General features: G+C 61.3%; 108 protein-coding genes, 3 tRNA genes, 3 pseudogenes and 1 riboswitch (1 of these 115 running past the window's edge). Of the genes and pseudogenes, 49 read left to right on the top strand and 65 right to left on the bottom strand.

Annotated elements, in window-relative coordinates; genetic code table 11:
• The 4 genes and pseudogenes from TMS3_RS20775 to TMS3_RS26110 form a co-directional block, all read left to right on the top strand.
• Positions 1-1,412: the 3' portion of a tripartite tricarboxylate transporter permease gene (locus TMS3_RS20775; RefSeq protein ID WP_025167218.1), read on the top strand. It extends 100 nt beyond the left edge of the window; the window shows 1,412 of its 1,512 coding nt (coding positions 101-1,512); its start codon lies beyond the left edge, outside the window; the stop codon is at positions 1,410-1,412.
• Positions 1,413-1,470: 58 nt separating this feature from the next.
• The gene (locus TMS3_RS20770; RefSeq protein WP_025167217.1) at positions 1,471-2,463 is read left to right on the top strand and encodes a D-2-hydroxyacid dehydrogenase family protein; all 993 of its coding nucleotides are present in this window, start codon (positions 1,471-1,473) and stop codon (positions 2,461-2,463) included.
• A gap of 236 nt (positions 2,464-2,699) precedes the next feature.
• A pseudogene (locus TMS3_RS26115) lies at positions 2,700-3,419 on the top strand (cache domain-containing protein); the annotation flags it as partial.
• A gap of 102 nt (positions 3,420-3,521) precedes the next feature.
• On the top strand, positions 3,522-4,277 hold the full coding sequence (locus TMS3_RS26110) for a methyl-accepting chemotaxis protein (RefSeq protein ID WP_407691633.1): 756 nt from the start codon (positions 3,522-3,524) through the stop codon (positions 4,275-4,277).
• 551 nt (positions 4,278-4,828) lie between these two features.
• Here TMS3_RS26110 and argE read toward each other — a convergent pair.
• The 24 genes from argE to ttcA form a co-directional block, all read right to left on the bottom strand.
• Positions 4,829-5,986, bottom strand: a complete 1,158-nt coding sequence (gene argE, locus TMS3_RS20760; RefSeq protein ID WP_025167215.1) for an acetylornithine deacetylase — start codon at positions 5,984-5,986, stop codon at positions 4,829-4,831.
• Between the two features lie 74 nt (positions 5,987-6,060).
• On the bottom strand, positions 6,061-6,735 hold the full coding sequence (locus tag TMS3_RS20755; RefSeq protein ID WP_025167214.1) for a DUF1028 domain-containing protein: 675 nt from the start codon (positions 6,733-6,735) through the stop codon (positions 6,061-6,063).
• A 13-nt stretch (positions 6,736-6,748) separates the two neighbouring features.
• The gene (locus TMS3_RS20750; RefSeq protein ID WP_025167213.1) at positions 6,749-7,177 is read right to left on the bottom strand and encodes a RidA family protein; all 429 of its coding nucleotides are present in this window, start codon (positions 7,175-7,177) and stop codon (positions 6,749-6,751) included.
• On the bottom strand, positions 7,177-8,568 hold the full coding sequence (locus tag TMS3_RS20745) for a flavin-containing monooxygenase (protein ID WP_025167212.1): 1,392 nt from the start codon (positions 8,566-8,568) through the stop codon (positions 7,177-7,179). The genes TMS3_RS20750 and TMS3_RS20745 overlap by 1 nt, the downstream gene beginning before the upstream one ends.
• A 744-nt stretch (positions 8,569-9,312) precedes the next feature.
• Positions 9,313-10,038 carry an adenosylcobinamide-GDP ribazoletransferase gene (locus TMS3_RS20740; RefSeq protein WP_025167211.1) on the bottom strand — a complete coding sequence of 242 codons (726 nt, stop codon included), beginning with the start codon at positions 10,036-10,038 and terminating at the stop codon, positions 9,313-9,315.
• On the bottom strand, positions 10,035-10,610 hold the full coding sequence (cobC, locus tag TMS3_RS20735; RefSeq protein ID WP_025167210.1) for an alpha-ribazole phosphatase family protein: 576 nt from the start codon (positions 10,608-10,610) through the stop codon (positions 10,035-10,037). Before cobC ends, TMS3_RS20740 begins: the two co-directional genes overlap by 4 nt.
• On the bottom strand, positions 10,607-11,662 hold the full coding sequence (cobT, locus tag TMS3_RS20730; RefSeq protein WP_025167209.1) for a nicotinate-nucleotide--dimethylbenzimidazole phosphoribosyltransferase: 1,056 nt from the start codon (positions 11,660-11,662) through the stop codon (positions 10,607-10,609). Before cobT ends, cobC begins: the two co-directional genes overlap by 4 nt.
• Before the next feature lie 182 nt (positions 11,663-11,844).
• Positions 11,845-12,366 carry a bifunctional adenosylcobinamide kinase/adenosylcobinamide-phosphate guanylyltransferase gene (gene cobU / locus TMS3_RS20725; RefSeq protein ID WP_025167208.1) on the bottom strand — a complete coding sequence of 174 codons (522 nt, stop codon included), beginning with the start codon at positions 12,364-12,366 and terminating at the stop codon, positions 11,845-11,847.
• Positions 12,367-12,559: 193 nt separating this feature from the next.
• The gene (locus TMS3_RS20720; RefSeq protein WP_025167207.1) at positions 12,560-14,008 is read right to left on the bottom strand and encodes a cobyric acid synthase; all 1,449 of its coding nucleotides are present in this window, start codon (positions 14,006-14,008) and stop codon (positions 12,560-12,562) included.
• Positions 14,005-14,997, bottom strand: coding sequence for a threonine-phosphate decarboxylase CobD (gene cobD, locus TMS3_RS20715; RefSeq protein ID WP_025167206.1), 993 nt, complete (start codon positions 14,995-14,997; stop codon positions 14,005-14,007). Before cobD ends, TMS3_RS20720 begins: the two co-directional genes overlap by 4 nt.
• The gene (locus TMS3_RS20710) at positions 14,990-15,898 is read right to left on the bottom strand and encodes a CobD/CbiB family cobalamin biosynthesis protein (RefSeq protein WP_025167205.1); all 909 of its coding nucleotides are present in this window, start codon (positions 15,896-15,898) and stop codon (positions 14,990-14,992) included. The genes cobD and TMS3_RS20710 overlap by 8 nt, the downstream gene beginning before the upstream one ends.
• Before the next feature lie 25 nt (positions 15,899-15,923).
• Positions 15,924-16,583: a 5,6-dimethylbenzimidazole synthase gene (bluB, locus tag TMS3_RS20705; RefSeq protein WP_025167204.1), complete on the bottom strand. Its 660-nt coding sequence runs from the start codon at positions 16,581-16,583 to the stop codon at positions 15,924-15,926.
• Positions 16,580-17,875, bottom strand: coding sequence for a cobyrinate a,c-diamide synthase (locus TMS3_RS20700; RefSeq protein WP_025167203.1), 1,296 nt, complete (start codon positions 17,873-17,875; stop codon positions 16,580-16,582). Before TMS3_RS20700 ends, bluB begins: the two co-directional genes overlap by 4 nt.
• Before the next feature lie 163 nt (positions 17,876-18,038).
• The gene (gene cobO, locus TMS3_RS20695; RefSeq protein ID WP_025167202.1) at positions 18,039-18,650 is read right to left on the bottom strand and encodes a cob(I)yrinic acid a,c-diamide adenosyltransferase; all 612 of its coding nucleotides are present in this window, start codon (positions 18,648-18,650) and stop codon (positions 18,039-18,041) included.
• Entirely contained in the window at positions 18,650-19,222 is a 573-nt protein-coding gene (locus tag TMS3_RS20690; protein ID WP_025167201.1) for a hypothetical protein, read from the bottom strand. The genes cobO and TMS3_RS20690 overlap by 1 nt, the downstream gene beginning before the upstream one ends.
• Before the next feature lie 54 nt (positions 19,223-19,276).
• A complete protein-coding gene (gene btuB / locus TMS3_RS20685) occupies positions 19,277-21,124 on the bottom strand; it encodes a TonB-dependent vitamin B12 receptor (protein WP_025167200.1) in 1,848 nt (615 codons plus the stop codon).
• Positions 21,125-21,246: 122 nt separating this feature from the next.
• Positions 21,247-21,474, bottom strand: a riboswitch (cobalamin riboswitch).
• Positions 21,475-21,639: 165 nt separating this feature from the next.
• On the bottom strand, positions 21,640-22,116 hold the full coding sequence (locus tag TMS3_RS20680) for a hypothetical protein (RefSeq protein ID WP_200929734.1): 477 nt from the start codon (positions 22,114-22,116) through the stop codon (positions 21,640-21,642).
• Positions 22,117-22,345: 229 nt separating this feature from the next.
• Complete coding sequence (locus TMS3_RS20675) at positions 22,346-22,666, bottom strand: hypothetical protein (RefSeq protein ID WP_025167198.1); 321 nt, start codon at positions 22,664-22,666, stop codon at positions 22,346-22,348.
• A 106-nt stretch (positions 22,667-22,772) separates the two neighbouring features.
• Complete coding sequence (locus TMS3_RS20670; protein WP_025167197.1) at positions 22,773-23,435, bottom strand: O-methyltransferase; 663 nt, start codon at positions 23,433-23,435, stop codon at positions 22,773-22,775.
• 94 nt (positions 23,436-23,529) lie between these two features.
• On the bottom strand, positions 23,530-24,048 hold the full coding sequence (locus TMS3_RS20665; RefSeq protein ID WP_025167196.1) for a C40 family peptidase: 519 nt from the start codon (positions 24,046-24,048) through the stop codon (positions 23,530-23,532).
• An 82-nt stretch (positions 24,049-24,130) separates the two neighbouring features.
• Positions 24,131-24,739: a C40 family peptidase gene (locus tag TMS3_RS20660; protein ID WP_025167195.1), complete on the bottom strand. Its 609-nt coding sequence runs from the start codon at positions 24,737-24,739 to the stop codon at positions 24,131-24,133.
• A 75-nt stretch (positions 24,740-24,814) separates the two neighbouring features.
• A complete protein-coding gene (locus tag TMS3_RS20655) occupies positions 24,815-25,573 on the bottom strand; it encodes an NAD-dependent deacylase (protein ID WP_025167194.1) in 759 nt (252 codons plus the stop codon).
• A gap of 143 nt (positions 25,574-25,716) precedes the next feature.
• Positions 25,717-26,388, bottom strand: coding sequence for a DNA-3-methyladenine glycosylase I (locus TMS3_RS20650; protein WP_025167193.1), 672 nt, complete (start codon positions 26,386-26,388; stop codon positions 25,717-25,719).
• Positions 26,389-26,453: 65 nt separating this feature from the next.
• Positions 26,454-27,278 (bottom strand): tRNA 2-thiocytidine(32) synthetase TtcA, encoded by an 825-nt coding sequence (gene ttcA / locus TMS3_RS20645; protein WP_025167192.1) that lies wholly within the window; start codon positions 27,276-27,278, stop codon positions 26,454-26,456.
• A gap of 98 nt (positions 27,279-27,376) precedes the next feature.
• On the opposite strand from ttcA, the gene TMS3_RS20640 reads away from it, so the two are divergent.
• From TMS3_RS20640 to TMS3_RS20605, 8 genes are all read left to right on the top strand, one after another.
• Complete coding sequence (locus TMS3_RS20640) at positions 27,377-27,973, top strand: DNA-J related domain-containing protein (protein ID WP_025167191.1); 597 nt, start codon at positions 27,377-27,379, stop codon at positions 27,971-27,973.
• Positions 27,974-28,140: 167 nt separating this feature from the next.
• Positions 28,141-28,740, top strand: a complete 600-nt coding sequence (locus TMS3_RS20635) for a Yip1 family protein (RefSeq protein ID WP_025167190.1) — start codon at positions 28,141-28,143, stop codon at positions 28,738-28,740.
• A 124-nt stretch (positions 28,741-28,864) separates the two neighbouring features.
• Positions 28,865-29,359: a SprT family zinc-dependent metalloprotease gene (locus TMS3_RS20630; protein ID WP_025167189.1), complete on the top strand. Its 495-nt coding sequence runs from the start codon at positions 28,865-28,867 to the stop codon at positions 29,357-29,359.
• A gap of 404 nt (positions 29,360-29,763) precedes the next feature.
• On the top strand, positions 29,764-30,021 hold the full coding sequence (gene grxC, locus TMS3_RS20625; RefSeq protein ID WP_025167188.1) for a glutaredoxin 3: 258 nt from the start codon (positions 29,764-29,766) through the stop codon (positions 30,019-30,021).
• 78 nt (positions 30,022-30,099) lie between these two features.
• Positions 30,100-30,408 (top strand): BufA1 family periplasmic bufferin-type metallophore, encoded by a 309-nt coding sequence (locus TMS3_RS20620; protein ID WP_025167187.1) that lies wholly within the window; start codon positions 30,100-30,102, stop codon positions 30,406-30,408.
• Positions 30,409-30,432: 24 nt separating this feature from the next.
• The gene (bufB, locus tag TMS3_RS20615; RefSeq protein WP_025167186.1) at positions 30,433-31,338 is read left to right on the top strand and encodes an MNIO family bufferin maturase; all 906 of its coding nucleotides are present in this window, start codon (positions 30,433-30,435) and stop codon (positions 31,336-31,338) included.
• Positions 31,335-32,099, top strand: coding sequence for an HvfC/BufC N-terminal domain-containing protein (locus TMS3_RS20610; RefSeq protein ID WP_025167185.1), 765 nt, complete (start codon positions 31,335-31,337; stop codon positions 32,097-32,099). Before bufB ends, TMS3_RS20610 begins: the two co-directional genes overlap by 4 nt.
• Before the next feature lie 15 nt (positions 32,100-32,114).
• Positions 32,115-32,633 carry a DoxX family protein gene (locus tag TMS3_RS20605; RefSeq protein WP_025167184.1) on the top strand — a complete coding sequence of 173 codons (519 nt, stop codon included), beginning with the start codon at positions 32,115-32,117 and terminating at the stop codon, positions 32,631-32,633.
• A gap of 186 nt (positions 32,634-32,819) precedes the next feature.
• Here TMS3_RS20605 and TMS3_RS20600 read toward each other — a convergent pair whose 3' ends face one another.
• The 4 genes from TMS3_RS20600 to TMS3_RS20585 form a co-directional block, all read right to left on the bottom strand.
• The gene (locus TMS3_RS20600) at positions 32,820-34,001 is read right to left on the bottom strand and encodes a CaiB/BaiF CoA transferase family protein (RefSeq protein WP_025167183.1); all 1,182 of its coding nucleotides are present in this window, start codon (positions 33,999-34,001) and stop codon (positions 32,820-32,822) included.
• A gap of 119 nt (positions 34,002-34,120) precedes the next feature.
• Positions 34,121-35,758: an AMP-binding protein gene (locus tag TMS3_RS20595; protein ID WP_025167182.1), complete on the bottom strand. Its 1,638-nt coding sequence runs from the start codon at positions 35,756-35,758 to the stop codon at positions 34,121-34,123.
• Positions 35,759-35,794: 36 nt separating this feature from the next.
• Complete coding sequence (locus TMS3_RS20590) at positions 35,795-36,625, bottom strand: amidohydrolase family protein (protein WP_029866533.1); 831 nt, start codon at positions 36,623-36,625, stop codon at positions 35,795-35,797.
• An 80-nt stretch (positions 36,626-36,705) separates the two neighbouring features.
• On the bottom strand, positions 36,706-37,845 hold the full coding sequence (locus TMS3_RS20585) for an acyl-CoA dehydrogenase family protein (protein ID WP_025167180.1): 1,140 nt from the start codon (positions 37,843-37,845) through the stop codon (positions 36,706-36,708).
• Between the two features lie 168 nt (positions 37,846-38,013).
• On the opposite strand from TMS3_RS20585, the gene TMS3_RS20580 reads away from it, so the two are divergent.
• The 6 genes from TMS3_RS20580 to TMS3_RS20555 all read left to right on the top strand — a co-directional run bounded on the left by TMS3_RS20580 (position 38,014) and on the right by TMS3_RS20555 (position 43,266).
• Positions 38,014-39,012: an AraC family transcriptional regulator gene (locus tag TMS3_RS20580; RefSeq protein WP_025167179.1), complete on the top strand. Its 999-nt coding sequence runs from the start codon at positions 38,014-38,016 to the stop codon at positions 39,010-39,012.
• Between the two features lie 187 nt (positions 39,013-39,199).
• The gene (locus tag TMS3_RS20575) at positions 39,200-39,367 is read left to right on the top strand and encodes a periplasmic nitrate reductase, NapE protein (protein ID WP_025167178.1); all 168 of its coding nucleotides are present in this window, start codon (positions 39,200-39,202) and stop codon (positions 39,365-39,367) included.
• Between the two features lie 34 nt (positions 39,368-39,401).
• The gene (locus tag TMS3_RS20570; RefSeq protein ID WP_025167177.1) at positions 39,402-39,662 is read left to right on the top strand and encodes a chaperone NapD; all 261 of its coding nucleotides are present in this window, start codon (positions 39,402-39,404) and stop codon (positions 39,660-39,662) included.
• Positions 39,659-42,163 carry a nitrate reductase catalytic subunit NapA gene (gene napA / locus TMS3_RS20565; protein WP_025167176.1) on the top strand — a complete coding sequence of 835 codons (2,505 nt, stop codon included), beginning with the start codon at positions 39,659-39,661 and terminating at the stop codon, positions 42,161-42,163. Before TMS3_RS20570 ends, napA begins: the two co-directional genes overlap by 4 nt.
• A gap of 11 nt (positions 42,164-42,174) precedes the next feature.
• Positions 42,175-42,660, top strand: coding sequence for a nitrate reductase cytochrome c-type subunit (locus TMS3_RS20560; RefSeq protein WP_025167175.1), 486 nt, complete (start codon positions 42,175-42,177; stop codon positions 42,658-42,660).
• Positions 42,661-42,669: 9 nt separating this feature from the next.
• Positions 42,670-43,266 (top strand): cytochrome c3 family protein, encoded by a 597-nt coding sequence (locus TMS3_RS20555; RefSeq protein WP_025167174.1) that lies wholly within the window; start codon positions 42,670-42,672, stop codon positions 43,264-43,266.
• A gap of 97 nt (positions 43,267-43,363) precedes the next feature.
• On the opposite strand, the pseudogene TMS3_RS24800 reads toward TMS3_RS20555, so the two are convergent.
• Together TMS3_RS24800 and TMS3_RS20545 are read right to left on the bottom strand one after the other, a co-directional pair.
• A pseudogene (locus TMS3_RS24800) lies at positions 43,364-44,171 on the bottom strand (IS1595 family transposase); the annotation flags it as partial.
• 203 nt (positions 44,172-44,374) lie between these two features.
• Complete coding sequence (locus tag TMS3_RS20545) at positions 44,375-45,559, bottom strand: MFS transporter (RefSeq protein WP_025167172.1); 1,185 nt, start codon at positions 45,557-45,559, stop codon at positions 44,375-44,377.
• 246 nt (positions 45,560-45,805) lie between these two features.
• Between TMS3_RS20545 and TMS3_RS20540 the strand changes: the two genes are divergently transcribed.
• Complete coding sequence (locus TMS3_RS20540) at positions 45,806-46,651, top strand: DMT family transporter (protein WP_025167171.1); 846 nt, start codon at positions 45,806-45,808, stop codon at positions 46,649-46,651.
• 141 nt (positions 46,652-46,792) lie between these two features.
• Here TMS3_RS20540 and TMS3_RS20535 read toward each other — a convergent pair whose 3' ends face one another.
• Entirely contained in the window at positions 46,793-47,443 is a 651-nt protein-coding gene (locus TMS3_RS20535) for a hypothetical protein (protein WP_025167170.1), read from the bottom strand.
• Positions 47,444-47,680: 237 nt separating this feature from the next.
• A complete protein-coding gene (locus TMS3_RS20530; protein ID WP_025167169.1) occupies positions 47,681-48,472 on the bottom strand; it encodes a response regulator transcription factor in 792 nt (263 codons plus the stop codon).
• Between the two features lie 375 nt (positions 48,473-48,847).
• Here TMS3_RS20530 and TMS3_RS20525 point away from each other — a divergent pair, with 375 nt between their 5' ends.
• Both TMS3_RS20525 and TMS3_RS20520 read left to right on the top strand, forming a co-directional pair.
• Entirely contained in the window at positions 48,848-49,558 is a 711-nt protein-coding gene (locus TMS3_RS20525; RefSeq protein WP_025167168.1) for a 4'-phosphopantetheinyl transferase family protein, read from the top strand.
• A 73-nt stretch (positions 49,559-49,631) separates the two neighbouring features.
• Entirely contained in the window at positions 49,632-50,921 is a 1,290-nt protein-coding gene (locus TMS3_RS20520) for a M18 family aminopeptidase (RefSeq protein WP_025167167.1), read from the top strand.
• A gap of 109 nt (positions 50,922-51,030) precedes the next feature.
• On the opposite strand, the gene TMS3_RS20515 is transcribed toward TMS3_RS20520, so the two are convergent.
• Positions 51,031-51,747, bottom strand: a complete 717-nt coding sequence (locus tag TMS3_RS20515) for a UTRA domain-containing protein (RefSeq protein ID WP_025167166.1) — start codon at positions 51,745-51,747, stop codon at positions 51,031-51,033.
• 325 nt (positions 51,748-52,072) lie between these two features.
• Between TMS3_RS20515 and TMS3_RS20510 the strand changes: the two genes are divergently transcribed.
• From TMS3_RS20510 to TMS3_RS20475, 9 genes are all read left to right on the top strand, one after another.
• Positions 52,073-53,131: an ABC transporter substrate-binding protein gene (locus TMS3_RS20510; RefSeq protein ID WP_025167165.1), complete on the top strand. Its 1,059-nt coding sequence runs from the start codon at positions 52,073-52,075 to the stop codon at positions 53,129-53,131.
• A 145-nt stretch (positions 53,132-53,276) separates the two neighbouring features.
• Positions 53,277-54,083 carry an alkaline phosphatase family protein gene (locus tag TMS3_RS20505; RefSeq protein WP_025167164.1) on the top strand — a complete coding sequence of 269 codons (807 nt, stop codon included), beginning with the start codon at positions 53,277-53,279 and terminating at the stop codon, positions 54,081-54,083.
• 104 nt (positions 54,084-54,187) lie between these two features.
• Positions 54,188-55,030 carry an ABC transporter permease gene (locus TMS3_RS20500; protein WP_025167163.1) on the top strand — a complete coding sequence of 281 codons (843 nt, stop codon included), beginning with the start codon at positions 54,188-54,190 and terminating at the stop codon, positions 55,028-55,030.
• Positions 55,017-55,814 (top strand): ABC transporter permease, encoded by a 798-nt coding sequence (locus TMS3_RS20495; RefSeq protein ID WP_025167162.1) that lies wholly within the window; start codon positions 55,017-55,019, stop codon positions 55,812-55,814. Before TMS3_RS20500 ends, TMS3_RS20495 begins: the two co-directional genes overlap by 14 nt.
• Positions 55,811-56,800, top strand: a complete 990-nt coding sequence (locus tag TMS3_RS20490) for an ABC transporter ATP-binding protein (RefSeq protein ID WP_025167161.1) — start codon at positions 55,811-55,813, stop codon at positions 56,798-56,800. The genes TMS3_RS20495 and TMS3_RS20490 overlap by 4 nt, the downstream gene beginning before the upstream one ends.
• The gene (locus TMS3_RS20485; protein ID WP_025167160.1) at positions 56,800-57,453 is read left to right on the top strand and encodes an HAD family hydrolase; all 654 of its coding nucleotides are present in this window, start codon (positions 56,800-56,802) and stop codon (positions 57,451-57,453) included. Before TMS3_RS20490 ends, TMS3_RS20485 begins: the two co-directional genes overlap by 1 nt.
• A gap of 286 nt (positions 57,454-57,739) precedes the next feature.
• Entirely contained in the window at positions 57,740-58,405 is a 666-nt protein-coding gene (locus tag TMS3_RS20480) for a hypothetical protein (RefSeq protein WP_025167159.1), read from the top strand.
• A gap of 69 nt (positions 58,406-58,474) precedes the next feature.
• Entirely contained in the window at positions 58,475-58,696 is a 222-nt protein-coding gene (locus TMS3_RS26105) for a GNAT family N-acetyltransferase (RefSeq protein ID WP_407691632.1), read from the top strand.
• Positions 58,697-59,043: 347 nt separating this feature from the next.
• Positions 59,044-60,324, top strand: a complete 1,281-nt coding sequence (locus tag TMS3_RS20475; protein ID WP_083491827.1) for a diguanylate cyclase domain-containing protein — start codon at positions 59,044-59,046, stop codon at positions 60,322-60,324.
• 2 nt (positions 60,325-60,326) lie between these two features.
• Here TMS3_RS20475 and TMS3_RS20470 read toward each other — a convergent pair whose 3' ends face one another.
• Complete coding sequence (locus TMS3_RS20470; protein ID WP_025167157.1) at positions 60,327-60,629, bottom strand: DUF1883 domain-containing protein; 303 nt, start codon at positions 60,627-60,629, stop codon at positions 60,327-60,329.
• A gap of 223 nt (positions 60,630-60,852) precedes the next feature.
• Here TMS3_RS20470 and TMS3_RS20465 point away from each other — a divergent pair, with 223 nt between their 5' ends.
• Positions 60,853-61,200: a DOPA 4,5-dioxygenase family protein gene (locus TMS3_RS20465; RefSeq protein WP_025167156.1), complete on the top strand. Its 348-nt coding sequence runs from the start codon at positions 60,853-60,855 to the stop codon at positions 61,198-61,200.
• A gap of 73 nt (positions 61,201-61,273) precedes the next feature.
• Here the strand turns inward: TMS3_RS20465 and TMS3_RS20460 are convergent, their stop codons facing one another.
• From TMS3_RS20460 to lpdA, 3 genes are all read right to left on the bottom strand, one after another.
• Positions 61,274-62,995, bottom strand: a complete 1,722-nt coding sequence (locus TMS3_RS20460) for a phosphoethanolamine transferase (protein ID WP_025167155.1) — start codon at positions 62,993-62,995, stop codon at positions 61,274-61,276.
• A 215-nt stretch (positions 62,996-63,210) separates the two neighbouring features.
• On the bottom strand, positions 63,211-63,969 hold the full coding sequence (locus TMS3_RS20455; RefSeq protein WP_025167154.1) for a COG4705 family protein: 759 nt from the start codon (positions 63,967-63,969) through the stop codon (positions 63,211-63,213).
• Positions 63,970-64,286: 317 nt separating this feature from the next.
• A complete protein-coding gene (lpdA, locus tag TMS3_RS20450; protein WP_025167153.1) occupies positions 64,287-65,687 on the bottom strand; it encodes a dihydrolipoyl dehydrogenase in 1,401 nt (466 codons plus the stop codon).
• 582 nt (positions 65,688-66,269) lie between these two features.
• Between lpdA and TMS3_RS20445 the strand changes: the two genes are divergently transcribed.
• On the top strand, positions 66,270-66,842 hold the full coding sequence (locus TMS3_RS20445) for a TetR/AcrR family transcriptional regulator (protein ID WP_025167152.1): 573 nt from the start codon (positions 66,270-66,272) through the stop codon (positions 66,840-66,842).
• A 345-nt stretch (positions 66,843-67,187) separates the two neighbouring features.
• Here the strand turns inward: TMS3_RS20445 and ahpF are convergent, their stop codons facing one another.
• The 3 genes from ahpF to TMS3_RS20430 form a co-directional block, all read right to left on the bottom strand.
• On the bottom strand, positions 67,188-68,744 hold the full coding sequence (gene ahpF, locus TMS3_RS20440; protein ID WP_025167151.1) for an alkyl hydroperoxide reductase subunit F: 1,557 nt from the start codon (positions 68,742-68,744) through the stop codon (positions 67,188-67,190).
• A gap of 256 nt (positions 68,745-69,000) precedes the next feature.
• Positions 69,001-69,564 (bottom strand): alkyl hydroperoxide reductase subunit C, encoded by a 564-nt coding sequence (gene ahpC, locus TMS3_RS20435; protein WP_025167150.1) that lies wholly within the window; start codon positions 69,562-69,564, stop codon positions 69,001-69,003.
• 178 nt (positions 69,565-69,742) lie between these two features.
• Complete coding sequence (locus tag TMS3_RS20430) at positions 69,743-70,708, bottom strand: NAD(P)H-quinone oxidoreductase (RefSeq protein WP_025167149.1); 966 nt, start codon at positions 70,706-70,708, stop codon at positions 69,743-69,745.
• A 128-nt stretch (positions 70,709-70,836) separates the two neighbouring features.
• Between TMS3_RS20430 and TMS3_RS20425 the strand changes: the two genes are divergently transcribed.
• Both TMS3_RS20425 and TMS3_RS20420 read left to right on the top strand, forming a co-directional pair.
• Positions 70,837-72,921 (top strand): carboxy terminal-processing peptidase, encoded by a 2,085-nt coding sequence (locus TMS3_RS20425; protein ID WP_043301991.1) that lies wholly within the window; start codon positions 70,837-70,839, stop codon positions 72,919-72,921.
• A 98-nt stretch (positions 72,922-73,019) separates the two neighbouring features.
• Entirely contained in the window at positions 73,020-74,780 is a 1,761-nt protein-coding gene (locus TMS3_RS20420) for a bifunctional diguanylate cyclase/phosphodiesterase (RefSeq protein ID WP_025167147.1), read from the top strand.
• 227 nt (positions 74,781-75,007) lie between these two features.
• Here the strand turns inward: TMS3_RS20420 and TMS3_RS20415 are convergent, their stop codons facing one another.
• Genes TMS3_RS20415 through TMS3_RS20405 form a run of 3 tightly spaced genes read right to left on the bottom strand, consistent with a single transcriptional unit; the run spans position 75,008 to position 76,155 of the window.
• Positions 75,008-75,475, bottom strand: a complete 468-nt coding sequence (locus TMS3_RS20415; protein ID WP_025167146.1) for an SEL1-like repeat protein — start codon at positions 75,473-75,475, stop codon at positions 75,008-75,010.
• Positions 75,476-75,841: a hypothetical protein gene (locus TMS3_RS20410; RefSeq protein WP_025167145.1), complete on the bottom strand. Its 366-nt coding sequence runs from the start codon at positions 75,839-75,841 to the stop codon at positions 75,476-75,478.
• The gene (locus tag TMS3_RS20405; RefSeq protein WP_025167144.1) at positions 75,838-76,155 is read right to left on the bottom strand and encodes a helix-turn-helix domain-containing protein; all 318 of its coding nucleotides are present in this window, start codon (positions 76,153-76,155) and stop codon (positions 75,838-75,840) included. Before TMS3_RS20405 ends, TMS3_RS20410 begins: the two co-directional genes overlap by 4 nt.
• A 296-nt stretch (positions 76,156-76,451) precedes the next feature.
• On the opposite strand from TMS3_RS20405, the gene TMS3_RS20395 reads away from it, so the two are divergent.
• Positions 76,452-77,009: a substrate-binding periplasmic protein gene (locus tag TMS3_RS20395; RefSeq protein ID WP_160321043.1), complete on the top strand. Its 558-nt coding sequence runs from the start codon at positions 76,452-76,454 to the stop codon at positions 77,007-77,009.
• 9 nt (positions 77,010-77,018) lie between these two features.
• Here TMS3_RS20395 and TMS3_RS20390 read toward each other — a convergent pair whose 3' ends face one another.
• The 4 genes from TMS3_RS20390 to TMS3_RS20375 all read right to left on the bottom strand — a co-directional run bounded on the left by TMS3_RS20390 (position 77,019) and on the right by TMS3_RS20375 (position 78,916).
• Positions 77,019-77,468 carry a YkvA family protein gene (locus TMS3_RS20390; protein ID WP_025167143.1) on the bottom strand — a complete coding sequence of 150 codons (450 nt, stop codon included), beginning with the start codon at positions 77,466-77,468 and terminating at the stop codon, positions 77,019-77,021.
• A 367-nt stretch (positions 77,469-77,835) separates the two neighbouring features.
• A complete protein-coding gene (locus TMS3_RS20385; RefSeq protein ID WP_025167142.1) occupies positions 77,836-78,555 on the bottom strand; it encodes an FKBP-type peptidyl-prolyl cis-trans isomerase in 720 nt (239 codons plus the stop codon).
• Between the two features lie 187 nt (positions 78,556-78,742).
• A tRNA-Asp gene (locus tag TMS3_RS20380) sits at positions 78,743-78,819 on the bottom strand.
• Positions 78,820-78,840: 21 nt separating this feature from the next.
• A tRNA-Val gene (locus tag TMS3_RS20375) sits at positions 78,841-78,916 on the bottom strand.
• A gap of 162 nt (positions 78,917-79,078) precedes the next feature.
• On the opposite strand from TMS3_RS20375, the gene rdgC reads away from it, so the two are divergent.
• Together rdgC and sugE are read left to right on the top strand one after the other, a co-directional pair.
• A complete protein-coding gene (rdgC, locus tag TMS3_RS20370; protein ID WP_025167141.1) occupies positions 79,079-79,999 on the top strand; it encodes a recombination-associated protein RdgC in 921 nt (306 codons plus the stop codon).
• A gap of 299 nt (positions 80,000-80,298) precedes the next feature.
• A complete protein-coding gene (gene sugE, locus TMS3_RS20365; RefSeq protein WP_025167140.1) occupies positions 80,299-80,613 on the top strand; it encodes a quaternary ammonium compound efflux SMR transporter SugE in 315 nt (104 codons plus the stop codon).
• 147 nt (positions 80,614-80,760) lie between these two features.
• On the opposite strand, the gene TMS3_RS20360 is transcribed toward sugE, so the two are convergent.
• The 5 genes from TMS3_RS20360 to TMS3_RS20340 all read right to left on the bottom strand — a co-directional run bounded on the left by TMS3_RS20360 (position 80,761) and on the right by TMS3_RS20340 (position 85,435).
• Positions 80,761-82,638, bottom strand: coding sequence for an MFS transporter (locus TMS3_RS20360; protein WP_025167139.1), 1,878 nt, complete (start codon positions 82,636-82,638; stop codon positions 80,761-80,763).
• A gap of 165 nt (positions 82,639-82,803) precedes the next feature.
• Positions 82,804-83,133: an AzlD domain-containing protein gene (locus TMS3_RS20355; protein WP_025167138.1), complete on the bottom strand. Its 330-nt coding sequence runs from the start codon at positions 83,131-83,133 to the stop codon at positions 82,804-82,806.
• On the bottom strand, positions 83,133-83,855 hold the full coding sequence (locus TMS3_RS20350; protein WP_025167137.1) for an AzlC family ABC transporter permease: 723 nt from the start codon (positions 83,853-83,855) through the stop codon (positions 83,133-83,135). The genes TMS3_RS20355 and TMS3_RS20350 overlap by 1 nt, the downstream gene beginning before the upstream one ends.
• 176 nt (positions 83,856-84,031) lie before the next feature.
• Positions 84,032-84,862, bottom strand: coding sequence for an AraC family transcriptional regulator (locus TMS3_RS20345; protein WP_025167136.1), 831 nt, complete (start codon positions 84,860-84,862; stop codon positions 84,032-84,034).
• A 3-nt stretch (positions 84,863-84,865) separates the two neighbouring features.
• Complete coding sequence (locus TMS3_RS20340; protein WP_025167135.1) at positions 84,866-85,435, bottom strand: GNAT family N-acetyltransferase; 570 nt, start codon at positions 85,433-85,435, stop codon at positions 84,866-84,868.
• A gap of 250 nt (positions 85,436-85,685) precedes the next feature.
• Here TMS3_RS20340 and TMS3_RS20335 point away from each other — a divergent pair, with 250 nt between their 5' ends.
• Both TMS3_RS20335 and TMS3_RS20330 read left to right on the top strand, forming a co-directional pair.
• Entirely contained in the window at positions 85,686-89,165 is a 3,480-nt protein-coding gene (locus tag TMS3_RS20335; RefSeq protein WP_025167134.1) for a hybrid sensor histidine kinase/response regulator, read from the top strand.
• Between the two features lie 231 nt (positions 89,166-89,396).
• Positions 89,397-90,653, top strand: coding sequence for an MgtC/SapB family protein (locus tag TMS3_RS20330; RefSeq protein WP_025167133.1), 1,257 nt, complete (start codon positions 89,397-89,399; stop codon positions 90,651-90,653).
• A 15-nt stretch (positions 90,654-90,668) separates the two neighbouring features.
• Here TMS3_RS20330 and rmuC read toward each other — a convergent pair whose 3' ends face one another.
• From rmuC to TMS3_RS20310, 4 genes are all read right to left on the bottom strand, one after another.
• Positions 90,669-92,030: a DNA recombination protein RmuC gene (gene rmuC / locus TMS3_RS20325; RefSeq protein ID WP_200929747.1), complete on the bottom strand. Its 1,362-nt coding sequence runs from the start codon at positions 92,028-92,030 to the stop codon at positions 90,669-90,671.
• Positions 92,031-92,221: 191 nt separating this feature from the next.
• On the bottom strand, positions 92,222-92,569 hold the full coding sequence (locus tag TMS3_RS20320; protein WP_051394280.1) for a tetratricopeptide repeat protein: 348 nt from the start codon (positions 92,567-92,569) through the stop codon (positions 92,222-92,224).
• A gap of 804 nt (positions 92,570-93,373) precedes the next feature.
• A complete protein-coding gene (locus TMS3_RS20315; protein ID WP_025167130.1) occupies positions 93,374-94,126 on the bottom strand; it encodes an RES family NAD+ phosphorylase in 753 nt (250 codons plus the stop codon).
• 114 nt (positions 94,127-94,240) lie between these two features.
• Positions 94,241-94,609 (bottom strand): antitoxin Xre/MbcA/ParS toxin-binding domain-containing protein, encoded by a 369-nt coding sequence (locus TMS3_RS20310; protein WP_025167129.1) that lies wholly within the window; start codon positions 94,607-94,609, stop codon positions 94,241-94,243.
• 152 nt (positions 94,610-94,761) lie between these two features.
• Here TMS3_RS20310 and TMS3_RS20305 point away from each other — a divergent pair, with 152 nt between their 5' ends.
• From TMS3_RS20305 to TMS3_RS20295, 3 genes are read left to right on the top strand one after another with little or no spacing between them, the layout of a single operon-like run.
• The gene (locus TMS3_RS20305) at positions 94,762-97,374 is read left to right on the top strand and encodes an intermembrane phospholipid transport protein YdbH family protein (RefSeq protein WP_025167128.1); all 2,613 of its coding nucleotides are present in this window, start codon (positions 94,762-94,764) and stop codon (positions 97,372-97,374) included.
• A gap of 16 nt (positions 97,375-97,390) precedes the next feature.
• Positions 97,391-97,582, top strand: coding sequence for a YnbE family lipoprotein (locus tag TMS3_RS20300; protein WP_025167127.1), 192 nt, complete (start codon positions 97,391-97,393; stop codon positions 97,580-97,582).
• Between the two features lie 11 nt (positions 97,583-97,593).
• Positions 97,594-97,938: a YdbL family protein gene (locus TMS3_RS20295; protein ID WP_025167126.1), complete on the top strand. Its 345-nt coding sequence runs from the start codon at positions 97,594-97,596 to the stop codon at positions 97,936-97,938.
• A gap of 94 nt (positions 97,939-98,032) precedes the next feature.
• On the opposite strand, the gene TMS3_RS20290 is transcribed toward TMS3_RS20295, so the two are convergent.
• Complete coding sequence (locus TMS3_RS20290) at positions 98,033-98,905, bottom strand: DMT family transporter (RefSeq protein WP_029866529.1); 873 nt, start codon at positions 98,903-98,905, stop codon at positions 98,033-98,035.
• A gap of 205 nt (positions 98,906-99,110) precedes the next feature.
• On the opposite strand from TMS3_RS20290, the pseudogene TMS3_RS25690 reads away from it, so the two are divergent.
• From TMS3_RS25690 to TMS3_RS20275, 3 genes and pseudogenes are all read left to right on the top strand, one after another.
• Positions 99,111-99,326: pseudogene (locus TMS3_RS25690) on the top strand (phage integrase); the annotation flags it as partial.
• A gap of 183 nt (positions 99,327-99,509) precedes the next feature.
• Positions 99,510-101,039: a DUF6538 domain-containing protein gene (locus TMS3_RS20280; protein WP_025167123.1), complete on the top strand. Its 1,530-nt coding sequence runs from the start codon at positions 99,510-99,512 to the stop codon at positions 101,037-101,039.
• 293 nt (positions 101,040-101,332) lie between these two features.
• The gene (locus tag TMS3_RS20275) at positions 101,333-101,824 is read left to right on the top strand and encodes a hypothetical protein (RefSeq protein ID WP_025167122.1); all 492 of its coding nucleotides are present in this window, start codon (positions 101,333-101,335) and stop codon (positions 101,822-101,824) included.
• A 117-nt stretch (positions 101,825-101,941) separates the two neighbouring features.
• Here the strand turns inward: TMS3_RS20275 and TMS3_RS20270 are convergent, their stop codons facing one another.
• The gene (locus TMS3_RS20270) at positions 101,942-102,685 is read right to left on the bottom strand and encodes a hypothetical protein (RefSeq protein WP_025167121.1); all 744 of its coding nucleotides are present in this window, start codon (positions 102,683-102,685) and stop codon (positions 101,942-101,944) included.
• A 210-nt stretch (positions 102,686-102,895) separates the two neighbouring features.
• Between TMS3_RS20270 and TMS3_RS20265 the strand changes: the two genes are divergently transcribed.
• A complete protein-coding gene (locus TMS3_RS20265; RefSeq protein ID WP_025167120.1) occupies positions 102,896-103,459 on the top strand; it encodes a recombinase family protein in 564 nt (187 codons plus the stop codon).
• A 320-nt stretch (positions 103,460-103,779) separates the two neighbouring features.
• Here the strand turns inward: TMS3_RS20265 and TMS3_RS20260 are convergent.
• From TMS3_RS20260 to dapA, 4 genes are all read right to left on the bottom strand, one after another.
• A tRNA-Ser gene (locus TMS3_RS20260) sits at positions 103,780-103,869 on the bottom strand.
• 192 nt (positions 103,870-104,061) lie between these two features.
• A complete protein-coding gene (locus tag TMS3_RS20255) occupies positions 104,062-104,931 on the bottom strand; it encodes a phosphoribosylaminoimidazolesuccinocarboxamide synthase (RefSeq protein ID WP_025167119.1) in 870 nt (289 codons plus the stop codon).
• Between the two features lie 95 nt (positions 104,932-105,026).
• Positions 105,027-106,142 carry an outer membrane protein assembly factor BamC gene (gene bamC / locus TMS3_RS20250; protein WP_025167118.1) on the bottom strand — a complete coding sequence of 372 codons (1,116 nt, stop codon included), beginning with the start codon at positions 106,140-106,142 and terminating at the stop codon, positions 105,027-105,029.
• Positions 106,143-106,159: 17 nt separating this feature from the next.
• Positions 106,160-107,038, bottom strand: a complete 879-nt coding sequence (gene dapA, locus TMS3_RS20245) for a 4-hydroxy-tetrahydrodipicolinate synthase (RefSeq protein WP_025167117.1) — start codon at positions 107,036-107,038, stop codon at positions 106,160-106,162.
• A 222-nt stretch (positions 107,039-107,260) separates the two neighbouring features.
• Between dapA and TMS3_RS20240 the strand changes: the two genes are divergently transcribed.
• Entirely contained in the window at positions 107,261-107,818 is a 558-nt protein-coding gene (locus TMS3_RS20240) for a glycine cleavage system protein R (RefSeq protein ID WP_025167116.1), read from the top strand.
• A gap of 10 nt (positions 107,819-107,828) precedes the next feature.
• Entirely contained in the window at positions 107,829-108,302 is a 474-nt protein-coding gene (locus TMS3_RS20235) for a peroxiredoxin (protein WP_025167115.1), read from the top strand.
• A 45-nt stretch (positions 108,303-108,347) separates the two neighbouring features.
• On the opposite strand, the gene TMS3_RS20230 is transcribed toward TMS3_RS20235, so the two are convergent.
• Positions 108,348-109,415, bottom strand: coding sequence for an AI-2E family transporter (locus tag TMS3_RS20230; protein WP_025167114.1), 1,068 nt, complete (start codon positions 109,413-109,415; stop codon positions 108,348-108,350).
• Positions 109,416-109,455: 40 nt separating this feature from the next.
• On the bottom strand, positions 109,456-109,707 hold the full coding sequence (locus TMS3_RS20225; protein WP_025167113.1) for a sulfurtransferase TusA family protein: 252 nt from the start codon (positions 109,705-109,707) through the stop codon (positions 109,456-109,458).
• Positions 109,708-109,814: 107 nt separating this feature from the next.
• On the opposite strand from TMS3_RS20225, the gene TMS3_RS20220 reads away from it, so the two are divergent.
• On the top strand, positions 109,815-111,248 hold the full coding sequence (locus TMS3_RS20220) for a M48 family metalloprotease (RefSeq protein WP_025167112.1): 1,434 nt from the start codon (positions 109,815-109,817) through the stop codon (positions 111,246-111,248).
• A 56-nt stretch (positions 111,249-111,304) separates the two neighbouring features.
• On the opposite strand, the gene nadA is transcribed toward TMS3_RS20220, so the two are convergent.
• Complete coding sequence (gene nadA, locus TMS3_RS20215) at positions 111,305-112,363, bottom strand: quinolinate synthase NadA (protein WP_025167111.1); 1,059 nt, start codon at positions 112,361-112,363, stop codon at positions 111,305-111,307.
• Between the last annotated feature and the right edge of the window lie 259 nt (positions 112,364-112,622).

Genomic DNA, 112,622 nt, shown 5'->3' with positions numbered 1-112,622 from the left:
GCCTGCTGCCCGGCCTCGGTCCGGTCAACGGCGTCGCCCTGTTGATTCCGATTGCCTTCGCCCTCGGCCTACCACCGGAAACCGCCTTGATTCTGCTCGCGGCGGTGTACCTGGGCTGCGAATATGGCGGACGCATTTCCTCGATCCTGCTGAATATTCCCGGCGAAGCCTCAGCCGTGATGACGACTCTCGATGGCTACCCTTTGGCCCAACAGGGCAAGGCCGGTATTGCCCTGTCGATTTCGGCCTGGAGCTCGTTTATCGGCGGCACTATCGCGACTATTGGCGTGGTGCTGTTCGCCCCCCTGCTGGCCAAGTGGGCTGTGGCCTTCGGGCCGGCGGAATATTTCGTGTTGATGGTCTTCGCGATTACCTGTCTGGCCGGCATGGCCGACAACAAACCGTTGAAAACCGCTATGGCGGCGCTGATCGGTCTGGCCCTGTCCTGTGTCGGCATCGACTCCAATAGCGGCGTGTACCGCTTCACCTTCGGCACGCTGGGATTGGCCGATGGCATTCAGTTCATCGTCCTGGTGCTCGGGTTGTTCAGCATCAGCGAAATCCTGGTGCTGCTGGAAAGAACTCACCATGGCCACAGGGCGGTTAAAACCACCGGGCGCATGCTGTTCAACCTCAAGGAAGGCGCCTTCGTACTAGCCACCAACTTGCGCAGTGGTGTGGTCGGTTTCGTCCTGGGCGTGTTGCCTGGCGCCGGGGCGACCCTAGCCAGCGCCGTGGCCTACATGTCCGAGAAGCGCATGGCGAGCAAGGACAACCAGTTCGGCAAGGGTGACCTGCGCGGCTTGGCCGCCCCGGAAACCGCCAACAGCGGCGCGGCCTGCGGTTCCATGGTGCCGATGCTGACCCTCGGCGTACCCGGCTCCGGCACCACTGCGGTGATGCTCGGCGCGCTGACGCTGTACAACATCACGCCCGGCCCGATGCTGTTTCAGAACCAGCCCGAAGTGGTTTGGGGCTTGATCGCCTCGTTGTTCGTTGCCAACGTCATGCTGCTGGTGATGAATGTGCCGATGGTGCGCATCTTCACCCGTATCCTCGCGGTGCCGACCTGGGCGCTGGTGCCGGCGATTGCCATCGTCACTTCGATTGGCGTGTATGCGGTGCATTCGACCACCTTCGATCTGTTCCTGATGATAGGCATCGGCGTGTGCGGCTATATTCTGCGCAAGCTGGACTACTCGCTGTCTGCGGTGCTGCTGGGCTTCATTCTCGGCGGTGTGATGGAGGACAACCTGCGTCGTGCCCTGTCGCTGTCCAATGGCGAGTTGAGCATCCTCTGGGGCAGCCCGATCACCCTGGCCGTGTGGGCGCTGGTCGGGCTGATGCTGGCCTACCCGATCTTCCGCGCCGTGCGCGCACGCAAGAGCGCACAGCTGCTAATCGCCGACTGATCCCTTCCCTGTCAGTGAGGATATCAAGGGCGAGCCTATCGCCCTTGATGACATAAACATGCATATCGTAATTCCCGACGACTACCAGCACGTCATCCGCTCGCTCGACTGTTTCGCCCTACTCGACGGCCACCAGGTCAGCGTCTATCACGACGCAGCTAAGAGCCTGCATGTGCAGGCGCAGCGCTTTCGAGACGCGGACGCCCTGGTGCTGACGCGTGAACGGACAAGTATTTGCGCGCAGTTATTAGCCCAGCTGCCAAGGCTCAAGCTGATCAGTCAAACCGGTAAGGCGGGCGTGCATATCGACCTCGAAGCCTGCCGCCTGCAGGGTATCGCTGTACTGGAGGGACGCGGCTCGCCGATTGCACCGGCCGAGCTGACCTGGGCGCTGATTCTCAATGCACGGCGGCAACTGCTACCGGCGATCCAGGGCCTGTACGCAGGACACTGGCAAACCAATCTCGGCGAGCGCCTGTACGGGCAGACCCTGGGTATCTGGGGTTACGGCCGGATAGGTCAGCGCCTGGCTCGCTATGCCCAGGCCTTCGACATGCCCGTAATGGTCTGGGGTAGCGAGACCTCAAGGGACGCGGCGGTGCGCGACGGGCATCGCGCCGCGAGCTGCAAGCAAGCCTTCTTCAGCGAAGTCGATGTGCTGAGCCTCAATCTGCGCCTGACCGAGAGCACCCGGCATGTGGTCACCGTCGACGATCTGCTGCAGATGAAGCCCAGCGCATTGCTGGTCAACACCAGCCGCGCGGAACTGCTCGCACCAGGTGCCCTGCTCGAAGCTTTGAGCACCGGGCGACCCGGCTATGCGGCGTTGGATGTACTGGATGACGAACCGATCCTGGACCAGGCGCACCCGCTGCTCAATCACCCGAGAGTGCTCTGCACCCCGCACCTGGGGTACGTCGAGAAGCACAGCTATGAACTGTATTTCGGCGATGCGTTCGCCAACGTGCAGGCCTTCTTTCGCGGCGACCCTTGCCAACTGGTCAAGCCGGCCATTGTGCAACAGCGCCCAACGGACCCGGTCACCACGTAGCGAGGAAACCTACTGCGCAGACTGAAGTGCACCCACGGTGTGGGTGCGCATCACGGTACTGCGGGTCATCCGTCCAAGACCTCACTCGATTGCGGTTGCAGTCGGCAATTTGTCCCCACTAGGAGAAAGCCAGCGTGACTCTGTCATTGAAGAAAAAAATATTGCTGCTTGCCCTGGTTCCGGTGCTGCTGTTCGCTGTTGTCTTGAGCGGCACGGCGAGCCGGGTATTGCTCAGTATGGCCGAGAAGGAAGTGGCTGAAGCTAGAGAACGCCTGTTGCAGGAGAGCCGTACGCGCCTGGTCGATTACGCCAATATCGCCAGAAGCCAGCTAAGTCCTCTCTATGAGCAGGCGAGCGAGGGTGATGTGCAGAGCCGCGCCCAGGCTGTGCGCCTGCTCTCTGCGATCAAGTATGGCGAGGACGGCTACTTCTTCGGTTACGACAGCGATGTGGTGCGCATTTTCCGCGGCGACAGCAGCGAAGGCGTAGGCACCAACATGCGCGAGCGCAAGGACAAAAACGGCGTGTACCTCAACCGCGACATGGTCGCCGCAGCGAAAGACGGCACGCATTTCATCAACTACTCGGGCGCAGTGGTGGGCACCGATCAGGTGGTACCCAAGCTGGCCTATGGCTTTTTCCTGCCGAAATGGGATTTGGTGGTCCTGACCGCAATCAACCTCGACGGCATCGAGTCTCAGGTGGCCCAAGTGCGCCAGCGAATCGAACAGCGAATCGAGGGCATCATCGGCAGCATTGTGGTCGTGGCGATCATTCTGATCGTTGCTCTGAGCCTGCTAGCGCCGTTCATGGTCAATGCCAGCCTGCGTCCTTTACGGCAGATCAAGGCCAGTCTCGATGAGATTGCCTCTGGCGAAGGGGATCTGACCCAGCGCTTGCCGCTCACCGGCCGGGATGAAATTGGCCAACTGGCCAGTTCGTTCAATCACTTCCTCGATACCATTCATGCGCTGGTGCGGCAGATTACCGAGATTACCGCAGAGCTCACCGCCAGAGTGGCCCAGGTTACGGCGCAGGCGCAGCGCTCCGAGCAGGCGATGCTGCAGCAGAGGCAGGAAACCGATCAGGTCGCCACCGCCATCAACGAGATGTCCGCATCCGCACACGAGGTAGCCGCCAGCGCACAGCGCGCGGCGGATGCTGCCCTGCAAGCCGATCATCAGGGCCAGGAGGCAAAATCTGTAGTGGATGGCAGTATCAAGCACATTCATGGCCTGGTTGCCGATATCCAGACCAGCAGCGGGTCCCTGGATAGCTTGCAGACTGAGGTTTTGTCGATTTCCAACGTGCTGGATGTGATTCGCTCGATTGCCGAACAAACCAATCTACTGGCACTCAACGCCGCAATAGAGGCCGCCCGTGCCGGAGATGCAGGTCGCGGCTTTGCGGTAGTCGCAGATGAAGTAAGAGCACTGGCTGGCAGAACTCAGAAAAGCACCCAGGAAATCCAGGAGATGATCGATCGCTTGCAGAGTGGCACGAAAAACGCGGTTGCGGCGATGGGCAAATCCAGCGACGCCGGCAACAACGCCAGTGCCCAAGCCACCCAGGCTGAACGCTCGCTAGCCACTATTGCCGATCTGATTGCGACCATAAATGCCATGAATGCACAGATCGCCTGCGCTGCCGAAGAGCAAACCTCGGTAGCGGAAGAGATCAATCGCAGTGTGCAGCAGATCGCTCAATCGGTTGATCAGGTTGCGGATGAAACTTTACGCAGCACGCAGACGGTCAATGACCTGAACACCTTGGGCAGCCGCCTCGGAACATTGGTGCACAAATTCAAGGTTTGAGGTTTTCAACTGCATAGAACCTGTTCCTCAGCGGGTAAGCGCTAGCGTGCGGAAGGATGCGGGCAGTCCAAATAAATAAGATGCTCTATGCGTCTGCTTGGGGTCCAGGTTGTGTGAAAACACATGCCCCGTTTTGAAGTCTGCGTTGCTACGTAAAATCTGCCAGTTTTTGGTTGGTCAGCAGACCTGAACTTTGCGCAAGAGCGTGATTTTGATTGCGGTTCTGAATGTCAGACTCGCTCTAAAACGTTCTCACACAGCCTGGGCCGGGAGCAGCAAGGTAGCCTGGACGAATATTGGTGGAAAACACTCCGCGGTTTTCCACGGGTTGGCCTTCCACCCTGCGCGAACTTGGGAGCGCTGTAGGGTAAACAACGTTTACTTGTCCACCAGCCTCTTCGATTGGCCGCTCCTTGCCGGCTCCAGCCATTCCGATTTATCAAGAGCATCGCCAATCAATACCACTCGCAGATAACCCCCTCGCCCTGCGCTCGTCGCCCATAGGCAACGAACGCGACTCGGCGATGACGCGGGTCAGGCTCTGGAGTGAATCAGACGCCGCGCTGCAACCATTGCGCTAACCGCCCCAGCATGGCGTCGCAACCGTCGAGCTGTTCCTGGCTGACGAACTCGTCGGGCTTGTGCCCCTGTTCCATGCTGCCTGGGCCGCAGACCACGGTGGGGATGCCGGCTTGGTGGAACAGGCCGCCCTCGGTGCCAAAGGCTACGGTGCCGAACTCGCGACTGTCGCTGATCAGCGCCAGCAGTTCGGCCACTTCGCTGTGTGGGTCGGTGGCCAGACCCGGGTAGGCCGACAGGGGCTGAAAGGCAATGCCGGTCTCGGCGCTGCGCGCACGCATGGCCGGCAACAGCTGGCTTTCGGCGTAGCCGGCCAGTAGCTCGACCACCTGCTGAGCATCGAAGTCCGGCAGGGCGCGCACCTCGAAATCGAACTGGCACTCGGCCGGGACTATGTTCAGCGCCCTGCCCCCCTGAATCACGCCGGTCTGCACGGTGGAGAATGGCGGGTCGAAGCGTCGGTCATGCAGCTCCACGCGCGCCAACTGCTCGCCTATCTCGCCCAGTTTGCCAATCAGGCGCGCGGCGTATTCGATGGCGTTGACCCCCTGGGGCGCATAGGCCGAATGACAGGCGGCACCCTGCACCTGGCAGCGCATGGCCAGCTTGCCCTTGTGGCCAAGCACCGGCTTCAGCTCTGTCGGTTCGCCGATGATGCAGGCGATGGGCCTGTGCGGTCGCCGCTCGAGTTCGGCCAGCAAGGAGCGCACGCCCAGGCAACCGACTTCCTCGTCGTAGGAGAAGGCCAGGTGCACCGGCACGCGCAACGGCTGGTCGAGAAAGCGCGGCACGGTCGCCAACACGCAGGCGATATAGCCCTTCATGTCGGCGCTGCCGCGTCCGTACAACTTGCCATCCCGTTCGGTCAACTGGAACGGCTCGACCGTCCAGGCCTGCCCGGCCACCGGTACTACGTCGGTGTGGCCGGACAACACCACCCCGCCTCGATCGTCAGGGCCGATAGTGGCGAACAGATTGGCCTTGCTGCGCTCGGCGTTGTAATCCCACTCGCACGCCACCCCCAGCCCCTTGAGGTAGTCGTGGATGAACTCGATCAACGCCAGGTTGGACTCGCGGCTGACGGTGTTGAAGGCAATCAGCTTGGCCAGCAGGTCACGGCTGGTGGGCATGGGGGGCTCCTTGTGGATGAAGCAACAGGGCTGACGGGTAGCGCTGCGCTCAACCCATCCTGCGGATCGACTGCCTACTCGTTGCCCGGCACGCCGTAGCTGGGGGCGGCGGTTGGGTTGAGGGCGCGGGTCAGGTAGTCCTGCATCTGCGGGCGGTAGGCCTGCCACAGCTGGTCGAGTCGACCAATTGGGTCTTCGTCGGCCCAGTCCACCCGCAGGTCGACGATCGGCCAGGTCAGCTCGCCGACCACCGAGAGCGCCGCCGAATGCACCGGCCCGGCTTCGCCACCCGCCGCCACGGCGGCGTGCATGGCGGCCAGCAAGCGCTCGGGCAAACACCCCTCGGCCTGCTCGAAAGCAGCCACCATGGCCGCGATGACCTCAGTCCCTGCCAGCAGATTACCGGCGGCCACGCAGTGCTCGCCGGCCAGCGCGTTGCTAATGCCGAGCGACTGAGCACCGCTGAACAGGGCGCTACGCCCCTGGCTGTCGATCACCCCGACCTGGCGGTACTGACTCCAACCATTACTGCTCAGCGCCTTATCCAGCGCGGCGGCGGGCTCCTGCCCGGCATCCAGCAGGTCGAGGATCTGCGGGCCCAGCGCCGGCAGGGTAATGTTCTGCGTGGCCACCGCACCGACCCCGGCGCGCAGCCAGGGGCAGCGAGCGCCCACGGCAATGCTCGAGGAACTGATGGCGATGCCCAGCTGGCCGGTTTCGGCGCAGTGGCCGACGATGGAGAAAGTCATAGTGCGCTCCTGGTTAGGCGTTCTGCTGCCAGTCATCAGGGATAACGGCGATCACGTCGATCTCCATCAGCCACTGCGGCTGACCGAGGGCTGTCACCACCAGGCCGGTGGAGATCGGGAAGACCCCTTTCAACCACTTGCCGACTTCCCGGTATACCGGCTCACGGTAGCGCGGGTCGATCAGGTAGGTGGTGGTCTTGACGATGTGGCTGAGGTCGCTGCCGGCCTCCTCGAGCAGCTGCTTGACGTTCTTCATCGCCTGCTCGGTCTGCGCGCGCGGGTCGCCGAGACCGACCAGGCGGCCCTCGAAGTCGGTACCGACCTGACCACGCACGTACACGGTGTTACCGGCACGCACGGCTTGGCACAGGTCGTTGTCCAGGCTCTGATTGGGGTAGGTTTCCTTGGTGTTGAACATGCGAATACGGGTATGAGTAGGCATCAGCTGACTCCCATGATGCTGAGTTTTGGGGCGTGCGAATCGGCGTATGCGCCATCAGGCCTTGCCTTGCGCTCAGCCTCTGCTTGACGTTGCGAGGCATCCCGATAGGCGAGATAGGTGCGCTGTTTAACGATGTGGTCGGCAATATGCTTGGCGTCGTGCCAGACGCCCCAGATGAACGCGGAGCCACGGCGCGACAGCCACGGCAGGCCGACGAAATAGACGCCCGGCTCGCTGGAAACACCGCGCTGGTGCTGCGGCTTGCCCTTGGCGTCGCAGGCGTTGACCTTCAGCCAGCTGTAATCGGCTGAATAGCCGGTTGCCCAGATAACCGAGGTGACACCGGCTTCGGCCAGATCGAGCTCAAGCACGGGATTGGTCACACAGGCCGGTTCCGGGAGCATGGTGCGTGCTTCAGGCTCTTCTGGAAGGTCGAGACCATTGCGGGCGATATAGGCGTCAGCGGCATCGAGCAGCGCCAGATAGTTCTCATCGCCGCGAGCCAGGTTGTCGGCAAGATCCGCCTGAAAGGTCACCACACCGTCATTGAATGATTGGGTCAGGCCGACCAGCGTCATCCCCTGGTGGGCCAGCCTGCGAAAGTCGACCGTATGGCCGCCACGCGCACCGCTGACGGCGATGGTGACGTGTTCCTTGCCCGCCTGAACGGCCTCGGCATCCCATTCGCCGAGAACGCCCAACCACCAGCAGAAGTCACGGTTGCGATAAGCGCGCGGAGGACGATCATGCGCGCCCACCGAGAGGTAAACCTGCTTGCCGGCACGTTGCAGCTCATCGGCGATCTGCACCCCCGACGATCCGGCACCCACCACCAGGACAGCCCCTTCGGGTAGTTGCTGTGGATTGCGGTATTCGGCGGAGTGGATCTGCGTAAAGCGCTCATCTTTAGGCGCGATCGGCGGGATCACGGGACGCTGGAAAGGACCGGTTGCGATCACCACCTGATTGGCCTCGATCACGCCCTCGGATGTTTCAACAGTGAAGCCAGGCCGGCCAGCATTGCGTTGCACCTGCTGCACGTCCACACCGGTGCGGATAGGGGCGTTGAACTTCTTGGCATAGGCTTCGAAGTAATCCGCCACCTGCTCTTTCGCGGCAAAGGCGTCGGGGTCGAGACCCTCGAACTCCAGTCCCGGGAAGCGGTCGTGCCAGGCCGGGCCATTGGCGACCAGCGAATCCCAGCGCCCGGTGCGCCAGGCTTCGGCGATACGCTTGCGCTCCAGAACGAGGTGGGCCACGCCGAGTCTGCTCAGATGTTCACTCATGGCCACGCCAGCCTGACCGGCGCCAATAACCAGGGTATCTATTTGTATTTTTTCAGTTGTCATGCCTGTGTCCTTCTGCAAGGCGCTCTGATTCAGGTCGCTCATGGCTGCCGCCTCTGATTCCGATCATTGCCGCTCTACTGTTGCGGCTACCTGTGGGGTGTTGGCCGCATTTTGTTCGGAGCCAGGGATTTGCGAAATTATGATTTTTGTAGTCGCTGGCTAGGAAAAAGCTGCCCGCACGCATACGCGTGGCCCGCATGGCAGAAGGATTGGGATATGGGTTGTTCGGCTTCAGGCGCGACAAACTAGGGTGTTTCGCCAACGCGACGGCGCTTGCAGAATCGGCCTCAGTGTCCTGCCACGCAGAGGATTGCTGAGCAGCATGCGCCTGCCAGCGCCCTGAAACCCAGCAGCGAAAGCGCTCCATGCGGCCGACCTAGCTCTGGGGCGCGTTTACAGAATTCCGGGCTCGGCCCGGATGAAAAACCTACTGCGAGATCACGCCTAGTGTCGTGTCAATCATGAAATGTCGGATCATTGTCGGGTGGGTCGGGCCTCGCAGGTTAGCGGCGCCAAGCTCCGAACGTTCAGGCGGCGCTCTCGTGGCGCGCCGCGTAACCCACCAGGCGATAGGCCTGCGCGCGCCGATGGTGGGTTACGGCGCTGCCGATCTTGCAGGCCCAGAGCTATCGGCAACATGCACCTAACCCACCCTACAGGGATCGCGGTACAGGGGTAAGACCGCGATCCCTGTAGGCATTTAAACTTTGTCGTGACACTAACCGTCCCCAACAGGTTCGGCTCTTCGGCGTGTTGTGGCCGCAGCCTACCCAGGCCACTGGCCGCTCACAGCGCCAGGGCCACCAGCACTGCACACTCCACCAACTCCAGCAGCGCACCGGCGGTATCGCCGGTGGTGCCGCCGAGTCGTTGCAGCATCAGCTGGCGCAGCCAGACGAACAGCAGCCCGGCCACCAGCAGCGCCAGCCCGCCGGCCCAGCCGAACAGCAGCAGCGCTGCGGCATGGGTTGCCAACAGCCAGGGCAGTTGCTGGCGCGGCAGGTGTTCGGCCAGCGCCTGACCCAGGCCCCCGGCACGCACATAAGGGGTGGTGAGAAACAGCAGTGGCACCAAGCCGCGCGCCAGCCAGGGCACCAATAACAGCAGCGCGCCCTCGCCCGCCTGCAGCAAGGCCACCAGCGCGGCGAACTTGAGCAGCAACACCAGCACCAGCACCACCACGGCAATAGGTCCGCTGCGCGGGTCTTTCATTATTTCAAGAGTGCGTTGCCGGTCGCCGAAGCCGCCGACCCAGGCATCGGCCGTATCAGCCAGACCATCCAGGTGCAGGCCGCCGGTGATACCCACCCAGACCGCCAGCAGCAGCGCCGCTTGCAACAGCAACGGCGCGCCGTCGAGCAACTGTTGCAGGGCGAGCAACAGCAGGCCAAGCAGCAGCCCCACCACGGGGTACCAGAGCAGCGAACGGCCGACCTGCTGCGCTGCCGGCATCCCCGGCAGGCTGATGGGCAGGCGGGTGAGAAACTGCATGGCGATCAGCAGCGGCGTCATGCCAGCTCCAGCAACTGGCCGTCCGCCTCCACCCGCAGGCGAAAACGTTCGGCGTGAGCGACCTGCACCTGCAGCAGTTCGGCACACGGCAACCCCCGCGCCCGCGCCAGCAGCAGACGCATGACCCCGCCATGAGTGATCAACAGCAGGCGCTCACCGGCATGCCGCTCATGCAGGCGATGCACAGCGCTCAATACCCGCGTTTCGAAGGCCAGCAGCGGCTCGCCTTCGGGTGGGGTAAAGGCGTAGGGATCGGCCCAGAATCGCCCGAGCGCTGCGGCGTCGGTCTGCATCAAGTCGGCCGCACTGCGCCCCTCCCAGGCGCCGAAGTGCAGTTCCTGCAGGTCTGGCTCCAGAGTCAAGGGCACGCCGTGCTGCCCGGCCAGTTCCTCGGCGAAACGCGCACAACGTTGCAGCGGTGAGCTGATCACCCGGTCCCATGACCCGGCTTCGACCACCGAGCCACGCAATTGCGCCCAGCCCTGCGCAGTCAAAGCATCGTCGAGGCTGCCGCGCAGGCCGCCGCCCAGCTCGGTTTCGCCGTGACGCAGCAGCTCCAGATGCAGGCTCATACCGGACGCTCGGCCACAGCAGCCTCGGCGAAGGTGGCCATCTCGTTATGCAGCCGGCACGCCAGCTGCAACAGTGGCACCGCCAGGGCCGCACCACTGCCCTCGCCCAGGCGCAGACCCAGGTGCAACAGCGGCTCGGCCGCCAAGGCCTGAAGCACCAACTGGTGGCCCGGCTCGGCGCCCTGATGGGCGAACAGCAGCCACTCCCGGCAGCTCGGATTCAGACGCACCGCGGCCAGTGCCGCGACGCTGCAGATAAAGCCGTCGACCAGCGCCGGCAGCCCCTGCTGAGCACAGGCCAGGTAGGCGCCGACCAGGGCGGCGATCTCGAAACCACCGAGCCGTTCCAGCGCCAGCAAAGGGTCATGCAGCGCGGCGCCGTGCAGGGCCAGGGCACGCTCGATCACCGCCGCCTTGTGCGCCACGCCGGCGGCATCCAGCCCGGTACCGGGGCCGACCAGGGCGGTCGCCGACTGGTTCAACAGGGCGCAGGCCAGGGCGCTGGCGGCGGTGCTGTTGCCTATGCCCATCTCGCCGCCGATAAACAGTTCGCTACCGGCCTGCTGGGCGCGCAGCACGCTGTCGCGCCCAGCCTGCAAGGCCGCGCTGGCCTGGTCCGGGCTCATCGCAGGACCACGGGCGAAGTTTTGCGTGCCGGCGCCGATCTGCACCCTGCGCACACCCGGCAGCGGCGGCGTGGGCAGCGCGATGCCGAGGTCGATTACCTCCAGGCTGGCGCCCAGTTGCCGCGCCAGCACGCTGATCGCCGCGCCGCCGCCGACGAAGTTGGCCAGCATCTGCCCGGTGACGGCCTGCGGGAAAGCCGACACGCCCTCGGCGACCACTCCATGGTCGGCGGCGAAGATGCTGATCCACAGCCGTTCGATACCCGGCCGCTCACGGCCTTGCAGGCCGGCCAACTGGATCGCCAGTTGCTCCAGCTGGCCGAGCGAGCCGGAAGGCTTGGTCAGTTGTTGCTGACGCGCCACGGCCTTGGCCTGCATCTGCTGATCCACCGGCTGGGCACCGGCCAGCCACCACGGGTGATTCATAGCGCCTCTCCTTTCAGTCACGCTTGTCAGTTAGGTTCCCTGAGGCGATTAAGCCCAGCAACGAACCCGTAGGCGCCAGCTTGCTGTGGTTCGTCACACCGACGATGCATTTGCATAAGCCTGGATCGCCAGCAAGCTGGCTCCTACAAAGGCTGAGCGAGCGGTTTGCCAGCACAGGTGATTCATAGCGCCTCTCCTTTCAAGACCATCGGCAACCCAGCCACCGTAAAAATCACCCGTTGGCAACGCTCTGCCAAGGCCTGATGCAACCAGCCGGCTTCGTCGACATAGCGGCGGGTCAGTTCGCCCAGCGGCACCACGCCCAGACCGGTCTCGTTACTCACCAGCATGATTCGCCCCGGCAGCTCGTCCAGACACGCCAACAGCGCCTCGCGCTCGGCGCTGAGGCGTGCCGGGTCGTCCAGCATCAGCAGGTTGGTCAGCCACAGGGTCAGGCAATCGACCAGCAGGCACTTGCCCTGCGCCGCGTGCTCGCGCAGCACCCGTGCCAGTTCCAGCGGCTCCTCCACCAGCCCCCAATGCGCCGGGCGCCGTTCGCGGTGGTGCTGGATGCGCGCATTCATCTCGCCATCCAGCGCCTGGCTGGTGGCGATGTAGGTCACCGGCAAAGCGCTGTCGGCGGCCAGTTTCTCGGCCAGACGGCTCTTGCCGGAACGGGCACCGCCGAGGATCAGTTCAAGCATGTTATTCACTCTTGTCTTTGCAGCGATTGCACAACGCACGCTATCCGTCGATGCTTCTGCGCAATATCTGATCGCCAGCAAGCTGGCTCCTACCAAAGCAGGGCTCTGTCTATCCGTTCCTACGCCAACCCGTCGCCCGGCTGCAATCCGGGAAGGCCGTGAATAGAGCCCCAAAATTTCATCCGGGCTACGATTACACACCGCACAATTCGCGCAGTTTCTGCGTATCCAGATGCTGCTCGACCAGATCGGCCAGGCGCTCGATGTCGCGTTCGCGCAGGGCGTGGTAATCCACCGCCTGCACCTCGCGCAACCCGGCCCAGCGCAGCAGTGCGGCGCAGGCCGGACTCGACTCGAACAGACCGTGCAGGTAGGTGCCGAGTATCTGGCCATCGGCGCTGACGCCACCATCGGCGCGGCCATCGTCCAGGCGCACGGCACCATTCAAGCCCTCACCCGTACTGACTCCGGCGTGGATCTCATAACCGCTGACTTCGGCATTCTCCAGGCACAGACGGCCACGCACATTGCGCAGCTGCTTCTGCGCCTCCAGCACGGTATCGAACGCCAACAGGCCGAGGCCTGAGCTGCTCCCGGCCGGCCCTTCCAGACCATGGGGATCGTCGATCAACTGGCCGAGCATCTGCAAACCGCCGCAGATGCCCAGCAGCTTGCCGCCGTAGCGCAGGTGCTTGTCGATAGCCGTATCCCAGCCCTGCTCACGCAGAAAGGCCAGGTCGGCGCGCACGCTTTTCGAGCCGGGCAGGATGATCAGGTCGGCAGGCGGTATCGCCTGGCCGGGGCCGACGAAGCACAGCTCGACCTGTGGATGCAGGCGCAACGGGTCGAAGTCGGTGTGGTTGCTGATGCGCGGCAGCACCGGCACCACCACCTTGAGCGTCTCGGCTGCCTTGACGGCTTGCCGGGTATCGATGGCGTCCTCGGCTTCCAGGTGAAAATCCATCAGGTAGGGCAGTACGCCCAATACCGGTTTTCCGGTGCGCTGTTCCAGCCAGTCCAGGCCTGGTTGCAGTAGCGCAATGTCGCCGCGAAAACGGTTGATCACGAAGCCCTGGACCCGCGCCTGCTCGCTCTTCGAGAGCAGTGCCAGGGTGCCTACCAGATGAGCGAACACCCCGCCCTTGTCGATATCGGCGATCAGGATCACCGGGCAGTCCACCGCCTCAGCGAAGCCCATATTGGCAATGTCCCCTGCGCGCAAGTTGATCTCCGCCGGCGAGCCGGCGCCTTCCACCATCACCACCGGATAGGCGGCGATCAGACGTTGGTGCGACTCCAGCACCGCGTTCATCGCCACCTTCTTGTAGTCGTGGTAGGCCAGCGCATCCATGCTGGTCAGGGCGCGGCCATGGATGATCACCTGGGCACCGATGTCGTTATTGGGCTTGAGCAGCACCGGGTTCATGTCCGTATGCGGCGCAAGCCCGGCGGCCTGGGCCTGCACCGCCTGGGCGCGGCCGATCTCGCCGCCGTCGGCGGTCACCGCGCTGTTCAGCGCCATGTTCTGCGGCTTGAACGGCACCACCGCCACGCCCTGACGCTTGAGCCAGCGGCACAGCGCGGTCACCAGGGTGCTCTTGCCGGCGTCGGAAGTGGTGCCTTGCACCATCAGGGTGGTCATGCAGATTGCTCCTTGAATGCGTGTAACGCCTGCTCTAGCCGCGCCCAACCCGGTTGGTCGGCGGGCAGGCCGAAACGCAGGCTGGGCGGGCTGGCGAACAGCCGGGTGAGGATGCCCTGGCCAGCGAGAAACTCATGCAGCTCGGCCGCCTGCGGGCTGGCCAGCCACTGAAACAGGGCGCAGCCACCAGTGGGCACCAGGGAATGGCTACGCAACAACTCGAGCAGCCGTTCGCCATCGGCCAGCAAGCGCTGGCGCTGCGCCTGCTGGCCGGAGCCATCGCGTAACAGCGCCGTGGCCACCGCCCGAGCCGGGCCACTGACCGTCCAGGGACCGAGCAGCTCGTCGAGCCGATCCAGCAGCACCTGCTCGGCCAGGACGAAACCCAGGCGGATGCCGGCCAGACCGAAGAACTTGCCGAACGAGCGCAGCACGATCAGTCCCGGCAGCTCGCCGTACCTCGCCAGGCTGTGCTGCGGCGTGCAGTCGATAAACGCCTCATCGACCAGCAGCCAGCCATCACGCGCGGCCAACTGGGCATGCCAGGCCAGCAGTTGCTCAGGCGTGAAGCGCTGCCCGCTCGGGTTGTTCGGATTGATCAGCAGCAGCACATCCAGTTGCCCCAGGCTGGCGTCGATGCTCGCCGCGTCGATCTCATGCAGCGCATGCCCCTCGCGCCGCCACGCCGCGGCATGTTCGGCGTAGGCCGGCGAGACGATGCCGACCCGCGAGCGACTGCGCAGGCGCGGCAATGCCTGGATCGCCGCCTGCGAACCAGCTACCGGCAACAAGGCGGGAACGCCGTAATAGTCACGCGCCGCTGCTTCCAGGCCATCATCCAGCTCTGGCAGCCGGGTCCAGGCCGTCGACGGAATAGCCGGCAGCGGCCAAGCGTAAGGCGCGATGCCGGTGGACAGGTCCAGCCAGTCGTCCAGAGCAATGCCATAGCGCTGCGCCGCCGCACGCAGCCGGCCGCCATGCTCAAGCACCGAACAGCGTCCACAACAGTAACAGCGCCAGCCATAGCAGCACACCGCCGTACACCAGATTCAGCGCCCGCTCGATATCCCGCGCCTGGGCGGGCCGCCCTTCGCCCAGCTGCGGACGTTGATGCAGCTCGCCGTGATACTCCGCCGCGCCGCCCAGGCTGACGCCCAGGGCACCGGCGCCAGCTGCCATCACCGGGCCGGCGTTGGGGCTGTCCCACTGTGGCGCCTGGCGCTGCCAGCAGCGTAGCGCCAGGGCCGTTCTGCCGAGCAGCGCATAGGTCAGGGCCACCAGGCGTGCGGGAATGTAATTGAGCCCATCGTCGATCTTCGCCGCAGCCCAGCCGAAGCGTTCGAAGCGTGGATTGCGATAGCCCCACATGGCGTCCAGGGTGTTGCTCAGGCGATACAGCACCACGCCCGGCGCGCCGGCGACGAGGAACCAGATCAGCGCGGCGAACACCGCATCCGAACCGTTTTCCAGCACCGACTCGCTGCCAGCGCGGGCCACACCGCTGGCATCCAGCGCAGCGGTATTGCGGCTGACCATATAGCCGACCCGCTCACGCGCCAGCGCCAGGTCGCCCAGGCGCAGGGCCTGGGCCACTGGCAGCGCATGCTCGCCGAGGCTCTTCAGGCCGAGGGCGGCATACAGGGCGAGGATTTCCACCGCCCAGCCAAACGCCGATACCTGCGCCAGCAACCCGACCAGCAAGGTCAGCGGCAACACCGCCAGGCACCAGGCTGTGACGCCATGGCTGCGCCAGCCGCGCCCGGCCGGGTTTAACCGTTGTTCGATGCGCTCGGCCAGCCGACCGAAGGCCACCAGCGGGTGCCAGCCCTTGGACTCGCCCAGAACCGCGTCCAGGCTGACACCTGCCAGGGTGCTGAGTAACAGGCTCATGGCTGAACCTGCCAACAGCCGCTTTCTACTCTGAGCACGCCTTGACTCCCCATTGATCCTGAAATACCAACTCGCTCAGCGCACGCGGCTCGGCCCAGCCTTGCTGCACCAGCATCGGCGCGTCGTAGAAGGCTTCGACCGGCCCCAGACAGAGCACAGCCAGCGGCTTGCTGCCAGGCGGCATGGCCAGCAGCTCGGCCAGCGCTTGCGGCTCGAACAAGGACACCCAACCCAGGCCCAGGCCCTCGGCGCGCGCGGCCAGCCAGAGATTCTGAATGGCGCAGGCCATCGACGCCAGGTCCATTTCCGGCAGGGTGCGGCGACCGAATACATGCGCCTCGCGCCCCTCCATCAAAGCCACCACCAGCAGCTCGGCGCAATCGCGGATACCCTCGACCTTGAGTTGCATGAATTCGTCGCTGCGCTCGCCCAGGACCTCGGCTGTACGCTGGCGCTCCTCCTCCACCAAGCCGTGGATCGCTTCGCGTAGCGCCGGGCGAGCGATGCGGATGAACCGCCAGGGCTGCATCAGGCCGACGCTGGGCGCCTGGTGCGCCGCCTCCAGCAGACGCGCCAACAGCTCCGGCGCCACCTCGCCGCCACTGAAGTGGCGCATGTCGCGGCGCTCGGCCATGGCGCGATAGACCGCAGCACGCTCCTCGGCGCTGAAGGCCAATTCGCTCATGGCTTGAACAACTGCGCGGCGACTGCGGGAGCGGACGGCAGATAGAAGTGGATATAGGACGCTGTCAGTCGACCGATGCGGTAGACCGCTTCGGCGGTGCGCTTGTAGTTCGGGCACTCGCCGCGCGCCAGGGGTACCAGTTCACCGGTCAAAGCCGAGTGATGGTAGCTATGCCCGCGCAGGCGGCCGTGCGGCAACGCCACTTCCTGCAAGGCCAAGGCGGTCAGCCGTGGCTGCAGGGTCGCCTCGCCCTGCAACAAGCCGAGCATCTGCCCGCTGATCCCGGCCTTGTCGGTCAGTTTGTCGAGCAGATAGAGCATGCCGCCACATTCGGCATGGATCGGTTTGCCGGCGGCGTGATGGCCGCGAATCGCCAGCGCCATGGCCTGGTTGGCCTCAAGCTGCGCCAGGTGCAACTCGGGATAACCGCCAGGCAGATACAGACTGTCGACCTCGGGCAATTGGCTGTCGGCCAGCGGCGAGAAGAAACGCAGCTCGGCGCCCAGCTCGCGCAGCAGATCCAGGTTGGCCTGGTAGAGAAAGGCAAAGGCACTGTCGCGCGCCACGCCGATGCGCACACCGGCCAGCAGTGGCTCAATCGTACGCGACTCAGGCGCGGCGAACTCGACCGCAGGTGGTAGGGCCACGTCGGCGCTGGCGGCCAGGGCATCGGCGGCGGCATCCAGGCGCGCGTCCAGATCGGCCAGCTCCTCGGCCTGCACCAGGCCCAGATGACGGCTGGGCAGCTCGACCGCGGCGCTGCGCGGCAAGGCGCCGTACCAGCGAATCGACTCGGGCAGCGCATCGCGCAGAATCTCGCCGTGGCGCGCACTGCCGACCTTGTTGCCGAGCACCCCGGAGAACGGCAGATCAGGCTGGAAAGTCGCCAGGCCATGGGCCAGGGCGCCGAAGGTCTGGGCCATGGCCGAGCCGTCGATCACCGCCAGCACCGGCACGCCGAACCGCCGCGCCAGGTCGGCCGCCGAGGGCGTGCCGTCGAACAGGCCCATCACCCCCTCGATCAGGATCAGATCGGCCTCACCCGCCGCCTGCCACAACAGGCGGCGGCTCTCGGCCTCACCGACCATCCACAGGTCCAGCTGGTACACCGGGGTGGCACTGGCGCGGGCGAGGATCATCGGGTCGAGAAAATCCGGTCCGCACTTGAACACCCGCACCCGCTTGCCCTGCCGGGTATGCAGCCGCGCCAGAGCGGCGGTGACCGTGGTCTTGCCCTGGCCTGAGGCCGGCGCGGCGATCAACAACGCGGGACAATGGCGAGAGCCGGTCATGCACGCACCTCGCTACCTGCTGGAGCGGACTGGTCCGCTGAAAGCCCATCGAGGACAAGTCCGCTCCCACAGATGTAGCCAAGATGTAATCCGCGGATAGCCTGCCGGCACATGTCCCGGATTGCATCCGGGCTACGGGCTGCGAATGTCCAGAACGATGGCATCAGAATTCGACACCTTTCTGTGCTTTGACGCCGGCCTTGAACGCATGCTTGACCAGGCTCATCTCGGTGACGGTGTCCGCCGCCTCGATCATCCCCGGCAAGGCGCCACGGCCGGTCACCACCACGTGCTGCAGCAGTGGCCGCGCCTCGATGTCGGCGAGTACCGCGTCGAGTTCCAGGTAGCCGTATTTCAGGGCGATATTCAGTTCGTCCAGCACCACCAGGCCGATGGCCGGATCGTTGAGCAACTGGGCCGCGACCACCCAGGCCTCACGGGCCTTGTCGATGTCGCGCTGGCGATCCTGGGTTTCCCAGGTGAAGCCTTCGCCCATCACGTGGTAGCTGACCTCACCGGGAAAGCGGCGAAAGAAGCTCTCTTCCCCGGTGCTGGCGGCGCCCTTGATAAATTGCACCACGCCGACCTTGATGCCGTGACCGAGGGCGCGGGCGACCATGCCGAAGGCCGAGCTGCTCTTGCCCTTGCCGTTGCCACTGTGCACCAGCAGCAGGCCGTACTCGTCCTGTGCCTGGGCGATTTTCTCGTCGATCAGCGCCTTCTTGCGCGCCATGCGCGCCTTGTGCCGAGCATCGCGTTCTGCCGACTCGCTCATCACTTGACCTCGCTCTGCTGGCGCACACCGGAGGCTGCGCGGGCACCGATATAGAGCACCACCGCCAGGCCGAGATACAGCGCCAGGTTGCCCAGGTAACGCGGGTAATACACGCCGATGCGCTCGATCAGCAGCGCCAGGCTAGGGTCTGGATAACGCCCGGAGAAGAACAGGAAGCCGCCACCGGAAAACAGGTAGGCGACAAAGGCAGCGATCGACGCAACGGCCGCCAGCAACAGCAGGCTGCTGAGCTGCTCACGGTGCCAGCCGGCATACAGGCGACCCGCCAACCACAAGGAGCCATAGGCCGGCACCAGCATCCAGTAGGCCGGCGACAGGCACCAGTCACTCACCCCGGACCACTGCATCGCGCCGAAATCCAGCAAGGAAGCCTCGACGAACAATGCCGGGAACAGCCAACGCGGGGTGAGCAACACACCCGCGAGGAAGAACACCGCCCAGGACGCGCTAGGCAGATTGAGCGAGCCGAAGTGATGGCCACGGGTCATGGCCAGCAGCGCCGCCAGGGCGATAGCGACCAGCAGTTGGTTACGCGATGAGAGTTGCAACATGGAGTTCTCCTTGATTGAGCGCAGGCAGGCGATCAGCCCTGCCTGCGCAGTTGTTTACAACGCCTGATAGCGCACCGTGAAATACAGCGCCTGCCCCGGCTGGTTGTAGCCCTGGGCAGTCTCGTAATCGGCGTCGAGCAAATTGGCGACGCGGGTTTGCAGGCGCCATTCGGGGTTGATACGGTATTCACCGCGCAGGTCCAGGGTGGCGAAACCGGACAGTTCCTTGGTGTTGGCCAGGTCGTCGAAGCGTTGACCTTCGGCATGCAGGCTGGCGCCGACGCTGAAATCGCCGAGGCGGCGATCCAGCTCCAGGTTGAACAGCTGCTTGGCACGCCGCGCCAGTTCGTTGCCGTCATTCGCCCCTGAAGAACGGTTCTCCGGCTCCAGCAACGTGTAGTTGGCGTTCCAGTCCCAGCCGAGCCACTGGCTGCCGAGCACCAGTTCGACCCCACGAATGCGAGCAGCGTCGACGTTGGCCGGGGCCATGATGCTGGAGTCGTAGGCGATCAGGTCGTCGATCACCGTGCGGAAGGCGTTGACCGACCAGTGACCCCAGCCATGCTGACCGGCCAGACCGATTTCCAGACTGCGCGAGGTTTCCGCGTCCAGCTCCGGGTTGCCGTAGCCGGGGTAGTACAGCTCGTTGAAGGTCGGTGCCTTGAACGCCGTGCCGTAGCTGATGGTTGCGCGCAGCTCATCGCTGAGGGCGTAGCCATAGCCGATGTTGCCGGTGTCATGCTGGCCGAACTGCTGGTTATCGTCGTGGCGCAGCGACAGCTGCCAGTCGTGTCGGCCGACTTCGCCGAGGTACTGGGCAAAGGTCCCGGTATTGTCCCGCGAGTCTTCGGCGTAGTCGGTAGTGCCGTTGACCTCGTCATGCTGGTAGTCGACGCCCAGGGTCAGGGTATGGCCGGGCGCCAGGCTCAGGTCGTTCTGCCAGCTGGCACTGTCGCGACGGCTGTCGAAGCGCGAGTAGAAGTCACCATCCTGAAAGGCATCGGACTTGTCCTCGCTGCGTCCGACTTGCAGGGTCACCAGCCAGGGCTCCAGCGGCGCGAAACGCGCGCGGGTGCCGAACACCCTGTTCTCGCCATCAGAGTTGGCGTGGAAGCCGCTGGTGCGTCTGCGATTGACCTGGTCGTAGTCGCTGTGCGACTTGGCCTGTAGCAGGTTGGCGTCCAGCTCCAGGCCATTGTCGAAGCGGTAGCCGGCGCTGAGCACGGCGGACAGGTTGCGGTAACCGTCGGCGTCATCTTCGTAGCCGCTGGTAGCTGCCGACTTGACGTTGATGCCATCGGTGTCTGCACCACTGAGGCCCAGGCTGTACCAGCCTTTGCCGTCGCCGCCAGTAATTCCGGCGCTGCCACTGTAGCTGTCATGGGTGCCTACACCTGCGGAGAAGAACGGCTTGGCGCCCGTGCCATTGCCCTTGCGGGTGAAGATCTGGATCACCCCGCCGACGGCCTCCGAGCCGTACAGACTGGAACGCGGACCACGCACCACCTCGATGCGTTCGATCAACTCCAGCGGCAGGTCTTGTAACGCCGCGCCGCCGCTGCTGACCGAGCCGATCTTGATGCCATCAATCAGTACCAGCACGTGGTCGGACTCGCTGCCGCGCATGAATAGCGAGGTGTTCTTGCCCGGACCGCCGTTGTTGGCGAAGGACACGCCCGGCACTTTCTTCAGCAACTCGGGCACCGAGGTGGCCTGACTCAGCTCGATCTGCGCGCGGTCGAATACCGTCACCGCCGCCAGGCTCTGCTGAGCGGTTTGCACGGTACGGGTGGCGGTCACCAGCTGATCGTTCAGTCGGGCGGGTTCGGCTACTTGAGCCTGGGAAATACTGCTAACACCACACAGCAGGGCCACTGCTGGCGTCAAAAGGGACTTACTCATCTTGTCTGTATGCTCCGTCGCTCTCACCCGGGCGACTAAGACTGGGAAAGGCATACGGAGAACAAGAGACGCATGAACGGCAGCAACGGCGCAGCCCACACGCCAGACAACGCCCTCCGCGATGCCATGGACTGCAGCAGGCCGGTCTCCGGGCTTACGAGCTGCGCTCTGATGATCAGAACGCCACCGAACGCACCTTCCCATGCTGACGCACAGTGGCTTTAAGCGTTTGGTGTGACTCGTCTACCGTTGCGGGGGCAGCGTCGGAATGATTTGGCGTATGCACGCGAAACGCACCGACTTCCCTGTTTCACCTCTCTAGCCCTGAGGCCTGTTCCACGAACTCGCGCTAACGCGCGACAGATCGCAAACTGGTCGCAAGGTTGGGGGCACCTGTTGCAAGGCGCGCAGGGTAGAGGCACAAGCCCGTAGCGTCAACGAATAGCCTGTGCGCGCTGATTTTTTTGCGCCGGTCAGCGCCGCCCCTAGCGCCAGGCTCAGGCTCTACCCGGCCGCTAACTGGCTGAGTCGCGGACGATCAGCACGTAGTCCGGGGTCGGGTTCAGTGGGCAGGAGTAGTAATACTCGCCCGGCTTCAGCTCGATCGGATAATCCTTGGTCGCGCCGAGCGACAGGCCGCCGCCCGAAACGCTCGGCAGGGTGACGCGGCCGAGCCCCTGGCCGCGCACCCAGAAACCGAGGTCGTAGGACACATTCAGGTTAGTGACGCGAAACACATAGGCGCCGGGGTCGAGCTCCAGCACCTTGGCCTTGGCCAAACGCTCAGCGGCGGTCTTACTGTTGATTGCCTCGCAGTCCGCCTTTTCGCTCGAGCTATAGCCGTGATCGACACCGTTCTCAGACTCGAGGAATTGGCAGGGCGTCTGGGTCAACTCGATGACGCGGGGTTCGGCCGCCTGCACGGCGGTGGCGAGCACTGCGAGCACACCTACAGGGATTAACGGGCTGAAAAACAGGCTTCTCGTGGACATGGCATGACCTCCTATCCAGAGTGGTGCCTGGCTGACATGGGCATACCGCCAGGCCGTGTTTGAGGTGCCGTGGCCTCCCCAGGCATGAAGACAAGATCAACACCTGGGGCACTGAACATGAGCACCTTGCGACTCAACATGAGGCTGTGTCGCTACAGACCTGAGCACTCGCCAAGGCGCGGATGCCGGCCCGCTGAATATTCAGAATGGGCGCCGAACTACAGGCTGTCTATGGCCGCGGCATAAAGCCCGCTGGCTTGCTCGCCAGCCAGGCAACAAAGCTGCGCAGGCGCTCGTCGCTCAGCAGAGCCTCTCGGTGGTTATAGGTCAGGGCCAGCTCCTTCTCGCTGAACAACCGATGAATCTGGTTGTGGCAGGCGCGACAGACCCACAGGGTGGCGGTGATCCGCTCGCTCCTGGCGTAGCGCTTCTGTACGTAGGTTTTGTCGTGCAGGGCCTTGGGAATCAGGTGATGACGAGTCAACGCCACGCTGCGGGCACAGAGCTCGCAGGCATCGGGCTGGGGCGGCAGACGGATAGGTTCAGGCATGGCGGCAAGACAGTGACTAGGTTCAGGCAGCCCGGATGCAATCCGGGGAATGGCTTAACCGGTGATAACGCTCCCGGATTGCATCCGGGCTACGACATTATGCGTTTCAGCGCTTGCGGCACAGCGTCAGGCCATCGCCCAGGGGCAGCAGCGACAGGTCGATGCGTGCATCGTCATGCAGCGCGCGATTGAGCGCCTGAATCGCTCGGGTGTCGGCGCTGTCCGGGCTTTGCTCCAACACACGACCACTCCACAGGGTGTTGTCAAACAGGATCAGACCGCCCTGGCGCACCAGCCGGAGTGCCTGCTCGAAGTAAGCCGGGTAGTTGGCCTTGTCGGCATCGATAAAAACCAGATCGACCCGTCCGCCCTGCCCTTCGGCTTCCAGCGTGGCGAGGGTTTCCAGGGCCGGGGCCAGGCGCTGCTCGATGCGCTCAGCAAGCCCCGCCTCGCACCAGTAACGCTCGGCCGTGATGTTGTAGTCGCCCGGAATATCGCAGCAGATCAGCCGGCCGTCTGCCGGCATGGCCGAGGCCATGCAGATCGCGCTGTAGCCGGTAAAGGTGCCGACTTCGACAATGCGCCTGGCGCCGGTCAACTGCACCAGCAGCGCCATGAACTGCCCCTGCTCCGGAGCGATCTGCCAGCGAGCATTGGCCAACTGCGCAGTCTCATCGCGCAGGCGCCTGAGCAGCGGCGTTTCACGCAAGGAGACATCGAGCAGGTACTGATACAGCGAATCGTCGAGATTGAGGGTGCGATTGGTCATGCTAGCTCCGCGTGCAGGCAGTTAACTGAGCAACGCCCAATCTGGACTGCAGCGAAGCGAAACCCAGCAAACCATCGCCCGACGAGGTCGAGGATTATGGGTTATGCGCCAGCTCGCCATTGAATACGCGCTTGGCATCCAGGTAGGTGCGTTGCCAATAATTATTGCTCAAGCTGTCCAGGCGCACGGTGCCGCCGCTGGATGGTGCGTGCACGAAACGTCCGTTGCCGACATAGATACCGGCGTGACTCACCGTACGCCCGCCGCTGGTGGCGAAGAACACCAGGTCGCCACTCTGCAGCGCATTGCGACCAACATTCGGTGCACGTAAAGCAATCAGTTCACGAGTCGTGCGTGGCAAGCCGATACCGGCGGCGTCACGGTAGACGTAGCCGATCAGGCCACTGCAATCGAACCCACCTGCCGGGGTATTACCGCCGTAGCGGTAAGGCGTGCCGACCAGACCGAGGGCGCGAAACAGCACATCCTCGGCATTACCGTGGACGTTAGTGGCGGAAAACGGGATGGACGCTTGCGGAGTCGGTGCGCGGCCGGCGCAAGCAGTCAGCAGCGCGGCGAGAAGCAGCAGGGCAAGGCGGGTCGTAACGGGCATGAGCGAGGCGATCCTGTGCCTGGATGCGCCCTACTCTGCCGTTTCAAGGCAGCCGACGCAACCCTGAGGCTACGCCAGAGGCTCAAGGATGACGTTCGAGGGAATCGCTCGGTGCCAGGGCCAAGGCGCGCTTGGCCTCGATAAAGGTGCGGCTCCAGTAACGGTCATCCAGACTGTCGACCCGCACACCGCTGCTGCGGCTGGCGGAATGGATGAACTGATCGTCGCCCAGGTAGATGCCCGCATGGCTGACTCGGCCACGGCCGTTGGTGGCGAAGAACAGCAGATCGCCCGGCTCCAGCTCTTCGCGCTCAACCAAGGGCGCATCGATCTTGATCATTTCGCGGGTGGAGCGCGGCAACTGCAGACCGGCCTCTTCCTTGAACAGGTAACCGATAAAACCACTGCAATCAAAACCTGAACTCACAGTGCTGCCGCCGTAACGGTAACGGGTGCCAACCAGCGACAAGCCGTGGGTCAGGATGCTGTCGGCCAGCTGTGGCAGTTCGTAGCCTTTGTCATCGGTGATATCGGCAATTTCTTTTGCCGTCAGCTCGGCATGAGGTGAACCGACTGCAGCGCGCGGGGTATGCGCAGAAGCGCCCATTTGCGGTTGCGGTGTATAGCCCGCACAAGCGGCGAGGACCAGAGTGAGTGCGAGAGGCACGAGGGGTGCGAAGCGCTTAAGCATGGGCACAGCCGTGTCGAAGTTCTAATAAGGCCGCGACTATGCCTTTTAGGCTGCTCATTTGCAATTTCTATCGTCTTAAATGTGACCCAGTAGTTCCGGCAACACATCTAAGGCCCTGCCTTGCAGGTGAAGGCTCACCGCATCGCTCAGGTCGGTCCGGGTGGGGTTGATCTCGACTGTCAGGCCGCCTGACTGCCGTGTACGCAGGATCGGCTCGACGATATAGGGGAAGCTGGCCGTAGTGCCAACGCTCAGAACCACCTCGAAGCCCTTGGCCAGTTCGGCGTATAGGCTGTCGATGGCTGGCTCTGGGAGCATTTCCTCGAACAGCACCACCGGCGGGCGCAGGATACCGCCGCACTGCTGGCACCTCGGTGGCAGCGGCCGGGTCAGGTGCTCGGCCAATTGCGGGTCCTCGGCGCCGCAGGACTGGCAGTACAGCGGCGCCAACTCGCCGTGAATCTCGATCAAACGCTCAGGCGGACTGCCGGCCGCACGGTGGTAGCCGTCGATATTCTGGGTCAATACCCAGCACTGCGGCTTGCGCCGCTGCAAGGCGGCAATCGCCACGTGGCCGGCATTGGCACGGGCACCCAGGCAGGCCTTGCCCAGTTCGGCCAGGTACTTCCAGCACAGTGCCGGGTCGCGCTGCAGCATGGGTCCGGACAGCGCGGTCTCGATCGGCAGGCCTTCGGCGGTGTGCCCGTTGTACAGGCCACCCAGACCACGGTAGGTCGGCAGACCGGAATCGGCGGACAACCCCGCGCCGGTGATGATCAGAATGCGCTCGGCCGCCGCGATGGCTTGGGCGACACGTTTGATCTGCAGTTGCATCGCGACCTCCAGTGCTTAATGAATAGAGGGGCTTCACGCCAGTAACATGAATTGGCCTCTTGCGAGACGTCCTGGGTAACAGTTTTAGTGCGTGGCGTAACCCAGCCCAGGAAGCTGCGTGAACACAGCCAACAGCAGCAACCTCAGTGATTAACCGTATGCGCCAGCATCACCGACAGCTGACACAACGGCCGACCACTCTGCGCATGCCACTGATTGAACGCCGCCTGCACCGCCGCGCGATCCCGCTGGCTGGTCGGCAGTTTGTCGATGATGCCCTGCGCCTTGAGTGCGGCGACCATATCGTCGCTGGGGATAAAGGTGTCCTTGCCGACCATGCGCAGAAAGCGCGGCGCCGACAGGCCACCCAGTTGAGCGCCGTGCTTGGCCAGGTATTTCCACAAGCCGACGATGTCGGTCACTGGCCAATCGGCGATCAGGGCGCCGAAGCAGCCCTTCTCCCTCGCCACATCCAGCACAAACTGGGCGTTGCGCGGCACGCTCTTGAGCTTGCCCAGGTGGCGGATCAGCCGCGCATCCTGCATCAGGTTCTCCAGGCGCTCGCCCCCCATCAGCACTACCTTTTCCGGGTCGAAACCGAAGAAGGCCTGTTCGAAGGCCGGCCACTTGGCGTCTACCAGGCTGTGCTTAAGGCCGGCGCGGAAGATCCGCAGACTGATCAACGATAAATAGCGGTCGTCACTCAACTGACGCAATGCCTCGTCCGAGCTGGGCTGCGGCAGTCGCGCCTCGAGAGCCTCGACCGAGCCGAAGCGGTTCAGGCAATACTCATGCAGCCAGTTGTAGTCACGCATCGGGCAATCCTTGATCCGGAAAAACGCTGGGTAGCGCAGGCTCAGGCTACGCGCCCCGCCCCATCCTACAGGTTCATCACGTTGACGAAACGCGGCGTGGCACTGTCGTCGATCTTCAGGCTGGTGAAGTCGAACAAATTGCGGTCGGCCAGTTGTGAAGGCACCACGTTCTGCAGCGCGCGGAACATGATCTCGGTACGCCCCGGAGTCTTGCGCTCCCATTCCTGGAGCATGTCCTTGACCACCTGACGCTGCAGGTTCTCCTGCGAACCGCAGAGATTGCACGGAATAATTGGAAAGCCCTTGAGCGTGGAATAGGCCTCGATATCGGCCTCGTTGCAGTAGGCCAACGGACGGATCACCACGTTGCGGCCATCGTCGGCGCGCAGCTTGGGCGGCATGGCTTTCAGCGTGCCGCCGTAGAACATGTTGAGGAAGAAGGTTTCCAGGATGTCGTCGCGGTGGTGACCGAGGGCCATCTTGGTCGCGCCAATCTCATCGGCGAAGGTATACAGGGTGCCGCGGCGCAGGCGTGAGCACAGCGAGCAGGTGGTCTTGCCTTCAGGGATCTTCTCCTTGACCACCGAGTAGGTGTCTTTCTCGACGATGTGGTACGCCACACCGATGGACTCCAGGTAGGCCGGCAGCACGTGTTCAGGGAACCCCGGCTGTTTCTGGTCCATGTTCACCGCAACGATCTCGAACTTGATCGGCGCGACCTTCTGCAGGTGCAGCAGCACGTCGAGCATGGTGTAGCTGTCCTTGCCGCCAGACAGGCAGACCATGACCTTGTCACCGTCTTCAATCATGTTGAAGTCGGCAATGGCTTCGCCAGCCTGGCGGCGCAGGCGTTTTTGCAGTTTGTTCTGGTTGACCGAGAGGGTACCCATGGTGCGCTGGAATCCGGAGGAGTTGCGGAAAGCGGATATTTTACGCAGAAAGCGCAGCGCGACCCACCCCATTAATAGTGAAGTGCTAGGCTCGAATTATGAACGATGAACTCGACCCCAGCCTCGAGCTGACCGACCAAGTGTTGTTGCTGTTGCAAGCGGCTCCCGCTGGACTCAGCGAATACGAACTGATCCAGCAGCTGAAAAGCGGCCACTCCACGCACATCCCCAACCTGCCTCTGCTCGACAAGCTGGTGTTGTTTCGTACCCATTTTCTGGTGTTCAACGCGCTGTATCAGCTGCGCGAACAACTCTGGGGCGAACAGGCTGGGTTCGTGCAAATCAGCCCGCTGCGAGTTCAGCTATTGCCTTATCAAGCCGGCAACGCCGCGCTGGTCGAGCATGATCCCCTGCGTGACTACTACCTGGACCTGAACAATCTGCGCGACACCAATGAAGATGATGTCGAGCAGTTGCTGGCCAGCTTCTGGAAACGCATGCAGGGTGGTACGGAGAAACAAGCGGCACTGGAGTTGTTTGAACTGGATGCCTACCGGCAACCGCTCGACCTCAAGACCATCAAGCATCGCTACCGCCAATTGGTGAGCCAGCATCACCCGGATCGGGGTGGCAGCACCAGCCGCCTGCAAACGATCAACAAAGCCATGGAAATACTTGAGCGCTATTACAACTGATCTTTAAAGATCCATTTGCTCTAATCCCGCGCCCTACACACCCGTCAGTCCCTGCCTATACTGCGACATACGGTCGCATAGGTTCGGCCCGGCACCTGGTGACGCTGTTCACGCGCACCGGGCGCTCCGCTGGGGGGCGATCGCTATAACAAGAGGAGGTGTCTGGCATGATCCACCACGTTTGGGGGCTCTTCACCCATCCCGATCAGGAATGGCAGGAAATCCGTGGCGAAGAAGAATCTATCAGCCACATGTATCTCACCCACGTTCTAGTACTCGCGGCTATCCCGGCGATCTCGGCGTTTATCGGCACCACTCAGGTCGGTTGGTCAATCGGCGACCGAGCGCCGGTGATGCTTACCGAAGCCAGCGCGATACAGATGACCATCATGTCCTACCTGGCGATGCTCGCTGGGGTCGCAGTAATGGGAGCCTTTATCCACTGGATGGCGCGCACCTACGACGCCAGCCCTAACCTGACCCGCTGCATCGTGTTCGCCGCCTACACCGCCACCCCGCTGTTCGTCGGCGGTTTGGCGGCACTCTACCCGGACCTTTGGCTGGCCATGGCAGTGGGCACGATAGCCATCTGTTACACCGTCTACCTGCTCTATGTGGGCATACCGACCTTCATGAACATCCCTAAGGACGAAGGCTTCATGTTCTCCAGCTCGGTATTGGCAGTAGGATTGGTGGTGCTGGTGGCGATGATCGCCAGCTCGGTGATTCTCTGGGGGCTGGGGGTCGGCCCGGTGTATACCAGTTAAGCCTTCACCCTCGGCAAAAACCTGACACAAGACGAAACCACCTACGGGTGGTTTCGTCGTTTTACGGCTGTCGCCCGTTCCTGGCTTGGGCATAATTGCGCCGTCCTTGTCGAAAGTAACCGTCATGCCCGAGCTTATCCACGCCCGTGTCGAAGCCTGTTATCAGCAGGCAGAAGCCTTTTTCAAGCAGTCCTTTGCCCGCCCTGAGGTGAGCTTCAAGCTGCGTGGACAAAAGGCCGGCGTGGCACACCTGACGGAAAACAAGTTGCGCTTCAATCCGCAGCTGTATCGCGAAAACCAGCAAGACTTCCTCAAGCAGACGGTGGCTCACGAAGTGGCGCACCTGATCGCCCACCAGCTGTTTGGCCTGAAGATCCAGGCCCATGGCGAGGAGTGGCAGCTGATCATGCGCGGCGTCTATGAATTGCCGCCGCATCGCTGCCACAGCTATGCGGTCCAGCGTCGCCAGGTCAATCGCTTCATCTACCGCTGCAGCTGCCCAAAAGGCGAGTTCCCCTTCTCCAGTCAACGTCACGCTCTGGTCGCCAAGGGTCGCCGCTACTACTGCCGACGCTGCAAAGTCACCTTGAGCTATACCGGCGAACAGCGGGTGGAGTGAACCAGATTTTCTGGCCATGTAATGTGCGTGCATGGCTGATGCCTGGGGTTCGATGAACACCGCGACTTAGGCTACATTCCTCTGCAGGATCCAATAGTGTTCCAATCAAGGAGGATATATGCAGTTTGAACCGACTCTCGACTTTCCCATCTCGGCGCTACGTTTTCCTCATGCGCAAAACCAATCGCCTGCCCTAGCAAAACCTCGCCGTCTCTAAGGCCGCCGCTCGTATAGCCCACCACGCCAGCAGCTCTGTTCACAATAATTGCCCTGAGTTTTTCAGGGCCGGGTGTAACAAAGAGCGGCCCGCGCTCTCTGATGTGACGAGAGCAGTGAGCGCGGGCAGCCATGACTGGCCGCTACGGAGCTCGCTGATAGAAACAACATTGAAATGAGGGTGTGGCATGAGTCAAGTCACGATGTACAGCACGCAACGATGCCCGTTCTGCCTGATGGCAGAGCAATTGCTGACACGTAAAGGCATAGACCAACTGACCAAGATTCGAGTCGACAGCGACCCGAGTGAACTGGACAGGATGATCACCTTGACTGGCCGGCGTAGCGTTCCACAGCTGTTCATTGGTGAGCGTCATATCGGCGGTTACGATGACTTGGTCAAGCTCGACCAGGCAGGTGAACTCGATGCCCTCCTGGCTGCCTGAATAAAGGCGTACGTAACCGTTCCAACAAACCCGTAAATTCCACAGCGTCACCCAACAACTCGAATGGAGATACACAGCATGAAATCGACTACCTCCCGCACTGTTTCGGCCGCCAGCCTGGCTCTCGCTCTGGGTGCAGCCGTCGCCATTTCCGCTGCGCCAGTAATGACGGCTCAAGCGGCGGAGAACGAGAAATGTTTCGGCGTGTCCTTGAAGGGCAAGAATGACTGTGCTGCGGGCGCTGGCACCACCTGCGCCGGCACTGCCAAAACCGACTACCAGGGCAACGCCTGGAAGTACGTACCGACTGGCACCTGCACAGAAACCGCCTCGCCGACCTCCCCCACTGGCTACGGTCAGCTCGAGGCATACAAGGAAAAAGCCTAACTGACAGCGCCAGGAGCGCCCATTATGACCCTCTCACTCTTAGCCGATGAGAACAGCGGCGCTCCTGCGCTCAGCTCCACCCTGCCCTTACGGGCAGGCATAGGCCTCAAATCACAGCATTACCGGCAAATACTCGAGTCGCAGCCGCAGGTTGGCTTTTTCGAGGTTCACGCCGAAAATTACATGGTTGCAGGTGGTCCCTTCCATCATTACCTGCAGCGGATTCGCGAACACTATCCCCTCTCCATTCACGGAGTGGGCTTGTCGATTGGTGCCGAACACCCCCTCGACGAACAGCATCTCGATCGCCTCGCGGCGCTCATTGAGCGCTACCAGCCCCAGTCGTTTTCCGAACACCTGGCCTGGTCCAGCCATGGCGAGCTATTTCTCAACGACCTGCTGCCCGTGGCCTATAACGCCACCACACTGACGCGGGTCTGCGAACACATCGACCGAGTCCAGAACCGGCTGCAGCGACCCATGCTGCTGGAAAATCCCTCGACCTACGTGGAGTACGCCAGCTCGACGATGGACGAGGCCAGCTTTATCAGCGAACTCATCCGGCGTAGCGGCTGCGGCCTGCTACTGGACGTGAACAACGTCTACGTCTCGTGCATCAACCATAACTGGGATGCGCTGGGCTACATCAACGCCCTGCCCTTGCACGCAGTGGGCGAGTTGCATCTGGCGGGCTTCGCCGAGGATCGCGACAGCGCCGGCGACCGTTTGCTGATCGACGCCCATGGCGCACCCGTGGATGACGCCGTATGGCGGCTGTACGCTCAGGTTTTGCAGCTGCTCGGCCCCACCCCGACTCTGATCGAGCGCGACAACGACATCCCCTCGCTGGAGGTGCTGGTTGCAGAGGCTCAGCAAGCCGAGCGGCAACTGGCCCTGCACCGCACCCCGCAACGGCAGGCTTTGGCATGAGCGATCAACACGACTTCGTCGCCGCCCTGCTCGACCCGGAGCGAGACTGCCCAGCCGAACTGAGCAGCTGGAACGGCGCAGATCCAAGCAGCCGCTTCGCGGTTTATCGCAACAACGTGATCAGCTCCTTGGTCAACGCCCTGGCCGACAGTTTCCCGGTGGTGTTGCAGCTGGTCGGCGATGAGTTCTTCCGCGCCATGGCTCAGGTCCATGTGCACGCCAACCCGCCCCGCACACGCATCCTGGCCGAGTACGGCGAGGCATTCCCGGCGTTCATCGAAGGCTTCCCGCCCGCCAGCAGCCTGCCTTATCTGGCCGATGTGGCGCGGCTGGAGTTCCTGCGCATCCAGGCCTACCACTCGGCGGACACCGCGCCGCTCAACGCCGAACAGATCACCACGGCACTGTCGCAGCCAGATAGGCTCGACGGCATGACCCTCGAACTGCACCCCTCGGCTGCAGTCCTCAGTTCGAACTTCGCGATTGTTTCCCTATGGGCCGCTCATCAAGGCGAGATGGCCATAGCGCAAGTCGATCCCTTGCGGGCTGAACACGCCCTGGTTCTACGCAACCGGCTGGACGTCGAGGTCATGGGCATTCGCCATGGCGCGGCATTATTCATCCAGGCGCTGCGCACAGGCCAATGCTTCGGCGAAGCGGCCGAACAGGCACTGGCGATTGACCCCGAATTCGACCTCAGCCACCTCTTGGCGCACCTGATCAGTACAGGGGCACTCACCGGCTACCGCTTTGCTCCATAAAACAAGGAAACCTGCATGACCCACTCCGCCCGCTTAGAAGGTGCTGCAGCACCGGTTCGCCTGATCGCTCGCGCCGTCGACCTGTGCCGACTCATTCCCTACAGCTTGATCGCCTTTATTGGTCGATTCTCTATCGCCGCGGTGTTCTGGAAGTCGGGCCAGACCAAGATCCAGGGCCTGTCTATCGACATTGTCGAGGGTACTGTCGAGCTTGGCCTGCCGTCGCTGTCCGGCTCCGCCGTGCCCCTGTTCGCCGAAGAATATAAAGTGCCACTGCTGCCGCCCGAGCTGGCCGCTTCTCTGGCCGCATTTGGCGAGCACTTCTTCCCGATCATGATCCTACTGGGGCTGGCCACACGTTTCTCGGCCCTGGCCCTGCTCGGCATGACCCTGGTGATCCAGCTGTTCGTCTACCCAGGCGCCTATCCGACCCACGGCGTGTGGGCCGCCGTACTGCTACTGCTCGCCGCCAAAGGGCCGGGGGTCATGGCCATCGACCACCTGATTGCCAAGCGTTACGGCTACAACCGCTAACCTGGCTCCCGCTCGCGACACAGGCGCGGTCTAGGCTGGCGTAGAGCGCAGCGACAGAACGGCAGGACGTAGTTCTGCAGAGCTTTAGCTGCCCGCCAGGTAAGGTGCATGGATGCACCTCATGAAACCCAGCAAACGCCGCGCTTTCTCCAGTTCCGATCGACGAACCTGTGTCGCCCCGCCGACTCAGGCCACCACCTTGGCGGCTTTCAGTTCGGCAATCTGCTCGGCTGAATACCCCAACTCGCGCAGCACCTCCTCGGTATGCGCACCCAGTGCCGCCCCGATGTGACGCGGCTCTGGCAGACCACTGGAGAACTTGATCGGGCAGGCGATCTGCGCTTGCGTGGCGCTGCCGTCACGCGGCACCTGCGTCACCAGCTGGCGAGATTTGAGCTGCGGATGCTCGACCGCTTCGGACAGGCTAAGCATCGGCTCGACGCAGGCATCCAGCCCGGCAAATACTTGACTCCACTCGGCGAAATCACGCTTCTCGAACTCGATCGCGATCTCGCGTTTGAGCGCCAGCTGTTCTTCAGGCTTGGGCGACAAGCCGCGTGCCGCCAGCTCCGGACGGCCGAGCGCCGCGCAGAACTGCTGCATGAACTGCGGCTCCAGGCTGCCGACCGAGAACCAGCGCCCGTCGCGAGTGCGGTAGTAGTCGTAGAAGCTGCCACCGTTGAGCACCTGATTCTGCATCTGCGGCTCGACCCCAGCGGCCAGGTAACCGGCTCCGGCCATACCGTGCAGGCTGAAGGCGCAGTCGGTCATGCTCACATCGACCTGCTGCCCCTCCCCCGCGACCTGACGCTGGATCACTGCCGCCAGCAGGCCCATCACCCCGTGCAGCGATCCCCCGGCGATGTCCGCCAGCTGCACGCCCAAGGGCAGCGGGCCACTGTCGCGACGCCCGGTATAGCTGGCGATGCCGGCCAGGGCCAGGTAGTTGATGTCGTGCCCGGCGCGGTCCTTGTACGGCCCGGTCTGACCGTAGCCGGTGATCGACACATAGATCAGCCTGGGGTTGATCGCCTTGAGCGCCGCATAACCGACACCGAGCTTGTCCATCACCCCGGGACGAAACTGCTCCAGGACGATGTCGTACTCCGCCACCAGCTGCTTGACCATGGCCACCGCCTCAGGCTGCTTCAGGTCCAGGGCGATGCAGCGTTTGTTGCGATTGAGGTAGGCGTGACTGGCCGAGACGCCGTCATCGTGCGGCGGCAACACCCGCACCAGATCCATGCGACTGGGCGACTCGACCCGCAACACCTCGGCGCCCATGTCGGCCAGCAACAAGGAGGCGAAGGGCCCCGGCAGCAAGGTGGAAAAATCGAGAATTTTCAGCGAAGACAGCGGGCCTTTCATGGCAACTCCTCGGTGCAATTTGAACAGGGCCTGGTGATGCAAACCCTGTAGCCCGGATGCAATCCGGGGCGAATCAACAGACATCCCCGGATTGCATCCGGGCTACGAAAAACGTTCTGTCATTGCCAGTGCAGCGGCTGAGCGGCGTCGAGCTTGGCCAGCTCATCGACGAAGCGCGCCTCCAGCACATTGCGACGGATCTTCATGGTCGGGGTCATGCAGCCGTTATCCACCGTCCAGGCTTCGCGCACCAGCACGAAGTGGCTGATTCGCTCATGCGGCTGCAGTTGGGCATTGAGCTGCTGACGGGTCTGCTCCAGATCATCGGCGACTCGCGCCGGCGCCTGTTCGCGGGCCACTGGCGAGAGCTCGATCAGGGCCAGTGGCTGGTCCAGATTGCTGCCCATCAGGCACACCTGTTCGACCCAGAGGTTCTTGGCGATCTCACCCTCGATCGGCGCCGGCGCCACATACTTGCCTTTGCTGGTCTTGAAAATGTCCTTCACCCGTCCGGTGATTCGCAGGTAGCCGGCTGCATCGATCTCACCTTTGTCGCCGGTGTGCAGCCAGCCATCGACCAGGGTTTGCGAGGTTTTCTCCGGCTCCAGATAGTAGCCCAGCATCAAGCAGGGGCTGCGAAACAGAATCTCGCCGCTAGTGGCGATGCGCACCTGGTTCTCCGGCATGGGCCGTCCGACCGAACCGAAACACACCTGACCGGGCCGATTGAACGTGCCATAGGCGAAATTCTCGGTCATGCCGTAGCCCTCGCAGAGGGTCAGGCCGATGCCTTGGTACCAGTCGAGCAGCCCCCTGGGGATGGCCGCCGCACCGCTGATCAGGATGCGCGCACGATCCAGCCCCAGGCCCTTGCGCACCTGCTTCGCCACCAGCCGACCGAGCAGAGGAATGCGCAGCAAACGCTGCAACCTGGCCTGCGGCAACTGCTCCAGCACGCCCTGCTGAAAGCGCGTCCACAGCCGCGGCACCGAGAAAAACACCGTAGGGCGTACATGTTTGAGGTCGCTGGCGAAGGTCTCCAGCGACTCGACGAAGGCCACCCGACCCGCGCTGTACAGACTGCTCATCTGCACCAGAAAACGCTCGGCGGCGTGGGACAGCGGCAGGTAGGAAAAATACTGATCGCGCTCGCTGATCTGCATCTCCACCACCGATCGGCTGGCAGCGAAGGCAAAGGCGCGCGGGCTGAGCATCACGCCCTTGGGCTGACCGGTGGTGCCGGAGGTGTAGAGGATGCTCAACAGCTCATCCGGCGTCTGTCGGTGGCCGACCTGCAAGGGCGCATGCGCCGCCAGCAGGCTCGCCCAGTCATGCTGCGCGGCGAGGGTCGGATATGGCAAGGCGATGCGTATCACCTCGGGCGGAATGCCGGCTGCGAAGGCTTCCGGCTGGTCGAGCTTGCCGAGGAAGATCGCCTTGCACTGCGAATGGCGTAGCACATACGCGATGCTCTCGGCAGACTGCAACGGATACAGCGGTACGCTGACCAGGCCGGCGAGCATGATCGCCAGATCGGCGATAAACCATTCGGCGCAGTTCTTCGCCAGCAGCGCCACCCGCTCGCCGGGCTGACAGCCCAGCGCCTGCAACGCGCTGGCCATACGGCGTGCCTGCTCATCGACCTGGCGCCAGGTGAAGTCGTGCCACCGGCCATTCACAGGTTGAGTCAGCCAGACCGCATCCGGGCGTTTCTCCAGCCAGTAAGCCAGGCGTTCCAGCGGTAGTTGTTCGGTCATCGACTGCCATCCTTGTCATTGTTGTAGGCCCGGAGATCAGAGCGTGAACACCCGGCGCGCATTCTGCTGGAGGAACTTGGCCTCAATCTCGGCGGCCAACCCCAGTTCCCTGACCTGGCTCATGCAGCGACTGAGGGACAGCTGCGGAAAGTTGCTGCCGAACAGCACCTTGTCCTGCCCGTAGCTCTGCAGGAACTGCAGCAGCTGCGCCGGGTAGTAGCGTGGAAGGTAGGCCGAAGTATCGATATAGACGTTGTCGTGTTTCCAGGCCAGGCCAATCATCTCATCGGTCCAGGGATGGCCGATGTGCCCGGCGACGATGCGCAATTCGGGAAAGTCCAGCGCCACCTCGTCCAGATAGGGCACGGGACGACCGGTCTCGGAGGGCATCAATGGTCCCGTATGGCCGACCTGGGTGCAGAAAGGAATATCCAGCTCGATGCACTTCACATAGAGCGGGTAGTACAGCCGGTGATTCGGCGGCAGCTTCCACAGCCAGGGCACGATGCGCAGCGCCTTGCAGCCCAGCTCGAGTACCGCCCGCTCCAGCTCGCGCACCGCTGCCAACGGCTTGCTCAGATCTACCGTGGCGACGCCGACGAAGCGCTCGGGAAAGGCGCGGGTGTACGCGGCGATCTCATCGTTGCTGAACACCCAGCGCTCGGGCCGGCACCAGGCGGCAAGCATGAGTTTCTCGACCCCCGCCTTGTCCATTTCCGCCACCGTCTGCTCTGGAGTCAGGCGCTGATCGAGCAGATGCGCGGAGCCGGACTTTTCGAACAGCCGCACCACTTCGGGCAGCAGTTCGCGGGTGCGTCCACCAGCAGGCTGAGCCCAGGCATCGATGGCAGCGATAAACGTGGACATGACAGACCTCCTCGGAAACTAAAGGTTGTGCATCGCCAGGCGCCAACGGACTAGCGCCTACGGGGTCAGCGCCGTGGTGCTCAGAGTTTCATGCCGCGGCTGATGATCTCCTTCATGATCTCCGAGGTGCCGGCGAAAATGCGCTGGATGCGCGCGTTCGCGTACATCTTGCAGATCGGGTACTCCCACATGTAGCCCCAGCCGCCGTGCAACTGCACACCTTCGTCGACCACCTTGCCGAGCAGCTCGGTGGTGAACAGCTTGGCTTCGGCGGCCACTTCCGGGGTCAGCTTTTTCTGGTTGTGGTCCATCACGCAGCGGTCGACGAAGACCTGGGCCACGTCAACCTGAGTGCGCATCTCGGCCAGCTTGAAGCGGGTGTTCTGGAAGTGCGAAATCGGTCGATCGAAGGCCTTACGCTCGGTCACGTAGTCGATGGTGGTCTGCAACGCCGCCTCGGCGCCGGCCACCGCACCGCAGGCATTGGTCAGGCGTTCCTGGGCGAGCATGTTCATCAGATAGAAGAAGCCGCCCTTGGCATCGCCCAACAGATTGGCCTTGGGCACCTTGACGTTATTGAAGAACAGCTCGGCGGTGTCCTGGCTTTTCATGCCGAGCTTTTTCAGCGGTGCGCCGCGCGCGAATCCGGGCATACCGCGTTCGACCAGGAACAGGCCCATGGCGTGCTTGTTGGCCGGATCGGTCTTGGCCGCGACTATCACCACATCGGCCAGCAGGCCGTTGGAGATAAACACCTTGGAGCCGTTCAGCTCATAGTGGTCGCCCTTGTCCACCGCCGTGGTGCGCATGCCGGCCAGGTCGGAGCCGGCGCTCGGCTCGGTCATCGCCACCGCGAGTATCAGTTCGCCGCGAATGATCCCCGGCAGCAGGCGCGCCTTCTGCTCGGCGTTGCCGTACTCGGCGATGTAAGGGCCGCACAGCGCCGAGTGCAACGGCAGCATGAAGCCGGCCTCGTTGATGTAGGCCAACTCCTCGGCCATGATCTGCTCGTAGCGGAAGTCCTTGAGCCCGGCTCCACCGTACTCCTCGTCCGCCCAAGGCAGCAGAAATCCCATCTCGCCGGCCTTCAGCCAGGCCTCGCGACTGACCACCCCGGCCTCCTCCCACGCGTCCTGATGCGGCAGCACTTCCTTCTTCAGAAAGGTCCGGAAGGACTCGCGAAACATGCTGTGTTCGGTGTCGAAGTGGATGCGTTGCATACCGGTGGCCCCTGCTGATCAAGTCGTCCAGCAGGGTAGGCGCCTGCATCACGCCTCCTCAATGACCCAAGCGCTCAGACTCGATTGACCCATTCGCTCGTGCCTACGGGCGACTTGTCCTGGCACACCGCACCTGCCTACCATCGGCACACCGAACAGGAGTCAGCCATGCGCGAACGCACCATCGCCAGCCATTTCGTCCGCGCCGCCTTGCGGGGCGCCGAACGTCATGGTCACGATTGCCTGCCACTGCTGCGTCAGCTGAACATCCAGCCGGCCCTGCTCGATGAACCCCGCGCACGGGTGGCCCCCGAGCAATTCGCCCACCTGCTGCAGCTGTTGTGGGAACGCCTCGACGACGAGTACCTGGGTTTCGGCCGCACTGCCAGCAAGCGCGGCACCTTCGCCATGATGTGCCACGCGATCATTCACTGCCGCAGCCTGGAGAAGGCCCTGGGCCGTGGTGCGCTGTTCTACAGCCTGTTCCCCGAAGCACCGACCATCAGCCTCAGCCGCGAAGGCGACTGGGCACGCTTGAGCGTGGACGACTCGAGCCTGCTGGACCCCGATCACTTTCTGGTCGAAAGCCTGCTGGTGATCTGGCATCGCCTCGGCAGCTGGCTGATCGGCCAGCGCATTCGCCTGGAAGAAGCCACCTTCCGCTATGCCGAGCCTGCGCACAGCGCCGAGTACGGGCTGTTATTCCCCTGCCCACGGCGCTTTGCGGCCGGCAGCACCAGCCTGCTGTTCCATGCCCGTTACCTGAGCATGCCGTTGCTGCAGGATGAGCGCACGCTCAAGCAGTTCCTGCAGCACTCTCCCGCCGATCTGCTGGCGCGCCCGGATGGTGGCGACAGCCTGATCAGCCAGATTCGTCGCCTGCTCGGTCGCGACTGCAGTAACTGGCCGGACCTGGAAGCGGTCGCCCAGCACCTGCACATGAGCCCGCAGACCCTGCGCCGGCATCTGCGCGAGGAGGGCTCGAGCTTTCAGGAACTGAAAGATCAGTTGCGCCGCGACCTGGCGATCTACCTGCTAGGGCGCGACGAGCTGTCGACCCAGGACATCGCCGAACAGCTCGGTTTCTCCGAGCCTTCGGCCTTTCACCGCGCGTTCAAGAAGTGGACCGGGCTCACGCCTGGGGCTTACCGCGCCCAGGAGAACTGAACCCTCAGTTCACGCAAGACCGCGCCGACGTAGCGCTCGACACTATCCTGCAGCACCGCCAAACATCCCCCTGTCGATAGCGGTTTCTGACGACAAAAAGTCGCTCGTCATGATTCAGGTCAATGTTTTTGTCCCTATTACCTGTAGGGTCTAGCCTGACTGCTACGCACGAATGGAGTCAGCCGAGATGCCTGCCACTGACCGCGACACGCCTGCCAAAAGCCAGGAAACCCGCCTATTCCTGTTTCTGGTCGTCTGCCTCTTCCCCTTGCTTTCCATCACCCTGGTCGGTGGCTACGGCTTCTTTATCTGGTTTATGCAAATGCTCATCGGCCCACCCGGACCGCCCAGCTGATCGCCCCGCCTGATCACCACCGGAGCCACGGCACATGGCCGAAACCCTGCACATTGCCAGCCTGCTGGTACACGCCCGCCCTGAACTGTTCGAGGCGGTGAAAGCCAATCTGCGTTTGCTTGACGGTGTTGAACTGCATCAGCAAAGCCCCCTGGGCAAGCTGGTGGTAGTACTGGAAACCGCAGACGAGCAGCAGATCCTCGAACGCATCGACCAGATCAGCAACCTGCCGGGCGTACTCAACGCCGCGCTGGTCTACCACGAGCTGCTCAGCCCCGAAGGAGCCGACGAATGAGCATGACCCGCCGTCAATTCGCCAAAGCCAATGCCGCCGCCATCGCCGCTGCAGCAGCCGGCCTGCCGATCGCCACCTCGGCCAGCAACCTGATCACCGAAGCGGACATGACCAAGCTGAACTGGAACAAGGCCCCCTGCCGCTTCTGCGGCACTGGATGCAGCGTGATGGTGGCGACCAAGAACAACCGCGTGGTGGCCACCCACGGCGACGTCAAAGCCGAGGTCAATCGTGGTCTGAATTGCGTCAAGGGTTACTTCCTGTCGAAGATCATGTACGGCGTCGACCGCCTGACCCAACCGCTGCTGCGGATGAAGAACGGCGCCTACGACAAACAGGGCGAGTTCCAGCCGATCAGTTGGGAACAGGCCTTCGACATCATGGAGCTGAAGTTCAAGCAAGCCCTGAAGAAAAAAGGCCCCGAATCAGTCGGCATGTTCGGCTCCGGGCAGTGGACTGTGTGGGAAGGCTATGCAGCCAACAAGCTGATGAAGGCCGGCTTGCGCAGCAACAACATCGACCCCAACGCGCGCCACTGCATGGCCTCAGCGGTGATGGGCTTTATGCGCACCTTCGGTGCCGACGAGCCGATGGGTTGTTATGACGATATCGAAGCCGCCGATGTCTTCGTGCTCTGGGGCTCGAACATGGCCGAGATGCACCCGATTCTCTGGAGTCGGGTGACTGATCGCCGCCTGAGCCACCCGCAGACCCAGGTCGCCGTGCTCTCGACCTTCGAGCACCGCAGCTTCGAGCTGGCGGACATCCCCATGGTATTCAAGCCGCAGACCGACCTGCTGATCCTCAATTACATCGCCAACCACATCATCGAAAGTGGCGCAGTAAACACAAGTTTCGTCAGCCTGCACGCCAAATTCGCCAAGGGAGCCGACGATATCGGCTACGGCCTGCGCCCCGATCACCCGTTGGAACTCCAGGCGAAGAATGCCGCTAGCGCCAACACCTGGAGCGACATAGGCTTCGAGGAGTTCGCCGCCTTCGTCAAACCTTACACCCTGGAGCGCACTGCGGCGGAAACCGGGGTACCGGCCGAACGCCTCAAGGCGCTGGCCGAGCTGTATGCCGACCCCAAGCGCAAGGTCATGTCATTCTGGACCATGGGCTTCAATCAGCACACCCGCGGGGTGTGGGCCAACAACCTGATTTATAACATCCACCTGCTTACCGGCAAGATCAGCGAACCGGGCAACAGCCCGTTCTCGCTCACCGGACAACCCTCAGCCTGCGGCACCGCGCGCGAGGTCGGTACCTTCTCCCATCGCCTGCCCGCTGACATGGTGGTGACCAATCCCAAGCACCGTGCTACCGCCGAAAAAATCTGGAAGCTGCCGGCTGGCACCATTCAGGAGAAGGTCGGCTGTCATGCCGTGCAGCAGAGCCGCATGCTCAAGGATGGGGTGCTCAACGTCTACTGGTCCCAAGCCAGCAACAATATGCAGGCCGGGCCCAACATCATGCAGGAAGTGCTGCCCGGTTGGCGCAATCCGGACAACTTCGTGATTGTTTCCGATGTCTACCCCACCGTTTCAGCCCAGGCCGCCGACCTGATTCTGCCTAGCGCCATGTGGGTGGAAAAGGAAGGCGCTTACGGCAACGCCGAACGCCGCACGCAGTTCTGGCACCAGTTAGTCAGTGCGCCCGGCGAGGCCAAATCCGACTTGTGGCAGTTGGTGGAATTCTCCAAGCGCTTTACCACCGATGAAGTCTGGCCTGCCGAGCTGTTGACCAAGTCGCCGCAGCACAAAGGCAAAACCCTGTACCAAGTGCTGTTCGCCAACGGCCAGGTCGATCAATTCCCCAGCGAGCAGATCGAAGCCGGTTACCTCAATGATGAAGCCAAGGCGTTCGGCTTTTATCTGCAAAAAGGCCTGTTCGAGGAGTACGCCCAGTTCGGCCGTGGCCACGGTCATGACCTCGCCGATTTCGACCGTTACCACCACGAGCGCGGCATGCGCTGGCCGGTGGTGGACGGCGTTGAGACCCGCTGGCGCTACCGCGAAGGCCTTGACCCCTATGTGGCCAAAGGCAGCGGCGTGCAGTTCTACGGTTACCCGGACAAGAAGGCGATCATCTTCGCCCTACCCTACGAGCCGCCAGCCGAAGCGCCAGACGCCGACTACCCGTTCTGGCTCAGCACCGGCCGGGTACTCGAGCACTGGCACACCGGCAGCATGACCCAGCGTGTCGAAGAGCTGCACAAGGCCGTGCCCGACGCCCTGGTGTACATGCACCCGGACGATGCCAAGGCGCTCAAGGCCAGACGCGGCAGCGAAGTCAAAGTCATCAGCCGGCGCGGCGAAATGCGTGCGCGCATCGAGACCCGCGGCCGCAACAAACCGCCACAGGGTCTGGTGTTCGTGCCGTTCTTCGACGCCAACAAGCTGATCAACAAAGTCACCCTGGACGCCACCGACCCGATCTCCAAGCAGGCCGACTACAAGAAGTGTGCGGTGAAGATCGAACTGATCAGCGTGGCCTGAGGAGAACTCTGATGAACATTCGCCTACTACCTCTACTGCTGCTGGCCGCGTTTGGCATGGCAGTGGCCGCCGAGGTTAATTACCCGCTGGACGCCCCTGCGCCCGATGGCCGTCGCCCGGGCGGCACGATCAGCCAGAGCCTGCCGGCTCCAGCCATCGCCAATGAGGAAAACAAGGACCTCAAGCGTGAACGCAATTACCCCGAACAACCGCCGACCATTCCGCACAGTATCAGCGGCTACCAGATCGACAAGAACGGCAACAAATGCCTGGCCTGCCATAGCCGCGCAAACAGCGCACGTAGTCAGGCCCCGATGATCAGCATCACTCACTACATGGACCGCGACGGCCAGGCCTTGGCGGCGGTTTCGCCACGGCGTTACTTCTGCAACCAATGCCATATCTCGCAGAACGAGGTGAAACCGTTGGTGGGCAACAGCTTCGAGACCATCGACAAGCTGTTGCAAGACGAAGCCAATGCCCCGGCGAAACCCTGAGGAGGCGTCATGAAGTCATTGCTCGCCCTGCTCAAGGGCTACTGGGACATCCTGCGTCGCCCAAGCGTGCATTACAGTCTGGGCTTTCTCACCCTCGGCGGTTTCGTCGCCGGGATCATCTTCTGGGGCGGCTTCAACACCGCGTTGGAGGCAACCAACACCGAGGCCTTCTGCATCTCCTGCCACGAGATGCGCGACAACGTGTATGTCGAGCTGAAGGACACCATCCACTACAGCAACCGCTCCGGCGTGCGCGCCACCTGCCCGGACTGCCATGTGCCGCATAAATGGACCGACAAGATCGCGCGCAAGATGCAGGCCTCCAAGGAGGTCTGGGGCAAGATCTTCGGCACCATCAACACCCGCGACAAGTTCCTTGCCCACCGCCGCGAACTGGCCGAACACGAGTGGCTGCGGCTGAAAAGCAACGACTCGCTGGAATGCCGCAACTGCCACAACTTCGAGTTTATGGACTTCACCCGCCAGGGCCAGCGTGCCCGGCAGATGCACTCCACCGCCCTGGCCAGCGGCGCAGCCACCTGCATCGACTGCCACAAAGGCATCGCCCACAAGTTACCGGATATGAGCGGCGTACCGGGTTGGTAAACGCTCGAGCAAAAATCTCGGGAGCCATTTCTAACGTCGCGCAACAACGGTCCGCAGGGTGGCCGCCATGAATGGCAGGCCACAAAAATGGCAATATCTGAGTTACCGGTTGCCTGGTCGTATACCCCAGTGACTCACCCAGGCAAATCAATGGGCTGGGCTGATTTTTGTAGCGTTCAAGCAGACACCGCCAGCCCGGATGATTCGTCAGGTACTTCGTGGCCAAAGCATGAAAAGGAATCATCCAGTTCTTCAGTCGGCTATCGTAGGCATTTATGCTCTGGATGTGGAAAGCCCTATTAACCCGGCGTTTCTGGCTCGGCTTGAGCAGTTGATGAGTAATACCTTCTGCTTTGGCAAAGTGGGCATAGATACCCGCACTGCCGGTACAAAGAATCGTGTCCGCGTCAATCAGGGGGCGTAGCCGTTCCCCAACGTGCAGCGCATCGAGCTTATCCCGCTTGAAGTCGGCCTGCTGGCGACTGCGATCTTTCACCAGCAACACCGGGATTTGCTCGGCGGACACCCCGCATTGCTTGGTACCTCCTTTTCGCCAGCGAGGGGGCGGGCAGGTTTAGCTGGCCTTTGAAGTATCCCAGGAAGAAGGTTTTATCGGCTTCGGCGATGCCGGATGCATGCTGAGCTTGATGATCGATAATCCGGGTGAGAAACCGGTGTCGCCAAAGAAAAGCTGTATTCTTGCTGACGCCGCAATGTTTTGTGGCCTTGCGTACGCTCAGGCTCTGGGTCAGCGCCAGTGCATAGTCTTGCCAAAGATGGCACTTCCCCAATCGCGCCATAGGGCTGTCCGTCAGAGCACTGCTGGTTTTACCGCAGGCCTTGCAGCGGTACCGAGGCCACCCCTGCCCCCCCCGATGCAGTTCGCAGGGCTGACAATGCAGACAGCGCTGGGCGCGTTGATCTCAGCGTGAGAACTCACTGAGACGCGTCATAGCAAGCTGTATCAGCGCCTCAGAAGCCGGAAATGCCTCATTAAACTAGCCGCACAGACCAGAATCGATTTCATGATCAACCTCTCGCACCCGGAGATATCGCGATTCAGTTTCGACCACGGCAACAGTTAACTCGGACAGCGCCTTGGCAAAACTTACAGCGTTCTAGCCCGCCAAGCGGCCAGCACAAACAAAGCGCTCAACACCGCCAGCAGCGGTAACCAGCCGGCGTGCTCCCAGACATAACCCGCTGCATAGCCGACCAGGCTGGAGCCCAGATAGTAGGCGCACAGATACAACGCCGACGCCTGCGCCTTGGCACCCGCAGAGCGCAACCCAACCTGCCCGCTGGCCACCGCATGGGCGGCAAAAAAACCCAGGGTGAACAACGCCAACCCCACGACCACGACACTCAACCAGGGCGCGGCACACAGCGCTACACCGAGCAGCATGATGCCGATGGCGCTCTGCATCACCTGACGCGCGCCAAAGCGTGGCACCAGCCGCCCGGCCCACCCGGCACTCAAGATCCCCACCAGATACACGCTGAACAACAGGCCGATGACCGTCGACGACAGGTTGAACGGCGCCGCTGCCAGGCGAAACCCGACATAGTTGAACAGCGCGACGAAGCCGCCCATCAACAGAAAAGCCAGCCAGAACAACCCCCGCAGCGCGGGACTGCGCAGGTGCATGGCGAAGTTGCCCAGCAGGCCGCGCAGTGACAGCGGTTGCGCGCGGAAGTGGCGCGATGGTGGTAACAGCCAGACAAACAGGCCCAGGGCCAGCAGGCCCAACCCGGCGACGCCGCCCAGCGCCCAGGGCCAGCCGCCGAGGTCACTGAGCAGGCCGGCGAGCAAGCGGCCGAGCAGACCGCCCAAGGCCGTGCCACCGATATACAGGCCCATGGCGGCCGGCAATGCGGCGGGGTCGAACTCTTCGCCGACATAGGCCATGGCCAGCGCCGGCAACCCGCTCAGGGCCAGGCCGAGCAAGGCGCGCAACAGCAACAGGTAATCCCAGCTCTCGACCAGCGTGCAGGCGATGCCCAGCACACTGGCCAGGCCCAGCGCCGCGACCATCACCGGCTTGCGCCCCCAGCTCTCGGCCAGCGCCCCAGACACCAGCAGGCACAGCGCCAGGCTCAGGGTGGTCAGGGACAAGGCCAGACTGCTGGCGGCGGCCGACACCGAGAAATGCGCCGCCAGCAAGGGCAATAATGGCTGCACGCAATAGAGCAAGGCGAAGGTGGCAAATCCGGCGCAGAACAGTGCCAGGGTGGCCCGTCGATAGGCGGCAGTACCGCGCTGCAGGTGCGCAGTGACTTCGGGGTTAGACATCGCAAAGACTCGCAAAACCGGCCCAGGTGGCCCGCCGGGCAAGCCTACCACGCGAATCAGCTAGCGCGGTTACGCCCCAGCCAGGGACTCGCTGGCGGTAAGAAAAGCTGTGCGATCAGCGGATAGGCGTGTCGGATCGCTGCCGGCCTCAGCTGGCTGACTCACCGCCAATAGGTGCCCAGGATATGGCAGTATTCGTGCGCTGCTATACGCGCTAGATCGCCGCTGGTACAAGGAAGAAACCGCTTGGAAACCTCAGTCTTTCTCGCCGTCATGGCCGCCGCCGCCTTGCATGCCAGCTGGAACGCCCTGTTGAAGATCGGCCTCGACCGTTTTCTCAGCGCCGCTCTGATGCAGATGGCCGCCGGCGCCGTGGCCCTCTGCACCTTGCCCTTCGTGGCCTTTCCCGCTGCCGAAGCCTGGCCCTGGATAGCGCTCTCGGCGCTGCTGCATATCGGCTACAACACCTTTCTTTCGCGTGCCTACCAGTACGGTGACCTGGGCCAGGTCTATCCGATTTCACGCGGTAGCTCGCCGCTGATGGTCGCCCTGCTGTCGGTGCTGCTGCTATCCGACAGCCTGCCCAAGGGCCAATGGCTCGGCCTGCTGACACTGGTCGCGGGCATCTGGCTGATGGCCCTGCGCAGTGGCCACCGGGCCGCCCCGTTCAACGCACCGCTGCTGTTCAGCGCACTGATGACGGCGACCTTTATCGCCGGCTATACCCTTTCCGATGCCGTTGGCGCGCGGGCCAACGGCGACGCCCTCTCCTACTCGATGTGGCTGTTCAGTATGAGCGGGCTGGTGATGGGCAGCGTGCTGGTCGCAGGGCGCGGCACGCGCGTCTTGCGTCAACTCGGCCCGCACTGGCGCAACGGTTTGCTCGGCGGCGGCTTGTCGCTGGCGGCCTACAGTATCGTCATCTGGGCCATGACTCAGGCCCCGGTGGCGCTGGTCTCGGCCTTGCGCGAGTCCAGCGTGTTGTTCGCCCTGTTGATCGGCAACCTGCTACTCAAGGAAGCGCTGCCGCCAATTCGGCTGATCGCCTGCGGCATGATCCTCGCCGGTATGCTGCTGATGAAGCTGGCCTGATGATCGACCAAAAAGAATCCCGCAGGCTGCGTGGTCAGCAGCATTGCGGGACTTAGCGCGCCACTCAAGCCACTCCACTCCAGAGCGCTCTTGCGGCGACCGTGCGCCAGTGGATCTAGCCTTCCTGCTGACCGCTACTGGCTAATCATCTTCGGCCAGTGGTTTGACGCTGACCGAAAAACTCCGCACGCGTCCCTGCTCCTCGATCTGGTGGACACCGATACCCGTGACCATGCCCGTCCCGCCAGCCGCGAACATGCCATCCTCGGCCTTGATCTTGAAGTCACGGTCGGACTCGCAATCACAGTCCTCGGCTCCGACAAACGGACCGGGGTTGAAGGTGCCATCGTTGTGGAAATGGGCAAACCCCGGGTGCTCGTCCGCGACGAACTCGTTTTCGTCATCGTCGAGTTTATCGGTGTTATCGAAGGCTCGGCCCCTGATGCCGCGCAACAGCTGGAAGTTGTTGTTGAGGGTCAGGTTCCAGGTGATACGCAGACCGAAGCTGTCTTCGGCGGCCGCGACTTCCTGAACGAAGCCGATGTCGATGGGCTTGGCATTGGCGATGTTCAACGTCAGGCTGAGGGTGCCTTTGTTGCGGCCCGTTCCGGCATTGCCGGTAAATACGCAGTTGCTCACCTGGGCGTCATCGAAGGTGAGTACCCAGCCGGTATCGCGACTGTTGTCAGCCAACTCACAGACACCCGCACTTGCCGGGCCTGCATACAGCCCCGCACCGGCAATGCTGATTGCCACTGGCACCGAGTAGATTTTTAACCAATGAGTAAACATGGTTTACCTCCTTTTCGAGAACGGAGAACGACGTTCACATCGTTCCTCATTGCAACGCCCCAGCGTTTGCGCTCGCTCCCTCCTCCCTAAACAGCTCCTAGCAATGCTCACTCCTCTGCTCGTTGGCTTGGCGCAGTTGGCGCTATACATCTGCCCTTAGCCGATGGCTAGCGCCCACAACAGTATGGTGGCGATGCGAGCTGCCCGCTGTGCATCTATTGCAGAACACTGTGCGTTTTATTTGAAGGGGGAGCGCGTGCAGGGGTTCAAGCGATATTGGGAAGGTGTGACACCGATTCGCTGGTGAAACAGCCGAGTGAAGTGGGAGGCGTTACGAAAACCGACGGCGCAGGCCACCTCGAAGATAGTGGCATGCGGATTGATCAGCATCTCCAGGGAGCGCTTCAGCCGGTATTGACAGAGGTATTCGCGAAAGGTCAGGCCGTAAGCATGCTTAAAGCGACGACTGAACTCGTAGATGCTCATGTGACAGCAGCGGGCGACATCCTGCAGCCGCAACACCTCCCCGTAGTGACGTTGCACATAGGACAGCGCGGCTTGAGTCGGCCGTTCGGCAGAGACCTGAGCACCAACCCGGGCCTCCAAGGGAATGAGCGGTGCGGGCATGGCGATTTCTCGCGCAGATGTCTGGGTCGATGGCAACACCGCCGCCAATGACTGGATTCGCGCTCTAAGTTCCTCGACCGATACCGGTTTTACCAGAAAGTCCCACACCCGCGCACGAAACGCCCACACGGCTAAGGCTTCCGAGTGATGGAGGGTAAGCATCAGGATAGGCAGATGAGGGTAAGCCTGCTTGGTCGCGCGCAGTGCCTTCAGGGCGGGCAGATTTGGGTAGTCGTATTCAAAACATGACAACAGCGGCGCTGTCTGCTCGATACACGCAGATATGCTCGCCATCTCTACGACGTGCTGGAGACTGAATTGCGCAACCAACTCACCCACGGGGCTGGGTTCGAGGGTGTTGCTGCGCAGGTCCGCCCAAACGAGGCACGGCAAACGGGTCATTTCGCCTCCCGTCTTACTTATTGGTTATTGCAAGGGGCGCGAAAAACGATGCTAACACAGGACGTACCGGCCCGCGTCCAGGCCCAGACCTGTAACGCTTGCGAGGCTGCTGGCATACTCAGGCAGGAGCCCTGCATTGCAAACCCGCAAAAAAAAACGGGAGCCCAATCGGGCTCCCGTACTCAATCTAGAGAAAACGTCAGAACCGGCTCACACAGGCCCCGACAACAACCTCACCTGCGTCCCCGAAGGAGCGCAGGGGCCAGTCTGGCAAAATCCTGCCCGACTATCCGTGTCGCTTTGTTGCCGCTGTGCAAAGAAATGTAACCGCCTACGCGACTGGCCGGCACGGGCGGCGCACGGCAGAATGCGCGGATGACCGACCTCTACCTGCCCCCCTGCTGCCCAGCCCTGAACGATCATTGGCCGTTGCCGCAGCCGCTCACCGGCGTGCAGCTGGTCAGCGCCTGCTTCGATCCCACTCAACTGGACAGCGAGGATTTCAGCCGCTGCGCCATCCCACCGGTACCCGGCGTGGCCAAACGGCAGAGCGAATACCTCGCCGGCCGCCTGTGCGCGCGCGCGGCGTTGCGCCGTTTGACCGGCGTGGCAGACGTGCCGGCGGTCGGCAGCGACCGCGCGCCGCAATGGCCGAGCGGCCTGGTCGGCTCGATCACCCACGGCCGCGGTTGGGCCGCCGCCGTGGTCGCTAGGTGCAGCGATTGGCGCGGCCTGGGCCTGGATGTCGAGCAGCCGCTGCCCGCCAGCCGCGCCGAGCGCCTGGCGGCTGAAATTCTCACCCCGAATGAACTGCTCAGGTTGCAGGCGTTGCCCGTCGAGCAGCGCGCCTGGCGGGTCAGCCTGACCTTCTCGCTCAAGGAAAGCCTGTTCAAGGCGCTCTACCCCCTGGTGTTGCGGCGCTTCTATTTCCAGGACGCCGAACTGCTGAGCCACGCTGAAGACGGCAGCGCACGCCTGCGCCTGCTGATTGACCTGACTGGCGACTGGGCGGCGGGCTGCGAGCTGGACGGCCAGGTCGCCGCAGTCGACGGGCATCTGCTGAGCCTGGTCAGCATTCCCGCGTAACCCGCTCGGTCTCCCCGCCCCTATACACCGGGCAAATCCGATAAACTCCGCGCATTGCTGCCAGGAGTGCCCCATGCGCGACGAACTGAACCAAGGCCTGATTGACTTCCTCAAGGCCTCACCCACCCCCTTCCATGCCACCGCCAGCCTGGCCCAACGCCTGGAAGCGGCCGGTTATCAGCGCCTGGATGAGCGCGCGCCCTGGCACACCGAAGCCGGCGGCCGCTATTACGTCACCCGCAACGACTCGGCGATCATCGCCTTCCAACTGGGCAAGCGCCCGCCCATCGAAGCCGGCATCCGCCTGGTCGGTGCGCACACCGACAGCCCCTGCCTGCGCGTCAAGCCGCAGCCGGAACTGCAACGTCAGGACTTTTTCCAGCTCGGCGTGGAAGTCTACGGCGGCGCCCTGCTCGCGCCCTGGTTCGACCGCGACCTGTCGCTGGCCGGACGCGTGACCTTTCGCCGGGACGGCAAGGTTGAAAGCCAGCTGATCGACTTCCAGAACCCGATCGCGGTGATCCCCAACCTGGCCATTCACCTCAACCGCGAAGCCAACCAGGGCTGGGCGATCAACCCGCAGAACGAGCTGCCGCCGATTCTGGCCCAGCTCGCTGGCGCGGAGAAAGCCGACTTCCGCGCCCTGCTGGCCAATCAGCTAGCTCAGGAGCACGGCCTGAACGCCGATGCGGTGCTCGACTACGAACTGAGTTTCTACGACACCCAGTCTGCTGCCGTGATCGGCCTGAGTAACGACTTCATCGCCGGGGCGCGCCTGGATAACCTGCTGTCCTGCTATGCCGGGCTGCAAGCACTGCTCGCCGCACCCGACGCACAAAGCTGCGTGCTGGTGTGCAACGACCATGAGGAAGTCGGCTCCAGCTCGGCCTGTGGCGCCGACGGGCCGATGCTCGAACAGGTGCTGCGGCGCGTGCTACCCGAGGGCGATGACTTCGTCCGCTGCATCCAGCACTCGCTGCTGGTGTCCGCCGACAACGCCCACGCCGTGCACCCCAACTACGCCGACAAGCACGACGAAAACCACGGACCGAAGCTCAACGCCGGCCCGGTGATCAAGATCAACAGCAACCAGCGCTACGCCACCAACAGCGAAAGCGCCGGTTTCTTCCGCCACCTGTGCCTGGAGAATGAAGTACCGGTGCAGAGCTTCGTGGTGCGCAGCGACATGGCCTGTGGCTCGACCATTGGCCCGATCACCGCCAGCCAACTCGGTGTGCGTACCGTCGACATCGGCCTGCCGACCTTCGCCATGCACTCGATCCGAGAACTGGCCGGCAGCCACGACCTGGAGCATCTGGTCAAGGTGCTGACGGCGTTCTACGCCAGCCCCGAGCTGCCATAGACAGGGCGAGAGGCGCTTTCAAGGTTGCTGGGTTACGCCGCTGCGCGGCTAACCCAGGCCAGACAACTGCAGCCCTCTCCCCTTAGCCACATTCCAATGTGGCGAGCGACTACTCCGGTACTTCGACGCTCACATGCAGCGCATCGTGACGCCAGAACTCCAGGTCGCAGTCGATCAGCCGCCCATGCTGATCGCGGTTAACCCGCACGATACGCAGCGCCGGGCTGCCCGCCGCCACCTTCAGGGCTGCCGCCGCTTCCGTGTGCAGGGCGGTCGGCACCATGTCGAAGCGCACCCGGCCATAGTGAATGCCGTACTCGCTGGCATACAGATCGGTCAGCGAACGGGTCAGGTCAAAATCCAGCACGCCGGGAAAATACGCCGGGTTGAGGTAATGCTCGACATACAACACCAGGCGCCCATCGATGCGCCGTGCACGGCGGATCTGGTACACGCTGGACAGCCCCGGCAAGTCCAATAGCTGGCAGATTTCCGTTGTAGCCGGCATCAGCCGCGCACTCAACACTTCGGTTGCCGGCACCCGCCCCTGCTCCGCCACCATCGCATGGAAATGCGTGCGCACCAGCGGGTTGTAGGCCACCCGCGCCGGCGAGACGAACCAGCCGCGGCGCTCTTCGCGATAGATCAAGCCCTGGGCCTCCAGCTGGCTGAGCGCCTCGCGCAGGGTAATCCGGGTGGTAGCGAACACTTCGCTGAGCTTGCGCTCGGCCGGCAGCTGGCTACCGGAGGCCAGCAGGCCATGCTCTATCTGCTCTTCCAGGGCTCGGCAAATGGCAGTTACCGCTCGTGGCGCTGCATCGCGCATCGACATTCCTCTACTGGACTAGTCCAAACCCGTTCATTACCGAACGGGCGCGGCTCATGCCGCAGTTCGTTGCAATCTTAAGCAGCCTAGATGACTGGTAGATGACAAGACACCTCGTCGAGCAATGAACCCCCCGTCCGAGGCGCTGTCAGCCCAGTCAACAACACCCGTATAAGCATGGTCTACGCTAGATGTGCGTCCGCCTGTCACGGCTCTAAAAGCAGCACCAGGTGAGTGACGACATAAAAATGTCATCTGTAACGCCTAGATTGACCGGGTTCTTACTGATCTAGACCAACACCTTCTCAATGCAAAGGAGTTTCGAATGAAACAGTTGCTGCTGGCTTCACTACTGGGCTCGACCATCGCTCTGGCGACTTCGGCCATGGCCAACGAGACCGACCTCAAAGCGCTGGAGCAGGCCGCCAGGGCCGAAGGCGCAGTGAATAGCGTGGGCATGCCGGACAGTTGGGCTAACTGGAAGGACACCTGGGTCGATCTGGCCAAGTTGTACAACCTCAAGCACATGGACACCGACATGAGCTCGGCGCAGGAAATCGCCAAGTTCGCCGCCGAGAAAGACAACGCCAGCGCCGATATCGGCGACGTCGGCGCGGCATTCGGGCCGATTGCCGTGCAGCAAGGCGTGACCCAGCCCTACAAGCCAAGCACCTGGGCGCAGATTCCAGACTGGGCCAAGGATCAGGACGGCCATTGGATGCTCGCCTACACCGGCTCCATTGCCTTCATCGTCAACAAGCAGCTGGTCAAGGATGTGCCGCATAGCTGGGCCGACCTGAAAACCGGCAGCTACAAGGTTGCCGCCGGCGACGTCAGCACCGCAGCGCAAGCGGTGAATGGCGTGCTCGCCGCGTCCATCGCCATGGGTGGCAACGAAAGCAACATCAAGCCCGGCCTGGAGCTGTTCGGTGATTTGGCCAAGCAAGGCCGCCTGTCGCTGGCCAACCCGACCATCCAGACCCTGGAAAAAGGTGAAGTGGAAGTCGGTGTGGTGTGGGACTTCAACGGTCTGAGCTACCGCGACCAGATCGACCCCAGCCGCTTCGAAGTGCTGATCCCGTCCGACGGCTCGGTGATCTCCGGCTACAGCACCATCATCAACAAGTTTGCCAAGAACCCCAACGCCGCCAAACTGGCCCGCGAGTACATTCTCAGCGATGCCGGGCAGATCAACCTGGCCAAAGGCAATGCCCGGCCGATCCGCGCCGAGCACCTGACCCTGCCGGCCGAGGTGCAAGCCAAGCTGCTGCCGCAGGAACAGTACGCCAAGGTTCAGCCGATCAAGGACGCTGCTGCCTGGGAAGCCACCTCCAAGGCACTGCCGCGTATGTGGCAGGAGCACGTCATCATCCATATGCAATAACGCCGGCACGCCGGAGCAGCCGGATGCCGTACGGGAGACTTGATAAGCCTACCCGGATTGCATCCGGGCTACGGAGCAGGGACACCGCATTGCAGGCGTACCCGGAACCGTTGCTTGATACCTGAGTTTGGGGATAACCACGCCTATGAAACACAACGTCATCCTGGTGGTACTCGATGGTCTGAGTTACCAGGTGGCCCAGCACGCACTGGGGCACTTGCAGGCTTACTGCAACGCCGGACGCGCCGCCCTGTACAAGCTCGACTGCGAGCTGCCGGCGCTGTCTCGTCCGCTCTACGAATGCATCCTCACCGGTGTCACCCCGATCGACAGTGGCATCGTGCACAACGATGTGGTGCGCCTGTCCAATCAGCGCAGCATCTTTCACTACGCCCGCGACGCCGGCCTGAAGACCGCCGCGGCGGCCTATCACTGGGTCAGCGAGTTGTATAACCGCGCGCCCTTCCAGGCCGCCCGTGACCGCCACACCGCCGATGAAACGCTGCCTATCCAGTACGGCCACTTCTATTACGCCGACCACTACCCGGATTCGCACCTGTTCGCCGATGCTGACAGCCTGCGCCAGCAACAGGCCCCGGATTTCCTCCTGGTGCACCCGATGAATATCGACGACGCCGGCCACAAGTTCGGCCTCGACAGCCCGCAATACCGCAACAGCGCGCGCATGGCTGACGTGCTGCTGGCCGAATACATCCAGACCTGGCTGGATGCCGGCTACCAGATTCTGGTCACCGCCGACCACGGCATGAACGCTGACCGCTCGCACAATGGCTTGCTGCCTGAAGAGCGCGAAGTGCCGCTGCTGGTACTCGGCAGCGCCTTCAGCCTGGATCCCCAGGCCCAGCCCAAACAGACCGAACTGTGCGGCACGGTGTGCGAACTGCTCGGTGTGGCCCACGACAAACCCGTCTGCCGGGAGCTGCTGAAGTGAGCGCCGGACTGGAACCAAACTCACCCACGCAGACTCTGCCAACCTCAACTGCGCCCGCTCTGGATCGCGCTGCCGGCGTCCCTGCTCAGGGCTTGCTGCAACGTCTGCGCAGCACATTTCGCGGCAAATGGCTGGCGCTGCTGTGTCTGCTGCCTTTCGCCCTGTTCTTCGCGGTCTTCCAGATCGCCCCGCTGGTGTGGGTGGCGACTAACAGCCTGAACGCCGCCGACGGCTGGGGGCTGGGCAACTTTACGGAAGTGTTCGGCTCGCCGTTCTACCGCCAGGCGATCAAGCACAGCCTGCAGATCAGTTTCTGGTCGAGCCTGCTCGGTATCATCATCGCCGTGCTCGGCAGCTACTCGCTGCGCCAGGTCGACTCCAAGCTGCGCGATTTCGTCATGGCCTTCTCCAACATGACCAGCAACTTCTCCGGGGTGCCGCTGGCGTTCGCCTTCATCATCCTGCTCGGCTTCAACGGTGCGCTGACCATCCTGCTCAAGCAGATGGGCATCATCGAAGACTTCAACCTCTACTCGAAAACCGGGCTGATCATCCTCTACACCTACTTCCAGATTCCCCTAGGCGTGTTGCTGCTGTATCCCGCGTTCGATGCCCTGCGCAGCGACTGGCGCGAGTCGGCGGCGCTGCTCGGCGCCAGCAACTGGCAGTTCTGGCGGCATATCGGCCTGCCAGTGCTGACCCCGGCACTGCTCGGCACCTTCGTAATTCTGCTGGCCAACGCCCTGGGCGCCTACGCCACGGTCTACGCACTGACCACCGGCAACTTCAACGTGCTGCCGATCCGCATCGCCTCGCTGGTCGCCGGCGACATCTTCCTCGACCCGAATATGGCCAGTGCCCTGGCGATGGTCCTGGTCGGGCTGATGACCCTGGTCACCGTGGTGCATCAATGGATACTGCGCAGGAGCTACCATGTCACGCGCTGAACTCTCCGCCGCCGGCCTCTATCACCGGCTGATGGTCTACACCCTGTTCTTCATTCTGCTGCTGCCCTTGCTCGGCACCCTGCTCTACTCGCTGTCCACCGACTGGTCGGCGACCATTCTGCCGAGCGGCATGACCTTCAAGTGGTACGTCGAGCTGTGGGGCGACCCGCGCTTTCTCGCTGCCTTCGGCCATTCGCTGCTGATCTGCGTCGGCGCCCTGCTACTGTCGGCCGTGCTGATCCTGCCGCTGCTGTTCGTCGTGCATTACCACTTCCCCAGGCTCGACGGACTGATGAACATCCTCATCCTGCTGCCGTTCGCCGTGCCGCCGGTGGTCTCCTCGGTCGGCCTGTTACAGCTGTATTCCTCCGGCCCGCTGGCCATGACCGGCACCCCGTGGATTCTGATCGGCTGCTACTTCACCGTGGCGCTGCCGTTCATGTACCGGGCGATCACCAACAACCTGCAGGCGATCAACCTGCCCGACCTGATGGACGCCGCCCACATGCTCGGCGCCAGCACCTGGAAGGCGGCGTTTCTGGTGGTGCTGCCAAACCTGCGCAAGGGCCTGATGGTTTCGCTGTTCCTCTCGTTCAGCTTCCTGTTCGGCGAGTTCGTGTTCGCCAACCTGCTGGTCGGCACCCGCTACGAAACCCTGCAGGTGTACCTGAACAACATGCGTAACAGCAGTGGTCACTTCACCAGCGCCCTGGTGATCTCCTATTTCCTCTTCGTATTGATCCTGACCTGGGCCGCGAACCACCTGAACAAGGACAAGTCATGAGTTTTCTTGCCATCCAAGGCCTGCACAAAAGCTTCGGTTCCACGCAGATTTTCAGCGACATCAACTGCGAGATCGCCCAGGGCGAATTCGTCACCCTGCTCGGCCCGTCCGGCTGCGGCAAGTCCACCCTGCTGCGCTGCATCGCCGGGCTGACCCCGGTGAACAGCGGGCAGATCCTCCTCGATGGCGAGGACCTGGTGCCGGTCGCGCCGCAGAAACGCGGCATCGGCATGGTGTTCCAGAGCTATGCACTGTTCCCCAACATGACCGTGCAGCAGAACGTCGCCTTTGGCCTGCGTATGCAAAAAGTCGCCGCCGAGGAAAGCCGCCAGCGGGTCAAGGAAGTACTGGCGCTGGTCGAGCTGAACGAGTTCGCCGAGCGCTACCCGCAGCAACTCTCCGGCGGCCAATGTCAGCGTGTGGCCCTGGCCCGCTCGCTGGTCACCCGCCCGCGCCTGCTGCTGCTGGATGAGCCGCTGTCGGCGCTGGACGCGCGGATTCGCAAGCACCTGCGCGAACAGATCAGGCAGATCCAGCAGGAACTGGGTCTGACCACCATCTTCGTCACCCATGATCAGGAAGAAGCGCTGGTGCTGTCCGACCGCATCTTCCTGATGAACGCCGGGCAGATTGTCCAGAGCGGCGATGCGGAAACCCTCTACACCGCACCGGTGGACGCCTTCGCCGCCGGCTTTATCGGCAACTACAACCTGCTCGACGCCGAGGCCGCCAGCCGTCTGCTCGGTCGACCGATCGGCAGCCGCATCGCCATCCGCCCAGAAGCTATCGCTTTTGCCGAACTGGGCGGCATCGAGGCGCATATCCGCAGCCACAGCCTGCTCGGCAACGTCATCCGTTACCGTGTCGAGGCGCGCGGCGTCGAACTGCTGGTCGATGTACTCAATCGCTCGGCCGCCGATCTGCACACCAAGGGCCAGCGCATCGGGCTTAATATAGAGGCCAACGCAATCTGTGAGGTGGCGTGATGGCCCTGGCAATTTTTGATCTGGACGACACCCTGATCGACGGCGACTGCGCCAGCCTGTGGAGCCAGGAAATGGCCCGACTCGGCTGGGTCGACGGCGACAGTTTTCTACAACGCGACCGTGAACTGATGGCGCTCTACGCCGCAGGCAAACTGGCCATGGAGGACTATATGACCTTCAGTCTCTCGCCCCTGGTCGGGCGCAGCGCGGAAGAAGTCGCACACGTGGTCGAGCCCTTCGTCGAAAACATCATCGAACCGCTGATCCACAGCGACGCCTGCACCTGCCTGGCGCAACATCGCGCCATCGGCAACCGGGTACTGATCATCTCCGCCTCAGGAGTGCACCTGGTCGCGCCGATCGCCCAGCGTCTCGGCGTCGAACACGTATTGGCGATCGAGTTGGAACAACAGCACGGCGGCTACAGCGGTCGCACCCAGGGGGTGCTGACCTACCGCGAAGGTAAAGTCAGCCGCCTGCTGGAGTGGCTGCAACAGCACAACGAAAGCCTGGACGGCGCCTACTTCTACTCCGACTCGCGCAATGACCTGCCGCTGCTGCAAAAAGTCAGCAAACCCCACGCCGTCAACCCTGACAACGTGCTGCGCGAGCATGCCGAACAAGCCGGCTGGCCGATCCTGCACTGGCGCTGAACCACGATTAGCCTGCCACCCTACTTACAAGGCCCACCTCGGTGGGCCTTGTCGTTTCAGTGGACAGCAACGGCGCAATCCAATAGCGGCGGCCCAAACCGGCAAAAGGACATGCCCGGATTGGTGCATATAATCCAAAGCCCCCCATCTCCCCGTTTAACCGCTGACTAGAGCGGGACTGCCGGGAGGGCAAGGGCGCACGCGCAGCAGAGCGAGCACGTGTTATTACACCAATTGGTGTCTATAACCTTGTTATGCAGCCGAATCGAAAAAGGGCGAACTTGCGATGAAACCCCAGAGACAATTGGCGCTAATTCAGGCTATGTCCGCACTTATATGCGCGGTGTTTTTCGTGCCGGCGGTATCCGCGGTTGAGTTGACGCGTGACGCTTATGTGGCAGCGAGTAATCGCATGGGTGTGGTGCTTCTGGGCGTGAGCTGGGGCCGAGCATGGGGTTACTGCGGATTCGAGAACGTACAGCTCCAAGGCATCGCGTTCGACCGTATGCCCGTTCATAAAGTAGGTGACGAACCGCCCGCCGATCTGATCCTTGAAGGGCCAATGCTCGTGGCAAAGCCTGTATCGGTGGACTACGCGTTACTTCTTGAACCGGGTGAGTACGCGCTCAGCTCGTTCCGCATCAAGGCTGCAAAATCGCTGAGCGACGTTGGCGTTTTTCGGGCCGGTCGCACGAAGCTCATCGAGGGCGGAAAGCCCGTGGCCGGCAGCTTCAAAGTTGGGGCCAATGAGATCATCTACATAGGGCACTTTGCGCCGGACTGCCCTAAAACGGGACACCCGACTATTTGGCGCTACTACCTGAAGGATTCCGCAGCATTCAATGACTACTTAGCTAAGGTGAAGGATAGATTTTCGTTCCTAAACGTAGAAACCGCGCAGTACCGGTTGTTGCAGACAACAACGATTGGGCAAGACCACCAACTGCAATGAGCGCAACATCCAAATCGCAGCTGAAAAAGTCGGCGTGATTCACTTTTGATCGCTACAACCCATTAGCTGTTGCCACAGCCTGCTGGCTTGGCCATTTTCTTTGCGAGCTTCTCTACCCACTCATGCAAGCCATTATTGAACATCCATGACGGAGCGGTTCCAAGTGAGTATCACGATCGTGGAATCTCGAAATCACTGTTTTCAAAAGCCGAAGAAATCGCACGGCGCGTAGGCTGCTGCAAACTGACGCTTGGAGCCCTCCTGGGTAACCTAATAGCGCAGTCTGCTTAACAATGCATGCGGCTACCCGGGCTATGAGCTCAACCTCGAATGGGTAGCGCCATGTCCTGGCAAAAGAGTCTGTCATCTGACGACGCATGACATGAGCAAGGGCAGCTGTATTGTCCCGATAGGACACATCTGCCCTTGCTGCGGATAGTTTCAGCCGCCGTGGCCGAAGGCGATCATCCAGACTACCCAACTCGTAGATCCCCCTCATTGGACAGGGCCATGCATAATGCCCACAACAGCCTGTCTATACTCGGACTCTCCGGATTAACTTCACTCAATATGCTATGACCACGATCTGGCTCAGCCTCTGTGCGACGCTACTGCCCCTTGCGCTCCTGGCAGTGCTGATGCTCCGTGAGCGCAGCGCGCAGCAGCAACTGGGCGAGTACCGGGCGCTGCTCGAGCGCTTGCCCGATGGCGTAATCCTGATCGGCGCCGATGGTCGCATCCGTCGGCACAACGCCGCAGCCGCGCGCTTGCTAGGCGATACCGGTGCAGCACTGGAGGGCGCACCGCTTAGCCATTGGCTACCGCAACTCAACCAAGCCGCCGCGCACGCTCGTCGCCAGCACACCCAGGCCATCGGAGCGGAGGGTAAGTGGCGAACTGTCGAGATCACTCGCCTGCTCCCTGCTGGCACTGAAGACTCCATCGTGCTGATCCATCCGGCGGCGGAATACGGCAGCTCGCCCGAGGATGCCGAGCGCTTCATGCGTAGCCAGTATTTCGCCCGTATCGGCACCTGGGATTGGGATGTCGATACCGATCGACTGTACTGGTCTGAGGCCATCTACGGCATGTTCGGCTATGAGGTCGGCGAAGTGACGCCCAGCTATGAGCTGTTCTGCGCCAGCGTGCACCCGGATGACCAGGCACGGGTGCGCGCAGGCGAGTTGCGCTGCATTGAAACCGGCGAGAACCATGACGAGGAATACCGGGTTATCTGGCCCGACGGCAGCACGCACTGGCTACGCGAGACCGGCAACGTGATCAAGGATGCGCACGGCCAGGTGATCAAAATGATGGGGGTGGTTCGCGACATCAGCGAGGAGAAAGCCTCGGCCAAGCAGCTACAAAAACTGGCCCATCACGACCCGCTGACCGGCTTGCCCAACCGTCTGGTGCTCGAAGAGCGGCTGGGCAAGGCGCTTGAGCGGGCGCGCGCCAACGCCAGCCGAGTAGCCCTGGTGTTCGTCGACCTCAACGGTTTCAAGGCGATCAACGATCAGCACGGACATGCGGCCGGCGACCGGGTGCTGGTCACCACGGCCACGCGGTTGAAAAAGACGCTGCGCGAGTCGGATACCGTGGCGCGGATTGGCGGTGACGAGTTTGTGCTGATTCTCGAAGGGTTGACTCAGGGCAAGAGCTTGCAGGATGAGGCGCACGGCATCTGCGAGAAGATCTTCGCCGGGCTTGCACCACCGATCAGCATCGGCAGCACCTTGCAGCACATCGGCACCAGCCTGGGGGTTGCGGTATTCCCGGATCATGGGCCGAGCATGGACACACTCATCCACGTTGCCGATCTGGCGATGTACGAGGCCAAACGCAGCGGCAACAACCAGTACCGTCTGGGCAGCACTAGCGCTGCAAAGCCACTGGCGAGCGTTGAGTCCGCCCGGTGAGATCAGCTCAGGCGTGACTCCGAGCGGCGCACAAATTTGATCGAATAGGTCATCTTCGGTTTATGCGTCAGGCTGACCGCTTTGCGGGTGACGGTGTCGATGGTGATGTTCCAGAAGCCGGAACTCGGCACATTGATCTTGATCGGCGAACGATCGAAAGCGCCGCCGTGATAGCTGTGGCGGCCGCCGTTCTTGAAACTACGGAAGTTGGCATCGCTCATCAGGCGGATATTGCAGGGCTGCGAGCACTCGATGACGACGATGTCGTCCTCATTAAGGTGTTCGCGCTGGTGTATGAATTTCATCGACAGCTCCACGCCGCATGACTGGAAAAGCGCGACGATAGCATGAGCCGGGGCTCTGAGGTTTACCCGCGGCCAATCTGGCTGCGGAGTCGACAGCTAGCGGCCATCAGGCCCGCATGAACTCAGGGCGCTAAACAAGCTGATGCAGCGTCTATTACGAGCCTGGACAGGCCCCCGTTCGACCACTGAGGTCTATCATTACGCGACCCACCGAGACTCAACCATGACCACGCGCCCCAGCAATAACTACCCCCAATACCACGCCCATGTTTACTTCGATAAACAGTCGCTGGCGCTGGCCACCTCGATCTGTGAACAGGCCGGCGAGCTGTTTGCGGTCAAAGTCGGGCGTATCCATCAACGGCTGGTTGGCCCGCATCCGCGCTGGAGCTGCCAACTGTCTTTCGACTCTGAGCAGTTTGATCGACTGCTGCCCTGGCTGGAGGCCAACCGCCAAGGTTTGTCCGTCCTGGTGCATGGCGTGACCGGTGATGACCTGGCCGACCACACCACCCATGCCGCGTGGCTGGGCGATGAGCTGCCGCTGGACCTGGCCATGTTCATGCCCTGAGCGACCGCGCTACTGAAGTGCACTGGATACTCCCGCCTACCAGCATTGCGCCTGCCGATGACCGCTGACGCCGTCAATTCACGCCGCTGGCCGGTACCCCACGGCCCAGCACTGCGCTGTCCACCGACGCGGTGTTCTGCGGCAGGCATTGGCGGAACAGGTCATGCTCGGGCTGATACGCCGAGGTACGCACATCCATCAACCCGAGGATCGAGTGGAACAGGTTGTCGTGCGAATAGGCGACGTCCTGTTGTTTGGCCAGGCAACTGGCTTGGACGCCTGAACGCTTTTCCAGCCCGGCCGATAACCAGACAATCATTGGCACATGGGTCTGTTCGCTCGGCGCCATGGCGTAAGGCAGGCCGTGCAGGTAGAGGCCATTCTCGCCCAGCGACTCACCATGATCGGACATATAGAGCATGGCCGTGTCGAAGCGCGCGGCATTGCCCTTGAGCAATTCGATGGTTTGCGCCAGCACATGGTCTGTGTAGGCCAGCGAGTTGTCGTAGGCATTGACAATGCTGTCGGCCGAACAACGGTCGAGTTGGTTGTCCTGGCACACCGGGGTGAATTTCTCGAACGCCGCCGGGTAGCGTTTGAAATATGCCGGGCCGTGACTGCCCTTCATGTGCAGCACCACCACGGCATCGTGATCGAGCGTGTCCAGGTAGGCTTGCAAGCCGCTGAGCAACACCTCGTCGTGGCACTCGCTACCCTCGCACAGGCCGGGGATCTTCAGGTGCGACACGTCGTCGGTCGGCACCCGGTCGCACGCGCCCTTGCAGCCGGAGTTGTTATCACGCCACAACACCGCGACCCCGGCGCGCTGCAACACATCCAGCAGGCCCTCACGGTTCTTGGCCATCGAATCCTTATAGTTGTCATGGCCGACATTGAGGAACATGCAGGGCACCGATACCGCCGTGGCGGTGCCGCAGGAACTGGCGTTGCGGAAGCTGATGACATCCTCTTCGGCCAGTTCCGGATTGGTCGGGCGAGCGTAACCGTTGAGCGAGAAGTTTACCGCCCGCGCGGTTTCACCGACGACCAGGATCGTCAGCTTGGGCTTACCGGAGCGCCCCACCTGCTTGACCTGGTGAGCATCGGCGCCAACCACCTGCAGCTTGGTCGGGGTCGCAAACTGGCGCTTGCTATAGCCATGCACCGCCGCCGCTACGTTGGACGGGGTCAGCAACAGGCGCAGCTCATGGTGATTACGCAGCAGCGAGGCGTACGACTGATAGTTGCTCATCGCGATGCCGCCGAGGCTGGCCAAGGCCAGCACCATGCTCGCCAGTTTGAAGCCCAGCTCACGTGTCCAGGGCCGAGTGATCAGCCGCACACGGCTGACGACTAGTGCGGGTAATACGCCGAGGACAAACAGCCAGCCAAGCATGCCCCAACTGAACAGGTCCATCGCCTCGGCACTGTCGGTCTGCAGCACGTTGGTCAGCATGTTGTAGTCGATGACGATGCCATAGCTGCTCATGAAGAAACTCGCAGCCGCCGACACCAGCAACAACACGCCGAGGATCGCCTTGGTCAACCGCCCCCAGGCCAGCAGGCTCAGCAACAGGTACAGCCACAGCCAAACCAGCACGGGCAAGGTGATCAGGAACAGACTGTTGTCATTGCTCCAGCCGCCCACGCCTTGCCAGACATCACGCCAGAAAGGGATGTTCATGGTCAGCATCAACCACAGGGCAACCGCCATGATCAGAAGGTTGCTGCTGATGGCGAAGGTCCACTTGGTGGAGCGTTCTGGGTGTTCGGTTGACTGAGAAATTTTTCGCACAACGGCCTCTATGCACAGGTCGAGAGAATGCTGTGCAGCCTAAGGAGCGCGATGTGAAAGGCTTGTCGGAGCTATGTGAAGAATTCGTTGAGCACGTGCAGGACCACCGCCTCTACGCAAAACGCCACCCTCGGCGGGTGGCGTTCAATCGAGCGCAAGGCGAGCTGAGCGGCCCGCAACTCAAGCTGCTAGCCGCTCTGCTCTCAACTAGGAGATCAGGCCGATACAGGCGCGGCGACAGTGTGTGCGTTGCGGTTTTGACTGCGCATGGCGAAGACCACCAGCGCCAGCAGAACCGCCGCTAAAATCGCCGAGGAACCGACTGTGCCGAAGTCCAGGCCACCCTTGTCATGGGTTTTGGTAAGGAAGTCACCGAGGGTCGCGCCGAACGGACGAGTCAGCACGAAGGCGATCCAGAACAGCGCCACCGCCGAAATCCGCGTGTAGTACCGGGCCAGGGCGACCACGCTGATCAAGCCGCCGATCAACAAGGCGCCACCAGCAAAGCCCAGGCCCGAATCATCGGCCAGGTAATCACCCAGCGCGGTACCGAGGGTGTTGGAGAACAGAATCGCCATCCAGTAGAACAGCTCGCCGCGCAGCCCCTGAATGTTGTCCACCGACAGCGACTTCTCGCTCATGCGCCAGACGGCGAAGGTAGTGATCAGAATGCCGATGAGGATGGCTGAGCCGGTGGCATAGCCGAGCCCCAGGGTGCGATCCATGAAGTCCGACATGGTGGTACCGGCCGTACTGGTGGCAAGAATCACCGTCCAGTACAGCGCTGGTTTGTAGCTGCGCGCCTTGAGTTGGGCAAACAGGCTGAGCAAAAACAGGCTGATGAGGATCAACGAGCTCAGGGCGTACCCCACATTCAGGGTCATCGACAACAGGTCGCCGGCGGTTTCCCCCAGCGTGGTCGCACAGATTTTCATCACCCAGAAGACCAGGGTGATTTGAGGCAATTTGTTCATCCGAGAGTCCCCAACCGCAAGTTAGAAGTGGATCGGGCGCATTCGGCTCAACCTGTAGCGCACACGACGCAAAGCAAGCAAAGGGCAAGTCGATGGCTGATCCAGTCGGCAGGAAGCTGCCGGCGCGAGCAAGGTAGGTGAGCCCGGGTGAAAAATCGGTGAAGAATTCATCAAGCCGCCGTCACGCCTACGGCCCACGCCAAGGCAACTTGCAGCCCTGTCGGCAGGTGACGACGGGCATCCCGCGGCAGGTTGCCGAGCGTCGCATCACCGATCTAGAAACAGGGGCTCGAACGAGCCCCCACTGAGCACTGGAATCAGGCCTGCATGGCCCAGCCATGCACGCTCATCGCGGCCTGGCGCAAGGCCTCGGAACGAGTCGGGTGCGGGTGGCAGATCAGTGCGATGTCCTCTGCCGAGGCGCTGAACTCAAGCGCCACGCAGTATTCGCCGATCAGCTCGCCGGCGCTGGGGCCAATGATGTGCACGCCGAGGATCTGGTCGGTGCGCTCGTCGGCCAGCACTTTGACGAAGCCTTCGGCCTCGTGATTGATCTTCGCCCGGCTGTTGGCGGTGAAGGGAAACTTGCCAACCTTGTAGGCGCGCCCGTCGGCCTTGAGTTGCTCCTCTGTCAGGCCGACCGTGGCCACTTCCGGCTTGGTGTAAATGACGCTGGGGATTGCCCCGTAATTGACCTCGGCGGCATGCCCGGCGATCCGTTCGATACAGGCGATGGCCTCGTCTTCGGCCTTGTGCGCGAGCATCGGTCCGCTAGTGACGTCGCCGATCACCCAGATGCCCGGCACCGCGCTGCGGTGCTGCTGATTGTCGAGCATGCCGCGCTTATCCGGGGTGATACCGACGTTCTCCAGGCCGAGGCCCTCGGTATAGGGCCGGCGACCGATGGCGACCAGCACGTAGTCGGCCTGCAGCTGCTCGACGGCACCGCCTGCTGCGGGTTCCAGACTGAGTTCGACGCCTTGGGCCGTCGCACTCGCGCCCATGACCTTGGTGCCGAGTTTGAAGGCCATGCCCTGCTTGCTCAGGGTGCGTTGCAGGGTCTTGGCGGTTTCCGTGTCGAGGCCCGGACAGATGCGATCCAGGTACTCCACCACGGTCACCTCGCTGCCCAGGCGACGCCACACCGAACCCAGCTCCAGGCCGATCACCCCGGCGCCGATCACCACCAGGTGCTTGGGCACCTCGGCCAACGCCAGCGCGCCGGTGGAATCGAGGATGCGCCGGTTGTCGAGGCTCACCCCGGCTAACGGCGTAGGCTCGGAGCCGGTAGCGATGACGATGTCCTTGGCCTGCAGTTCACTGGAGCTGCCGTCGGCGTGGCTCACACTCACCCTGCCCTGGCCGTTGAGGCGACCCCAGCCCTTGATCCACTCGACCTTGTGCTTGCGAAACAGGAACTCGATACCCTTGGTCAGGGCGCTGACGCTGGCGTCCTTCTGCTTCATCATCTGGGGCAGGTTGAGCGTCGGCTGCATCTCGATGCCGAGGCTGGCCAGCTCGCCACTGACCGCCGCCTCGTACAGTTCCGAGGCATGCAACAACGCCTTGGACGGCATGCAGCCGACATTCAGGCAGGTGCCGCCGAGGGTCTCGCGGCCCTCGATACAGGCCACCTTGAGGCCCAGTTGCCCGGCGCGAATGGCGGCGTTGTAGCCGCCGGGCCCACCACCGATTATCACCACGTCATAACTACTCATACAGTCGCTCCCGTGGATTCGCGAAAGTATTTACGTGCCAGCGCGCTGAGGGCGACCAAAGTCAGCAAGAGGTTGTGCGTTGGCGAGGGAGAGTCGTACATGGGGCTTTCTCCTATGTTCTACCTGTGTTCTACCTGGCACTCGACTCGTAGTAATGAGCGGCATGAGCAGCTGCCAGCCATTTATATTTCGACCATAATATACAAAATAGAATTATGTCCATAATTTAATTATCGTCGAGCATCCACTCTCCGCCATACCCCCGCGTCGAGGAAGCCTGACGCCATGCGAAACCCATCACGCATAACAAAACTGGTCGCCAGGCGGACTGCTGAACAAGCCATGCCAGCAAACTCGCCGCATCCGCCACCATGTCGCTGTGTGGGCAGTTGCACAGCGGCAATCACGGGTATGGCCTGGACGTCGCCACCTTGCTCGAAGCCGTTGCGGTGTGGCGCGCCTGGTCTCGGTAGTCCAACTAAGCGAACGCGAGTCAAGCGACTAACCGTACAAACCACTGATCGACAGGAAGCGTAAGATTACAGGCAGCATCCTAAGAATCTTGTCGGGGCTAGTCAGACCATGCGCTACTCAGAAGACCATAAAGCCAAAACCCACCAACGCATCATCGATGAAGCGTCGCGACTGTTCCGCCGCGACGGTGTAGGCGCCACCGGTTTGCAACCGCTGATGAAAACCCTGGGCCTGACCCACGGCGGCTTCTATGCCCACTTCAAGTCCAAGGACGAGCTGGTCGAGACCGCTCTGAGCCAAGCCGCACAACAGCTCGAGGAAACCACCAGGGAAGTCTTCGCCGGCCCCACTCCGTTGCCAAGCTTTATCGCGCGTTACCTGTCCACAGCGCACCGTGCCAACCCGGGCGCAGGCTGCCCGCTGCCGACCATGTCCGCCGAGTTAGGCCAGCGCGGCCAACCCAGTCCCATCACCGACAAGGTGATACGCGATCGCCTGCAGATGATCGAGTCCTGCCTGCAGGGCGAACACGCCGATGAACAGAGCGTGCTGATGCTCTCGGCCATGGTCGGCGCCTTGCTGCTGTCACGTAGCGCCAGCGATCCCGAGCTGGCCGAGCGTCTGCTGCACACTACCCGACATCTGCTGCTCGAACAGGCCGAAACCCTGCCCAAGGACTAACCCGCACGCGGCTAATAAGCGCCCTCTGCACCAGCGGAAAAGGCTCCATGATTGCAGCAACTCAGCGGCGATCACTTATTGCCCCCGCACTATTGCGCGAAGGTTTGGCCTCAGCTTGCTCCGCGTCGCCCGCAAAACGTCAATCCGCAGCGTCGGATTGCCAGGAAATGTTCCTGGGCCAGCGGCGGTAGATGATCCAGCGCCCCCTCGCCCACTGTGAGGATCCTTTCCGGCGCTCGCCAGGAGGGGGGGAGCACCTGATTTTTGCGGCGAATGCGTGAACGCAAACAAGTGGATAACCCTCACGGAGTATCCACTTGTTTATCAGCCTCGACGCCTAACCCATCAGTTCGAGCGGATCAGGTGATCGAAGGCGCTCAGCGATGCCTTGGCGCCCTCGCCCACGGCGATAACGATCTGCTTGTACGGCACCGTGGTCACATCGCCGGCGGCGAAGATCCCCGGCACCGAGGTTTCGCCGCGCGAGTCGACGATGATCTCGCCACGCGGGGACAACTCGACGCTGCCTTTCAGCCAGTCGCTGTTGGGCAGCAGGCCGATCTGCACGAAGATGCCTTCCAGCTCGACGGTACGCAGTTCATCGTTCGTGCGGTCCTGGTAGACCAGGGCGCTGACCTTCTGCCCATCGCCTTGTACCTCGGTAGTCATCGCGCTTTTTATGACGGTGACGTTGCCCAGGCTGGCCAGCTTCTTCTGCAGCACCGCATCGGCGCGCAACTGACTGTCGAACTCGATCAGGGTGACGTGCGCGACGATACCGGCCAGGTCGATGGCCGCCTCGACACCGGAGTTGCCACCACCGATCACCGCCACCCGCTTGCCCTTGAACAACGGACCGTCGCAGTGCGGGCAGTAAGCCACGCCACGGCCGCGGTACTGTTGCTCGCCGGGTACGTTCATCTCGCGCCAGCGGGCGCCGGTGGCGAGGATCAGCGTCTTGGCCTTGAGGCTGGCGCCGCTGTCGAATTTCACTTCATGCAGGCCGCCAACGGTTGCGGCAGGAATCAGCGCACTGGCGCGCTGTAGATTCATGATGTCGACGTCGTACTGTTTGACGTGCTCTTCTAGGGCACGCGCCAGTTTCGGCCCTTCGGTTTCCTGCACCGAAATGAAGTTCTCGATGGCCATGGTGTCGAGCACCTGACCACCGAAGCGCTCGGCGGCGACGCCAGTGCGAATACCCTTGCGTGCGGCATAGATAGCCGCAGCGGCGCCCGCCGGGCCTCCGCCCACGACCAATACATCAAAAGCATGCTTGGCGTTGAGCTTCTCGGCGTCGCGGGCACTGGCGCCCGTGTCGATCTTGGCGAGAATCTGCTCGACGTCCATGCGGCCCTGGCCAAACAACTCGCCATTCAGGTAGATGCTCGGCACCGACATGACCTGGCGCTGCTCGACTTCATCCTGGAACAGCGCGCCGTCGATGGCGACGTGACGGATGTTCGGGTTGAGCACGGCCATCAGGTTCAGGGCCTGGACCACGTCCGGGCAGTTCTGGCAGGACAGCGAGAAGTAGGTTTCGAAGTTGAATTGGCCTTCGATGCCTTTGACCTGCTCGATGACATCGACCGCCAGCTTGGACGGGTGACCGCCGACCTGCAGTAGCGCCAGTACCAGGGAGGTGAATTCGTGCCCCATGGGGAGGCCGGCGAATCGCAGGCCAATATCCGCGCCTGGGCGGTTCAGCGAGAATGACGGCTTGCGGTTGTCGCTGCCATCTTCACGCAAGGTGATTTTGTCGGTCAGGCTGACGATATCGTGCAGCAGACCACTCAGTTCGCGGGATTTGTCGCTGTCATCGAGGGACGCGACGATCTCGAACGGCTGGGTGACCTTTTCGAGGTAGGCCTTCAACTGGGTTTTAAGCGTGGCGTCCAACATGATTCAGATATCCCTTTTAACGATTTTCAGACACAAAAACGCCCGGACGGATCGCGCCCGGGCGTTCGGGCACTACAAAGGCTGGGTTGCAGCCTTAAAAGCGCGTAGACAATTTAAACAACGGAGTTGAGAGCGTCGCGAGCGAAGGCGAAGCAAGGAGTAATCAGGTGAGGGCGCGGAGTGTACTGACGTACATGACAAGCCCGAATCTGAATACAACGCTGCATCGCCGAGCGCAGCAGCTCTCAAACCGTTGTTAGATTTTGCCGACCAGGTCCAGGGAAGGAGCCAGCGTCGCTTCGCCTTCTTTCCACTTGGCCGGGCACACTTCACCCGGGTGGGCGGCGGTGTATTGGGCAGCCTTGAGCTTGCGCAGGGTTTCCGAAACATCGCGGGCGATTTCGTTGGAGTGGATTTCCACGGTCTTGATCACGCCTTCCGGGTTGATCAGGAAAGTGCCGCGCAGAGCCAGACCTTCTTCTGCTATATGCACGCCGAAGGCGTTGGTCAGGGCATGGGTCGGATCGCCGATCAGCGGGAACTGTGCCTTGCCGACAGCAGGGGAAGTCTCGTGCCAGACTTTGTGCGAGAAGTGGGTATCGGTGGTGACGATGTACACCTCGGTACCGGCATCGCGGAACGCGGCGTAGTTGTTGGCGGCGTCTTCGATCTCGGTCGGGCAATTGAAGGTGAAGGCTGCCGGCATGAAGATCAGAACCGACCACTGCCCCTGCAAGGATTGCTCGGTCACTTCGATGAACTTGCCGTTATGAAATGCGTTGGCCTTGAACGGTTGAACTTGGGTATTGATGAGATTCATCTCTGATTCCTTCTGAGGGTTGGAAAGTTGACCCGAAGAATCTTAGAGCGAGATGATCTAAAAACCTTATTGATTGAAGACATCGGATCAATAAACCGACTCAATCGTTGCCTGAAATGCTCATAAAACCAAGCTATGAGCTGAACTACCGAGACCGCGATAGCTCAGCTCATCGCCCTTAACTCAGGCTGTCATCGACCAGCAACACCAGTTTGCCGTTGATCTGATTACTCGCCAGCGCGGTAAAGGCCTCTTGTGCATCCTCGATCGCAAAGCTGCGCGCCAGTTGCGGCTTGAGTCGCCCCTCGGCAAACAGCGGCCACAGGTGCTGCAGCAGGTCGTGCATGAGGTCGGCTTTGAACTGATCGTCGCGATTACGCAGGGTCGAGCCGATCAGTTGAATGCGCTTGCCCAACAGCAGCGCCAGATCCAGTTCGGCCTTGCGCCCGCCCATCAGGCCGATATTCAGCCAGCGTCCATCACGAGCCAGCAGCTCCAGGTTGAGCGCAGCATAGTCGCCGCCGACCGGGTCGAGAATCACATCGAAGGGGCCGAAATCGCGCAGACTGTGCAGCTCGTCACCGCCTCTCAGTACGCCACCCTGAGCGCCCAGCGCTTCGCAGTAAGACAAGCGCTCGGCCGACCCGACGCTGACCCAACACGGGTTGCCGAAGGCCTTGCACAGCTGGATCGCCGCCGAGCCCACGCCACTGGCACCGGCATGCAGCAACACCTTCTCGCCCGGTTTCAGCCCAGCCAATTGAAACAGATTGAGCCAGGCGGTGGCATAGACCTCCGGCAACGCCGCTGCCTCATGCAACAACACACCTTCCGGCACCGGCAAGGCGTGTCGCGCATCGATCACCACCTCTTCGGCCATGCCGCCACCAGACAACAAGGCGCAAACCCGATCCCCGACCTTCCAGTCGCAGCCGGCACCGACCTCGCTGACGATACCCGCACACTCCAGGCCAAGCACTTCGCTGGCTCCCGGCGGGGGTGGGTACAGCCCGGCACACTGCAACAGGTCGGCTCGATTCAACCCTGCGGCCGCCACGCGAATGCGAATTTCCCCTACATCACAGGCCGGGGTGGGCTGATCCGCCCATTCCACACGCCCTTCAACGCCTTGCAATGCCTTCACGCTGCCTCCATAGTGCATTTAAACCGGGCCCGGCGCTGATCGTCGGGCTTTTGCATTGCGCCGATGGAACCAGGCGCCCTTAAAGATGGCCTAATATGCGTTATCAACAGCCTCCACGTCGACTCAGCATGAAGCGTTCACTGTTCAGCGCCACCCTCGCCCTGGCCATCGGTCTAAGTGCACTGCCACTGGCCGCGAAAACCAGCACCACCGATTCCTGGGAATACCTGCAACCAAGTCGCGAGCAAGTAATTGCCAGCCTGAATGTCGTGGAACTGCTGAAGCGCCATCATTACAGCAAGCCGCCACTCAATGACGAGCGCTCCGCGAAGATCTACGAGGGTTACCTGAAGTTCCTCGATCCGTCGCGCAGCTATTTCACCGCGGGTGATATCGCCGAGTTCGAGCAGTGGCGCACCAAGTTCGACGACTTCCTCAAAGGTGGCAACCTGGAACCTGGTTTCGCCATCTACAAACGTCACTTGGAGCGCTTGCAAGGGCGTCTGCAATTTGCCCTGAAGATGCTGGATAAAGGTGTCGATACCATCGACTTCAGCGTCGATGAAAGCCTGCTGATTGATCGCGAGAAGGCCCCTTGGGTCAAGGACCTCGCCGAGCTGGATGACCTCTGGCGCAAGCGCGTGAAAGATGAAGTGCTGCGCTTGAAAATTGCCGGCAAAGAGCCGAAGGCCATTCAGGAGTTACTGACCAAGCGCTACCAGAGCCAACTGTCGCGCCTGCAGCAAACCCGCGGTGAAGACGTGTTCCAGGCCTACATCAACGCCTTCGCCATGACCTACGACCCGCACACCACTTACCTCTCCCCGGACAACGCGGAGAACTTCGATATCAATATGAGCCTGTCGCTGGAAGGTATTGGCGCAGTACTGCAAAGCGATAACGAGTACGTCAAGGTAGTGCGCCTGGTGCCCGCCGGGCCGGCCGAGAAGAGCAAGCAAATCGCTCCGACGGACAAAATCATCGGCGTCGCCCAGGGCGACGACGAGATGGTCGACGTGATCGGCTGGCGTCTCGATGAAGTGGTCAAACTGATCCGTGGCCCGAAAGGCTCGAAAGTGCGCCTGGAAGTGATTCCGGCAAGCAATGCGCCAAACGACCAGACCAGCAAGATCGTCAACATCACCCGTGAGTCGGTCAAACTGGAAGAGCAAGCGGCGAAGTCCTCGGTACTCAAACTCAAGCACGAAGACCGTGACTATAAGCTGGGCGTCATCGAGATCCCTGCTTTCTACCTGGACTTCAAGGCCTTCCGCGCCGGTGACCCGAATTACAAAAGCACCACCCGCGACGTCAAACGCCTGCTCAGCGAACTGCAGGCAGAGAAAGTCGACGGTGTGGTCATCGACCTGCGTAACAACGGCGGCGGCTCACTGCAGGAAGCCACCGAGCTGACCGGGCTGTTTATCGATCAGGGGCCTACCGTACTGGTGCGTAACAGCGACGGTCGAGTTGACGTACTGGCCGACGACGATGCCGGCACTTTCTACAGCGGCCCAATGGCCGTACTGGTTAACCGCCTGTCCGCTTCGGCGTCGGAGATTTTTGCCGGTGCCATGCAGGACTATCACCGCGCCCTGATTCTCGGCGGCCAGACGTTCGGTAAAGGCACGGTGCAGACCATCCAGCCCCTCAACCACGGCGAGCTGAAGCTGACCCTGGCCAAGTTTTACCGCGTATCGGGACAAAGCACCCAGCACCAGGGCGTGATTCCCGATATCCAGTACCCCGACGTGATGGACACCAAAGAAATCGGCGAGAGCGCGCTGCCAGAAGCCTTGCCCTGGGACAGCATCCGCCCGGCGATCAAGCCCGAACTGGACTCGATCAAACCCTTCCTGGCCGAGCTGAAAACCCGCTACGACAACCGTACGGCGAAGAACCCGGACTTCACCTTCACTCGTGATCGCCTGAGCCTGGCACAGAAGCTGATGAACGAAACCACGGTCAGCCTCAACGAAACCAAACGTCGTGCGCAGCAGGCCGACATCGAGGCGCAGCAACTGGTCATAGAGAACAGCCGCCGCAAAGCCAAAGGCGAGGCGCTGCTCAGCGAACTGAAGAAAGAAGAAGATGAAGAGGCGCTAGCGGCCGAAGACAAGAAGTCCAAGCCCGAGGATGATGCCTTCCTCGCCGAGACCGGGCACATCCTGCTCGACTACCTGGGCCTCGAAACCCCTGTGGCAAAGCACTAACGTCTCACTGTCATCAAATAGTCATCGATCTGTCGTGAAATGCAGGGGGCTGATAACACTATCAGCCCCTTCGCTTTTTCTGGATATCGAGACCCACCATGACCGTCACCGAGCAGTTGAGCGCTCTGGGCCACATCCTCGCACATGGCGATTTGCATAGCCTGTTTCAACCCATCGTCTCCCTCTCTGAACGACGCATCCTTGGCTACGAGGCCCTGACCCGCGGCCCATCCAACAGCCCGCTGCATTCGCCGATCAACCTGTTCGCGGTGGCGCGTCACGCCGGGCGCCTGAGCGAACTGGAGCTGGCTTGCCGTGCAAGTGCCTGCCGGCGCTTCAGCGAGTTGAAACTGGAAGGCAAGCTGTTCCTCAATGTCTCCCCGGATTCGCTATTAGAACCCAGCCACCAGCCAGGCCGTACCCTGCAACTGCTACAGAGTTTGGGTATTCCACCGAGCCAGGTAGTGATCGAACTAACCGAGCAATCGCCCACCGAGGACTTCGCTCTGCTCGACACCGCCCTGCACCACTACCGCGCCATGGGCTTTTCCATCGCCCTGGACGACCTGGGAGCTGGCTACTCGAGCTTGCGCCTGTGGTCAGAGCTGCGCCCGGACTATGTGAAAATCGATCGCCACTTCATCGACGGCATTCACCTGGATGCGGTCAAGCGTGAGTTCGTCGGCTCGATCTTGCAAATGGCCAAAGCCTCGCGGGCCACGGTGATCGCCGAAGGCATCGAGCTGCCTGAAGAGCTCAGTGTGCTCTCGGAGATGGGCGTCGACCTGCTGCAGGGCTATTTACTCAGCCGCCCCCAGGAACAACCGCCACGCGATGCACGCGACCTGCTGCCGAAACTCGACAACACGACATCGGCCTTGAGTGACGATGGTTGCGACCTGACCGCACTGCTCAACCAGCAAGCAGCCGTGACCCATGACACCCCGACCGCCGAGGTACTGGAAGCCTTTCGCGCACAGGCCAACCTCAACTCCCTGGCAGTACTCAACGAGCAACAGCAGCCGGTTGGCATCGTCCATCGCCACTCGCTATCGGACATCTTATTGAAACCCTTCGCCACCGAGTTGTTCGCGCGCAAACCGATCAGCCGCCTGATGAGCGATGATTTTCTCGCCGTCGAACTGGGTCAGTCTCTGCAGCAGGTCAGCCGCCTGCTCACCAGCCGTGCACGCCAGCGCGTCGAAGAAGACTTCATCATTACTCGGAACGGCTGCTATCAGGGACTCGGTCGGGTGATCGATGTGCTCAAACTGATTACCGAACTGAAAATCCAGCAGGCCCGTTACGCCAACCCGCTGACCATGCTGCCGGGCAACGTGCCTATCCAGCAGTGCCTGACCCGCCTGCTGCAACAGAGCCGCGAAGCGGTGATCTGCTACGTGGATATCGATAGCTTCAAGCCGTTCAACGACCTCTACGGCTATGCCAAAGGCGACGAAGTACTGCTGTGTCTGGCGCAATGCCTGAACGAACGGGTCGACCCCGCGCGCGACTTCGTCGGCCATATCGGTGGCGACGACTTCCTGCTGGTGCTCGGTTCGGTGGACTGGCGTACCCGACTGAATCGGCTGCTGGAAGACTTTCAAGGCCAGTGCCGACGTTTCTACCGCGATGAGCACCTGCAGGCCGGTTGCATTACCGCGCATAATCGCCAGGGCCAGCGCCAGGAGTTTCCGCTGTTATCACTGTCCCTCGGCGTGGTGCATTTACGCCCCGAGCAATGCGCAGAACTGGATGCTGGTCAACTGGCCAGTCTGGCCTCGGAAGCCAAGCGCCACGCCAAGGCAGTGCCGGGTTACAGCCTGCATTTCATCGACACGCAGAAACTGTCGGCCTAGAAGACTTACAGGGGATGAGACCCGCGACTGGACGCTGCCGAGCGTAGCGCCAACCTAGGAGCCTGTCGGACTTGACCGTCCGTAGCGAGGGAAAGTTCGATTTGAGTCAGTTTTGCTGATCTTTCGAGACGAATAGCGAGCTATTTAACGAGAAAGAGCGGAAAAAATGGACAAATCCGGCTTTTCCACAGTAGGGCAGCGTTAAGTCCGACAGGCTCCTAGCTACGCTACAGCCCCAACTCGCGCGCCCGCCGAGCAAAGCACTCAGCTTGTTCACTATCAGCCGGCAAGCCGGAAGCGCCGTCTCGGTAGAGATCGGCCAGGCGCTGGGCGGCCAAGGGGTGACCGGCGGCAGCCGCCATCGACCACCAGCCTGCGGCTTGAAGCCCATCCGGTGCTTGCCGGGTATCGCCGGCCAGGCTCAACGCACCGAGCTGATAAGCAGCCTTGCCATCGCCAGCCGTGGCGGCCAGGCGCAGCAGACGAATGCCCTCCTCACGGGCGCCCAGGCCTTGGCCGCGAAACAACAGGATATGCCCGTAAAAACTCTGCGCCGCAACATCGCCCAAGTTGGCCATGCGCGCGAATTGCCCTTCCAGCCAGCGCCAACCGCGCGGTTGCTTGACCAACCACGACCAGTGAAACAGCCGTCGAGCGATGATGTAACTGATACGCGCGCGCAGGTGCCACAGCACCTAGTCTTCCTCGGGGTAGCTGAACTCGAACACCCGCACCACTTCGGAAGCATGCCAGGAGGCCGCCGCAACGCCATCCGAAGCACCGCCAAAGCGGCCGAGTCGGGTCACGCAATCGAAGAAACCGGTACGCGGCAAACGGCTGGCGCCTTGACTGATGACCAGCGCACTGCGCAGCGGCCGCTCTGCACTCGCATCCAGCGCAGCTAAATGCTCCAGCGCAGCGGTCAGGGTCTGCATCGCCGGCGTTGGCAGGGCCAAGCGCTCGATCAGCGCCCGGTAGGTCAGCAGATGACGCTGACGCCGAGCGTTTTCCAACTCGCCGAGCAACGCTTGCCAATGCTGGCGACTGATACTCACACTCACGATGCCGACTCCCAGCCTGCCACACCCAGCGTCCACGCCAGGGAGCGTTGAATAGCCGCATCCGGTTGGCGCTCGCCGCTTTCGATCATCCCGAGATAATGGGGGCTGATGCCCACAGTACGCGCCAACTCTTCCAGTGATAGCCCCTTCGCTTCGCGCAAGCCTGTCAGCTGACTCAGCCCCGGCCTGGCATCGGCTGCCGACTCAGGCACCTGCGTTGCACGGCCAGCGGCCTGTAGCAACACCTGGTAGTCCGCCCAAGGCAGCACCGCATACTCGGGCTCGCCGTCACGTTTGATTACTTGCACACTCATCTTCGACTCTCCATGGGAAGCAGTACTCACCGCTCCGTGCAGGCCCGCTATCTTAACAGTCCGATGAGCAAAAGGTCGTGATCTATACTGCCTTGCACTTACTCGAATGATGCTGCCGGAGTGTCTCTTTGCGTGTACTGCCAATCCTGCTGCTTGGTTGCTGGAGCGCGTGGGGCACCGCGCAAGAGCTGCGTTGGGGGTTCGCCATGGCCGATGGCATGCCCTAGGTCGAGGTCAAGAACCAAGAACTGCAGGGTGGCTTCACCCATCGACTCGGCACCCTGACCAGCCAACGTTTGGGGGTAGCGATACGCTTCGTCGAAACACCTAACAAACGGGTTGAGAAGTTCATCCAACGCGGGCGCATTCATGTTATCTGCAACAACAATCCAGAATGGCTAGCCGAGCCACAACGCTACCACTGGTCATCCATGCTCTATCAGGAAGACGATGTGCTGCTGTTGCACCGCCAGCAGCCACCGATCAGCAGCCTGAAGGAGTTACACGGTAAAGTACTCGGCACTCGACTCGGCTATGTCTACAACACGGCACTGATGGAAGCCTTTGCCCGTAAGCGGGTAACTCGCCAGGACAGCCGGGAGCTCGGCACCAACCTGTACCTGCTGAGCAAGCAGCGTATCGATGCGATCATCGACATGCGTCGCTCCCTGAATCATGCACTGGGCAAACACCCCGAACTGCCTCTGAACATCGGCTCGTGGGTTATCCAACGCTACGACCTACCCTGCGTCTACAGTCCACACTCACCGATCAGCGCCGAACGCCTGAATGAGGTGCTGCAAGGACTGCGTGACGAAGGCGTGATTGCCCGCCCGCTCAATGGCGAAGCCTGAATGCCGGCATCAGGACTGCGGCGTTTGTAATGCCAAGTCCTCATCACCCGGCAGCCGCTCGATGAGCTCGAGCCTACTGGGCGCCTGCGCTTCTCGCCAAGCACGAAAGGCCAGCAGCTCATCGTTCCAGGTACGCAGCACCCAGGCTAATACAGCCAGATCATCAATCAAGCCCACTCCAATCAGCCAGTCCGGCATTGCATCCAGCGGCGTCACGAAATAGAGCAAGGCTCCCACTACCGCTAATAACGCCTGAGAACTGATCGCCCGATACTCGCCACGCCACCAAGCCACGCAGAGCCCCTGCAGCAATCGCAGATCCTCTTTGAGACCGGCGAAGCGCTTGCCCTGTTTGCCGCTCTTAACCGCCACAGCCAAAAGTAAGCTGGGTAACCTGCCACGAGTCAGAAAGCGTTGGGCCAAGGGCAGGTAACGCGCAAAATTCCACGGAGCTTTCATCGTCACTCCTTGTCAGCCCGCATGCTGACTGGGTTGGCTCGGGTTATCCACTAAAGCTGTGGATAACCTTGTGAACAGATTCTGAATTAGCCTAGCAAACGCCCAGCCCATGAGGCCTGACCACAGATCGGGCATTTTTTATCCAGGTAATAAAAATCAATAAAATCAATAACTTATAAATTGCAAAGGATTTATATAGAAGCCCCACAACAGGTCAATGCGCGCAACTGACGAAATGTGCATAACCGTAACATCGACGGTCCGCAATAGCTCTTTTCAGACTCCCCAGTCAGCTCCCGATTGGTTTTTAAACCCTAAAAACAACAACGCCCCGTCGAGACGGGGCGTTGTTGTTAGGCTAGCTACATCATTCCTCGGTGGCAGCATCCTTGGCAGCCGAATCCTTGATACTCAGAAGCTCCAGGTCGAACACCAGCACTGCGTTGGCTGGAATCGCCGGGGTCGGGCTTTGCTCGCCATAGGCCAGCTCGCTTGGAATGTAGAGTTTGTACTTCTCACCCACATGCATCAGCTGCAAGCCTTCGACCCAACCCGGAATCACACCGTTGACCGGCAGATCGATCGGGCTGCCACGCTGAATCGAGCTGTCGAACACGCTGCCGTCGGTCAGCTTGCCTTCATAGTGCACAGTTACCACGTCAGTGGCTTTCGGCTGAGCACCATCAGCCTTGGTCAACACTTCATACTGCAAACCGGAATCTGTGGTAACCACACCCTCGCGCTTGCCGTTCTCGGCGAGGAAGGTCTTGCCGGCCTTGGCCGACTCTTCGTTCAGTTTAGCCATGCGCTCTTCAGAGCGCTTCTGCAGGAAGCCAAAAGCCTCGGCCAGCTCCTCATCCTTCAGACGCTGCTCTTTCTTGCCGATGGCATCTTCGATGCCCTGCGCAACGGCTTTCGAGTCCAGGTCATCCATGCCTTCCTGAGCCAGGCTCTTGCCCATGTTCAGACCAATGCCATATGAGGCTTTCTGCGCCGGCGTTTCCAGTTCGACGCTGGTTTGCGAATCACAACCTGCGAGAACCAAGCCCACCAGGGCGACCGCCGCCGCTAAACGATGCTGTTTCATGCTTATTCCTTGTTCGGAGCGCCCTAGGGCAATCGAGTGAAGGCGCGAGCTTAGCAGGCCGCCGCAATCACTGGCTACCAGGATACGAACCAAGAAATGCGTATAAGTTCAGGTGCTTAGAGGTTTTTAAGAATATTGCGGCGAGCGCCGCGAAAGAGGTATTGCAGAGGTGAAGCGAGGGGGAAAATGGCGCAGCGGACGGGACTCGAACCCGCGACCCCCGGCGTGACAGGCCGGTATTCTAACCAACTGAACTACCGCTGCGCGTAACCTCAAAAGCGAGTTTGGTGGGTGATGACGGGATCGAACCGCCGACCCTCTGCTTGTAAGGCAGATGCTCTCCCAGCTGAGCTAATCACCCTTCACTCTCGAAGTGGGGCGCATTCTAGACAGCCATCCGCAGCTTGGCAAGCACTCATTAGAAAATTTTTTATCGTTATAGCAAAGGCTTAGCGCAGGGTTGGCCTGAGACACAAAGGGGGGGAATAATGCGCGCTTTGCGTTAATGGAGAGTCACCCCCTCATGTGGTTTCGCAACCTGCTGGTTTACCGCCTCACCCAAAACGTCCCGTTCGATGCCGAGGCACTTGAAGCCGCACTGGCCGCCAAGCCGGCTCGCCCGTGCGCCAGCCAGGAGCTGACCACCTATGGCTTCATCGCCCCCTTCGGCAAAGGCGCCGATGCACCACTGGTGCATAACAGCCAGGGCTTCTTGTTGATCGCCGCGCGCAAGGAAGAACGCATCCTGCCCGGCAGCGTGGTGCGCGATGCGCTGAAGGAGAAGGTCGACGAGATCGAGGCCGAGCAGATGCGCAAGGTCTACAAGAAAGAGCGTGACCAGCTCAAGGATGAGATCGTGCAGACTTTTCTGCCGCGTGCCTTTATCCGCAAGTCGGCAACTTTCGCCGCCATCGCCCCGGCCCAGGGCCTGATCCTGGTCGACGCCTCCAGCCCGAAGCGCGCGGAAGACCTGCTCTCCACCCTGCGCGAGGCCATTGGCTCGCTACCAGTGCGGCCGCTGACCGTGAAGATCGCCCCAAGCGCGACTATGACCGACTGGGTCAAGTCGCAACAAGCCGCAGCCGACTTCACCGTGCTCGATGAATGCGAATTGCGTGACACCCATGAAGATGGCGGCGTGGTGCGCTGCAAGCGTCAGGATCTGACCAGCGACGAAATCCAGCTGCACATGACCGCCGGCAAACAGGTCACCCTGCTGTCTCTGGCCTGGCAGGACAAACTGTCCTTCATGCTCGACGACAAGCTGGTGGTCAAGCGCCTGCGTTTTGAGGACCTGCTACAGGACCAGGCCGAACAGGATGGCGGCGAAGATGCCCTCGGTCAGCTGGATGCCAGCTTCACCCTGATGATGATGACCTTCGTCGAGTTCCTCCCGGCGCTGTTCGTAGCGCTGGGCGGTGAAGACACACCACAAGGCATCTAAGTCCTGCGCCTGCGCGAGCCAGGCTGCATCTGGCTTGCGCCCTGCACTTACCTTAAGCCTGCGTCGCAGGCTCGGTTGGCCAGGCATCCAATCAGCGGAAAAATCGCCGATTATCAGGCAGGCCTGGCTTGCGGACTGCCGGACAGCACCTGAATCCCCTCCCCAGGGTCCGCTAATCCGCCAGCGCTTGTACAAGCAATCGAACTGTGCAAAATAGCGCACGACATGAGGACGACCTCACACTATTGCAGTGATCATCCGGGGACGGCCCCACCATCACCGTCCAAGTGGAGGCCTTCATGTCCTGGATCATTCTGTTTTTCGCCGGCCTGTTCGAAGTCGGCTGGGCTGTCGGCCTGAAGTACACCGACGGCTTCACTCGCCCACTACCAACCCTGCTGACTGTCGCGGCGATGATCGTCAGCCTGAGCCTGCTCGGCCTGGCGATGAAGGAATTGCCGCTGGGCACTGCCTATGCAATCTGGACCGGCGTCGGCGCTGTCGGCACAGTGATCGCGGGGATCATCCTCTTCGGCGAATCCATGGCACTGATTCGCCTGGCCAGCGTGGCGCTGATCGTCTGCGGCCTGCTTGGACTGAAGCTAAGCCACTGACTCACCCCGCCTGCTCAGCAACAAGCGGTTAACGCAATTCCCGCATAACAGTCGCGCCCCCGCAGGGCTAGAAGCGGCCTAAACTGCTCTTTCTGCCCTGCGCACGCGTGGATACGCTTACCAGCGACAGTTATTTATCCAGGCCACTCAGCGCAGCTCACCACGTAACTCGGCCACCTGCGCCTGCAATACTTGGCGGTCCGCGAGTTCAGGACTAAGCGGCGCACCCGCCACCAGCCTGATCCGCGACCACAAGCGTTTGAAAAACCCCTTCTCAGGATCACGGCTGAAGAAACTACCCCACAGACCTTGCAACGCCATGGGGATCACCGGCACCGGGTTCTCCCCAAGGATACGCTCGATGCCGCCCTTGAACTCGTTAAGCTCGCCATCGGCGGTCAGCTTGCCTTCCGGGAAGATGCACACCAACTCGCCGTTGCGCAGGTATTCGGCGATTTTCTTGAACGCCGCGTCGTAGATCAGCAGATCCTCGTTGCGCCCGGCAATCGGCACTGTACCGGCGGTACGGAAGATGAAGTTGAGCAGCGGCAGGTTGTAGATCTTGTAGTACATGACGAAGCGCACCGGCCGACGCACCGCACCGCCGATCAGCAGGGCATCGACGAAGGACACGTGGTTGCACACCAGCACCGCGGCGCCTTCATCGGGGATGGCCTCCAGCCCCTTGTGCTCGACGCGGTACATCGAATGACCGAGCAGCCAGATCAGGAAACGCATGCTGAACTCGGGCACGATCTTGAAGATGTAGCTGTTGACCGCGATGTTCATCAGCGAGATGACCAGAAACAGCTGGGGAATCGACAGCTCGGCCACGCTGAGAAACAGGATCGAGGCGATCGCCGAGGCGACCATGAACAAGGCGTTGAGGATGTTGTTGGCCGCGATCACCCGCGCCCGCTCGTGCTCCGCAGTACGTGACTGGATCAGGGCATACAGCGGCACGATGTAGAAGCCGCCGAACAAACCGATGCCAAGGATCGAACCGAGAACCCACCAGGCCTGGCCTTGCGCCAACACCCCCAGCCAATCGTGCGCCTGCTCGGCCTGTGGGAAGCCGCCGGAGTGCCACCAGAGCAGAATGCCGAACAGGGTCAGACCGATCGAGCCGAACGGCACCAGACCGATCTCCACCTTGTGCCCGGACATGCGCTCGCAGAGCATCGAGCCCAGGCCGATGCCCAGCGAGAACACCGTGAGAATCAGGGTCACCACGCTCTCGTCGCCGTACAACCACTCCTTGGCGTAGGCCGGGATCTGCGTCAGGTACACCGCGCCGAGAAACCAGAACCAGGAGTTGCCGACCAGCGAACGCGATACCGAGACCGGTTGTTCCTTCAACCCCAGCCGCATGATGCCCCAGGACTGGCGCAGGATGTTCCAGTCCAACACCAGCTCCGGCATGGCTGCAGCGGCACGCGGGATGCCACGGCTGGCCAGATAGCCGAGCAGCGCCACCAGCACCACCGAGCCGGCGACCAGACTGGCGTATGCGCTGCTGGCCATGATCACCCCGGCTCCTATGGTGCCGGCAAGAATCGCCAGGAAGGTGCCCATCTCGACCAGCGCGTTACCGCCAATCAACTCCTCCTCGCGCAGGTGCTGCGGCAGGATCGAATACTTGACCGGGCCGAACAGCGCCGACTGGGTGCCCATGGCGAACAGCACCAGCAGCATCAGCGGCAGGTTATCCAGCAACACCCCAGCGGCGCCGATCAGCATGATCAGGATCTCGGCGAACTTGATCTTGCGGATCAACCCGTCCTTGGCGAACTTTTCACCGAATTGCCCGCCGAGCGCGGAGAACAGGAAGAACGGCAGGATAAACAGCAAGGCGCAAAGGTTGATCAACAGGGCGCGGTCCGCGCTGACGCTCAACTTGAACAGGATTGCGAGAATCAATGACTGCTTGAAGATGTTGTCATTGAAAGCACCGAGCAACTGAGTCAGGAAAAACGGCAGGAAGCGCTTTTTCCCCAGCAGGCTGAATTGTGATTGTTGGGTCATCGTCCATGTTCCTGGCAGTGGGCCGACAGGGCCGGGAAAACCTATCAGGCCGCGAAAGCCTGTTAACGGGCGTTTGGCACCCGTCCAGCATTGGACTGCACTCACCCGGCGTAAAGCCACAAGGATCGGCGACTTTTGCCGCCCTGCCGGCAAAACGGCTTCAGCTCACAGCGGCAATTGACCCAAGGCCCAGCGCAACAGGAAGAAGCACAGGAAACCACCGCCAATGGTCGCCAGCAGGTTACGCGTGAGCGCGGCGATGGCGATGGCCGCCAGCCCCGCCAGCAGGTAGGCGTTATCCAGGCGCAGCGCCCAGTGCTCGCCGTCCGGGAGCAACATGCCGGGCACCACGATGGCGCTCAGCACCGCGGTCGGCACGTAGTGCAGGCCTTGGCGCACCAACGGCGGAAAGCGCAAGTCGGGAAAGGCGAATAGGCTGTAGCGCGTGGCGAAGGTGATCGCCAGCATGCCGAGAATCAGCAACCAATTGTCCATCATGAGTGCTCCTCGATAAGCCGCTCATTACGCCGCTCCAGCAGCACGCCCACGACAATCCCGCTGAACGCCGCCGCCATCAGGCCGAGTTTGTACGGCAGTGCATGACAAGCCAGGGCCACTGCACTCGCCACCAATGCTGCTGCGACCTGTGGCCGGTTGCGCAGCATCGGCACGACGATGCCAATAAAGGTGGCGAGCATGGCGAAATCCAGCCCCCAGGCTTCGAGGTTCGGCACGCTCTGGCCAAACAGCACGCCGACCAGGGTGCACAGCTGCCAATTCAGGTACATCGCCAGGGCGGCGCCGAGGAAGTACCAGTGCTTGTTGGGCGAGGCATCAGCCAGCGGATCGCTGTCGGCATAGCGATGCACTACCACTGCGTAGGCCTCATCAGTCAGCCAGAAGGCCAGCGGCACACGCCAGCGCTTGGGTAGGTGACGCACGAAGGGTTGCAGGCTGGCGCTGTAGAGCGCGTGGCGCAGGTTGACCACCAAGGTTGTGAGCAATAGCACGGTCAACCCGGCACCGGCGCCAAGCAGGCTGAGGGCGATGAACTGCGCCGAACCGGCGAACACCAGCAACGACATGCCCAGGGCCTGCCAGGTACTCAGCCCGGCGCTACCGGCCAGACTGCCAAAAATGATGCCAAACGGAATGGCGCCGAGCAGCATCGGCAGCATGTCGCGGGCACCTTGGGTGAATTCTTGCGAGCGGGTCATGGTCGTCCTCCGACTCGAAAGCCTACCGCTCTGCCCTCCAGCCGTCTTGAACGATCTTGCGCACCTGCCCCTGCAGCGCTCACAAACAACTACTATGCAGTAGGCTTTGGCCACACTGGTCTGCTCAGCCCGTATCGCGGCCAAGGCCGCTGCCACAGCATGGCGGCTGAGAGCGATTACCTGATACTGGCGTTGCGGTACTCAGCCGGGCCGACGCCATAGGCCTGCTTGAACTGCCGGGTGAGGTGGCTCTGATCGGCAAAACCCAACTGCATGGCCACGCTCAGCGGCGTGCGGCCGCTTCTGAGCAAGGCCCGCGCCTGCTCCAGACGCCGCTGCTTGAGCCAGGCATGCGGCGGCAGGCCGGTGGCCCGACGGAATACCCGGGCGAAGTGAAAAGGCGAGAGATTGACCGCCGCCGCCAACTGCTCCAACGAGGGTGGCTCGGCCAACTGGCTGGCCAGCAGCTCTTTGGCCCGAGCCACCGCCTGTGGCTCACGGCCAGGCGTCGCCACCTGGGGAATCCGTGCATGGCGCTGAAACAACAGCAGGATTGCTTCGCGCCATGCCGTCTGTTGTTGCAAGGCGCTGGTCTGGCTATCCAATAGACAGTGCAACTCGGCGAAGCATTGCCCCAGCAAAGGGTCATGCAACACGCTGTCGGCGAAGCCGGGCAAACCTGCCTGGCCGAGCTCCAGCTCCTGCAACACGCAGCTCACCTGCGACACTTCGGGGTAGAAGGCGCGATAGCGCCAGCCATACTCATGGGCTTTTGAGCCCGTGTGCAGTTCGTCCGGATTGATCAACACCATACTGCCGGCCGGCGCCAGGTGATCGGTACCACGATGCCTGAACCGTTGAGCGCCCTGCTCTATTACGGTGAATACGAATCCCTCGTGCACATGCGGCGTAAAACACTGCTCAATATAATGCGCGTGCAGCAGCTCAATGCCGCCCAACTCGCGGGACTGCCAGAAACGTGTGTGCTCGCTGCCTCCCTGCGCCATCGCTCAACCGCTGAAACGCGCCTCCAATTGCTGTTTAACCAGCGGCCATTGCTGATCGGTAATGCTGTACAGCACGCTGTCGTCCAGGCGCCCGTCGGCCAGCCGGCGATGATTGCGCAGCACGCCCTCGCGCTGCGCCCCGAGTTTTTCGATGGCGCGCTGCGAACGCAGATTGCTCGCCGCGGTTTTCAGCTGCACCCGCACCATCCGCCAGGTCTCGAAGGCGTGGCGCAGCATCAGGTACTTCACCGAATCGTTCAGCCCGCTGCCGTGCTGGCTACGGTCGAGCCAGGTCCAGCCGATTTCCGCCGCCGGCAAGGTCGGCAGGAACTCACCGAAGCGCGTGGTGCCGACCAGTTGCTCACCGAGGCGAATGACGAACGGCAACGCTTTGCCCTCACGCTGTTCGGTCAGGCCGAGCCGGTACCAGTCCAGCCGTAGCGCGCCACTCATGTACATCAGTTCCTGGCGATTGGCTTCGGCCAGGGTCACCAGTGCCGGAATATCCGCATCGACCATCGGCTCGATACGTAACGCGCCGCGCTGCAGGGTAATCAGTTGCGGCCTGAACATGGGACCCCTCCTCGGACATAGACGCAAGCACGCCACGCTAACAGGGCCGAAGCCCCTAGACAATTCTCGAAATTCTGCGGCAACGCCCCTACCTCAGGCACTTGCGACCTTGGTCGTGCCTGACGGCGCGACACTTTGCTGCGACACTGTAGGGGGATCGTTTGCAATATATTCTCGCTCTGGGCTGGCGCCATGATTGGCTTGCAGCTTCGACCGAAGAAGCCCCACATAGTTTGCTGTCGGAGTGTGCATGTCGTTGTCCAGCGGGCTGATCGCCGCAGTTGCCCTGATCTATATGGCCATCCTGTTCGCCATCGCCTTTTATGGCGATCGCCGCCGCGCGCCCCTGTCACCGCGCGTGCGCGCCTGGGTCTACAGTCTGTCTCTGGCCGTCTATTGCACCAGCTGGACCTTTTTCGGCGCGGTTGGCCAGGCCGCCGAGCAGCTCTGGTCGTTCCTGCCGATCTACCTGGGACCGATCATCCTGATGCTGTTCGCCCCCTGGGTATTGCAAAAGATGGTGATGATCAGCAAGCAAGAGAACATCACCTCGATCGCCGACTTCATCGCTGCGCGTTATGGCAAGTCGCAAGCGCTGGCCGTGGTGGTGGCGCTGATCTGCCTGGTCGGCGTACTGCCCTACATCGCCCTGCAGCTCAAGGGCATCGTCCTCGGGTTCAACCTGCTGAGCGGTGCCGGCGCCGTGTCCACCGGCACCCGCGCCCAGGACACTGCACTGATCGTGTCGCTGGTGCTGGCGTTGTTCACCATCCTGTTCGGCACGCGCAACCTGGACGTCACCGAACACCACCGCGGCATGGTGCTGGCCATCGCCTTCGAGGCGCTGGTCAAGTTGCTGGCCTTTCTCGCCGTCGGCACCTTCGTCACCTACGGCCTGTACAACGGTTACGCCGACCTGCTCGACCGGGCCGCGGCCACTCCGGCACTCGACGAATTCTGGGCCGAGGCGGTGAACTGGCCTGCGATGCTGGTGCAAACAGGCATGGCGATGATTGCCATCATCTGCCTGCCGCGCCAGTTCCATGTCACCGTGGTGGAGAACATCGAGCCAAGGGATCTGCGTATCGCCCGCTGGGTATTTCCCGCCTACCTGGTGCTCGCCGCGCTGTTCGTTGTGCCCATCGCCCTGGCCGGACAGATGCTGCTGCCGACCGGGGTGATTCCGGACTCCTTCGTGATCAGCCTGCCGCTCGCCGAAGCCCACCCGGTCCTGGCCGTGCTGGCCTTTATCGGCGGCGCCTCGGCAGCCACCGGCATGGTCATCGTCGCCTCGGTGGCACTGTCGACCATGATCTCCAACGACATGCTGCTGCCCTGGCTGCTCCGCCGGCAGAACACCGAGCGGCCGTTCGAGGCGTTTCGCCACTGGATGCTCACCGCGCGACGAGTCAGCATCGTGCTGATCCTGCTGCTGGCCTATGTGTGCTATCGATTGCTCGGCTCCAACACCAGCCTGGCGACCATCGGACAGATCTCCTTCGCCGCCATCGGCCAGTTGGCGCCCGCCATGTTCGGCGCCCTGGTGTGGAAGCAGGCCAACCGCCGCGGGGTGTTCGCCGGCCTGGGCGTCGGCTCGCTGATCTGGTTTTACACCCTGGTCCTGCCCCTGCTGGCGCGCAGCATGAACTGGCCACTGGCAAGCATCCCCGGCCTGCAAGGCTTGCTGTACGCTCCCATCGGCCTGGACATCGACCCCTTGAATCGCGGCGTGGTGCTGTCGCTGGCCGGCAACTTCCTGCTGTTCGCTTGGGTCTCCTACTTCTCCCGCACGCGGGTCACCGAGCATTGGCAGGCCGGCCGTTTCATCGGCCATGACTTCGGCGCCAAGCCCAGCAGCCGCAGCCTGCTGGCGGTGCAGGTCGAGGACCTGCTGCTGTTGGCCAGTCGCTTCGTCGGCGCGGAGCGAGCAGAGCTGAGCTTCAGCCGCTTCGCCAATCGTCAGGGCAAAACATTCAACCCCAACCTGCCGGCCACCAGCGAGTGGATCGCGCACACCGAACGCCTGCTCGCCGGTGTGCTCGGCGCCTCATCGACCCGCGCGGTGGTCAAGGCCGCCATCGAAGGGCGCGAAATGCAGGTCGAGGATGTGGTGCGCATCGTCGGCGAAGCCTCCCAGGTGCTGCAGTTCAACCGCGCCTTGCTGCAGGGCGCCATCGAGAACATCACCCAGGGCATCAGCGTAGTCGATCAATCGCTGCGCCTGGTGGCCTGGAATCCGCGCTACATCGAGCTGTTCGACTACCCCGAGGGCCTGATTTACCTCGGCCGGCCGATTGCCGAAATCATTCGTTTCAACGCCGAGCGCGGTCTGCTCGGCGGCGGCGCAGTCGAAGAGCACGTCAACAAGCGCCTGCACTGGATGCGCCAGGGCACCGCGCACAGCTCCGAACGGACCTTCCCCAACGGCCGGGTCATCGAACTGATCGGCAACCCGATGCCGGGCGGCGGATTCGTCATGAGCTTCACCGACATCACCGAATTCCGCGAGGCCGAGCGCGCCCTCAAAGCCGCCAACGAAGGCCTGGAACAACGGGTTGCCGAACGCACCCACGAACTGTCCCAGCTCAATCAGGCGCTGAGCGAAGCCAAGGCCCACGCCGAGGCGGCCAACCAGTCGAAAACCCGCTTCCTCGCCGCAGTCAGTCATGACCTGATGCAACCCCTCAATGCCGCCCGGCTGTTTTCCGCCGCCCTTTCCCATCAACATGACGGCCTGCCCCGCGAGGCCCAGGATCTGGTGCGTCACCTGGACAGCTCGTTGCACTCGGCGGAAGACCTGATCAGCGACCTGCTGGATATCTCGCGCCTGGAAAACGGCCGCATCACCCCCGCTCGCAGCCCCTTTGCACTGAACACCCTGTTTGACACCCTCGGTGCCGAGTTCAAGGTGCTGGCCGCCGAACAGGGCATCGACTTCCGCCTGCGCGGCAGCCCGCTGCGGGTGGACAGCGACATCAAACTGCTGCGCCGGGTGCTGCAGAACTTCCTGACTAACGCCTTCCGCTACGCCAAGGGCCGAGTGCTGCTCGGCGTGCGCCATGAAGCCGGACAGCTGCGCCTGGAGGTGTGGGATCGCGGCCCAGGCATCCCGGAAGACAAACGCAAGGTAATCTTCGAGGAGTTCAAGCGCCTCGACAGCCACCAGACCCGCGCCGAGAAAGGCCTGGGCCTCGGCCTGGCGATTGCCGACGGTCTCTGCCGAGTGCTCAATCACAGCCTGCAAGTGCGCTCCTGGCCCGGCCGGGGCAGCGTGTTCAGCGTCAGCGTGCCCTTGGCACGAACACCGCTGCCGGCGCCACAACGGGTCGACGGCCAGGAGCTCAACGGCCAGCCGCTGACCGGCACCCAGGTGATCTGCATCGACAACGAAGACAGCATTCTCACCGGGATGCACAGCCTGTTGTCGCGCTGGGGCTGCCAAGTGTGGACCGCACGCAACCGCCTGGAATGCGAGCACCTGCTCAGTGAAGACGTGCGCCCACAGCTGGCACTGGTCGACTACCACCTCGACGAAGGCGAAACCGGCACCGAACTGATGGCCTGGCTGCGTAGCGAACTCGGCGAGCCGCTGCCTGGCGTGGTGATCAGCGCCGACGGCCGACCCGAACTGATCGCCGCCGTGCACGCCGCGGGTCTCGACTACCTGGCCAAGCCGGTCAAGCCGGCGGCCCTGCGCGCCCTGCTCAGCCGCCACCTGACGCTACGCTGAGCAAAGCCTGCGTGGCTGAAGCCACTCGGGCGCCTCGTCGATGCCAACCACGCCTGGGGCATTAGCCCCAAGTGCCGGACGACTTATAGGCGAACCCACTGGGCACAGTGGCGCAGTGCGCGCTGTTGGCGAGCAAGACCGCTGCCACATTCGACATAACCCTGACCTCGCGCAAGCCTGCGCCCCGGTCACTGGCTAGACTGCCCACATCACGCCCAGCCAGGACGCAGCATGCTCGAAGCCTTAAACACCCTTCTGAACTTCGCCAGTGCACTGGCCGCCGGCCTGCTGATTGGCGCCGAACGCGGCTGGCAGGAACGCAACGCCGAGGACGGGCGACTGGCCGCAGGCATCCGCACCTTCGGCCTGAGCGGGCTGCTCGGCGGTTTCGCCATGTTGCTCGGCGAGCATTTCGGCGTGGCGGCGTGGGCAGCGGTGTTCATCGGTTTCGCCGCCCTGGTGCTCGCCGCCTATGTCGGCGATCAGTTGCAACATGGCGACATAGGCCTGACCAGCGAGGTGGCACTGCTGATCACCTTTCTCCTCGGCAGCCTGGCGGTAGCCGGACATCCACCACTGGCCGCCGCCGGCGCGGTAGCGGTGGCGCTATTACTGAGCCTCAAACACACCCTGCACGGCGCCCTGCGGAGCCTCACCGAGAGCGAACTACTGGGCGCACTGAAACTGCTGTTCATCTCCCTGGTGCTGCTACCGGCGCTACCGAATCAGGGATATGGCCCCTGGCTGGCGTTCAACCCCTACGTCATCTGGTGGATGGTGGTGCTGATCGCCAGCATCGGTTTCGCCGCCTACGTGGCGATTCGCCTGCTCGGCACTCGTCGCGGCCTGATAATCACTGCGCTGCTGGGCAGCGTGGTGTCCTCCACGGCGATGACCGTAACCCTCGCCCGCCTGAATAAAGGGCGCAACTTGCAGGCTTTGCTGGCCTGCGGGCTGCTGGCCACCTCGGCGCTGATGTTCCCGCGCGTGCTGCTGGAGGTAGGTCTGATCAATCCGAGCCTGCTGCCGCAGCTGATCTGGCCGCTGAGCGTGGCCATGCTGATTTACGCAGGCGGCGCACTGGCCTACTTCCAGCGCAGCAATCGCGAAAGCGAGGAAAGCGCCGAACCGCCGCTGAAGAACCCCTTCGAGCTGGGCCCCGCGTTGCGCTTTGCCGCGTTGCTGGCGCTGATTCTGCTGCTCGTCGAAGGCGCGCGTCACTGGCTCGGCGAGGTCGGCGTCTACCTGGTGGCGCTGCTCGCCGGGCTCACCGATGTCGACGCCATCACCCTATCCCTGGCGCGCAGTGCCGACGCAGAGCTGAGCGCCCAGGTAGCAGTGCAAGGCATCTTTCTCGCCGTCCTGAGTAACAGTTTGGTCAAGGGCTTGCTGATCGCCATGATCGGTGGACAGCAGCTGGCCCTGCGCACCCTGCCGGTAATGGGCGCAGGGCTATTGGCGGGCCTCGCGATCTTGCTACTGGGCTAACCAGCGAGACGCACCCTACTCACCGGCCTCGTCAAACAACGGCACGCCGGCTGCCTGCTCCAGCAACTCCACCGGCAGGCTTTTGCTCGCGCGGGCGCCCAGTAGCTTGAGGTTTTCCACTCGACTGACGATGTTGCCGCGCCCATCACAGAGCTTGTTGCGCGCCGCGGCATAGGCTTTGTCCAGCTGCTGCAAGCGCGCTCCAACTTCATCCAGGTCCTGGATGAAGGCGACGAACTTGTCGTACAGGGCGCCGGCCCGCTCGGCGATCTCACGGGCGTTCTGGCTTTGCCGCTCCTGCCGCCAGAGGCTGTCGATCACCCGCAGGGTGGCGAGCAAAGTGGTCGGGCTGACGATCACTATGTGCTGATCGAAAGCCTCTTGAAACAAATTCGGATCGGCCTGCAAGGCGGCCGCGAAGGCCGCTTCGATCGGCACGAAGAGCAGGACGAAATCCAGGCTGTGCAGCCCTTCCAGGCGTTGGTAATCCTTCAGCGACAAGCCTTTCAGATGGCTGCGCAGCGACAGTACATGCTGCTTTAACGCCTGCTGACGCTGCCCCTCATCTTCGCCGACGACGAACTGCTGATAGGCGGTCAGACTGACCTTGGCATCCACCACCACCTGCCTGTCACCAGGCAGCTGGATCAGCACGTCCGGCTGGAAGCGCTCGCCATCGCTGCTCTTCAGGCTGACCTGGGTCTGGTATTCGCGACCCTTTTCCAGCCCGGCATGCTCCAGCACTCGCTCCAGCACCAGCTCGCCCCAGTTACCCTGAGTCTTCTGGCCTTTGAGTGCGCGAGTCAGATTGGTCGCCTCATCGCCCAAACGCTGGTTGAGCTGCTGCAAGCGCTCCAGTTCCTTGCCCAGAGAAAAGCGCTCGCGGGCCTCTTGCAGGTAGCTTTCCTCGACGCGCTTCTCGAAGGACTGAATGCGCTCCTTGAGTGGATCAAGCAATTGGCCGAGACGCTGCTGACTGGTTTCGGCGAAGCGCTGCTCGCGCTCATCGAATATCTTCCCGGCCAGCTCGGCAAATTGCGCGCGCAACTCATCGCGCGACCCCTGCAAGTCATTCAAGCGCTGTTGATGGTTATCCTGCTGCTCTCGCAACTCGGCACTCAAGGCGGCGCGCTCGGCACCCAGACGACGCAACTCAGCTTCCTGCTGCTCGCGCTGGCCGCGCCAGACCTGGGCAGCCTCATGGGCAATCTGTCGTTCGTTTTGCAACAGCTCGGTCTCACGCCGCAGGGCGGCCAGTTCAGCCTGCTGATCTGCCTTGATCTCGCCGATTTCGGCGACCTCCTGGCGGCACGCATCGAGCTGGGCGCTCAGGCCTGCCTGGGCCAACTGCGCGCTATTCAGACGCTCCTGCAGCAGGCTCGACTCAAGGACCAGATTGGCCGCGCGGCGCTGCAGCGACCAAGCCAGCGCCAATAAAGGCACGGCAGCAGCGACTAGGCCGAGCAGCAGAGCAGGAAACATAGTGGGCAGATCGAGAGGCATAAGCAGCTCCGCACAAGAATGCGGGGCAGTATACCCAGCCCCGCGCAGAGCGCGTCAGGTGAGGGTCAGAGGCGTGACAGCAAGTGTTTGGCTTCTTGCGAACCTTGCATGGTCGCCGACTCCAGCCAGTGGCGAGCCTGCTGTGATTCATTGATCTGTGGCTGGCTGTAGAACCGACCCAGCTCCAGCTGCGCGCGACGGTCGCCCGCACGAGCGGCCTGACGCAGCATATCTACGCCCATGCGACGGTCGCGAGTGTTGCCACAATCGCGACAGAGTAACTGGCCCAAACGACTCTGCGCCAACACCACGCCTTGACGGGCTGGTTGTTTGAGCAAATGCCCGGCGAAACGCTTCACGCTCGGCGCATCTCCAAGACGTGGATTGTCCAACAACCAGATAGCCACGCGCATAGGTAGGCGAGGACGAGCGGAGGCAGATTCAGCAGTTACACGAGGGAGCACACGAGGCATAAGAAACAGCGGGTAGCCGGAAAAGCGCGCCACTCTACTCTTTTTTTCGCAGAGGTAAAGCCGTTGCCAGCGACCCTTTGTCGCGCCCTAGAGCGAGCGCTTGAGACAATCCACAGAAGCTGTGGATAACTCAGTGGATAACATGCCGACAGATGCCTCGATCGCCCATGCTATGGGGCCTGAAGTCAAACTGGCGTTTTTTTCACCAGCGCAAAAAAATCATATTTTTCATTGACTTATAAAATCATCAAAGAGAATCAAGGATTTACATCAATCACAAAATCATCCTTGACAAGGCGCCCCACGAATGTGCACAAGTTTTCTCGCTGGGTGTCTGAAATGCCCTGTTGCAGCGCATTGGCACAACAAAACCCGCTCACACACCAGCCACTTCGGCAACAGGCACCCGCTCTATTTGGCGCCCCATACTGGCCAATGCCCAGCATAGACGGCGCAGATCAGGTCGATCTCATACAGCGAGCAGTATTAGCCAGCAATCCGCGTGCGGCTAACACCCGGCTTAACGAGCGCCAAGGGCATGCCGAAACTGCCGTCGTTCGCTACATTTTTCAACGACCTGCTTGGAGCCTGTCGGACTTAACATTGGCCTCTGCGGAAAAGCCGGACTTGCCCATCTTTGCCGCTCTTTCTCGTTAAATAGCTCGCTACTCGCCTCGAAAGATCAGCAAAACTGACTTTCCCTCGCTACGGACGGTCAAGTCCGACAGGCTCCTAGTTCGACGTTCAGGCTGGCAGCGGCAAGCGTCCATCCACCAGAAAGTCAGCCCAACGGAATAGACGTGGCGTGTCGGGTGCTTGTGCGCTTTTGAACGCCACGTAGTCCGCCGTGGTTTCGCACAACCAGGGCAGCAGGTTACGCGGACGCTTTTCCGCCAACGCTTGCGGGGCATACAGCGCGACGTTGAGGCCCGCCAGGGGGCAGCGAGCGGACCGGTACTCGAAGGCCTCGACCCTGGCCTCGCGCATCGCCGCACCCAAGGCCTGGGTCGGTCGATAATGGCTGGGATGACTCAGCACCTCTTGCCAGGTGTTGAACGGTGGCTTGTGCAGCTGAATGCCACGTTCGACCTGATAACGCGCCTCGAACGACGCATGCTCGGAGAGGATGCGCGCACTGGGCGGCGGACTGAGCATGCCGTCCCACAGCACAAAGCGGTAATAGGCGGCTTCTGCCATCGCCGTGTCCAAACGCAGGGCGGCGTAAAACAGGCTGGGTTCATACACGCTGCCAAAGCGTGATCCCCAGCGCAGCGGCGGATAACGAAACGGGGTTTTCAGCAGGTAATGCAGCGGCTCGGCACTCTCAGGCAAGGGTGGCTTACTGGTCTCCAGCAGCTCTTCCAACAGTGCCTGTTCGACCAGACTATCTACCAACTGCAAGGTGGCGACTTGCTCCTGACTCTCGACCAGGCGCACCAGGCGCCCGCGTATGGGCTTGACCTGTTCGACTCCTCGACACTCTTGCCAGATGTCCATGGCGACTGTTCCTTATTGTTATTGGCCCGCGACAACCCAACCCGTCCCGACACATTTGCACCTGCTTCGGCTCACAGAACGCAGCGCCGATACGCAGTCGCTTTTCATCACCTGTCAGGCCTTGCCGCGGATCGCATCGAGATATTCCACCACCCGCACCAGCCCCTGCACCTGTCCCATCAAGACCAGCGGCACGCCGGCCAGGTGGCGGTTTTCGGTGCGCAAAAAATGCTGCATGTCCTGCAAGTTGCCGCCGAACAGGGCGAACAACGCGCGGTAGGCCCGAATCAGCAACAGCGCCAGCTCACCGGTTTTGCTTTGCGGGCGCAGGCCGCTGTCGGCCCAACGGCTAATCGCCGTGCGATGGACACCGACGATGTCAGCTAACTCCTGCTGCGTCAGCCCCAACTGCTCGCGGGTGCTGAGCAAGGCTTTGGCCAGTACCGCTTCGGCATCGACTACCGGTCGCACAAGTGCGCTCATAACCCCCGACCTCTTGGTTCATTTACAGCAATACTAGTACTAAATGATGCAAATACACAAATACGATCACGCCATGATTGGCAGCCCGAGACACATGGGGTAACGTCCAGTCACATCATGCCTTCAGCCTAAAGGACTACGGATTTGTGCCCATGATCAGCCGACGCGCCTGGCTGCGAATCATCAGCGTGTTCGCTCTGCTGTTGTTAGTGAGCGGTTACGCCTACCTCAACTGGGCGCGCATGCTGGAGCGCTACTCTATTGACCAGTTCGACTGGCATGGGCCCAGCCTGTCACTCGAAGGTATTACCCTGACGCACCTGACTCTGCGGCAACAGGACAGCAGCGGCAGCCTGCTGGTGCAGGCCGAAAATTTGCGCCTAGCCTGGCGCTCATTCAGCATCACCCCACCCTTCTGGCAGGATATTCAACTGGGTCGACTGCTACTGGCCTGGCAACCCGGCGCGCAGCCTGCAGACGCGCAGTCAAGCGACGTACAACTAGATCTAGCAGCGCTCACAACCGCCCTGCCCTGGCTGCCGCTTAGCCTGCGCATCGACGAATTCTCTGCCGAACTGCCCTGTGCAAACGGGCGCTGCACACTCCAGGGCGACCTGCAGGCGCTTAGGCAGCAACGCGCGCCCCTGGCGCTTGAGCTGAGACTCAACCTGCGGCACGAAGCGCAACAGCTGGCGTGGCAAGCGCAGCTGCAGGGCACGGCCGATGAGGCGTCACTTCAGCTGAGTCTGACGATCAACCAGCGCTCGCAACTGAGCCTGCACAGCAGCCTGAGTAACAGTCCCGACGGGCAGCTCTGGCGCGGCAAGCTGTCAGCTCCAGAGCTGAGCGAAGCCGCCGCCCTGCACAGCTGGCTAAGTGTGTGGGCGCTAGCACCCGGCCTACAGCTGCCCAACCTGCCAAGCGCTGCACAACTGGCGGCGAACTGGCAGTTACTATTGCCACCCGGCGCCCTGACGCTGCAACGGCTGCACAGCGCTTCCGGGCAGTTCGAGGCCGCCGCCACGCTGCCTGCCCCCTGGGCCATTCCCGGCATCGGCCAGCTACAAGGCAACCTCGACATCGGCGCGCGCGGCGAACAGGGCCAATGGTTCGCCGAACGACTGGCCGCCGACCTGCAGCTCGATCAACTGGCACCGGCCTGGCTAGGTGACTTGCCGCAAGCGCTGCACAACGACTCGCTGCAATTGCGCATCCAACCGAGCGCCCCGCTCGGCGAACTGCCCGCCAATCTACTCGGCCGCGCCCTGCCCTTGGCGATTCTCCTGCGCAGCGATGGCGCCACCACGCTTGAGCTGCAGGCCCAGTTGGCACTGGCGAATGCGCCCCCCTGGGCAGTCCACATGACCAATGCGCGGCTAACCGCCAGCAACCCGGGCATCGTCTTGGCTGACTGGAAGACGCGCGACCTGAAGGCTGCACTTAGCTTCAACGGCTACCTGGATGATCGGCAACTCGACCTCAACCTGCTAAAAGGCTCGCAGTTAAACCTCGGCGAACTGGCCGGCGACGAGCTGCGCCTGACCCAGCTCAGCGGCAGCACCGAAGGCCTGCAACTACAAGCGCAACACCAAGCCGGCAGCCTTCAGGCATGGCGCCTGCAAGGCCCCGTCACACTGGCAACCCTGCGCCTGGAACAAGCGCTGCTCAAGCCGCAAGGCTGGCATTGGCAGGGGCAGCTCGCCGCCTCCCGGGAACAAGTCGAGCTGAACGGCCAACTGTCCTCGGCTGCCGACTTACAGCTGCGCCTGCAGCTGCAGCACAGCGCCAAACGAGGCCTGCAAGCACAGGCGCAACTGCCTGAACTGTTTCTCCGCGCCGGTAACCCACTGGCCGATACCCTGGCCGATTGGCCTGCCCTGCTTGATCTGAACAACGGCCGCCTGAGCGCCGATGCACGCCTGAGCCAAACACCTAACAACAGCGCCCCCAGCGTACAACTCAACCTCACCGGAAAAGGCCTCGCCGGGATCTACGACCGCACCGAACTCACGGGCCTGGACGGCCACCTGCACCTCAAACTGAATTCGCGGCAACTGGATATCGAGCTGGTCAAGCTGAGCCTGGAGCAAGCCAACCCAGGCATCCCCATCGGCCCCTTGCAGATGCGCGGCCGTTACAGCGCACCTATCAGCCAACTTGATAAAGGCCAGCTGTATCTGCAGCAAGCTCAAGCAGCACTGATGGGCGGTACGGCCCAGCTACCCTCTGAGCGATGGGACCTGCGCCAGGACAGCCTGCTCTTCCCGCTTGAATTACGCGGCCTGAAACTTGATCGGCTATTTACCCTCTATCCCACAGAAGGGTTGGCCGGAGCCGGCACACTCGACGGTCGACTACCGCTGCGTATCGGCAACGACGGCATCGAAATCGAACAGGGTCAACTGGCGGCCCGCCCACCGGGCGGCCGCCTGCAGTTCGAATCGGAGCGAATCAGGGCGCTGGGGCAGAGCAACCCCGCCATGCAGTTGGTGACGCAATCGCTGGAAGACTTTCACTTCACCACCCTGAACAGCCAGGTCAACTATGATCAGCAAGGTACGTTAAGCCTGGCCATGCGCCTGGAAGGCCAGAACCCGGCAATCGAACAAGGCCGCCCGATCCACTTCAACATCAATCTGCAAGAAGACATTCCCAGCCTATTGGCCAGCCTGCAGCTGACCGATAAAGTGAACGACATCATCAAGCAGCGGGTGCAGCAGCGCATATTGCAGCGCAGGGCAGCCGCCATCCCCAAGGGGCCTTAACCAAGGAGAAAGCGCCATGCGCTTGCGTAGTTATCTCGCCGCCCTGCTGCTAGGCCTGCTGAGTGCAGCCTGTACCCCGACGGTACAACTGCAGGCACCCAAGGAGCCGATCAATATCAATCTCAACGTGAAGATCGAGCACGAAATCTATATCAAGGTGGATAAAGCCCTGGACAGCATGTTCAGCGAATCCAGCGGACTGTTTTGAGGAGCCTGACCATGACCCTGTTTAAACACCTTGCCGGCCTGTTACTGCTGCTCAGCCTGAGCCTGCCGGCCGCCGCGCTGAACCTCAACGAAGCCATGTCGGCCCTCGGCGACGCCAAGGCCAGCGGCCAGCTCGGCGAGATGCCCAACGGTTACCTAGGGGTGGTCAAAGGCGGCGGCCAGGCCAGTGAAATCGCCCGCCTGATCAACCAGGCTCGCCGCACCGAATACCAGAAGCTGGCCGATCAGAATGGTATCCAGCGCAGCGACGTGGAAGCCATCGCCGGACAGAAAGCCCTCGACAAGACCCCACCCGGCCAGTACATCCAGGTGCAAGGCCAGTGGCGGCGCAAGTGATTGGCCTGGGCATGATGGGTTGAGCGCAGCGCTACCCATCATGCCCAGCGTCCACAAGGATTGACCCAGTGCCACTGGCTAATCCACTTCGCCCCTATCGGCCTCGACCCTGCGTATAGGCGATGCCCAGCCCTGCAAGCATGATCAAGGCCATGCCGAGCAACGCCCTGGCGTCCGGCACCTGGTCGAAGACCAGCCAGCCGAACAGCCCGGCAAACAGTAGCTGGCCATAACTGAAAGGCGCCAGGATCGCTGGCGAGGCCTGACGGAAGGCCAGGATCAGCAACTGATGACCGCACATGCCTATCACCCCGAGGCTAAGCAGGCCTAACAGGTGTTGCCACTGCGGGGTTTGCCAAAAAAACGGGATCAGCAGGCTGACAATCAGGCAGTTGATCGCCCCCGCGAGAAAGTTGCTGGTCGCCGCGCTGTCATGCGCCGCACTGATTCGGGTGAGAATCTGATACAGGGCAAAGCACAAGGCCGCACCCAGCGGCCATAAGATAGCCGGAGTAAACATCGCACCGGCCGGCCGCACGATCACCAGCACCCCGATAAACCCAAGTACCACCGCCAGCCATTGCGCCAGATTGATCCGCTCACGCAGCAGGGTGGCCGACAACAGGGTGACCAACAGCGGCGCCAGAAAGATCACCGCAGTGGCCTCAGCCAGCGGCACATAACGCAGCCCGGTGACGAACAGCAGGCTCACCCCCAGCAGCGCCAGAGCGCGGGTCAGCTGCAACCAGGGTCTTTGGCTGCGCAAGATGCTCAGGCCATGCTTGGGCAGCAGTACTGCCCCCATCAACAGGGTGTGCGACAGGTAGCGAAACCAGGTAAGCAAGAGGATCGGGTACAGGCCCGCCAGGTACTTGGCTACCGCATCATGGCTGGCGAAACAGGCGACCGACACCAGCGTCAGCAAAATACCGCGCAGCATCGGGTTACTCACAAGGGCGCTAGGCATCAGGGTATCCAGGCAGGCAATGCCGGCGTACAAGCCTGACATCCAGATCAGGGGACGACAACTTTAGCCTCAGCGTAGCCAGCCAAGCATTGCCGCGTCGGGCGCAACATCCACTCCGCCCGTGGCGGGGTGTTGTGCCACCGCGAGACAGTCTACCTGCTCCGCTGTGCCTTGCGCGCCTACTCACAGCGCTCTGTCCTTGGGCCTGGCGCTAGCGGCCGAACAATCCTCGCATGTGTTGCGCCACACCTTAGCGTCGCAATTCATTATGAACAGCGGGAACATCCTGATGCTGCAGAAATTTCTGAGACCTATGGCTCTGGCGATGACAATGCTCTATGCACACCTGTCGCCGGATCATTTGAAGGATGCTGTTCGGTTCGGGCCTGCGTCTGATTTTCGACACTTCTTCGACAGTTAGTCTGCCTGAACGAAAAAACCCCTGAAGCGCGAACTTCAGGGGTCTTTAATATGGCGGGAAGATAGGGACTCTAGAAAACCATCACCACAGCCATTTGACGCCCATAACACGGGCCATACAGAGCCAATAGTAGTACAATTGAGTAGTACAATTCACTGTACCACTCACCCACCGGGGACTGCCTTGGCAAACAACTTGATTCAAAAAAGTGGCGAATCAACTTGGTACGTTCGGCTGGCCATTCCTACTGACGTTCAAATGGCATTTGGTGGCCGCAAGGTACTCACTCAGTCACTGAAAACAGGCCTTCGGTCTGAGGCGATGGTTAGACGCCTCCAATACCTTGCGCAGTGGAAGCAGCAGATTGCCGACGCCCGAGCTGGTCGAGCACTACCCGCGAGTTGGGCCGAAGATGTAACCGATGCCCTAACCGCCATTTCTCAGGGGAAGACCTTACGAAAGATGCAACTAATTGGTGAGAATGTTTCGTTACCATCGATCACCCCTGAGAACGAGATCATTGCATTAGCGGCAATGGAACAGACCGGGATGCTTGATATTCTGGGTGAATTACAGGATTACTTCGGAGACACGCTTGAGGGTCAGCTTCAGTTTCATGAAACGCTAGCTAATGCCTTCAAAGAAATGATCCCTGATACTTACGCCAAACAGTTCAGCCTGAGCCGAGACCAAGTTACAGATATTTCAGCGCTGGTCGAGTCACCCAACAGCTTCAAACCACGCTCACCGATTACGCAGAAAAAACTCGATACGTTCAGGGTTTGGTACAGCAGCCAAGGTAACGTGCTAAAAACGGTGGACATCCTCATACGTAAAGTTGAGATGTTTTCAGCATGGCTCAACCGAACAGGCAACACTCTCTCATTCGACACCGTTTCGACGTACCTTGATGGTTTAGCGGACGCCAAGGGTAAAGCACTGACTTCGAAGACGAAGAAACAGCATCTCTGGGCGTGCAATACTTACTGGAAGTGGGCGAAAAAATACGATGCTGAGTGGCGGGAGCGATTCAAAGATACGCAAAACCCGTTCGATGATCATGACCTTCCAATCGTCAAAGGTGAGGTCATCATCTACGATGCTTTCACCAAGTATGAGTTAGAAATGCTACATGCCGAAGCCTTGGCAAAATCAGACCAGAATCTTGCAAACCTAATCGCTGTGGCAGCGTACACAGGTTGTAGGCTTGAAGAGGTCGGACACATTAACCACAGTGATCTCACCTTTGAGAACGGGCTTCCTATCGCCTTCAACATTCCGGATGCCAAGACACGTGCAGGTATTCGAGAAGTGCCTGTACACCATAAGTTGGCACCGCTGATGGTCGAGTTACTCGCATCATCCACCGATGGTTACATTCTACCGGGCCGAGCACTTAATGAATCCAACAAATACAACCATCGCCTTGATGCAGTAGGTAAACGTTTCGGACGAATGAAGAAAGCCAACAATTTTGGCCCACTGCACGTATTCCACTCTGTTCGCAAAACCGCCATCACCATCGTTCACCAAGCGGATGCACGGATGGAAGTTATGGCGGCACTGTTCGGTCATGAAACAGGGTTAATCACCCTCGACATTTACAGCTCAGGCCCTAGCCTTGACCAGAAACGAAAGGTGATCGAACTGCTGGATTACGCTTTTAATCTCCGCCAAAAACAGGTGATAAACAATGCAATTAATAATGATTAATTACCCTGTGTACAAGTCTATATCAGCAGCCGTCAACCTGAAGGCCCTGCTCCTTGGCGTGAAACCGGGAATTTGCTAAACCGGGCCGCTCCCCGCGCCCGCTTTCGACTGAGAAATAGACCGCACAAGTAATGCAGCACTTTACTCAGCTCAACCTACGGCAAATCTAAAGCCCCGCCAATGCTGGCGCTGCTTACATCAATATCACTGACATCAAGATGGCGACGATTCACTGTATGAGTATAGGAAAGACTTTGATACAGTGATTAGGAGATTATAGAGGAAGTGATCAGATGAGTGAGACCAGCGAACAGAAGAGCAAGCGTAACTACCTGCACCTACTGCATGAGTACCAGTGGGGTTACCAGCATTCTCTGTTTTACGATGATCTACACGAAAGCACAGCCCTGCTAGATGACATGGTTAGATTCAAGCAAGAACTAAGGCGTAAGTGCCCTGACCAACCGTTCCTTATCCGTATCCAACTGCACAACCGGAAAACACCGCATAACCCGGATGGTGGATTACAGGCATACTTAGTGATTCTCACAACCAAGAACGCATACAAAGCTATTAGTGCAGCAGCAGATAAAGTAATGAGCGGCCAGTGTAATGTCATGAGCATGAGCCTTACGCCAGAGAAGAACATAAAATCAGCATCAGCCATCAAATCTCAGAGGCCGCACGATCTTGAACGATTCTTCGGCAAAGAGAAGGTCAACCGATTTACAGTGCTCAACAGAAACAAACTTAGCCTACTAGCTACATCACCCGCCAACCAATAAATAAACTACCGAGCCACCGCCATTCAATAGCCATTTACACACAGCCATACCCACAACCAACATGGTTTCCGCTAACGATTACGACTTCAAACCCCGAAACCAGCATACAACTCACGCTTAAGATTCAAACACTGATCTAACATGCCGAAAGATCGCATGATTTGCCTCACGAAAAATTAGTATCAATTCATTATTCAACTCATCACAACGATACTGAATATAAAAACAGATCTCATGACCTTCTTTCCCCTCAACCACATCAACCAATTTACGCAATTCAGACCTGACTTTATTTCGCAGATCAAATGGCGAAATCATAAAATCACCCACCTCATCTTCACGAAGAAACAATATACAATTCCGCCACGCCTTCATATATTGCTCCACAGCCATACGCCAACTCAAGCCCGTACACTCAAGCATATCCTCAACATCCAATAAATCCGAACTCGCCTCACCTGAGGCTTTACCTTGGCAGTATGCCTTCATGTTTTCTATATGATCATGAATTACCCTCAGGCTATCCACACTACGCCCGAGCTCTTGGAATGCATCAAATTTCTTCTGGGACTTAAATTGTTTCTTCCAAGCATCTAATGTGAAAATTGCGAAAATAGCCATCGCTATAGTTACCAAATAACTTGCCAGCTCTATAAAACTCTTCCAACCTTCAAAATAGTTTAAATTCAATCCTGAAACAGACATACCAATTATCACACCAACAACCAAAACCAGAAAACAAAGTCCATACCTATACTTATCCACAAAAGACTCCAAATTTATAATTCCAATAAATCCCGGAACAACATCAAACACTCGCTTTAATATCGGAATAGACTCAATCAACACAACAATATACATACGATTAACGTGGCTCAGTCGTGCTTTGACAGTATACGTATGATTACTCGCTCTGCCCTCCACCGTAACCGCACACAGAGCGACTCAATAACGACCGTTTATGACACCAGCGCCAGCAGTCCGGAAAACGGTATCAATAAATAGGGTTTACTTTTTGGCACCACCACAGGATAATGACACCACGTTAAAGATACCAGAGAGCACCCCACCATGAGCCGCACCTTCGCCTACTGTCGAGTCTCCACCACTGGCCAGACTACCGAAAACCAAGTGCTTGAAATCAAGAGCGCCGGCTTCGACCTGCAATCTCAGCGGGTCATTGAAGAAACGATTAGCGGCAGCACCAGCGCCAGCGAGCGAAAAGGCTTCGCCACCCTTCTAGACCGCATGGAATCGGGTGACGTTCTGGTAGTTACGAAGCTAGATCGCCTTGGCCGGAACGCTATCGACGTTCAGAGCACCGTTGAGCGACTGGAAGGTAAAGGCATTCGAGTGCATTGCCTGGCATTGGGCGGCGTCGATCTGACCTCTCCAGCAGGCAAAATGACAATGGGAGTACTGGCGGCTGTAGCTCAATTTGAGCGTGACCTGCTCATTGAACGCACTCAATCTGGCCTAGAGCGAGCAAAGGCAGAGGGTAAGGTTCTGGGGCGTCCCGCAAAAGCATCTGCTGAACAAGTTCAGGCTCTGAAGTGCGAAGATAAGTCGCAATCTGCGGTAGCAGCAGAGTTGAACATCAGCCTTTCCACCGTAAAGCGGTTGTGGAATAGCTGATAACCACCAGGAGGCCGCACAAGCAACGATAACGCTAAATAGCTACCCATATAGCACTATCTACAATAAACGCAACAGGCGAGCCCACAGACGCCTTTACGGGCAATTATATCGACAGGTGTAGAGATATTTTAGAGTTACCAGCGACTATGGAGAGGCCCGAAGATTACTGCTAAGCCCCTCAGCTGGAAATGAGAGGAATCATTCGGACAAATCGCAACACGCCCCACAGAACCGGCAATCCAAGTAGTACAAATGAGTAGTACAACCTGAAAAGAAAAAGCCCCGTAACTCATTGAATTACAGGGCTTTTCTATATATGGCGGGAAGATAGGGATTTGAACCCTAGGTACCATCGCTGATACAACGGATTTCGAATCCGTCCCGTTCGGCCACTCCGGCATCTTCCCGTGGCGGCGCGCATGATAGCAGCTGAAGCGCGTTTGGCGAACCCCAGTTTGAAAACTTTTCACATGCTTTCAGATGCTTGCGGCCGAGAAGGGACTACAGCAGGCGTACCACCCCTACTCCTCCGCCTAGCCCAGATACGCAAAGAGGCACCGAAGTGCCTCTTTGCGTTGCGTTAACCGCCTCGGTGCACGTTAGACGGTCAAGCGGGTCAACGCTTCGCGGTACTTGTCTGCGGTCTTTTGCGCGACGTCGGCCGGCACTGCCGGGGCCGGCGCTTGTTTGTTCCAGCCGGTGGACTCCAGCCAGTCGCGCACGAACTGCTTGTCGAAGCTTGGCGGGTTTTTTCCTTCGACATAGCTGTCGGCCGGCCAGAAACGACTGGAGTCGGGAGTCAGCACTTCGTCCATCAGGGTCAGGGTGCCGTCTTCGTCCAGACCGAACTCGAACTTGGTGTCGGCGATGATGATGCCGCGCGTCGCCGCATAGGCGACCGCCGCGCTATACAGGGCGATGGCCGTGTCACGCACCTTGGCGGCCAACTCCGCACCGATAATGGACTCGCACTGCTCGAAGGAAATGTTCTCGTCGTGGTCGCCAACGGCAGCCTTGGTCGACGGTGTGAAGATCGGTTGCGGCAGCTTGGAGGCTTCCTGCAGGCCGGCGGGCAACTGAATGCCGCAGACGGTGCCGCTCTGCTGGTATTCCTTCCAGCCAGAGCCAGCGATGTAACCGCGCACGATGGCCTCCACCGCTACCGGCTTGAGGCGCTTGGCCACCACTGCACGGCCCTCTACCATCGGCAGCTCGGCGGCTGAGACGACGTCCTCGACTCTGTCGCCGGTGAAGTGGTTGGGCACCACGCCGGCGAGCTTGTCGAACCAGAAATTGGAAATCGCCGTGAGTATTTTGCCCTTGTCCGGGATCGGCTCGGCGAGGATCACGTCGAACGCCGAGAGGCGGTCGGTGGCGACCATCAGCATACGCTTGTCGTCAATTTCGTAGAGGTCGCGGACTTTTCCCGAATAGATCTTCTTCAGGCTCAGGGTCGCAGGAGTGGTCATGTCGGGATTTCCGCCTTTAGCAAACGAAACAGGCGAAACCCGCTGGGTTTCGCCTATTGGTTTCTTTCCGAGTTGCGCCTGCAACCCAATTATCTTTAACCGAGGTTTTCCTGGATCAGGTCCAGAATCCGACGCGCGACATCAGACGGCGCGACGGTGTTGAGGTCTTTTTCCACGGTGACCTGGACACTGTCACCCACCGGCGTCAGGCGCACCTGATAGCGATCAGCACGTGCCTCGATTTCTTCCTTATCGCGCTCACCGCCGAACAGCTTGCCGAGGAAACTCGGCTCCTCACCCTTCTTGATAGCACCTTCGGCCAGGTTGATGTAGTAGACGCCGAGGCTTCGATTGAGGTCGTCGATGCGCACATCGGCCATCTCCAGGGAGCGACCCACACCAGACCAGGCCCGATCAAAATCGGCGCCCAGATTCAGTACCGGGTTGCCATTGCCGTCCTCAGACAGACTGACGCGGCGTGGCGCGTCGAAATCGCGTGCGGCCAGCAGCGACACGGAACCACCCTGCTCAGCACTGCGCGCCAGGCTCACCAGCATCTCGTCGAGCAACGCGGCTTCCAGCTTCGGATTGCCGCTACGACTGGCGAAGGCCACATCGGCGCTGCTGCCGACTGGGCGCTCGGCACTGACCACGAAGACCTCACTGGTATTGCGCTGCACGCCCGGCTCGATGCGCACCCGCACGCGGGTCTCGGCATCCGCCACACCTGACTCGAGCTTGCTCAAACGACGCGCTACGGCACTGGAGAGCTCATCGAAACGCTGCCAGGAAGTACTGAATTCGCCGGTCTGCGGACGCTCGTCGACCACCCGAAAACCGCTGTCTTCAAAGAACTGCCGAACCACGGGCCAGACTTCGGCAGGCACCCGCTGGGCCACCAGCCAGCGTGACTCGCCGCTCTTCTGCAGGCTGAACTCGCTGGCATCGGCGCGCGCTTGCAGGGCTTGCGGACGCGGAACTTCGTACTCACCCGTTACCGTGCTGCTGGCGACCTGCTGCGGCACCGGCAACAGGGGATCGAGGCGCTTGGCTTCGACATTCGCCGGCAGCTGCATGGGCGCGGTTTGCCGCGCGGCGAGGTAGTCGCCGCCACGATCACGGAAATAGCCATCCTCACCCCACAACCAGCCACAACCGCTGGTACTAGTGATGATCAGAGCAAGTGCAGAGAGTCCGGCCAGTCGCTTCATGCGTAGTAATTCCTCAATTAAACCAATACGCCGGACTGGCGCAGGGCCTGACGCAGCGGTTCATGACAACGCGGGCTGAGCCAGGTCAGTGGCAGGCGAATACCATCCGGCATCATGCCCATCTCGTGCAGGGCCCATTTAACCGGAATCGGGTTGGACTCCATGAACAGCGCCTGGTGCAACGGCATCAAACGATCGTTGATGGCGCGGGCCATCGCGGCGTCACCGCGCATGGCGGCGGCGCACAGGTCACTCATCGCGCGCGGGGCGACGTTGGCAGTCACCGAAATATTGCCCTTACCACCCATTAGCATCAGCTCGACGGCGGTGGCATCATCGCCGGAATACACCAGGAAATCCTTGCTCACCCGGTCCAGTACTTCCTGGGCGCGCTGCAGGTCACCAGTGGCTTCCTTGATACCAATAATGTTGGCTATCTTCGACAGCCGCTCGACAGTCTCCGGCAACATGTCGCACACAGTGCGACCCGGCACGTTGTAGAGAATCTGCGGAATCGCCACTGCTTCGGCGATGTGGCGGAAATGCAGGTACAGGCCTTCCTGAGTCGGCTTGTTGTAATACGGGGTCACCAGCAGGCAGGCATCGGCGCCCACCTCTTGGGCGGCACGGGTCAGTTCGACCGACTCACGGGTGGAGTTGCCACCGGTGCCGGCAATCACCGGAATGCGCCCGGCGACCTGGTCGACCACGCGACGAATCGCCTCGATATGTTCCGACACGTCCAACGTAGCCGACTCACCCGTGGTGCCGACCGCGACGATGGCGTTGGTGCCCTCCTGCAGGTGGAAATCCACCAGTTTGCTCAAGCTGTCCCAGTCGAGATCACCTTGTGCATCCATGGGCGTGACCAGTGCCACCATACTGCCCGCAATCATGCAACCGCTCCTGCCGGAAAAAGAGAGCCGTAATGGTACTGGCGCTACCAGCCTTGCACAAGCGAAGGACAAGCCCGTGCATCACCCGCCCCTGTGTGCAAACACCGCAGAATGTAAGGATCCGACAGTCGCGAGCATTCCCCTGAGCGGCGCTTTTCGCTACCCTTCGTCTTTGCTCGGTACTCTGTTCGAGCCGCACGCTCATCGTTTTAGGAAGGCTGCATGTCCACCCCCCAAGTTCGCGAACAATTCCTCATCATCAGTGCACTCGGCCCCAACGCCATGGAGTTGACTAACGTCCTGTGCCGCGCCAGCCATGAAAACCGCTGCGCAGTACTCAGCACCCGCCTGAGCCGACACGGTGAATTCAGCGCGCTGGTGCTGCAAGTTTCCGGCAGCTGGGACGCACTGGCGCGCCTTGAGTCGAGCCTGCCCCTGCTGGCCAAGAAACATTCCTTCTCCACCAACGTAATTCGCAGCGGCGCCTCGGAAAACCGCCCTCAGGCCCTGCCATATGTGGCCTACGTCAGCTCGGTATATCGCCCTGACATCCTCAATGAGTTGTGCCAGTTCTTTATCGACCACCATGTCGAGCTGGAAAATCTCACCTGCGATACCTACCAGGCACCCCAGACCGGCGGCACCATGCTCAACGTCACCCTGACCGTGACCCTGCCAGCCGGCACTCAGATCAGCTGGTTGCGCGATCAGTTTCTCGACTTCGCCGACGCCTTGAACCTGGATGCACTGATCGAACCTTGGCGCCCGCAGAACCCATAAGGAGCGTTTAATGGCCGTAACACTCGACACCCCCGTAGCCGACTTCCAGGCTCAGGCCACCAGTGGCCAGGCCGTGCAACTGTCGGCCCTGCAAGGCCAGCAGGTGGTGATCTACTTCTACCCGAAAGACAGCACGCCGGGCTGCACCACAGAAGGCCAGGGCTTTCGCGACCAGTACCCGGCCTTTCTGGCGGCCAACACCCAGATATTCGGCGTATCCAGGGACGGCCTCAAATCCCACGAGAACTTCAAGAGCAAGCAGGCCTTTCCCTTCGAACTGATCTCGGACAAGGACGAGGCACTCTGCCAACTGTTCGAGGTGATCAAGCTGAAGAAGCTCTACGGCAAGGAATACCTGGGCGTCGACCGCAGCACCTTCCTGATCGACCAACACGGCGTGCTGCGTCAGGAGTGGCGAGGTGTGAAAGTACCCGGCCACGTCGATGCGGTACTGGCTGCTGCGCAAGCGCTGAATAAGGCCTGACACCCGACCAGAAGCAGAACGGCCGCTCTACGCGGCCGTTCTTGTTTAAACACTTCGCTCATGGGGCTCAGTGCGCGGCCAGGCGTCCAGCAGCGCCTTGAACAAGGTAGCCAGCGGAATGGCGAAGAACACCCCCCAAAAGCCCCATAAGCCGCCGAACAGCAGAACCGCGCAGATGATTGCCACCGGGTGCAGGTTCACCGCCTCGGAGAACAGCAGCGGGACCAGCACGTTACCGTCGAGCGCCTGAATAACCCCATACACTACCAACAGGTAGATGAACTGATCGCTCCAGCCCCACTGGAACAACGCAATCAGCACCACCGGTACGGTGACCACCACCGCGCCGATATAGGGCACCACGACAGACAACCCCACCAGTAGCGCCAATAACGCCGCATAGTTGAGCCCCAGCGCCGCGAAGGCGATGTAGCTGACCACCCCGCAGATGATGATTTCGATCACCTTGCCGCGGATGTAATTGGCGATTTGCAGGTTCATTTCCTGTGCCACATGGCTGAGCAAAGCCCGCTCATTCGGCAGGTAGCTGCGAAACCAACGACCGATCAGCTCACGATCCTTAAGGAAAAAGAACACCAGGATCGGCACCAGCACCAGGTAAATCATGATGCTGGCCAGCAGCGGCAGACTGGATAACGAGAAGGTCAACGCCCACTGACCGAACTGACCGATCTCGCCACGCGCCAGCTCAATCGCCTGCAACACCTGTTCATCGCTAATCAAGTGCGGATAGCGCTCCGGCAGCAACAGCAGCAACGACTGCCACTCACCCAACATGCGCGGCAGCTCATTGAACAGGTTGCTCAACTGACGCCACAACAAGGGCATCAACACCAGCAGACACAACGCCAGGGCACTGACGAACAGGGCAAATACCAGGGACACGGCAGCCATCTGCGGCAAGCGCAGACGCTCGAGGGCATTGACCAGCCCCTGCATCAGAAACGCCAGCACCAACCCGGTCAGAACCGGCGCCAACATCCCACCCAAAGTCAGAACCGTGGCAAAACCGAGGATCAGCAACACCGTCAGCACAACAGCCTGCTCATCGGAAAAATAGCGGTGTAGCCAGTTGCGTAACACGCGAAGCATCTTCATTCCCTAGATCAAAATAACCCATTCACAAACAGTGTCAGGCTTTACGCAACCAGTAGCGGTAGATGCCATTGTCTACCTCTTCATGCAACAAAGTGTGCCCGGCGAGGTTCGCGAAGGCGCGAAAGTCGCGCTGCGAACCCGCATCGGTAGCAATCACTTTCAGCACCGCTCCACTGGCCAGACGATTCAACTCCAGCTTGGCCTTGAGTAGCGGCAGCGGACAGTTCAAGCCACTGGCATCCAGCTCTGCATCGCAGGCCTCAACCCGCATTTGTGCATCGTTCATTCTATCCCTCCCAAACCTGGCGCTAGGATACCTCAAGGCAGCACAACCCTGGCCATACGCGCGCCTGCCCAGCTACAGTACGACTCTGTTCACCAAGAGCCTCGTGCATGAATCCTCTGCGCCCTACCCTGTTGACGCTCGCCTGCCTGTTCGCCCTGCCCGGTACAGCTAGCGAGCTGCCATCACTCGGCGATGCCAGCTCCGCCATCGTCTCACCGCAACAAGAGCATCAACTGGGCCGCGCCTGGCTGAGCCTGCTGCGCGGCCAGGTCAGTCAGCTTTCCGACCCGCAGCTCAAGGACTTCGTTGAGAGCAGCGTTTACCGCCTAGGCGAGACCAGTCAGGTACAAGACCGGCGCCTGGAGTTCGTCCTGCTCGACAGCCCACAAATCAACGCATTCGCCGCACCCGGGGGAATTATCGGGGTCAACGGCGGACTGTTCCTCTATGCACAGAGCGAAGCCGAATATGCCTCGGTTATGGCTCACGAACTCGCGCATTTATCACAACGCCACTTTGCCCGCGGCCTGGAAGCCCAGCAACGCATGCAGTTGCCGGTCATGGCGGCAATGCTTGCCGGAATAGTGGCAGCTGCAGCAGGTGCCGGTGACGTCGGGATTGCCGCCATCGCGTCGACTCAAGCGGCGGCGATTCAGGAGCAGCGACGCTTCTCCCGGCAGAACGAGCAAGAGGCCGACCGCATCGGCCTGGTAAACCTGGAAAAGGCCGGCTACGACCCGCGCGCCATGCCGAGCATGTTCGAGCGCCTGATGCGCCAGTATCGCTATGACCGCAAACCACCGGAGTTCCTCCTGACTCACCCGGTATCCGAGTCACGGATCGCGGACACGCGCAACCGCGCCGAACAATTCAACAGCGGCGGCACGCAAGACAGCGTGCGCTACCAGCTCATGCGCGCTCGCGTGCAGTTGATCTATGAAGACACTCCCGGCCTGGCTGCCAAGCGCTTTCGCGCCATGCTCGAAGAAAACCCAAAACTGGAGGCCGCGCGTTACGGCCTGGCATTGGCACAGATCAAGAGCGGCCAACTCAAGCAGGCCCGCGAAAGTTTGCAGCCCCTACTGCAGAACGCCCCCAACGATATTGCGTACAACCTGGCCCAGGTGGAACTGGACATCGCTGCCCGCCAACTAGCGGATGCACAGGGCCGCGTCGAACGCCTGCAGCGGCTGTATCCCAGCAATTATCCGCTGCATCAAGCCGGTATCGACCTGCTGATGAAACAGGGTCGCACCCAGGACGCCGAGCGCGCGCTCGACGCACTACTGAAGAACCGCCCAAAAGATCCGGACATCTGGTACCAAGTCGCCGAAGTGCGCGGCCTCACCGGCAACACCATCGGCCTGCACCAGGCCCGCGCAGAATTTTTCGCCCTGGTCGGCGACTTTGACCAAGCCATCGAACAGCTCGACTTCGCCAAACGTCGGGCAACCAACAACTTCCAACTGGCATCGCGGATCGATGCGCGGCAGCGTGAATTGATCGAAGACCAGCGCAGCATCGAACAAATGCTGCGGTAAACACCCAGAAAAAAGCCCGGAACTCTCCGGGCTTTTCATTTCAAGCAGCGTTGAACTTAGGCATTCCCCGCCAGCTTCAGCCGCGCAGCCTGAGTGAAGTCCAGCATGCGCTTGAGCGGCTTGATTGCCTTGGGGATCAACGCAGGGTCGACGAAAATCTCGTTACTGCCCTCACGCAGGCAATTCAGCGTTCGCTCCAGGGTATTCATCGCCATCCAAGGGCAGTGCGCACAACTGCGACAGGCCGCACCATTACCGGCGGTGGGCGCCTCGATAAACGTCTTGTCCGGACACAGTTGCTGCATTTTGTAGAAAATGCCGCGATCGGTGGCGACGATAAAAGTCTTGTTCGGCAAACTCTGCGCCGCCTTGATCAACTGACTGGTCGACCCCACCGCATCGGCCAGGTCGATGACCGCTGTCGGCGACTCCGGATGTACCAGCACCGCCGCCTCCGGGTACAGCGCCTTCATGTCTTCCAGTTGCTTGGCCTTGAACTCTTCGTGAACGATACACGCACCGTCCCACAACAGCATATCGGCGCCCGTCTGGTTCTGGATGTAACGGCCCAGGTGCTGATCCGGCGCCCAGATGATGCTTTCGCCGTTGTCCATCAGGTGTTCGATGATTTCCACCGCACAGCTGGACGTTACCACCCAGTCTGCCCGCGCCTTCACCGCTGCCGAGGTGTTGGCATACACCACCACGGTACGCTGCGGATGCTGGTCGCAGAACGCGGAAAACTCCTCCACCGGACAACCCAGGTCCAGCGAGCAGGTCGCCTCCAGGGTCGGCATCAGCACACGCTTTTCCGGATTGAGGATTTTCGCCGTCTCACCCATAAATTTCACGCCCGCGACCAGCACGGTCTGCGCCGCGTGCTGATTACCGAAGCGGGCCATCTCCAAGGAGTCGGAGACACAACCGCCCGTTTCTTCAGCAAGCGCCTGCAATACAGGATCGCAGTAGTAATGGGCAACCAGCACGGCGTTCTGCTTTTTCAGCTCCGCTGCAATTTCAGCGCGGTAAAACGCCTCTTGCTCGGGCGTCAGCGGCTTAGGCTGCTTGGCGTCGAGGTGAGCTTGAACCAGAAGGCGTTCGGAAATCTGCGTCATGTCATCAGGCCCTGTGGAGGTCTATCAGCGCGAAACTTGAGTATACCCGCCTGGTTGGCGCGAGAGCAGACGAGGCTGAAATACGGGGGTACTCAAGCGTGATCAAGGTAAAAATCGCAGATAAAAAAAAGCCCGAAAATTCCTTTAATCAGAACTTTCAGGCTTTCTCTACCTTCCGTAGAAGGAAATATGGTGGGTCGTGTGGGATTCGAACCTACGACCAATTGGTTAAAAGCCAACTGCTCTACCAACTGAGCTA

Source organism: Pseudomonas taeanensis MS-3 (genome assembly GCF_000498575.2).
GTDB classification, from domain to species: Bacteria; Pseudomonadota; Gammaproteobacteria; order Pseudomonadales; family Pseudomonadaceae; genus Aquipseudomonas; species Aquipseudomonas taeanensis.
This window is presented reverse-complemented; position numbering and strand designations above follow the sequence as displayed.

What these genes read in the sequence shown, in the direction of transcription:
- TMS3_RS20385 (WP_025167142.1), bottom strand. Translation starts at nt 78,555, where the DNA reads ATGAAACAGCATCGTTTAGCGGCGGCGGTCGCCCTGGTGGGCTTGGTT.
- TMS3_RS20745 (WP_025167212.1), bottom strand. Translation starts at nt 8,568, where the DNA reads ATGAGCGACCTGAATCAGAGCGCCTTGCAGAAGGACACAGGCATGACA.
- TMS3_RS20355 (WP_025167138.1), bottom strand. Translation starts at nt 83,133, where the DNA reads ATGGACAATTGGTTGCTGATTCTCGGCATGCTGGCGATCACCTTCGCC.
- TMS3_RS20675 (WP_025167198.1), bottom strand. Translation starts at nt 22,666, where the DNA reads ATGCCTGAACCTATCCGTCTGCCGCCCCAGCCCGATGCCTGCGAGCTC.
- TMS3_RS20295 (WP_025167126.1), top strand. Translation starts at nt 97,594, where the DNA reads ATGACCCTGTTTAAACACCTTGCCGGCCTGTTACTGCTGCTCAGCCTG.
- btuB (WP_025167200.1), bottom strand. Translation starts at nt 21,124, where the DNA reads ATGAGTAAGTCCCTTTTGACGCCAGCAGTGGCCCTGCTGTGTGGTGTT.
- TMS3_RS20670 (WP_025167197.1), bottom strand. Translation starts at nt 23,435, where the DNA reads ATGACCAATCGCACCCTCAATCTCGACGATTCGCTGTATCAGTACCTG.
- TMS3_RS20585 (WP_025167180.1), bottom strand. Translation starts at nt 37,845, where the DNA reads ATGCAACGCATCCACTTCGACACCGAACACAGCATGTTTCGCGAGTCC.
- TMS3_RS20420 (WP_025167147.1), top strand. Translation starts at nt 73,020, where the DNA reads ATGACCGTCACCGAGCAGTTGAGCGCTCTGGGCCACATCCTCGCACAT.
- TMS3_RS20445 (WP_025167152.1), top strand. Translation starts at nt 66,270, where the DNA reads ATGCGCTACTCAGAAGACCATAAAGCCAAAACCCACCAACGCATCATC.
- TMS3_RS20360 (WP_025167139.1), bottom strand. Translation starts at nt 82,638, where the DNA reads ATGACCCAACAATCACAATTCAGCCTGCTGGGGAAAAAGCGCTTCCTG.
- TMS3_RS20310 (WP_025167129.1), bottom strand. Translation starts at nt 94,609, where the DNA reads ATGAGCGCACTTGTGCGACCGGTAGTCGATGCCGAAGCGGTACTGGCC.
- TMS3_RS20555 (WP_025167174.1), top strand. Translation starts at nt 42,670, where the DNA reads ATGAAGTCATTGCTCGCCCTGCTCAAGGGCTACTGGGACATCCTGCGT.
- dapA (WP_025167117.1), bottom strand. Translation starts at nt 107,038, where the DNA reads ATGATTGCGGGCAGTATGGTGGCACTGGTCACGCCCATGGATGCACAA.
- TMS3_RS20655 (WP_025167194.1), bottom strand. Translation starts at nt 25,573, where the DNA reads ATGCAACTGCAGATCAAACGTGTCGCCCAAGCCATCGCGGCGGCCGAG.
- TMS3_RS20520 (WP_025167167.1), top strand. Translation starts at nt 49,632, where the DNA reads ATGCGCGACGAACTGAACCAAGGCCTGATTGACTTCCTCAAGGCCTCA.
- TMS3_RS20635 (WP_025167190.1), top strand. Translation starts at nt 28,141, where the DNA reads ATGATCCACCACGTTTGGGGGCTCTTCACCCATCCCGATCAGGAATGG.
- cobC (WP_025167210.1), bottom strand. Translation starts at nt 10,610, where the DNA reads ATGAGCCTGCATCTGGAGCTGCTGCGTCACGGCGAAACCGAGCTGGGC.
- ttcA (WP_025167192.1), bottom strand. Translation starts at nt 27,278, where the DNA reads ATGGGTACCCTCTCGGTCAACCAGAACAAACTGCAAAAACGCCTGCGC.
- TMS3_RS26110 (WP_407691633.1), top strand. Translation starts at nt 3,522, where the DNA reads ATGCTGCAGCAGAGGCAGGAAACCGATCAGGTCGCCACCGCCATCAAC.
- TMS3_RS20515 (WP_025167166.1), bottom strand. Translation starts at nt 51,747, where the DNA reads ATGCGCGATGCAGCGCCACGAGCGGTAACTGCCATTTGCCGAGCCCTG.
- TMS3_RS20650 (WP_025167193.1), bottom strand. Translation starts at nt 26,388, where the DNA reads ATGCGTGACTACAACTGGCTGCATGAGTATTGCCTGAACCGCTTCGGC.
- TMS3_RS20275 (WP_025167122.1), top strand. Translation starts at nt 101,333, where the DNA reads ATGAGTGAGACCAGCGAACAGAAGAGCAAGCGTAACTACCTGCACCTA.
- cobT (WP_025167209.1), bottom strand. Translation starts at nt 11,662, where the DNA reads ATGAATCACCCGTGGTGGCTGGCCGGTGCCCAGCCGGTGGATCAGCAG.
- TMS3_RS20230 (WP_025167114.1), bottom strand. Translation starts at nt 109,415, where the DNA reads ATGCTTCGCGTGTTACGCAACTGGCTACACCGCTATTTTTCCGATGAG.
- TMS3_RS20570 (WP_025167177.1), top strand. Translation starts at nt 39,402, where the DNA reads ATGGCCGAAACCCTGCACATTGCCAGCCTGCTGGTACACGCCCGCCCT.
- bluB (WP_025167204.1), bottom strand. Translation starts at nt 16,583, where the DNA reads ATGAGCGAATTGGCCTTCAGCGCCGAGGAGCGTGCTGCGGTCTATCGC.
- bufB (WP_025167186.1), top strand. Translation starts at nt 30,433, where the DNA reads ATGACCCTCTCACTCTTAGCCGATGAGAACAGCGGCGCTCCTGCGCTC.
- TMS3_RS20525 (WP_025167168.1), top strand. Translation starts at nt 48,848, where the DNA reads ATGACCGACCTCTACCTGCCCCCCTGCTGCCCAGCCCTGAACGATCAT.
- TMS3_RS20340 (WP_025167135.1), bottom strand. Translation starts at nt 85,435, where the DNA reads ATGTTCAGGCCGCAACTGATTACCCTGCAGCGCGGCGCGTTACGTATC.
- TMS3_RS20390 (WP_025167143.1), bottom strand. Translation starts at nt 77,468, where the DNA reads ATGAAAGCTCCGTGGAATTTTGCGCGTTACCTGCCCTTGGCCCAACGC.
- TMS3_RS20425 (WP_043301991.1), top strand. Translation starts at nt 70,837, where the DNA reads ATGAAGCGTTCACTGTTCAGCGCCACCCTCGCCCTGGCCATCGGTCTA.
- cobO (WP_025167202.1), bottom strand. Translation starts at nt 18,650, where the DNA reads ATGAGCGAGTCGGCAGAACGCGATGCTCGGCACAAGGCGCGCATGGCG.
- TMS3_RS20495 (WP_025167162.1), top strand. Translation starts at nt 55,017, where the DNA reads ATGTCACGCGCTGAACTCTCCGCCGCCGGCCTCTATCACCGGCTGATG.
- TMS3_RS20575 (WP_025167178.1), top strand. Translation starts at nt 39,200, where the DNA reads ATGCCTGCCACTGACCGCGACACGCCTGCCAAAAGCCAGGAAACCCGC.
- TMS3_RS20580 (WP_025167179.1), top strand. Translation starts at nt 38,014, where the DNA reads ATGCGCGAACGCACCATCGCCAGCCATTTCGTCCGCGCCGCCTTGCGG.
- TMS3_RS20740 (WP_025167211.1), bottom strand. Translation starts at nt 10,038, where the DNA reads ATGACGCCGCTGCTGATCGCCATGCAGTTTCTCACCCGCCTGCCCATC.
- TMS3_RS20710 (WP_025167205.1), bottom strand. Translation starts at nt 15,898, where the DNA reads ATGAGCCTGTTACTCAGCACCCTGGCAGGTGTCAGCCTGGACGCGGTT.
- TMS3_RS20300 (WP_025167127.1), top strand. Translation starts at nt 97,391, where the DNA reads ATGCGCTTGCGTAGTTATCTCGCCGCCCTGCTGCTAGGCCTGCTGAGT.
- TMS3_RS20630 (WP_025167189.1), top strand. Translation starts at nt 28,865, where the DNA reads ATGCCCGAGCTTATCCACGCCCGTGTCGAAGCCTGTTATCAGCAGGCA.
- TMS3_RS20345 (WP_025167136.1), bottom strand. Translation starts at nt 84,862, where the DNA reads ATGGCGCAGGGAGGCAGCGAGCACACACGTTTCTGGCAGTCCCGCGAG.
- TMS3_RS20660 (WP_025167195.1), bottom strand. Translation starts at nt 24,739, where the DNA reads ATGCTTAAGCGCTTCGCACCCCTCGTGCCTCTCGCACTCACTCTGGTC.
- TMS3_RS20600 (WP_025167183.1), bottom strand. Translation starts at nt 34,001, where the DNA reads ATGAAAGGCCCGCTGTCTTCGCTGAAAATTCTCGATTTTTCCACCTTG.
- TMS3_RS20620 (WP_025167187.1), top strand. Translation starts at nt 30,100, where the DNA reads ATGAAATCGACTACCTCCCGCACTGTTTCGGCCGCCAGCCTGGCTCTC.
- TMS3_RS20560 (WP_025167175.1), top strand. Translation starts at nt 42,175, where the DNA reads ATGAACATTCGCCTACTACCTCTACTGCTGCTGGCCGCGTTTGGCATG.
- TMS3_RS20530 (WP_025167169.1), bottom strand. Translation starts at nt 48,472, where the DNA reads ATGACCCGTTTGCCGTGCCTCGTTTGGGCGGACCTGCGCAGCAACACC.
- TMS3_RS20610 (WP_025167185.1), top strand. Translation starts at nt 31,335, where the DNA reads ATGAGCGATCAACACGACTTCGTCGCCGCCCTGCTCGACCCGGAGCGA.
- nadA (WP_025167111.1), bottom strand. Translation starts at nt 112,363, where the DNA reads ATGACGCAGATTTCCGAACGCCTTCTGGTTCAAGCTCACCTCGACGCC.
- ahpF (WP_025167151.1), bottom strand. Translation starts at nt 68,744, where the DNA reads ATGTTGGACGCCACGCTTAAAACCCAGTTGAAGGCCTACCTCGAAAAG.
- TMS3_RS20665 (WP_025167196.1), bottom strand. Translation starts at nt 24,048, where the DNA reads ATGCCCGTTACGACCCGCCTTGCCCTGCTGCTTCTCGCCGCGCTGCTG.
- cobU (WP_025167208.1), bottom strand. Translation starts at nt 12,366, where the DNA reads ATGCTTGAACTGATCCTCGGCGGTGCCCGTTCCGGCAAGAGCCGTCTG.
- TMS3_RS20605 (WP_025167184.1), top strand. Translation starts at nt 32,115, where the DNA reads ATGACCCACTCCGCCCGCTTAGAAGGTGCTGCAGCACCGGTTCGCCTG.
- TMS3_RS20490 (WP_025167161.1), top strand. Translation starts at nt 55,811, where the DNA reads ATGAGTTTTCTTGCCATCCAAGGCCTGCACAAAAGCTTCGGTTCCACG.
- TMS3_RS20700 (WP_025167203.1), bottom strand. Translation starts at nt 17,875, where the DNA reads ATGACCGGCTCTCGCCATTGTCCCGCGTTGTTGATCGCCGCGCCGGCC.
- TMS3_RS20405 (WP_025167144.1), bottom strand. Translation starts at nt 76,155, where the DNA reads ATGAGTGTGCAAGTAATCAAACGTGACGGCGAGCCCGAGTATGCGGTG.
- grxC (WP_025167188.1), top strand. Translation starts at nt 29,764, where the DNA reads ATGAGTCAAGTCACGATGTACAGCACGCAACGATGCCCGTTCTGCCTG.
- napA (WP_025167176.1), top strand. Translation starts at nt 39,659, where the DNA reads ATGAGCATGACCCGCCGTCAATTCGCCAAAGCCAATGCCGCCGCCATC.
- TMS3_RS20240 (WP_025167116.1), top strand. Translation starts at nt 107,261, where the DNA reads ATGTCCACCCCCCAAGTTCGCGAACAATTCCTCATCATCAGTGCACTC.
- TMS3_RS20480 (WP_025167159.1), top strand. Translation starts at nt 57,740, where the DNA reads ATGAAACCCCAGAGACAATTGGCGCTAATTCAGGCTATGTCCGCACTT.
- TMS3_RS20265 (WP_025167120.1), top strand. Translation starts at nt 102,896, where the DNA reads ATGAGCCGCACCTTCGCCTACTGTCGAGTCTCCACCACTGGCCAGACT.
- lpdA (WP_025167153.1), bottom strand. Translation starts at nt 65,687, where the DNA reads ATGAGTAGTTATGACGTGGTGATAATCGGTGGTGGGCCCGGCGGCTAC.
- rdgC (WP_025167141.1), top strand. Translation starts at nt 79,079, where the DNA reads ATGTGGTTTCGCAACCTGCTGGTTTACCGCCTCACCCAAAACGTCCCG.
- TMS3_RS20320 (WP_051394280.1), bottom strand. Translation starts at nt 92,569, where the DNA reads ATGCGCGTGGCTATCTGGTTGTTGGACAATCCACGTCTTGGAGATGCG.
- TMS3_RS20485 (WP_025167160.1), top strand. Translation starts at nt 56,800, where the DNA reads ATGGCCCTGGCAATTTTTGATCTGGACGACACCCTGATCGACGGCGAC.
- TMS3_RS20510 (WP_025167165.1), top strand. Translation starts at nt 52,073, where the DNA reads ATGAAACAGTTGCTGCTGGCTTCACTACTGGGCTCGACCATCGCTCTG.
- TMS3_RS20640 (WP_025167191.1), top strand. Translation starts at nt 27,377, where the DNA reads ATGAACGATGAACTCGACCCCAGCCTCGAGCTGACCGACCAAGTGTTG.
- TMS3_RS20535 (WP_025167170.1), bottom strand. Translation starts at nt 47,443, where the DNA reads ATGTTTACTCATTGGTTAAAAATCTACTCGGTGCCAGTGGCAATCAGC.
- TMS3_RS20350 (WP_025167137.1), bottom strand. Translation starts at nt 83,855, where the DNA reads ATGACCCGCTCGCAAGAATTCACCCAAGGTGCCCGCGACATGCTGCCG.
- TMS3_RS20680 (WP_200929734.1), bottom strand. Translation starts at nt 22,116, where the DNA reads ATGTCCACGAGAAGCCTGTTTTTCAGCCCGTTAATCCCTGTAGGTGTG.
- argE (WP_025167215.1), bottom strand. Translation starts at nt 5,986, where the DNA reads ATGCCCACCAGCCGTGACCTGCTGGCCAAGCTGATTGCCTTCAACACC.
- TMS3_RS20225 (WP_025167113.1), bottom strand. Translation starts at nt 109,707, where the DNA reads ATGAACGATGCACAAATGCGGGTTGAGGCCTGCGATGCAGAGCTGGAT.
- TMS3_RS20465 (WP_025167156.1), top strand. Translation starts at nt 60,853, where the DNA reads ATGACCACGCGCCCCAGCAATAACTACCCCCAATACCACGCCCATGTT.
- TMS3_RS20235 (WP_025167115.1), top strand. Translation starts at nt 107,829, where the DNA reads ATGGCCGTAACACTCGACACCCCCGTAGCCGACTTCCAGGCTCAGGCC.
- TMS3_RS20505 (WP_025167164.1), top strand. Translation starts at nt 53,277, where the DNA reads ATGAAACACAACGTCATCCTGGTGGTACTCGATGGTCTGAGTTACCAG.
- TMS3_RS20545 (WP_025167172.1), bottom strand. Translation starts at nt 45,559, where the DNA reads ATGTCTAACCCCGAAGTCACTGCGCACCTGCAGCGCGGTACTGCCGCC.
- TMS3_RS20455 (WP_025167154.1), bottom strand. Translation starts at nt 63,969, where the DNA reads ATGAACAAATTGCCTCAAATCACCCTGGTCTTCTGGGTGATGAAAATC.
- bamC (WP_025167118.1), bottom strand. Translation starts at nt 106,142, where the DNA reads ATGAAGCGACTGGCCGGACTCTCTGCACTTGCTCTGATCATCACTAGT.
- TMS3_RS20475 (WP_083491827.1), top strand. Translation starts at nt 59,044, where the DNA reads ATGCTCCGTGAGCGCAGCGCGCAGCAGCAACTGGGCGAGTACCGGGCG.
- TMS3_RS20270 (WP_025167121.1), bottom strand. Translation starts at nt 102,685, where the DNA reads ATGTATATTGTTGTGTTGATTGAGTCTATTCCGATATTAAAGCGAGTG.
- TMS3_RS20290 (WP_029866529.1), bottom strand. Translation starts at nt 98,905, where the DNA reads ATGCCTAGCGCCCTTGTGAGTAACCCGATGCTGCGCGGTATTTTGCTG.
- TMS3_RS20305 (WP_025167128.1), top strand. Translation starts at nt 94,762, where the DNA reads ATGATCAGCCGACGCGCCTGGCTGCGAATCATCAGCGTGTTCGCTCTG.
- TMS3_RS20755 (WP_025167214.1), bottom strand. Translation starts at nt 6,735, where the DNA reads ATGACTTTCTCCATCGTCGGCCACTGCGCCGAAACCGGCCAGCTGGGC.
- TMS3_RS20595 (WP_025167182.1), bottom strand. Translation starts at nt 35,758, where the DNA reads ATGACCGAACAACTACCGCTGGAACGCCTGGCTTACTGGCTGGAGAAA.
- TMS3_RS20255 (WP_025167119.1), bottom strand. Translation starts at nt 104,931, where the DNA reads ATGACCACTCCTGCGACCCTGAGCCTGAAGAAGATCTATTCGGGAAAA.
- TMS3_RS20720 (WP_025167207.1), bottom strand. Translation starts at nt 14,008, where the DNA reads ATGACCACCCTGATGGTGCAAGGCACCACTTCCGACGCCGGCAAGAGC.
- TMS3_RS20220 (WP_025167112.1), top strand. Translation starts at nt 109,815, where the DNA reads ATGAATCCTCTGCGCCCTACCCTGTTGACGCTCGCCTGCCTGTTCGCC.
- TMS3_RS20470 (WP_025167157.1), bottom strand. Translation starts at nt 60,629, where the DNA reads ATGAAATTCATACACCAGCGCGAACACCTTAATGAGGACGACATCGTC.
- TMS3_RS20315 (WP_025167130.1), bottom strand. Translation starts at nt 94,126, where the DNA reads ATGGACATCTGGCAAGAGTGTCGAGGAGTCGAACAGGTCAAGCCCATA.
- TMS3_RS20770 (WP_025167217.1), top strand. Translation starts at nt 1,471, where the DNA reads ATGCATATCGTAATTCCCGACGACTACCAGCACGTCATCCGCTCGCTC.
- TMS3_RS20590 (WP_029866533.1), bottom strand. Translation starts at nt 36,625, where the DNA reads ATGTCCACGTTTATCGCTGCCATCGATGCCTGGGCTCAGCCTGCTGGT.
- ahpC (WP_025167150.1), bottom strand. Translation starts at nt 69,564, where the DNA reads ATGAATCTCATCAATACCCAAGTTCAACCGTTCAAGGCCAACGCATTT.
- TMS3_RS20330 (WP_025167133.1), top strand. Translation starts at nt 89,397, where the DNA reads ATGCTCGAAGCCTTAAACACCCTTCTGAACTTCGCCAGTGCACTGGCC.
- TMS3_RS20690 (WP_025167201.1), bottom strand. Translation starts at nt 19,222, where the DNA reads ATGTTGCAACTCTCATCGCGTAACCAACTGCTGGTCGCTATCGCCCTG.
- TMS3_RS20335 (WP_025167134.1), top strand. Translation starts at nt 85,686, where the DNA reads ATGTCGTTGTCCAGCGGGCTGATCGCCGCAGTTGCCCTGATCTATATG.
- sugE (WP_025167140.1), top strand. Translation starts at nt 80,299, where the DNA reads ATGTCCTGGATCATTCTGTTTTTCGCCGGCCTGTTCGAAGTCGGCTGG.
- TMS3_RS20750 (WP_025167213.1), bottom strand. Translation starts at nt 7,177, where the DNA reads ATGCCTACTCATACCCGTATTCGCATGTTCAACACCAAGGAAACCTAC.